105 protein-coding genes, 4 tRNA genes and 2 pseudogenes (1 of these 111 running past the window's edge) are annotated in these 111,103 nt (G+C 69.9%); 75 read left to right on the top strand and 36 right to left on the bottom strand.

From position 1 onward, the window contains the following. Positions 1–2: 2 nt before the first annotated feature. Positions 3–980 (top strand): 1,4-dihydroxy-2-naphthoate polyprenyltransferase, encoded by a 978-nt coding sequence (locus ACIGEP_RS14820; RefSeq protein ID WP_396662393.1) that lies wholly within the window; start codon positions 3–5, stop codon positions 978–980. A gap of 3 nt (positions 981–983) precedes the next feature. On the opposite strand, the gene ACIGEP_RS14815 is transcribed toward ACIGEP_RS14820, so the two are convergent. After that, the gene (locus ACIGEP_RS14815) at positions 984–1,241 is read right to left on the bottom strand and encodes a DUF4229 domain-containing protein (RefSeq protein ID WP_251578618.1); all 258 of its coding nucleotides are present in this window, start codon (positions 1,239–1,241) and stop codon (positions 984–986) included. A 76-nt stretch (positions 1,242–1,317) separates the two neighbouring features. Here ACIGEP_RS14815 and ACIGEP_RS14810 point away from each other — a divergent pair, with 76 nt between their 5' ends. The 3 genes from ACIGEP_RS14810 to ACIGEP_RS14800 are packed head-to-tail and all read left to right on the top strand — an operon-like array spanning position 1,318 to position 4,408. Further along, positions 1,318–1,713, top strand: a complete 396-nt coding sequence (locus ACIGEP_RS14810) for a PLD nuclease N-terminal domain-containing protein (RefSeq protein ID WP_396662392.1) — start codon at positions 1,318–1,320, stop codon at positions 1,711–1,713. 1 nt (position 1,714) lies between these two features. Next, positions 1,715–3,502, top strand: a complete 1,788-nt coding sequence (menD, locus tag ACIGEP_RS14805; RefSeq protein ID WP_396662391.1) for a 2-succinyl-5-enolpyruvyl-6-hydroxy-3-cyclohexene-1-carboxylic-acid synthase — start codon at positions 1,715–1,717, stop codon at positions 3,500–3,502. 48 nt (positions 3,503–3,550) lie between these two features. Further along, a complete protein-coding gene (locus ACIGEP_RS14800; protein ID WP_396662390.1) occupies positions 3,551–4,408 on the top strand; it encodes a PPK2 family polyphosphate kinase in 858 nt (285 codons plus the stop codon). 5 nt (positions 4,409–4,413) lie between these two features. On the opposite strand, the gene ACIGEP_RS14795 is transcribed toward ACIGEP_RS14800, so the two are convergent. The 3 genes from ACIGEP_RS14795 to ACIGEP_RS14785 are packed head-to-tail and all read right to left on the bottom strand — an operon-like array spanning position 4,414 to position 7,034. Beyond that, positions 4,414–5,202 carry an alpha/beta fold hydrolase gene (locus ACIGEP_RS14795; RefSeq protein ID WP_396662389.1) on the bottom strand — a complete coding sequence of 263 codons (789 nt, stop codon included), beginning with the start codon at positions 5,200–5,202 and terminating at the stop codon, positions 4,414–4,416. A 9-nt stretch (positions 5,203–5,211) separates the two neighbouring features. Beyond that, positions 5,212–5,667 carry an NUDIX domain-containing protein gene (locus tag ACIGEP_RS14790; RefSeq protein ID WP_396662388.1) on the bottom strand — a complete coding sequence of 152 codons (456 nt, stop codon included), beginning with the start codon at positions 5,665–5,667 and terminating at the stop codon, positions 5,212–5,214. 23 nt (positions 5,668–5,690) lie between these two features. Continuing rightward, a complete protein-coding gene (locus ACIGEP_RS14785) occupies positions 5,691–7,034 on the bottom strand; it encodes a DUF222 domain-containing protein (RefSeq protein WP_396662387.1) in 1,344 nt (447 codons plus the stop codon). Positions 7,035–7,254: 220 nt separating this feature from the next. Here ACIGEP_RS14785 and ACIGEP_RS14780 point away from each other — a divergent pair, with 220 nt between their 5' ends. The 3 genes from ACIGEP_RS14780 to ACIGEP_RS14770 are packed head-to-tail and all read left to right on the top strand — an operon-like array spanning position 7,255 to position 9,360. Then, entirely contained in the window at positions 7,255–8,025 is a 771-nt protein-coding gene (locus tag ACIGEP_RS14780; protein ID WP_396662386.1) for an alpha/beta fold hydrolase, read from the top strand. After that, positions 8,022–8,711, top strand: a complete 690-nt coding sequence (locus ACIGEP_RS14775) for an esterase/lipase family protein (RefSeq protein ID WP_396662385.1) — start codon at positions 8,022–8,024, stop codon at positions 8,709–8,711. Before ACIGEP_RS14780 ends, ACIGEP_RS14775 begins: the two co-directional genes overlap by 4 nt. Positions 8,712–8,715: 4 nt before the next feature. Continuing rightward, entirely contained in the window at positions 8,716–9,360 is a 645-nt protein-coding gene (locus tag ACIGEP_RS14770; RefSeq protein ID WP_396662384.1) for an alpha/beta hydrolase, read from the top strand. A 12-nt stretch (positions 9,361–9,372) separates the two neighbouring features. Here ACIGEP_RS14770 and ACIGEP_RS14765 read toward each other — a convergent pair whose 3' ends face one another. Next, positions 9,373–10,617 carry an isochorismate synthase MenF gene (locus tag ACIGEP_RS14765; RefSeq protein ID WP_396662382.1) on the bottom strand — a complete coding sequence of 415 codons (1,245 nt, stop codon included), beginning with the start codon at positions 10,615–10,617 and terminating at the stop codon, positions 9,373–9,375. A 79-nt stretch (positions 10,618–10,696) separates the two neighbouring features. Between ACIGEP_RS14765 and ACIGEP_RS14760 the strand changes: the two genes are divergently transcribed. The 3 genes from ACIGEP_RS14760 to ACIGEP_RS14750 all read left to right on the top strand — a co-directional run bounded on the left by ACIGEP_RS14760 (position 10,697) and on the right by ACIGEP_RS14750 (position 13,963). After that, positions 10,697–11,443: a demethylmenaquinone methyltransferase gene (locus tag ACIGEP_RS14760; protein ID WP_396662381.1), complete on the top strand. Its 747-nt coding sequence runs from the start codon at positions 10,697–10,699 to the stop codon at positions 11,441–11,443. Between the two features lie 23 nt (positions 11,444–11,466). After that, positions 11,467–12,528: a polyprenyl synthetase family protein gene (locus ACIGEP_RS14755; RefSeq protein ID WP_396662380.1), complete on the top strand. Its 1,062-nt coding sequence runs from the start codon at positions 11,467–11,469 to the stop codon at positions 12,526–12,528. Positions 12,529–12,589: 61 nt separating this feature from the next. Beyond that, on the top strand, positions 12,590–13,963 hold the full coding sequence (locus tag ACIGEP_RS14750; RefSeq protein WP_396662379.1) for an FAD-dependent oxidoreductase: 1,374 nt from the start codon (positions 12,590–12,592) through the stop codon (positions 13,961–13,963). A gap of 9 nt (positions 13,964–13,972) precedes the next feature. Here the strand turns inward: ACIGEP_RS14750 and ACIGEP_RS14745 are convergent, their stop codons facing one another. Continuing rightward, the gene (locus tag ACIGEP_RS14745) at positions 13,973–15,172 is read right to left on the bottom strand and encodes a multidrug effflux MFS transporter (protein ID WP_396662378.1); all 1,200 of its coding nucleotides are present in this window, start codon (positions 15,170–15,172) and stop codon (positions 13,973–13,975) included. Beyond that, positions 15,169–15,768: a TetR/AcrR family transcriptional regulator gene (locus ACIGEP_RS14740; protein ID WP_396662377.1), complete on the bottom strand. Its 600-nt coding sequence runs from the start codon at positions 15,766–15,768 to the stop codon at positions 15,169–15,171. Before ACIGEP_RS14740 ends, ACIGEP_RS14745 begins: the two co-directional genes overlap by 4 nt. Before the next feature lie 110 nt (positions 15,769–15,878). Between ACIGEP_RS14740 and ACIGEP_RS14735 the strand changes: the two genes are divergently transcribed. Together ACIGEP_RS14735 and ACIGEP_RS14730 are read left to right on the top strand one after the other, a co-directional pair. Next, a complete protein-coding gene (locus ACIGEP_RS14735; protein WP_396662376.1) occupies positions 15,879–16,703 on the top strand; it encodes a sugar phosphate isomerase/epimerase family protein in 825 nt (274 codons plus the stop codon). After that, on the top strand, positions 16,700–17,827 hold the full coding sequence (locus tag ACIGEP_RS14730; RefSeq protein WP_396662375.1) for a Gfo/Idh/MocA family protein: 1,128 nt from the start codon (positions 16,700–16,702) through the stop codon (positions 17,825–17,827). The genes ACIGEP_RS14735 and ACIGEP_RS14730 overlap by 4 nt, the downstream gene beginning before the upstream one ends. A 56-nt stretch (positions 17,828–17,883) precedes the next feature. Here ACIGEP_RS14730 and ACIGEP_RS14725 read toward each other — a convergent pair whose 3' ends face one another. The 3 genes from ACIGEP_RS14725 to ACIGEP_RS14715 form a co-directional block, all read right to left on the bottom strand. Further along, entirely contained in the window at positions 17,884–18,327 is a 444-nt protein-coding gene (locus ACIGEP_RS14725; RefSeq protein ID WP_396662374.1) for a BLUF domain-containing protein, read from the bottom strand. Then, positions 18,324–18,572 (bottom strand): hypothetical protein, encoded by a 249-nt coding sequence (locus ACIGEP_RS14720; protein WP_396662373.1) that lies wholly within the window; start codon positions 18,570–18,572, stop codon positions 18,324–18,326. The genes ACIGEP_RS14725 and ACIGEP_RS14720 overlap by 4 nt, the downstream gene beginning before the upstream one ends. 241 nt (positions 18,573–18,813) lie before the next feature. Then, on the bottom strand, positions 18,814–19,116 hold the full coding sequence (locus tag ACIGEP_RS14715; protein ID WP_396662372.1) for a helix-turn-helix domain-containing protein: 303 nt from the start codon (positions 19,114–19,116) through the stop codon (positions 18,814–18,816). Between the two features lie 17 nt (positions 19,117–19,133). Here ACIGEP_RS14715 and ACIGEP_RS14710 point away from each other — a divergent pair, with 17 nt between their 5' ends. The 4 genes from ACIGEP_RS14710 (at position 19,134) to ACIGEP_RS14695 (ending at position 21,106) form a co-directional block, all read left to right on the top strand. Then, the gene (locus ACIGEP_RS14710) at positions 19,134–19,340 is read left to right on the top strand and encodes a hypothetical protein (protein WP_396662371.1); all 207 of its coding nucleotides are present in this window, start codon (positions 19,134–19,136) and stop codon (positions 19,338–19,340) included. Positions 19,341–19,476: 136 nt separating this feature from the next. Continuing rightward, entirely contained in the window at positions 19,477–20,349 is an 873-nt protein-coding gene (locus ACIGEP_RS14705; protein WP_396662370.1) for a hypothetical protein, read from the top strand. Further along, positions 20,346–20,795, top strand: a complete 450-nt coding sequence (locus tag ACIGEP_RS14700) for a hypothetical protein (protein ID WP_396662369.1) — start codon at positions 20,346–20,348, stop codon at positions 20,793–20,795. The genes ACIGEP_RS14705 and ACIGEP_RS14700 overlap by 4 nt, the downstream gene beginning before the upstream one ends. Before the next feature lie 80 nt (positions 20,796–20,875). Next, a complete protein-coding gene (locus ACIGEP_RS14695) occupies positions 20,876–21,106 on the top strand; it encodes a hypothetical protein (RefSeq protein WP_396662368.1) in 231 nt (76 codons plus the stop codon). Positions 21,107–21,136: 30 nt separating this feature from the next. Here the strand turns inward: ACIGEP_RS14695 and ACIGEP_RS14690 are convergent, their stop codons facing one another. Then, positions 21,137–21,628: a YajQ family cyclic di-GMP-binding protein gene (locus tag ACIGEP_RS14690; protein WP_396662367.1), complete on the bottom strand. Its 492-nt coding sequence runs from the start codon at positions 21,626–21,628 to the stop codon at positions 21,137–21,139. 64 nt (positions 21,629–21,692) lie between these two features. Here ACIGEP_RS14690 and ACIGEP_RS14685 point away from each other — a divergent pair, with 64 nt between their 5' ends. From ACIGEP_RS14685 to ACIGEP_RS14655, 7 genes are all read left to right on the top strand, one after another. Then, entirely contained in the window at positions 21,693–22,535 is an 843-nt protein-coding gene (locus ACIGEP_RS14685; protein ID WP_396662366.1) for a LysM peptidoglycan-binding domain-containing protein, read from the top strand. 51 nt (positions 22,536–22,586) lie between these two features. Continuing rightward, the gene (locus ACIGEP_RS14680) at positions 22,587–22,901 is read left to right on the top strand and encodes a hypothetical protein (protein ID WP_396662365.1); all 315 of its coding nucleotides are present in this window, start codon (positions 22,587–22,589) and stop codon (positions 22,899–22,901) included. A gap of 47 nt (positions 22,902–22,948) precedes the next feature. Further along, the gene (locus tag ACIGEP_RS14675) at positions 22,949–23,437 is read left to right on the top strand and encodes an FBP domain-containing protein (protein ID WP_396662364.1); all 489 of its coding nucleotides are present in this window, start codon (positions 22,949–22,951) and stop codon (positions 23,435–23,437) included. Between the two features lie 87 nt (positions 23,438–23,524). Continuing rightward, positions 23,525–23,609, top strand: a tRNA-Tyr gene (locus tag ACIGEP_RS14670). Positions 23,610–23,684: 75 nt separating this feature from the next. Further along, complete coding sequence (locus tag ACIGEP_RS14665) at positions 23,685–23,825, top strand: hypothetical protein (RefSeq protein WP_396662363.1); 141 nt, start codon at positions 23,685–23,687, stop codon at positions 23,823–23,825. A gap of 12 nt (positions 23,826–23,837) precedes the next feature. After that, entirely contained in the window at positions 23,838–24,179 is a 342-nt protein-coding gene (locus tag ACIGEP_RS14660) for a hypothetical protein (protein ID WP_396662362.1), read from the top strand. 116 nt (positions 24,180–24,295) lie between these two features. Then, positions 24,296–25,330, top strand: a complete 1,035-nt coding sequence (locus ACIGEP_RS14655; RefSeq protein WP_396662361.1) for a hypothetical protein — start codon at positions 24,296–24,298, stop codon at positions 25,328–25,330. 3 nt (positions 25,331–25,333) lie between these two features. On the opposite strand, the gene ACIGEP_RS14650 is transcribed toward ACIGEP_RS14655, so the two are convergent. Beyond that, positions 25,334–26,899, bottom strand: coding sequence for a phytoene desaturase family protein (locus tag ACIGEP_RS14650; protein WP_396662360.1), 1,566 nt, complete (start codon positions 26,897–26,899; stop codon positions 25,334–25,336). A 31-nt stretch (positions 26,900–26,930) separates the two neighbouring features. Here ACIGEP_RS14650 and ACIGEP_RS14645 point away from each other — a divergent pair, with 31 nt between their 5' ends. The 4 genes from ACIGEP_RS14645 (at position 26,931) to ACIGEP_RS14630 (ending at position 29,487) form a co-directional block, all read left to right on the top strand. After that, a complete protein-coding gene (locus tag ACIGEP_RS14645) occupies positions 26,931–27,719 on the top strand; it encodes an inositol monophosphatase family protein (protein WP_396662359.1) in 789 nt (262 codons plus the stop codon). Between the two features lie 125 nt (positions 27,720–27,844). Further along, positions 27,845–29,254, top strand: a complete 1,410-nt coding sequence (locus ACIGEP_RS14640) for a M23 family metallopeptidase (RefSeq protein WP_396662358.1) — start codon at positions 27,845–27,847, stop codon at positions 29,252–29,254. 64 nt (positions 29,255–29,318) lie between these two features. Then, positions 29,319–29,390: transfer RNA gene (locus ACIGEP_RS14635), tRNA-Thr, on the top strand. A 23-nt stretch (positions 29,391–29,413) separates the two neighbouring features. Beyond that, positions 29,414–29,487, top strand: a tRNA-Met gene (locus ACIGEP_RS14630). 62 nt (positions 29,488–29,549) lie between these two features. Here the strand turns inward: ACIGEP_RS14630 and ACIGEP_RS14625 are convergent. Then, a complete protein-coding gene (locus ACIGEP_RS14625) occupies positions 29,550–30,218 on the bottom strand; it encodes a TetR family transcriptional regulator (protein WP_396662357.1) in 669 nt (222 codons plus the stop codon). Between the two features lie 108 nt (positions 30,219–30,326). Here ACIGEP_RS14625 and ACIGEP_RS14620 point away from each other — a divergent pair. Beyond that, positions 30,327–31,800, top strand: a pseudogene (locus ACIGEP_RS14620) (MDR family MFS transporter). Positions 31,801–31,835: 35 nt separating this feature from the next. On the opposite strand, the gene ACIGEP_RS14615 reads toward ACIGEP_RS14620, so the two are convergent. Then, positions 31,836–32,084 carry a hypothetical protein gene (locus tag ACIGEP_RS14615; protein WP_396662356.1) on the bottom strand — a complete coding sequence of 83 codons (249 nt, stop codon included), beginning with the start codon at positions 32,082–32,084 and terminating at the stop codon, positions 31,836–31,838. A 118-nt stretch (positions 32,085–32,202) separates the two neighbouring features. On the opposite strand from ACIGEP_RS14615, the gene ACIGEP_RS14610 reads away from it, so the two are divergent. Then, complete coding sequence (locus ACIGEP_RS14610) at positions 32,203–32,697, top strand: metallophosphoesterase family protein (protein WP_396662355.1); 495 nt, start codon at positions 32,203–32,205, stop codon at positions 32,695–32,697. Positions 32,698–32,764: 67 nt separating this feature from the next. Further along, complete coding sequence (locus ACIGEP_RS14605; protein WP_396662354.1) at positions 32,765–34,378, top strand: DHA2 family efflux MFS transporter permease subunit; 1,614 nt, start codon at positions 32,765–32,767, stop codon at positions 34,376–34,378. Here the strand turns inward: ACIGEP_RS14605 and ligD are convergent. Continuing rightward, complete coding sequence (gene ligD / locus ACIGEP_RS14600; RefSeq protein ID WP_396662353.1) at positions 34,339–35,571, bottom strand: non-homologous end-joining DNA ligase; 1,233 nt, start codon at positions 35,569–35,571, stop codon at positions 34,339–34,341. The genes ACIGEP_RS14605 and ligD overlap by 40 nt on opposite strands. A gap of 102 nt (positions 35,572–35,673) precedes the next feature. Here ligD and ACIGEP_RS14595 point away from each other — a divergent pair, with 102 nt between their 5' ends. Next, positions 35,674–36,969 (top strand): M18 family aminopeptidase, encoded by a 1,296-nt coding sequence (locus tag ACIGEP_RS14595; protein WP_396662352.1) that lies wholly within the window; start codon positions 35,674–35,676, stop codon positions 36,967–36,969. A 66-nt stretch (positions 36,970–37,035) separates the two neighbouring features. Here ACIGEP_RS14595 and ACIGEP_RS14590 read toward each other — a convergent pair whose 3' ends face one another. Continuing rightward, on the bottom strand, positions 37,036–38,073 hold the full coding sequence (locus ACIGEP_RS14590) for a hypothetical protein (RefSeq protein WP_396662351.1): 1,038 nt from the start codon (positions 38,071–38,073) through the stop codon (positions 37,036–37,038). 246 nt (positions 38,074–38,319) lie between these two features. Here ACIGEP_RS14590 and ACIGEP_RS14585 point away from each other — a divergent pair, with 246 nt between their 5' ends. The 3 genes from ACIGEP_RS14585 to ACIGEP_RS14575 all read left to right on the top strand — a co-directional run bounded on the left by ACIGEP_RS14585 (position 38,320) and on the right by ACIGEP_RS14575 (position 41,301). Further along, positions 38,320–38,931, top strand: a complete 612-nt coding sequence (locus ACIGEP_RS14585) for a PadR family transcriptional regulator (protein ID WP_396662350.1) — start codon at positions 38,320–38,322, stop codon at positions 38,929–38,931. A 5-nt stretch (positions 38,932–38,936) separates the two neighbouring features. Then, the gene (locus tag ACIGEP_RS14580) at positions 38,937–40,664 is read left to right on the top strand and encodes an ABC1 kinase family protein (protein ID WP_396662349.1); all 1,728 of its coding nucleotides are present in this window, start codon (positions 38,937–38,939) and stop codon (positions 40,662–40,664) included. A 79-nt stretch (positions 40,665–40,743) separates the two neighbouring features. Beyond that, complete coding sequence (locus tag ACIGEP_RS14575; protein WP_396662348.1) at positions 40,744–41,301, top strand: NYN domain-containing protein; 558 nt, start codon at positions 40,744–40,746, stop codon at positions 41,299–41,301. A 6-nt stretch (positions 41,302–41,307) separates the two neighbouring features. Here the strand turns inward: ACIGEP_RS14575 and ACIGEP_RS14570 are convergent, their stop codons facing one another. After that, positions 41,308–42,342 (bottom strand): lactonase family protein, encoded by a 1,035-nt coding sequence (locus ACIGEP_RS14570; protein WP_396662347.1) that lies wholly within the window; start codon positions 42,340–42,342, stop codon positions 41,308–41,310. An 84-nt stretch (positions 42,343–42,426) separates the two neighbouring features. Between ACIGEP_RS14570 and ACIGEP_RS14565 the strand changes: the two genes are divergently transcribed. The 4 genes from ACIGEP_RS14565 to ACIGEP_RS14550 are packed head-to-tail and all read left to right on the top strand — an operon-like array spanning position 42,427 to position 45,258. Continuing rightward, entirely contained in the window at positions 42,427–43,233 is an 807-nt protein-coding gene (locus ACIGEP_RS14565) for a sulfite exporter TauE/SafE family protein (protein WP_396662346.1), read from the top strand. A 38-nt stretch (positions 43,234–43,271) separates the two neighbouring features. Further along, positions 43,272–43,718 carry a MaoC family dehydratase N-terminal domain-containing protein gene (locus tag ACIGEP_RS14560; RefSeq protein ID WP_396662345.1) on the top strand — a complete coding sequence of 149 codons (447 nt, stop codon included), beginning with the start codon at positions 43,272–43,274 and terminating at the stop codon, positions 43,716–43,718. Next, positions 43,715–44,122 (top strand): MaoC/PaaZ C-terminal domain-containing protein, encoded by a 408-nt coding sequence (locus ACIGEP_RS14555; protein WP_396662344.1) that lies wholly within the window; start codon positions 43,715–43,717, stop codon positions 44,120–44,122. The genes ACIGEP_RS14560 and ACIGEP_RS14555 overlap by 4 nt, the downstream gene beginning before the upstream one ends. Further along, the gene (locus ACIGEP_RS14550; protein ID WP_396662343.1) at positions 44,122–45,258 is read left to right on the top strand and encodes a UDP-N-acetylmuramate dehydrogenase; all 1,137 of its coding nucleotides are present in this window, start codon (positions 44,122–44,124) and stop codon (positions 45,256–45,258) included. Before ACIGEP_RS14555 ends, ACIGEP_RS14550 begins: the two co-directional genes overlap by 1 nt. 18 nt (positions 45,259–45,276) lie before the next feature. On the opposite strand, the gene ACIGEP_RS14545 is transcribed toward ACIGEP_RS14550, so the two are convergent. After that, a complete protein-coding gene (locus ACIGEP_RS14545) occupies positions 45,277–46,476 on the bottom strand; it encodes a pyridoxal phosphate-dependent aminotransferase (protein ID WP_396662342.1) in 1,200 nt (399 codons plus the stop codon). Positions 46,477–46,537: 61 nt separating this feature from the next. Beyond that, positions 46,538–47,311: a type I methionyl aminopeptidase gene (gene map, locus ACIGEP_RS14540; protein ID WP_396662341.1), complete on the bottom strand. Its 774-nt coding sequence runs from the start codon at positions 47,309–47,311 to the stop codon at positions 46,538–46,540. An 86-nt stretch (positions 47,312–47,397) separates the two neighbouring features. Here map and ACIGEP_RS14535 point away from each other — a divergent pair, with 86 nt between their 5' ends. Continuing rightward, positions 47,398–49,212 carry a DEAD/DEAH box helicase gene (locus ACIGEP_RS14535; protein WP_396662340.1) on the top strand — a complete coding sequence of 605 codons (1,815 nt, stop codon included), beginning with the start codon at positions 47,398–47,400 and terminating at the stop codon, positions 49,210–49,212. 36 nt (positions 49,213–49,248) lie between these two features. Here ACIGEP_RS14535 and ACIGEP_RS14530 read toward each other — a convergent pair whose 3' ends face one another. From ACIGEP_RS14530 to aceA, 3 genes are read right to left on the bottom strand one after another with little or no spacing between them, the layout of a single operon-like run. Further along, complete coding sequence (locus ACIGEP_RS14530) at positions 49,249–51,045, bottom strand: glycoside hydrolase family 2 protein (RefSeq protein ID WP_396662339.1); 1,797 nt, start codon at positions 51,043–51,045, stop codon at positions 49,249–49,251. A 25-nt stretch (positions 51,046–51,070) separates the two neighbouring features. After that, complete coding sequence (gene aceB / locus ACIGEP_RS14525; RefSeq protein ID WP_396662338.1) at positions 51,071–52,702, bottom strand: malate synthase A; 1,632 nt, start codon at positions 52,700–52,702, stop codon at positions 51,071–51,073. A 43-nt stretch (positions 52,703–52,745) separates the two neighbouring features. Beyond that, positions 52,746–54,062, bottom strand: a complete 1,317-nt coding sequence (gene aceA, locus ACIGEP_RS14520; protein WP_396662337.1) for an isocitrate lyase — start codon at positions 54,060–54,062, stop codon at positions 52,746–52,748. Between the two features lie 122 nt (positions 54,063–54,184). On the opposite strand from aceA, the pseudogene ACIGEP_RS14515 reads away from it, so the two are divergent. Next, a pseudogene (locus tag ACIGEP_RS14515) lies at positions 54,185–55,663 on the top strand (helix-turn-helix domain-containing protein). Between the two features lie 196 nt (positions 55,664–55,859). On the opposite strand, the gene ACIGEP_RS14510 reads toward ACIGEP_RS14515, so the two are convergent. Next, positions 55,860–57,392 (bottom strand): PucR family transcriptional regulator, encoded by a 1,533-nt coding sequence (locus tag ACIGEP_RS14510; protein ID WP_396662336.1) that lies wholly within the window; start codon positions 57,390–57,392, stop codon positions 55,860–55,862. Positions 57,393–57,488: 96 nt separating this feature from the next. Between ACIGEP_RS14510 and gabT the strand changes: the two genes are divergently transcribed. Genes gabT through ACIGEP_RS14475 form a run of 7 tightly spaced genes read left to right on the top strand, consistent with a single transcriptional unit; the run spans position 57,489 to position 66,980 of the window. Further along, positions 57,489–58,847, top strand: coding sequence for a 4-aminobutyrate--2-oxoglutarate transaminase (gene gabT, locus ACIGEP_RS14505; protein WP_396662335.1), 1,359 nt, complete (start codon positions 57,489–57,491; stop codon positions 58,845–58,847). Positions 58,848–58,849: 2 nt separating this feature from the next. After that, positions 58,850–60,319 carry an amino acid permease gene (locus ACIGEP_RS14500; protein ID WP_396662334.1) on the top strand — a complete coding sequence of 490 codons (1,470 nt, stop codon included), beginning with the start codon at positions 58,850–58,852 and terminating at the stop codon, positions 60,317–60,319. After that, positions 60,319–61,677 carry a flavin monoamine oxidase family protein gene (locus ACIGEP_RS14495; protein WP_396662333.1) on the top strand — a complete coding sequence of 453 codons (1,359 nt, stop codon included), beginning with the start codon at positions 60,319–60,321 and terminating at the stop codon, positions 61,675–61,677. The genes ACIGEP_RS14500 and ACIGEP_RS14495 overlap by 1 nt, the downstream gene beginning before the upstream one ends. Further along, positions 61,674–62,558: a universal stress protein gene (locus ACIGEP_RS14490; protein ID WP_396662332.1), complete on the top strand. Its 885-nt coding sequence runs from the start codon at positions 61,674–61,676 to the stop codon at positions 62,556–62,558. Before ACIGEP_RS14495 ends, ACIGEP_RS14490 begins: the two co-directional genes overlap by 4 nt. A 17-nt stretch (positions 62,559–62,575) precedes the next feature. Then, entirely contained in the window at positions 62,576–64,138 is a 1,563-nt protein-coding gene (locus ACIGEP_RS14485; protein WP_396662331.1) for an APC family permease, read from the top strand. After that, positions 64,135–65,595: an NAD-dependent succinate-semialdehyde dehydrogenase gene (locus ACIGEP_RS14480; protein ID WP_396662330.1), complete on the top strand. Its 1,461-nt coding sequence runs from the start codon at positions 64,135–64,137 to the stop codon at positions 65,593–65,595. The genes ACIGEP_RS14485 and ACIGEP_RS14480 overlap by 4 nt, the downstream gene beginning before the upstream one ends. A gap of 20 nt (positions 65,596–65,615) precedes the next feature. Further along, positions 65,616–66,980, top strand: a complete 1,365-nt coding sequence (locus ACIGEP_RS14475; protein ID WP_396662329.1) for an NAD-dependent succinate-semialdehyde dehydrogenase — start codon at positions 65,616–65,618, stop codon at positions 66,978–66,980. Between the two features lie 54 nt (positions 66,981–67,034). Here the strand turns inward: ACIGEP_RS14475 and ACIGEP_RS14470 are convergent, their stop codons facing one another. Together ACIGEP_RS14470 and ACIGEP_RS14465 are read right to left on the bottom strand one after the other, a co-directional pair. Continuing rightward, positions 67,035–69,827, bottom strand: coding sequence for a hypothetical protein (locus ACIGEP_RS14470; RefSeq protein ID WP_396662328.1), 2,793 nt, complete (start codon positions 69,825–69,827; stop codon positions 67,035–67,037). Beyond that, positions 69,824–71,644, bottom strand: a complete 1,821-nt coding sequence (locus tag ACIGEP_RS14465; RefSeq protein ID WP_396662327.1) for an HSP90 family protein — start codon at positions 71,642–71,644, stop codon at positions 69,824–69,826. The genes ACIGEP_RS14470 and ACIGEP_RS14465 overlap by 4 nt, the downstream gene beginning before the upstream one ends. A 222-nt stretch (positions 71,645–71,866) precedes the next feature. On the opposite strand from ACIGEP_RS14465, the gene ACIGEP_RS14460 reads away from it, so the two are divergent. From ACIGEP_RS14460 to ACIGEP_RS14420, 9 genes are all read left to right on the top strand, one after another. Continuing rightward, positions 71,867–71,939 (top strand) — tRNA-Trp (locus tag ACIGEP_RS14460). 44 nt (positions 71,940–71,983) lie between these two features. Next, entirely contained in the window at positions 71,984–72,250 is a 267-nt protein-coding gene (gene secE / locus ACIGEP_RS14455; protein WP_064002978.1) for a preprotein translocase subunit SecE, read from the top strand. A gap of 108 nt (positions 72,251–72,358) precedes the next feature. After that, positions 72,359–73,363 (top strand): transcription termination/antitermination protein NusG, encoded by a 1,005-nt coding sequence (gene nusG, locus ACIGEP_RS14450; RefSeq protein WP_396662326.1) that lies wholly within the window; start codon positions 72,359–72,361, stop codon positions 73,361–73,363. Positions 73,364–73,561: 198 nt separating this feature from the next. Further along, the gene (rplK, locus tag ACIGEP_RS14445; RefSeq protein WP_396662325.1) at positions 73,562–73,993 is read left to right on the top strand and encodes a 50S ribosomal protein L11; all 432 of its coding nucleotides are present in this window, start codon (positions 73,562–73,564) and stop codon (positions 73,991–73,993) included. Between the two features lie 13 nt (positions 73,994–74,006). Next, positions 74,007–74,696 (top strand): 50S ribosomal protein L1, encoded by a 690-nt coding sequence (gene rplA, locus ACIGEP_RS14440; RefSeq protein WP_396662324.1) that lies wholly within the window; start codon positions 74,007–74,009, stop codon positions 74,694–74,696. A 75-nt stretch (positions 74,697–74,771) separates the two neighbouring features. Further along, complete coding sequence (locus ACIGEP_RS14435) at positions 74,772–75,809, top strand: NAD(P)H-dependent flavin oxidoreductase (RefSeq protein WP_396662615.1); 1,038 nt, start codon at positions 74,772–74,774, stop codon at positions 75,807–75,809. Positions 75,810–75,918: 109 nt separating this feature from the next. Further along, positions 75,919–76,713 (top strand): amino acid ABC transporter substrate-binding protein, encoded by a 795-nt coding sequence (locus tag ACIGEP_RS14430; RefSeq protein WP_396662323.1) that lies wholly within the window; start codon positions 75,919–75,921, stop codon positions 76,711–76,713. Between the two features lie 121 nt (positions 76,714–76,834). Then, positions 76,835–77,458 (top strand): amino acid ABC transporter permease, encoded by a 624-nt coding sequence (locus ACIGEP_RS14425; protein ID WP_396662614.1) that lies wholly within the window; start codon positions 76,835–76,837, stop codon positions 77,456–77,458. Beyond that, complete coding sequence (locus ACIGEP_RS14420) at positions 77,445–78,230, top strand: amino acid ABC transporter ATP-binding protein (RefSeq protein WP_396662322.1); 786 nt, start codon at positions 77,445–77,447, stop codon at positions 78,228–78,230. Before ACIGEP_RS14425 ends, ACIGEP_RS14420 begins: the two co-directional genes overlap by 14 nt. Before the next feature lie 4 nt (positions 78,231–78,234). Here ACIGEP_RS14420 and ACIGEP_RS14415 read toward each other — a convergent pair whose 3' ends face one another. Both ACIGEP_RS14415 and ACIGEP_RS14410 read right to left on the bottom strand, forming a co-directional pair. Then, positions 78,235–78,513: an acylphosphatase gene (locus ACIGEP_RS14415; RefSeq protein ID WP_396662321.1), complete on the bottom strand. Its 279-nt coding sequence runs from the start codon at positions 78,511–78,513 to the stop codon at positions 78,235–78,237. Beyond that, a complete protein-coding gene (locus ACIGEP_RS14410) occupies positions 78,513–79,544 on the bottom strand; it encodes an NADP-dependent oxidoreductase (RefSeq protein ID WP_396662320.1) in 1,032 nt (343 codons plus the stop codon). Before ACIGEP_RS14410 ends, ACIGEP_RS14415 begins: the two co-directional genes overlap by 1 nt. A gap of 257 nt (positions 79,545–79,801) precedes the next feature. Between ACIGEP_RS14410 and ACIGEP_RS14405 the strand changes: the two genes are divergently transcribed. The 8 genes from ACIGEP_RS14405 (at position 79,802) to ACIGEP_RS14370 (ending at position 89,804) form a co-directional block, all read left to right on the top strand. Continuing rightward, complete coding sequence (locus ACIGEP_RS14405; RefSeq protein WP_396662319.1) at positions 79,802–81,454, top strand: ABC transporter substrate-binding protein; 1,653 nt, start codon at positions 79,802–79,804, stop codon at positions 81,452–81,454. Next, positions 81,451–82,527 (top strand): ABC transporter permease, encoded by a 1,077-nt coding sequence (locus ACIGEP_RS14400; RefSeq protein WP_396662318.1) that lies wholly within the window; start codon positions 81,451–81,453, stop codon positions 82,525–82,527. The genes ACIGEP_RS14405 and ACIGEP_RS14400 overlap by 4 nt, the downstream gene beginning before the upstream one ends. 1 nt (position 82,528) lies before the next feature. Next, a complete protein-coding gene (locus ACIGEP_RS14395) occupies positions 82,529–83,434 on the top strand; it encodes an ABC transporter permease (RefSeq protein WP_396662317.1) in 906 nt (301 codons plus the stop codon). 1 nt (position 83,435) lies between these two features. Then, the gene (locus ACIGEP_RS14390; protein ID WP_396662316.1) at positions 83,436–84,479 is read left to right on the top strand and encodes an ABC transporter ATP-binding protein; all 1,044 of its coding nucleotides are present in this window, start codon (positions 83,436–83,438) and stop codon (positions 84,477–84,479) included. Then, the gene (locus tag ACIGEP_RS14385) at positions 84,476–85,537 is read left to right on the top strand and encodes an ABC transporter ATP-binding protein (RefSeq protein ID WP_396662315.1); all 1,062 of its coding nucleotides are present in this window, start codon (positions 84,476–84,478) and stop codon (positions 85,535–85,537) included. The genes ACIGEP_RS14390 and ACIGEP_RS14385 overlap by 4 nt, the downstream gene beginning before the upstream one ends. Next, complete coding sequence (locus tag ACIGEP_RS14380) at positions 85,534–86,595, top strand: LacI family DNA-binding transcriptional regulator (RefSeq protein WP_396662314.1); 1,062 nt, start codon at positions 85,534–85,536, stop codon at positions 86,593–86,595. The genes ACIGEP_RS14385 and ACIGEP_RS14380 overlap by 4 nt, the downstream gene beginning before the upstream one ends. Next, the gene (locus tag ACIGEP_RS14375) at positions 86,595–88,205 is read left to right on the top strand and encodes an FAD-dependent oxidoreductase (RefSeq protein ID WP_396662313.1); all 1,611 of its coding nucleotides are present in this window, start codon (positions 86,595–86,597) and stop codon (positions 88,203–88,205) included. Before ACIGEP_RS14380 ends, ACIGEP_RS14375 begins: the two co-directional genes overlap by 1 nt. A 93-nt stretch (positions 88,206–88,298) precedes the next feature. Beyond that, entirely contained in the window at positions 88,299–89,804 is a 1,506-nt protein-coding gene (locus ACIGEP_RS14370; protein ID WP_396662312.1) for a cellulase family glycosylhydrolase, read from the top strand. Positions 89,805–89,828: 24 nt separating this feature from the next. On the opposite strand, the gene ACIGEP_RS14365 is transcribed toward ACIGEP_RS14370, so the two are convergent. The 6 genes from ACIGEP_RS14365 to ACIGEP_RS14340 form a co-directional block, all read right to left on the bottom strand. Next, the gene (locus tag ACIGEP_RS14365; RefSeq protein WP_396662311.1) at positions 89,829–90,305 is read right to left on the bottom strand and encodes a MarR family winged helix-turn-helix transcriptional regulator; all 477 of its coding nucleotides are present in this window, start codon (positions 90,303–90,305) and stop codon (positions 89,829–89,831) included. A 10-nt stretch (positions 90,306–90,315) separates the two neighbouring features. Then, positions 90,316–91,995, bottom strand: a complete 1,680-nt coding sequence (locus tag ACIGEP_RS14360) for an MDR family MFS transporter (RefSeq protein WP_396662310.1) — start codon at positions 91,993–91,995, stop codon at positions 90,316–90,318. Positions 91,996–92,125: 130 nt separating this feature from the next. Beyond that, positions 92,126–92,803 carry a YqaJ viral recombinase family protein gene (locus tag ACIGEP_RS14355; protein ID WP_396662309.1) on the bottom strand — a complete coding sequence of 226 codons (678 nt, stop codon included), beginning with the start codon at positions 92,801–92,803 and terminating at the stop codon, positions 92,126–92,128. A 64-nt stretch (positions 92,804–92,867) separates the two neighbouring features. Next, on the bottom strand, positions 92,868–94,046 hold the full coding sequence (locus ACIGEP_RS14350) for an ROK family protein (protein ID WP_396662308.1): 1,179 nt from the start codon (positions 94,044–94,046) through the stop codon (positions 92,868–92,870). Between the two features lie 109 nt (positions 94,047–94,155). Continuing rightward, entirely contained in the window at positions 94,156–95,223 is a 1,068-nt protein-coding gene (locus ACIGEP_RS14345; protein WP_396662307.1) for an ABC transporter permease, read from the bottom strand. Further along, positions 95,220–96,740, bottom strand: coding sequence for a sugar ABC transporter ATP-binding protein (locus ACIGEP_RS14340; protein ID WP_396662306.1), 1,521 nt, complete (start codon positions 96,738–96,740; stop codon positions 95,220–95,222). Before ACIGEP_RS14340 ends, ACIGEP_RS14345 begins: the two co-directional genes overlap by 4 nt. A gap of 274 nt (positions 96,741–97,014) precedes the next feature. Between ACIGEP_RS14340 and ACIGEP_RS14335 the strand changes: the two genes are divergently transcribed. The 6 genes from ACIGEP_RS14335 to rplL all read left to right on the top strand — a co-directional run bounded on the left by ACIGEP_RS14335 (position 97,015) and on the right by rplL (position 102,871). After that, on the top strand, positions 97,015–98,061 hold the full coding sequence (locus ACIGEP_RS14335; RefSeq protein WP_396662305.1) for a substrate-binding domain-containing protein: 1,047 nt from the start codon (positions 97,015–97,017) through the stop codon (positions 98,059–98,061). Positions 98,062–98,143: 82 nt separating this feature from the next. Next, positions 98,144–99,289, top strand: a complete 1,146-nt coding sequence (locus tag ACIGEP_RS14330) for a Gfo/Idh/MocA family protein (RefSeq protein WP_396662613.1) — start codon at positions 98,144–98,146, stop codon at positions 99,287–99,289. Positions 99,290–99,323: 34 nt separating this feature from the next. Continuing rightward, positions 99,324–100,328: a sugar phosphate isomerase/epimerase family protein gene (locus ACIGEP_RS14325; protein WP_396662304.1), complete on the top strand. Its 1,005-nt coding sequence runs from the start codon at positions 99,324–99,326 to the stop codon at positions 100,326–100,328. A 247-nt stretch (positions 100,329–100,575) separates the two neighbouring features. Then, positions 100,576–101,553, top strand: coding sequence for a hypothetical protein (locus tag ACIGEP_RS14320; RefSeq protein ID WP_396662303.1), 978 nt, complete (start codon positions 100,576–100,578; stop codon positions 101,551–101,553). A 398-nt stretch (positions 101,554–101,951) separates the two neighbouring features. Further along, positions 101,952–102,440, top strand: coding sequence for a 50S ribosomal protein L10 (gene rplJ, locus ACIGEP_RS14315; protein ID WP_396662302.1), 489 nt, complete (start codon positions 101,952–101,954; stop codon positions 102,438–102,440). Between the two features lie 50 nt (positions 102,441–102,490). After that, the gene (gene rplL / locus ACIGEP_RS14310; protein WP_018186979.1) at positions 102,491–102,871 is read left to right on the top strand and encodes a 50S ribosomal protein L7/L12; all 381 of its coding nucleotides are present in this window, start codon (positions 102,491–102,493) and stop codon (positions 102,869–102,871) included. Positions 102,872–102,947: 76 nt separating this feature from the next. On the opposite strand, the gene ACIGEP_RS14305 is transcribed toward rplL, so the two are convergent. After that, a complete protein-coding gene (locus ACIGEP_RS14305) occupies positions 102,948–103,988 on the bottom strand; it encodes a LacI family DNA-binding transcriptional regulator (protein WP_396662301.1) in 1,041 nt (346 codons plus the stop codon). A 265-nt stretch (positions 103,989–104,253) separates the two neighbouring features. On the opposite strand from ACIGEP_RS14305, the gene ACIGEP_RS14300 reads away from it, so the two are divergent. From ACIGEP_RS14300 to ACIGEP_RS14290, 3 genes are all read left to right on the top strand, one after another. Beyond that, positions 104,254–105,588: an ABC transporter substrate-binding protein gene (locus ACIGEP_RS14300; RefSeq protein ID WP_396662300.1), complete on the top strand. Its 1,335-nt coding sequence runs from the start codon at positions 104,254–104,256 to the stop codon at positions 105,586–105,588. A 108-nt stretch (positions 105,589–105,696) separates the two neighbouring features. Continuing rightward, a complete protein-coding gene (locus tag ACIGEP_RS14295; RefSeq protein WP_396662299.1) occupies positions 105,697–107,034 on the top strand; it encodes a carbohydrate ABC transporter permease in 1,338 nt (445 codons plus the stop codon). Further along, on the top strand, positions 107,034–108,005 hold the full coding sequence (locus tag ACIGEP_RS14290; protein ID WP_396662298.1) for a carbohydrate ABC transporter permease: 972 nt from the start codon (positions 107,034–107,036) through the stop codon (positions 108,003–108,005). Before ACIGEP_RS14295 ends, ACIGEP_RS14290 begins: the two co-directional genes overlap by 1 nt. Before the next feature lie 64 nt (positions 108,006–108,069). Here the strand turns inward: ACIGEP_RS14290 and ACIGEP_RS14285 are convergent, their stop codons facing one another. Beyond that, positions 108,070–108,759 (bottom strand): DUF305 domain-containing protein, encoded by a 690-nt coding sequence (locus ACIGEP_RS14285; protein ID WP_396662297.1) that lies wholly within the window; start codon positions 108,757–108,759, stop codon positions 108,070–108,072. After that, complete coding sequence (locus tag ACIGEP_RS14280) at positions 108,756–109,466, bottom strand: DUF3105 domain-containing protein (RefSeq protein WP_396662296.1); 711 nt, start codon at positions 109,464–109,466, stop codon at positions 108,756–108,758. Before ACIGEP_RS14280 ends, ACIGEP_RS14285 begins: the two co-directional genes overlap by 4 nt. Positions 109,467–109,645: 179 nt before the next feature. Between ACIGEP_RS14280 and ACIGEP_RS14275 the strand changes: the two genes are divergently transcribed. Together ACIGEP_RS14275 and ACIGEP_RS14270 are read left to right on the top strand one after the other, a co-directional pair. Continuing rightward, positions 109,646–110,299 (top strand): phosphatase PAP2 family protein, encoded by a 654-nt coding sequence (locus tag ACIGEP_RS14275; protein WP_396662295.1) that lies wholly within the window; start codon positions 109,646–109,648, stop codon positions 110,297–110,299. 5 nt (positions 110,300–110,304) lie between these two features. Further along, on the top strand, positions 110,305–111,103 hold the 5' end (the start) of the coding sequence (locus ACIGEP_RS14270; RefSeq protein WP_396662294.1) for a helicase HerA-like domain-containing protein. It continues 1,088 nt past the right edge of the window; 799 of the gene's 1,887 nt are visible here — the first part of the coding sequence; its start codon is at positions 110,305–110,307; the stop codon falls past the right edge of the window.

Here is a 111,103-nt window from a genome sequence, read left to right as displayed (position 1 = left end):
TCGTGGCCGCATCCCGAAAGACCTCACGCAAGCCCGCCGCGAAGCGCTCCGGTTCGCGCGGCAACCCGGCGAAGGCGCGCGTCTCGTCCGCCCCGCCGAAGCCCGCCCCGGTGACGGCGCGAGACTGGATCGGTGCCGCCCGGCTGCGCACCCTGCCGCTTGCGATCAGCCCGATCCTCGTGGGTACCGGCGCGGCGATCGCCGTCGGTGCGGGCTTCCACTGGGTGCTCGCCCTGTGCTGCCTCGTCGTCGCGGTGTCGTTGCAGATCGCGGTCAACTTCGCCAACGACTACAGCGACGGCATCCGCGGCACCGACGACCACCGCGTCGGGCCCACCCGCCTGACGGCCTCGGGACGGGTCGCCCCTCGCGCGGTCCTGATCGCGGCGCTCATCTTCTTCGGCATCGCCGCGGTGACCGGGGTCGCGATCGTCGTGCGCACGCAGTTCTGGTGGCTGCTCGCGGTCGGCGCCGTCTGCATCGTCGCCGCATGGTTCTACACCGGCGGCAAGCGCCCCTACGGTTACCACGGGCTCGGCGAGCTGTTCGTGTTCGTCTTCTTCGGTCCCGTCGCCGTCATCGGCACGACTTTCGTGCAGGCGGGGTCCGTGCCACAGGAGTCGTGGATCCCCTCGATCGCCGTCGGTGCCCTGGCGTGCGGCGTGCTGGTGACGAACAACCTGCGCGACATCGATCAGGACCGGGTCGCCGGCAAGCGCACCCTCACGGTCCTCATCGGCAAGCGCGCATCCCAGGTGCTCTACACCGTGTTCATGTTCGTGCCGTTCGCGATCGTGCCGATCCTTGCCGTCTTCTACCCGGTGGCGTGGCTCTCGCTGATCGTCCTGCTCGCGACCCTCTCGGCCACGCTCATCGTCTGGACCTACCGCACGCCGCGCGAACTCATCGTCGCGCTGCAGCTGAGCTCGCTGGCATCGCTCGCGTGGAGCGCGTTCATCCTCTGGGCGTTCGTCGCCTGAGCGTCAGTTCGCTGCGTCCTCGACCGCTTCGTCGCTCTCGGCTCGCTTACGCGCCGCGCGGGTCTCGGCGATGCCGGCCGAGACCTCGTCCAGCGGACGACGGAGGAACAGCATCGAGAGGCTGAGACCGATGAGGGCGGCGAAGATGGCGGCGAGCCAGTACTGCTCGCGCAGGACCGGGAAGAGCATCATGATGCCGAACGGGACGAAGAAGGCGAGCAGCCGCAGCAGCGCGAAGACGAGGGCTGAGCGGGCACGCATATCCCCATTCTACGACCGTGCCCTCGTGCCGTCGCCCGGCAGCCTCGGGGTGCGAACGCGCGCCTAGGATGGAGGAATGGCGCGCGTGTACCTCGTTCTGGCGCTGCTGCTGGCCGCGTTCTGGGTCTACAGCGTCGTCGATTGCGCCGTCCAGTCTCCGACCCGTCACCGCGGGGTCAGCAAGCCGATCTGGCTGCTGATCGTCATCCTGCTGCCGGTCGTGGGCGGCATCCTCTGGTTCGTCATCGGCCGCGCTCGTGCCTCGTCGAACCGTGTCACCTTCCGCGCCCCCGACGACGACCCGGAATTCCTCGGGCGCCTCACCACCAGCAGCGACCAGGACGAGCGCATCCGCCGTCTCGAGGAGGAGCTCGCAGCGCTCGACTCCGAGGCTCCCGACCCGCGTGATCGTCCGATCGACCCGCCGGCGGACGACGACTCAGACGAGCAGTCGCGCGGGTCGCGTTCCTGACATGACCCTCGACCGATCCGGTCGCGCCCCCGCGACCGACGCCGCGTCCGCGCTGCTGAGCCGACTGATCGAGAGGGGTCTTCGGCACGTCGTGCTCTCGCCGGGATCGCGGTCGCAGGCGCTGGCCCTCGTGGCGGCGGAACTCGAGGCGCGAGGCGTCATCCGGCTGCACGTGCGCGTCGACGAACGCGTGGCGGGCTTCACCGCCCTCGGCATCGGTCGTGAGGATCGGATGCCGGCGGCCGTCATCTGCACCTCCGGCACCGCGGTCGCGAACCTCCTCCCCGCCGTCCTCGAGGCACATCATTCCGGGGTGCCGCTCGTGCTGCTGACCGCGGATCGGCCGCCCGAGCTCCGCGGTGTCGGGGCGAACCAGGCGACGAGACAGCCGGGGATGTTCTCGGGTTTCGTCCGACTCGGGTCCGACCTGCCGGTCGCCGAGGCGCTTGCGGACGCGATCGACGGTGATGAGGTCGCCGCGTTCCGTGCCGCCGCCGATGAGGGATGGGATGCCGCGATCGGCGCGGGTTCGCGCGTGGCGGGCCCCGTGCACCTCAACGTCCCGTCTCGTGAGCCGCTCGCCGGTGGCCTGCCGGAGTGGCTGCCCACGTCGACCGCTGTGGTCGCGGCATCCGGTTCCGTGGAGCCCGCCGACGAGATGGCCGAGGCCGAGTGGGGTGCGCACTACCAGGGTGGCGGGGGCGTCGGTGCGGCGCTCGAGGTCGTCGGGGCGGAGTCGGTGACGCTCGAGCCGGGGCCGCGGACGGTCGTCGTCGCCGGGGCCGACGCCGGAGCGGATGCCGAGCAGCTGGCGCACGAGGGCGGGTACCCGCTGATCGCGGAGATCGTGAGCGGCGCCCGGTTCGGACGGCATCTGGTCCACGGGTACCGGTGGCTGCTGTCGGACCCGGATCTCGGAGGACGTGTCGAACGGGTCGTCGTCTTCGGGCACCCGACGCTGAGCCGGGAAGTCACGCAGCTGCTGAGTCGCGACGACGTCGAGGTTTTGGCGGTGCGCGGGCCGGGGGAGCATCTGAACCTCAACGGCGCGACGGTGGCCGTGGACCGTGTGACGGCGTCGTCGGATGCCGCGGACCGGGAGTGGCTCGGTGCCTGGATGCGGGCGTCGCGGAAGCATGTCGTGGACCTCAGTCCCGCCGCGCCGGATGTCGACGCGCTCTCGTCGGCGGTGCCGGCGCAGCGCCTCGGCGCGATCTCGGCGGAGCTGGGGGCGATCCGCGCGCCGGTGGACCGGACGGTGCTCGTGGATGCCGTCTGGCGGGCGACATGGCCGCACGACCGGTTGCTGTTCGGATCGTCGCGACTCGTGCGGGTGGCCGACGAGGTGCTCGGCGGCAAGAAGGTGCCGGTGCACGCCAATCGCGGCCTGGCCGGCATCGACGGCACAGTCGCGACAGGGCTGGGTATCGCTGCCGCATCGCAGCGCGGCGCCGCACCGGGCGTCACCCGCGTGCTCCTCGGCGATCTCGCGTTCCTGCACGATGTCGGAGCGCTGCTGCATCCGTCGGCCGAGAATGAGCCGCGGGTCCAGGTGATCGTCGGCAACGATGGCGGAGGGACGATCTTCGACGGTCTCGAGGTGGCGGGGATCGCGGGTGCCGAGGCGTTCGACCGGGTGCAGTTCACGCCGCAGACCGCGCGGATCGAGGAGATCGCGCGCGCGTACGGGTGGGAGTACCAGCGGGTCACGACGCGCGGTGCGTTGGACCAGGCGTTGACGTCGCCCGCGGGTGGCCGACAGATCATCGAGGTCCCGCTGGCGCGGTAGACCGCAAGACCGTCGCGCGGGCGTCTGCGACGCGGCAGGATGTGCCGCATGAGTGCTGACGATCAGTGGACCGGTTCACCGTCGACCCTGTTGCGGGTGAGCCCGGGCTTGCGCCTCGCGGATGTCGACCCGGCTTCGACGCCGGGGTACGACGGGGGCAAGAAGTCGGGGCGGGCGGACCTGGCCGCGGCGGCCGAGACGTTCGACCAGCTGCAGGAGCGGTTGTATGCGCAGAGCCGCACGCAGCCGGACTCGCCGGCGGTGCTGCTCGTGCTGCAGGCGATGGATTCGGCGGGCAAGGGGGGGATCGTCCGGCACGTGATCGGGGCGACCGATCCGCAGGGTGTGCACCTGAAGGCGTTCAAGAAGCCGACGCCCGAAGAGCTCGCGCATGACTTCCTGTGGCGGATCGAGCGAGAGGTCCCCGAGCCGGGTTATATCGGCGTGTTCGATCGCTCGCACTACGAGGACGTGCTGATCGGTCGGGTGCGCCGGCTCGCTCCTCCCGAGGAGATCGAGCGTCGGTACGGGGCGATCGCCGACTTCGAGGCGGGCCTGGCGGAGCGGGGTGTGCACATCGTGAAGGTGATGCTGCACATCTCCGGCGACGAGCAGAAGGCGCGCTTGAGCGAGCGCCTGGAGCGGCCCGACAAGCACTGGAAATACAACCCGGGTGATGTCGATGAGCGTGAGCTGTGGCCGGCGTACATGGACGCGTACCAGGCTGTGTTCGATCGCACCTCGACGGAGCAGGCACCGTGGTTCGTCGTGCCGGCCGATCACAAGTGGTACGCGCGGTTGGCGGTGCAGGCGTTGCTCATCGACGAGTTGGAGCGCATCGATCCGCAGTGGCCGGCCGCGGATTTCGATGTGGAGGCCGAGAAGGCGCGCCTCGCGGCCACCTGATGCGGTCAGCGAAGGTGTGATCGGATCGCCCGGACCATGGCGTCGGGGCGTTCGACGGGGATGAAGTGCCCGCATCCATCGATCACGTCGAGGCGGGCGTCGACGAAGTGGTCGTTCAGGGCGTCGCTCCATTCGACGGGGAACAGCGGGTCTGCCCCCGGCCACAGCATCGTCGCCGGAACGGTGATGCGTGGGGTCTCGCCGGCGTAGCCGCGGTTGGCGACGTACCACTGCAGGCCGGCCGCGAACGCGCCGGGCCGCGCGTAGGCGGCGATGATGTCGTCGAGATGCGGAGGAGGAGCGGGATCGGCGCGCCACGAGTCCCAGACGCGGGTCAGGTAGGTGCGGACGGCGCGTTCGTCGCCGTCGATGAGCTGCGCCGCGACCGGATCGCGGTGGAAGTGCTGGTACCAGAAGATCGACGCGAGGGCAGGGGATGCGGCGCGGTCGCCGATGCCCGGATAGCCCGGCGTCAGCACCGCGCCGTCGAACCGTTCGGGGTTGATGCGGAGCGTCGCCTGGGCGATCCGGCTGCCGATGTCGTACCCGACGATGACGACGTTGCCGGCGATTCCGGCGTCATCGAGCCGTGCGAGGACGTGCTCGGCGTGTGCATCGGCGGTGGATGCCTCGGCGCTGGGGATGCCGTCGAAGCCGGCGCCCAAGCCGAGCAGGTCGGGCGTGATGACGCTGACCCCCGGCAGGCCGTCGATGACCGCGTCGTAGTCCGAGGGGAGACCCGGCCACCCGTGCAGAAGGACGACGGTCTGATCGCCGTGGGTGTCGGTGGTCATGGCGGCACCCTATAGATCGTCGCGGACGTCGCCGATGACGCGGTCGATCCAGCCGCGGCGCGGAAGAGAAAAGATCGCGTCGCGGGGGAACCACGCGATCTCGAGCAGCTCGTCACCGTCGGCCGCGGCGTCGCTCGTGAGCTCGCAGTCGTAGGCGGTCGTGACGTATCCGACCCGATCACCGTTGGGGTAGGTCACCATCATCGGTTCGCCTGCATAGACCCCGACGATGCGACGGATGCGGACGCGGGCGCCCGTTTCTTCGTGAACTTCCCGCGCGAGGGACTCGGCAGGCTCCTCTCCGGGCTCGACGCCTCCACCGATCAGGCTCCAGAGGCCGGAATGGCGATGGCGGGCGAGGAGGAAGTTCTGCCCGTCCCTGATGACGGCTGTCACGCCCGGCAGGAGGAGGAAGTCCGTGCCGATGCGCGAACGGAGGGAGGCGACGTAGTCGGACATCGGCATCCGTCGAGTGTAGGCAGGGGGCCTCAGAACGGCGCAGGTTTTGCCGCGGCGGGCGGTGGTGGTGCGGCAGGGCTGAAGGCGACGGCCGGGGTGGGTGCGTCTTCTCTGTAGGTCCTGCCGAGGGGTGAGGTCCATTCGAGGACGCCACCCTTCAGTTGTCGGACCCGCCAGGCGGTGAACTGCTTCATCGAGTGATGCCGTTGACACAGGTGCGCCAGGTTCCCGAGCTCTGTCTTCCCGCCGAGGGCGTGATCGTGGGTGTGATCGATCTCGCACCGGATCGCGGCGGTGCGGCATCCGGGGAACCGGCAGTGCTGGTCGCGGGCTTGCAGGAACCGTCGCATACCCGACGGCACCCGGTACGAGTCGGTGGCGATCGTGACCCCGGTGGTGGGGTCGTGGAGAAGCCGCTCCCACATCCCGGCGCCGCCCGCGAGGGTGCGAGCGGTGGCGGGGTCGATGGGGGAGCGGCCGGCGAGGTCACAGGGTCCGTCATCCTCACCCGTCAACGTCGCCGCGGGGACGAGGATCTGCACGCGTGCGCGGATCGCGCCGAGGGGCCCCGCGGTGGTGTCACGCGTGTCGTCGAGCGCCGGAGTCCCGGAGAGGAGGAGGTCGGCGAACACGTCGGCGCGCACCTGATCGGTCGAACGGGTGTCGGTCGCCATCACGGCGGCGTCGGCGTTCCCGGCGCGCGCAGCGGCGCGTTCGTCGCGGGTGTCGATGATCGCGCGCGCCTGCTGCGTGAGCCGGTCGTGGATCCCCTCGGCGATCACCGTCGGCAGGGTCGCGATCAGGTCGCTCATCCCGTCCCGACCCGGAACCAGTCGCACGCAGCGCCCGGCGGCGGCTTCCTCGTGCCGTTCGGCGAACGACCGCGGATGCATCCGGTGCGCGAGAATCTCCAACTCGCCGCGCACCCGGTTCGGCGTGTCCTGTTGGCACCGGGTGATCGCCGCTGTTTCGAACTCCGCCCACATCTCTGCCGGCAGCGATGTCCCGGTCTCGACGATCAGGAACGCATGCCCGCGCACGATGCGTCCCTGCTCCCACGCCTCGACCGTCGCCGGGAACCCTTCGATGAGCGTCCGCGCCTCCCCGATGCGGCGTTGCACGGTCCGGTCGGTGACCCGCATCACCCCGCCGACTTCCGCGGCGATCGACCGCAAGGCCATGTCGTGGACCTGTACGCGGGCGTTGCGCTGGGCGGTCTGCGCTTCCGCGAGACGTCCCGCCGCAGCCAGCACGCGCAGTTCCTCGATTTGCGCCGCTGCGATCCGCCGAGCGACGGAATCCACGTTCGCGACGATACCCGCCAGGGTGGCGAGATAGTCGTCGCCACCGGGGGTTTCCGTCGCGTCCGCCATACCTGCACTCTGCCACCGACCACCGACATCGACGCCTCAAAAACCGGTCGAGGACACTCGCTGTGCACACCGCGAGTATGAGAGTCCTCTCATCTGAGGGAAGCACGAGGGGGTGCGCCCACAGAGCGGCCAGGGCACGCGGGTTCCGCTCCCGGTCAAGCCCCGCGTCGGCCCGCGGCTACCCCGCTACCGTGAACTCTCAGGCTGAGGAAAGGACCGTGTGACCCAGCACCGAGACGAGTCGTCGACCCGAGAGGTCGCGATCGGAGACCTGCACTTCCGTGTCATCCAGTCACCGCGCGTAGACGCGGCTCGCACGTATCTCCTCGTACACGGCATCGGCATGTCGCACCGATATCTCCGCCGCCTGCACACCTCTCTGGCCCCCGATCACGCGGTCCTCTCGATCGATCTGCCCGGGTTCGGTGGGCTCCCGAAGCCCGTCGAACAGCTCGACGTCCCCGCCATGGCCGCGGCGATCGCCGCTCTCCTCGACCGTCTCGACCTCGCCCCGATCGTGGCGGTCGGCCATTCGATGGGCAGCCAGTGGGTCATCGAGCTCGCGGTGCAGCGGTCTGATCTGGTCAGCCACGTTGTCGTGATGGGCCCAGTCGTCGACGATCGTCATCGCACCCCCGGCGCTCAGGCACGGGCGCTTGCGATCGACGTCTTCCGCGAATCGCCGCGCGCGAACGGGATGGTCTTCAGCGACTATCTGCGGAGTGGCATCCATTGGTATCTGCGGCAGCTGCGCCACATGCTCGCGTACCGCACGGAGGATCGGGCGCGCCTTCTCACACGACCGCTGCTCGTCGTCCGCGGCTCCCGTGATCCGGTCGCGGGTGCCGAGTGGTGTCGCCGGTTGGCGGAGGCTGCACCGGATGCCGCGCTCCTCGAGATACCGGGGAGCCCTCACGTCGTGCAGCACACCGCTCCACGGATCGTCGCCGACGCGATCGTCGCCTTCAGCGGATCGCGGAACGCGCGGTGATCGGCGCTGTCCGTAACGCCGTGTGGTGGGCGCGCGACTACCTCTACGCGCTGCGCTGGCAGGTCGCCGCGATCTTCCCCCGCCTCGATCCGCGAGAGCTCACGAACGGCGACCGCACACCCATCGTCATCCTCCCCGGCGTGTACGAGACCTGGCGGTTCATGACACCGCTCATCCGCGTGATGCACGACCGCGGGCATCCCGTCCACGTCCTACCGGTGCTCCGACGCAACCGGCGACCCGTCGACGAGGCCGCCGCCCGGGTCGTCGAGTACGTCGAGGAGCGCGACCTCCGCGGCTGTGTGCTGCTCGCGCACAGCAAGGGCGGACTGGTCGGCAAACGCGCCATGGTCATCGACGCGCCCACCGGCCGGGTGCGCGCGATGCTCGCCGTGGCCACCCCGTTCGGCGGATCGCGTTACGGCCGCCTCATGGTCCTTCCATCGCTGCGAATCTTCTCGCCGCGCAGCGCGACGATCCTCGCGCTGTCGCGCGAGCACGAGGTCAACGCGCGCATCGTGTCGGTCTACGGCCGGTTCGATCCGCACATCCCTGAGGGCAGCGAGCTCCCCGGCGCCGCGAAGAACGTGCGTCTCGAGACGGGCGGTCACTTCCGTGTGCTGGCTCACCCGCGGGTCATCGCGGAGCTGATCGGCCTGTCCGAGGAGCCGCCGGCCGTACCCTGAACCCGTGCGACTGTACGTTCACAGCACCGACCGCGACGGGGTGTCCGCGTGGCCGTCTTCGGCGCAGTCCGACGCGGAGCACCTGCCTCTCGATCTCACCCGCCCGCTGGATGAGCTCTCCCTCACGTTGGCGGATGCCACGCCGCGGGGCGCTGTCGTGTTCGCCCATTCCGCGGCCGCCGTCCCGGTCGCGCTCCAGGCGGCCCGGCTGTCGCCCCGTGCGCTCGTCCTCGTCGAGCCGGCGCTGTACGACATCGCTCGCGGTCAGCCGGCGATTGAGGCTCACATCACTGAGATCTCCCGCGCGAGAACCGTCGCCGACGCCGGCGACCTCTTCGGCTACTGGTCCATCGTGCGCCCGCTGATGTTCGGAGGGCCTGCCGACCGTGCGCGCTGGGAGTCTGAGCGACCGGGGGTCGAACTCTTCGCCGCGCGGCGCCCGCCGTGGGGATTCGGCGTGGACGCCGCGACGCTGCGCGGCAGCCCGACTCTCGTCGTCACAGGCGGCTGGAACGCCGAGTACGACGGGATCGCGGACGTCCTCGAGCGTCACGGAGCGCGCCGCCTGACCCTGCCGGGGCACGGTCACCGTCCGCAGGACCACCCCGAGTTCGCCGCGGCGGTCGAGGCGTTCCTCGCGGGAGAATGACCCGTCCCGTGCTCAGGCGAGCGCGTCGACGATGGGACGGAACTTCACGCGGGTCTCGAGCATCTCGGTCTCCGGGTCGCTCCCCGCGACGATGCCCGCGCCGGCGTGGGCGGTGAGCGCGATGTCGCCGTCGCCGTGCACGTCGAACTGCGCGCAGCGCAGCACGATCGCCCATTCGCCGTCGCCGTTCGCGTCGATCCAGCCGACCGGGCCCGCGTAACGTCCGCGGTCGAACGGCTCGACCCGCCGGATGACCTCGAGCGCGGCCGACGTCGGGGTCCCCGCCACAGCCGCCGTCGGGTGCAGGACCTCGACCAGACCGAGTGCGGATGCATGCCCTGACAGGGTGCCCTCGACGTCCGTCGCGAGGTGCCACACGTTCGGCAGCTTCAGCATGAACGGCTCGGGTTCGGCGACCAGCGCGGTCGTGTGCGCCCGCAGCGAAGTGAGCACGCTCTGCACGGCGTACCGGTGCTCGTCGAGATCCTTCGCGCTGGTGGCCAGGGCGACGGATGCCGCGGTGTCCGCGTCGGCGTCGGCGCCCCGCGCGGCGGTGCCGGCCAGGACACGCGCCGTCACCGTGCCGCCCGACACCGTGACCAGCGTCTCGGGGCTCGCCCCGATCGCGCCGTCGACGGCGAAGGTCCAGGTGTCGGGGTAGGCCGACGCGAGGGCGCGCACGAGTCGTCGCAGATCGGAGCCGGCGGGCACCGAGCCGACGAGGTCCCGCGCCAGCACGACCTTCGCGACCTCACCCGACGCGATCGCGGCGAGACCCGCCCGCACCTCGGTCTGATAGCCGTCGGGTGTGCAGGCGCCCGGTCCCACGATCGCCGACCAGTGCGGACCGAACGGGATGGACTGCGGCTCGGGGCGCTCGGGCTCGCCGTCGGTGAACACGTGCGTCACCCAGCTCGTGTCGCCGCGACGGCCGATGACCATCTTCGGCACCGTCAGCGTCGCGCGCGACGAGCTGTGGGCCGGGTCGAACGGCAGCGCGCCGAACGCGACGAGCCCGGACCCCGGCATCCGCACCTTGTCGTCGACCTCGGCGACCTCGGACACCGCCCGCCACCAGGCGACGGCGGACGCACCCGCCGGCAGTTCGGCGGCGCGACCCCAGCCGACGAGCATGTCGCCGCGTCGCGACCAGACGGTCGGGTCATCGGGCGAAGCGTAGGAGAGGGGGTCCTCGACCGGCTCGATCCGGCGGGTGACGGACCGCAGTCGGGGGGCGCTGAGCGCAGACGAGGTCACCGTCTCAGCCTAATCCGGCGGTGGCCGCGTCGGCCTCGCGCACGGGTCCGCGCTATCCCGCCACGATTAGGCTCGACACGTGACCGAACAGCCCTCCCGCACCCCGTCCACCCGCGCGGACCTCGGCAAGGATCCCGCGCGCGTCAGCGGCATGTTCGACGAGGTCGCCGCGGGCTACGACCGCACCAACACGATCCTCAGTCTCGGCAACGACAAGCTGTGGCGCATCGCGACGACGCGCGCCATCGCGCCGCGACGCGGGCAGCGCATCCTCGACCTCGCCGCGGGCACCGGCGCGAGCTCGGTCTCGCTCGCCCGTTCGGGTGCCGAGGTCGTCGCGGGCGACTTCTCGGCGGGGATGATCGCGGAGGGTGAGCGGCGGCACGGCGGCATCCCGAACCTCTCGTTCGTTGAGGCCGACGCGACGGCGCTGCCCTTCGACGACGAGGAGTTCGACACCGTCACGATCTCGTTCGGCCTGCGCAACGTCAACGATCCCGAGAAGGCCCTGCGCGAGATGCTCCGCGTCACCAAGCCTGGCGGCACCCTCGTCATCTGCGAGTTCTCGCACCCGCCGGCAGCGCTCATGCGCGGGCTCTACCGCTTCTACAACGACCGCGTCCTGCCCGTCGTGGCGCGCGCGTTCAGCTCGAACGCCGACGCGTACGACTACCTCAACGAGTCGATCCGCGACTGGCCCGACCAGCAGACCCTCGCCGGCCGCATCCGCACCGCGGGGTGGGAGCAGGTCGCGTGGCGCGACCTGAGCTTCGGCATCGTCGCCCTGCACCGCGCGCGCAAGCCCGTCACCCCGGGCCGGGCGTAGAGCGCGACGGGTACGCTGGAGGCATGACCCCCCGTCCCGGTACTCCGGGCTCGCAGATCGCGAGCCGTCTCGGTGTCACCGAGCGCATCTTCGTGGGACCGCGCATGCGGAATCTCCTCGCCACGGTCGAAAAGGGTCTCGACCTCGTCGAAGCCCGCCTCGCCGGCGAACTGAAGGTCGGGGACTCGCTCGCCGATGTCACATCGCGCTACCTCTACGAGGCGGGCGGCAAGCGGATGCGGCCGATGCTGGCCATCCTCACCGCGCAGCTCGGCTCGGGGGTGACCGACGACGTCCTCGCGGGCGCGACCGCGCTCGAGATGACGCACCTCGGCTCGCTGTACCACGACGACGTCATGGACGAGGCCGACCGCCGCCGCGGCGTGCCGAGCGCGCACGCCGTCTGGGGCAACAGCGTCGCCATCCTCACCGGTGACCTGCTGTTCTCGCGTGCGAGCCAGCTGATGGCGCAGGTGGGAGAGCGCGCCATCCGCCTGCAGGCCGACACCTTCGAGCGACTCGTGCTCGGTCAGATGCACGAGACCGTGGGCGCCCAGCCGGGTGACGATCCCGTCGACTTCTACCTCCAGGTGCTCAGCGACAAGACGGGCTCCCTCATCGCCGCCGCCGCCGAGACCGGTGTCGTGTTCTCCGATGCGTCCGACGAGTACGCCGCCCCCGTGCGCGAGTTCGGTGAGCGCGTGGGCGTCGCCTTCCAGCTGCTCGACGACGTCATCGACCTGTCCGCCGACGCACAGGAGACCGGCAAGGTCCCCGGCACCGATCTGCGCGCGGGTGTGCCCACGATGCCCTACCTGCTCCTCGGGCGAGCGACCGATCCGGCCTCGCAGGCGCTCAAGGTCACGATCGACGAGGGCGTCGCGCGCATCTCGGACGGTGCCGACCCTGCGATCCTCGACCGTCCGCTCGCCCAGCTGCGCGAACACCCCGCGACCGAGGCGACGCGGCGGCTCGCGCACGAATGGTCCGACCGCGCCGTGGCTGCCCTCGCGCCCCTGCCGGACGGTCTCGTCCGCGAGGCGCTGACCCGCTTCGCGCAGGTCGTCGTCGACCGCTCCAGCTGATCACCGGCGGAATCGCCGCTTCTTCGTCACGCCCGTGCGCGGGCTCTCGGAAAGGACACCCATGACCAAGCTTCGGCTGGCCATCGTCGGCGCAGGACCCGCCGGCATCTACGCGGCGGACATCCTCCTCAAGGCGGAGCGCAAGTTCGACGTCTCGATCGACCTCTTCGACCACCTCCCGGCGCCGTACGGCCTGGTCCGCTACGGCGTCGCCCCCGATCACCCGCGCATCAAGGGCATCATCAACGCCCTGCGCGACGTGCTCGACCGTGGCGACATCCGCATCTTCGGCAACGTCCGGTTCGGTGTCGACATCACCCTCGCCGACCTGAAGAAGCATTACAACGCGGTCATCTTCGCAACCGGCGCGATCAAGGACGCCGACCTCGACATCCCGGGCATCGACGCCGAGGGGTCGTACGGCGCGGCCGACTTCGTCAGCTGGTACGACGGGCACCCCGACTTCCCGCGGGAGTGGCCGCTGGAGGCGAAATCCGTCGCCGTCCTCGGCAACGGCAACGTCGCGCTCGACGTCGCGCGCGTGCTCGCCAAGCACGCCGACGACCTGCTGCCCACCGAGATCCCCGCGAACGTGTACGAGGGTCTGAAGGATTCGCCCGTCACCGACGTGCACGTGTTCGGTCGACGCGGCCCCGCGCAGGTGAAGTTCACCCCGCTCGAGCTGCGCGAGCTCGGCGAGCTGCGCGACGTCGACATGGTCGTCTACGACGAGGACTTCGACTACGACGAGGCCTCGAAGGCGGCGATCGCCTCGAACAAGCAGGTCATGGTCATCGACCGTGTGCTGCAGTCGTGGCGTCAGCGGCCGAGCGTCAACAACGCCGGCGGCGAGGCGAGCCGCCGGCTGCACCTGCACTTCTGGGCGCGTCCGGTGGAGATCAAGAAGGATGCCGACGGCCGGGTCGCGGCGATCGTCACCGAGCGCACGCGTCCCGACGGCTCCGGCGGGGTCGAGGGCACGGGCGAGCTCCGCGAGGTCCCGGTCGGCCAGGTCTACCGCGCGGTGGGCTACTTCGGCTCGCCTCTGCCCGATGTCCCGTTCGACAAGCGCCACGGCGTCATCCCGAACCACGAGGGTCAGGTGCTGAAGAAGGGCTCGAACGAGCGGGTCCCCGGTGTGTACGCGACCGGCTGGATCAAGCGCGGACCGGTCGGCCTCATCGGGCACACGAAGTCCGACGCGATGGAGACGATCCGTCACCTCATCAACGACCAGGCCTCGTGGTGGAACCCCGAGGACTCGTCTGACGAGGCGATCATCTCGCTGCTCGCCGAGCGTCAGGTCGCGTGGACCGACCTCGACGGCTGGCACCGGCTCGACGAGCACGAGGTCGCTCTCGGTGCGCCGCACGGACGCGAGCGCGTCAAGGTCGTCGACCGCGACGAGATGGTGCGGGTCTCGCGCGGCGAGTGAGCTCGCGGGTCACGCCGAGCGGTGCGCGGCGCGGTTGGAGGACAGCCCGAGCGTCAGGCTGATCACGGCGCCGGCGAGCATGACGCACGCCATCGGAACCGCGGTGTCCTCGCCCCAGAGGCCGACGACGGGTGTGACCAGCGCGCCGGTCGCGAACTGGCAGGCGCCCATCAGCGCAGCTCCCGCACCGCGGTTGCTCGCATTCGCGCGCGCGAGCGCGAGTGCATTCGCGTTGCCGAAGGTGAGCCCTGCCGCACCCATCGTCGTGAACGCGCACCCGAGGAAGAGCGGGATTGACAGGATGCCGGTGGCCGCCGACACGGTCATGACCGTCGCGGAGACCACGCCGAGCGACGCGCCGACCATCAGCATCCGCTCGGGCCCGACGCGCGGCGCGTACGTCGCGTTGATGAGGTTCGCGACCAGCAGCGCGACGCCACCGCCGGCGAACCCCAGACCGTAGAGGAAGGGCGGCATCCCGAGGATGACCTGACCGACGAACGGGGATGCCGCGACGTAGGCGAACAGGCCGGCGAACCCCGAGACGTAGGCGCCGGTGTACCCGAGGTAGGTCCGGTCTCTCAGGAAGTGCGCGAACGAGGAGCGCATCGCGCCGAGCCCGCCGGTGTGCCGGAGTTCGCGGGGAAGGGACTCCGGGACGACGAGCCAGGCGAGCAGGAGCATCAGGACGGCGATGACCGCGAGGGCGGTGAGGACGCCGCGCCAGCCCGAGAAGGATGCGACGAGACCGCCGATGGGAGGGGCGACGAGAGGGCCGAGGCCGCCCACCGTGGCGATGAGGCTGAGTGCGCGGACGGCGGTGCGCCCGGTGCTGAGGTCGACGGCGATGGCGCGCGCGATCACGACGCCCGCCGCGCCCGACAGTCCCTGCAGCAGCCGCAGGCCGATGAACACCTCGATGGTGGGCGCCGCGATGAGGGCGACGCTCGTGAGGGTGAACGCGCTCGTCGCGAGCAGCAGGACGCGACGTCGGCCCCACATGTCCGAGAGCGGACCGAGCAGCAGCTGGCCGACGCCGAGGCCGAGCAGGAACGCCGTCAGGGTCAGCTGCACCGTCGCGGGCGCCGCGTCGAGCTCGCGCGAGATCTGCGGCAGCGACGCGAGGTACATGTCGATCGCGAACGGACCGACCGCCGACAGGAAGCCGAGGACGACGACGAGTCCGCGGGTGAGCCGGGGCGGGGTCATGCCTGCGGGCGCAGCAGCGCGCCGAGCGTGCGGAGGGTCGACTCGAGTCCGACGGCAGGGTCGAGCAGCCATTGGATCTGCAGACCGTCGGAGGCCGCGATGAGCAGCGACGCGAGGTGCTCGGCCGAGACGTCGCCCCGCACGACGCCCTCGGCCTGCTGCTGCTTCAGGCTGTCGGTCATCGTCGCCCGGAGCCCGGTGAAGCGTGCCGTGAAGAAGTCCCGACCCACACCGGAGTCGCCCTCGAGCGAAGCGGCCAGGAGCGTGGAGTACAGCGTGACGAGGCCGGGGACCTCGACGTTCTTTATGGCCGCCTCGATCATGGTGTCGATGCCGGGGCGGAGGTGGGGGGAGTCGACGCGGCTGTCCTCGGCGTGCTTGTAGACCGCGACGAGCAACTGCTCGCGGGAATCGAAGTAGTGGAGGAGGGCCGCGTGCGACACCCCGATCGATTCGGCGATCTTGCGCAGCGACGTGCCGCTCGCACCGCGTTCGCGGAAGACCTCGATCGCACGATCGAGGATCTCCTGGCGTCGGGCGACCCCCTTCGGCCGCAGTCCGCTGCGGCCGATGACGGCGTCGTCGTCCTCGCTCATGGGGACAGAGTAGGGCCGTCGGCGCAAAACCTCCAACTGGAGGTTATTTCTGCTATCGTCGTGGCCACGCCGCCCCGCGGCATCCGACAACGACGTACGAAGGAAGGCCCATGGCTCTGCCACTCGCCTCTGTCCAGCTCTACACGCTCGCCAAAGAGTTCAGCGAGGACATGTCCGGATCGCTCGACAAGCTGGCTGCGATCGGCCTGCGCAACGTGGAGGCGTTCGACTTCGTGCGGCGCCCCGACGAGATCCGCGCGGCGCTCGACGCCAGCGGTCTCGCCTCGCCCACCGGCCACGCGCCGCTGCTGTCCGACGAGCTCTGGACGCCGGACGGATCGATCCCCACGCCCGCGCCCGAGGTCGTCTTCGAGGCGGCCGCCAAGATCGGAATGACGACGGTCATCGACCCGTTCGTCCCCGCCGAGCGCTGGTTCACCGAGGAGGGCGTCGCCGACATCGCCGAGCGGCTGAACCGCCTCGTCGAGACCGCCGCCGGATTCGGCATGACCGTCGGCTACCACAACCACGCGCAGGAGTTCGTGAAGTCGTTCGGCGGGCAGACCGCCTACGAGCGCTTCCTCGAGCTCACCGACGACCGCGTCGAGATCGAGCTCGACCTGTTCTGGGCGCTCACCGGCGGGCAGGACGTGCCTGCACTGGTGAAGAGCCTCGGCGACCGCCTCGTCGCGGTGCACGTCAAGGACGGCATCGTCCCGGCATCCAACCCGTGGGCGCCCGGGTCCGAGAGCTTCGGCTCCGACTCTCTCGAGCAGCTGCGTGCCGGGACCGGCGCCGTGCCGCTCGCCGAGTCGCTGAATGCCGGAACGGGCATCAAGTACGCCGTCATCGAGTACGACAAGGCACCCGGTGACGTGTTCGAGGACATCGCCGCCTCCTACGCCTTCCTGAAGGACGGCGGTTTCATCGCATGACCGGTCCCGTCGGAGTCGGCATCGTCGGTGCCGGTGTCATCAGCCAGACCTACCTCGAGAACCTGACGTCGTTCCCCGACGTGAAGGTCGTCGCGATCGGCGACATCATCCCCGAGCGGGCGAAGGCGAAGGCCGAGGAGCACGGAGTGCCGTCGTGGGGCACTCTCGAGGATGTCCTCGCCAACCCCGAGGTCGAGCTCGTCGTCAACCTCACGATCCCCGAGTCGCACATCGCGGTGTCGTCGCAGGCGGTCGCCGCCGGCAAGCACGTGTGGACCGAGAAGCCCCTGGGCCTCGACCGGGAGGGTGCGCGACAGCTGCTGAAAGACGCGGATGCCGCGGGTGTGCGCATCGGCTCCGCTCCCGACACGATCCTCGGGCCGGGCTTCCAGAGCGCGAAGCGTGCGATCGCCGAAGGTGTCATCGGGACCCCCCTGTTCGTGCAGACCGCGTTCCAGACGCAGGGGCCGGACCTGTGGCATCCCGAGCCAGCCTTCCTGTTCGCCAAGGGCGCGGGACCGCTCCTCGACATGGGTCCGTATTACTTCTCGGCCCTCGTCAGCCTGCTCGGCCCGATCGCCGGCGTCGCCGCGCGCGGATCGCGCTTTCGCACGGAGCGTCACATCCACACCGGGCCCCGCGCCGGCGAGACCTTCCCCGTCGAGGTGCCCTCGTCGGTGCAGGTGCTCTCGACGTTCGAGGGTGGCCAGCACGGCACGCACCTGCTGAGCTTCGACTCGGCACTCGAGCGTCACGGCGTCGTCGAGATCCACGGCACCGAGGGCTCGATCGTGCTGCCCGACCCCAACCGGTTCGACGGCCCGACCCGTTACGTGAAGCCGCTGGGCGTCTTCCGCGACGGCATGAAGACCGAGCAGGAGTGGATCGACGTCGAGCAGCAGGGCACGGTCGTCGGCCGCGGCCTCGGTGTGCTCGACATGGTGCGCGCGGTAGCCGAGGACCGGCCGCACGTCGCGACCGGTGAGCTCGGGTTCCACGTGCTCGACGTGCTGCTCTCGGCGCAGGACTCGGCCGAGACCGGCCAGTATCTCGAGATCGACAGCACGGTCGCGCCGGTCCCGCCGGTGCCGGTCGATTTCGACCCCTTCGCCAGCACGCTCTGACCCGCTGACACGACGACGGCCCGGATCCCTCAGGGGTCCGGGCCGTCGTCGCGCGGTCAGCGCTGCGTCGACCGGACGCGGAACCAGAAGCTCAGCTCCCGCGCGGCGCGCAGGGTGGCCGAGGGGTCGCCGTGGGCTTCGAGGTCGTCGAACGTGTCACGGAACCCCTCCGGTGCGGCGCTGCCGGGTACGTCGATCGGCTCGTACCCCATGGTCCATTCGGCGAAGTTGCGCTCCTCGATGAACTCGTCGATCAGGACCCGCAGGCGGTCGTGTCGGGGGTCGCGTTCGATCTTGCCCATCGTGTCGCGGACAGCCTGCTCCGGCCCTTCGAGGATCTGGATGAAGCGGCCGCCCCGATACAGCAGCATGCCCGTCACGTCGCGCTCGGCGTTCGAGGAGCGGCTCTGCGTCAGAAGCTCGCGCAACGCGGCGTCGTCGAGCGGCGCCGTCGCCATGCTCGAGTAGACGACGGAGAAGACGGCAGGGGAGTCGGTCATCGGTTCTCCCTGATGGTGAAGATGCCGGATGCCGCGGGGGCCTCAGTCGGCGCCGAGAGGATGCGCATCGCGGCGACGAGGTCGGTGAAGGTGCCCACGACTGCCGAGCGCATGTCGAACGCGACGTAGCGTCCGTCCGTCCGCTGCTCGATGTAGCCCAGGAAGTTGCCGCCCCGGCTACCGACGTGGAAGCCGTCTTCGACGCGCGCCCAGACCGTTCCGGGGGTGTGGTGCTGGTTCGGCACAGGGTCCTCGCTTGATCGTGGTGCTGACCTGCCACGGTAGGTGAGGCGCGAGTCGGTCGCGCGGGCTTGACAACCCCACCGCGCGACCGCGGTGCTCAGCGGTAGTTGACGAATCGCACCCCGCGTATCGGGTGTGATTGACATCCGTTGGCTGGCCCGGAATCTCGCGGGCATGTGTTCGTCGTGTGTTGGTGGTTCAGCGCACTCGCAGGCATTTCCGCGGACTCAGAGCGGACTCGGACTATGTCTTGTCGGATTGTTTGGCTCGCTCCGCGGCAAGTATCCGTCGAGTCTCGGCGGCCTTCACCGCTCCCGCTGATCTGGCGAGGTTCCCGGATGGCAGAGCCCAGAGATCCTCGGGCTCGGCTGCTTTCGCTTCTAGGTGTGCGATTACCCGCGAGGGGAAGAAGCGGAACCGCTCGCCGACCTTGATAGCGGGGATCTCCCCATCTCGCACCATCCGCGAAACGGTGACCACGGAGACACCGAGGATCCGAGCCATCTCCTTAGTGTCGACCGCGGCCTCGTGCTGCTCGTTCGCCATGGTGTGAAGCTACAGGCATGTCTAGCGTGCTGAGAATAGAGTTCCCGCCGGCCCTGATGACACGCGAGTTGACGGCCTACTATCTGTCGATGTCGCTCCGCGAGGTCGATGAGCTGCGCGCGACGGGGAAGCTGATACCCGTCGGTGACGGTAAGCGTGTGAAGTTCTCCAAGGCCGAGCTAGATCGATACGTCGCCAACCTGCCGGAGCGAGACACGCCCTAGGAACAGGTTCAAACAGTGGAACGTGCCGGGCTGGGTTCTCGTCACTCTCATCACCGCCGGCCTACAAGAGTGGATACAAGTGGTGTGATCGTGTCGAAGCTCTTTGATCCGCGCAGACGCTCCTAGTGTTGCTGCCGTGCAGGTGTTCAGACCTTGGGATGCAGATGACGAGGAATACGCCGAGCGCCGACTAGTACGGGAGCAGATCCCAGCGACGCTTGTGGCGCCTCTCCTTGTGTGGCTCAAGGCTGAATTGGGGGAGGGATACAGCTACGTTCCATCGCGCGTTGTCCACCACATCGAGTCCGCACTCCAGTTCTCCCTCGGGTTCCCCAGTTTCCAGCACGAACCGGAACCGGTTCACGTCATCACGAAGGTCATGGAAAAGTACGGCCGCGACAAAGGGCTCCTGCGACTGACCGACCTGATGCTTTCTACCTACAGGGTGGCGACGCCTCAGCCGCACGAGGTCGTAACGTTGGGCACGCATATGGATTTGAACGCCTCAGCCGTTCAAGTGGTTGAACTCGACGGGGTCTACCGACTCGGCCACCGGTCCGTGGACGGCGTTCCGCAAGCGGCCGAGTCTGCGGCGACGAGTCATATCGAGGCCGGCGTTCATCTCGTGAGAGCGTGGAGTGAGGCACAGCTGGCGAGCCCCAACGTGAACGTCGTGATGGCGGAGTCGATTCTCGCCGTCGAGAGCGCCGCCGGCCCCAAGGTGACCCCCGCTGCAAAGATGTACAAGCTCGGTCAGATTCGGAGCGCCCTCGAATCCCAGCGAGGTTGGGGTCTGGCTTTCGCTTTGCGAGACGACTCCAAGCCCGATCATCTCGCGATGCTTCTCGGGATGCTCGACACACTCATCGTGGCCCAGACGGGTCGCCATCCTCAGCCGAACGCAGCCGCCGAAGCTGACGCGCAGCAAGCCCGTGGACACGTCCAGCTGGCCGCCACTCTTGTGCAATGGTTCTCAACTGACGTTGTGCGGCGGCTGCAGGAGAAATGACGGTGATTCTAAATCTCGCCGGCTGGGCGATCATCGCGTACGTCGCACTCTTCTTCCTGCTGTTCGGGCTCGGGATCGCCTACCATCAGCGGCACCCTCAGGATCGCCCGCGGCGGAAGGTCGTGCTGTGGAGTGGAGGTGGTGGGCTCGTTGCACTCCTGCTGACTATTGGCGCCGCAGTTTGGTGGGCACCGGACGGGAGAGAGCAGGACACGGTCGTGGCCGGCTTCGTCTTGTTTGGATCGGTTTTCCAAGTCATCGCCATCGCTACTCGCGAGCCGAAGGTCGAACTCGATTTGACCCACACGAGCAACGAGCAACAGCGGCCTCGGGCCCAGGCGTTGCTAGTCGGCGCGGACAAAGATTTCGTCGAGTCGATCGGTTGGGCGCTGGTTATCAGCGGAGCGATCTGGGCGATCCTTGCGATCTGGGTTCCCGGCTCGTGAGTTGATACTCAGCCTTGGGGGTCCGTCATGTCGGTGGTCGCGCTGATGCTTCAGCTGTGGCAGTTCGATGGCATCCCTTCATGGCCACCATCGAGCGCCCCGCGGGCACCTGGACCCTGGCCACACCGGACGGCGACCCCTACGGGCGTGTGGAGATCCGCCGGCAAGGCGAGCTCGTCTTCTATCGGTGTTGGCTTCGGGATGTCGAGCTGAACCCACAGCCGACGCCTCGGGCCGCGACGGTGTTGATCCACCGCGCGTACATCGCGACCCTCTCACCTGGCCCACCACCGGGCGGTCCTGCGGACTAAGGTCAAAAAACCCCAGGTCAGGGTCTCCAGTTAGCGGTAGTTGACGAACTGGAGGTCGACGTCGAGGTCGGCGGCCTTCAGCATCCGCTGCACTTCCTGCAGGTCGTCGCGCGACTTCGACTGCACCCGAAGCTCGTCGCCCTGGATCTGCGCCTTGACCGACTTGGGGCCCTCGTCGCGGATCATCTTGCTGATCTTCTTCGCGTCGTCGGAGGAGATGCCCTCCTTGAGAGTCGACACGATGCGGAACTCCTTGCCCGAGGGTTGGGGGTCGCCGGAGTCGAGGCTCTTCAGCGAGATGCCGCGCTTGATCAGCTTGGACTGGAAGACGTCGAGTACCGCCTTGGCGCGCTCGTCGCTGTTCGCCTTGATGAGGATGGACTCGCCGCTCCACTCGATCGAGGCACCGGTGCCCTTGAAGTCGTAGCGCTGCTCGACCTCCTTACGCGCCTGGTTGAGCGCGTTGTCCGCCTCCTGGCGATCGATCTTGCTGACGATGTCGAATGAGCTGTCGCTGGCCATGCGTTCGAGGGTACCGCCGGTCGATCGTTGCGCGCCTGTGACCCGAGCGGGATAGCGTCGAGGCATGGATCGTCGGGGGAAGATCATGGTCGGCATCGCTGTGGGCTCGGTGGTGGGGCTCCTGGCTCTTGCTGCGCCCGCCGTCATCGGGATGATCCCGACCGACGAGGTGGTCGCCGAGGCGCCGCGCACGTCGGCACCGCCGCAGCGGACGGTGACGCCCACACCCACGCCGACGGCGGTCGCCCCGTCTCCGACTCCCACACCCGTGCAGACGACCCCGGCTCCCGAGAGCAAGTGTCTCGGTGTGCCGGCCGGCAAGGACCGCGGCGACATCTCCCCGGGTGCCACGGGCGTCGTCGAGCAGTCCAACAGCACGGGCCTGGCGACGGTGTACCGGGTGGTGCCGGGCGACTCGTACTGGGCGATCGTGGAGCGCTTCTGCCTGAACAGCGGCGACTTCAACAGCGCGAACGGCTTCGGTGGAGCCGGCGAGATCTACGCCGGCGACTACCTCGCGATCCTCGCCGAAGGTCAGTCGACCGCGCTGGCGCTCAACGAGGCGGCCAAGGGCGGGTACCGCACGCACCAGGACTGCGACGCCATCGCGCGCATCTCGCTCGCCGACCCGAACGCCGAAGGGCGGATCCCGGTCGGCATGTCGGGGACGGTCGTCGACACCGGCAAGGGCGAGTACGCCGAGGGTCCGGTCGAGAAGGTCGACGGCAAGCCCACCTTCTACACCGTGCAGCCGGGCGACACCTATCGCGGCATCGGCGACCGCTTCTGCGTCGACGCGATCACCGTGCAGAAGTTCAACGAGGCGGGCGGACCCGAGCGCATCCTGCAGCCGGGTGATCGCGTGCAGCTGCGGCCGACGAGCCGCACGATCTCTTCACGCGGCTGAGCCACCGCGCGTCACCCGGGCGCGGGATGCGACCGCGCCTACGCTGGCGGGGTGACCACGCCCGCCACACCCCTGCTCGCCCAACGCGCGTGGGGCATCGCCGCCCTCGCGATCGTCGTCCTGTCGATACTGCCGACCCTCTTGGTCCTGCTCGTCGTCGCGACCGTGGACGAGCAGTACGGCTGGCTGCTGATCTTCACTTTCGTCCTGCTCGTCGCGGGCGGTTCGGCCGGGATGCTGGCGGGCATCGTGGGTCTAGTCTTCGCGGGCATCCGCCGCCGCGGTTTCCTCTGGCCCGCCATCGGCACGGTGGCCGGCGTCGGCCTGGTGGGCGTGTCGTCGCTGATCCTGGCACTCGGCGCCTGACCGACGCCGGCGGAGCCACGGCATCCGTCGCTTCGTACAATGGGCTGATGCGGCCGCTGACAGAGGACCAGTTGCGCGACGTGCTGGTGAATGCGACGAGGGACGAGCGCGAACGCCTCGAGCCGCCCCACGATTTTCCGATCCTCGAGTGGGATCACCTCGACTTCCTCGCCTGGCGCGACCCCACCACGCGCAGCCGCGGGTACGTCGTCGCCGAGATCGACGGCCGGCCGACCGGCATCGTGCTGCGTGCGGCGAACGGCGCCACGCAGGGCCGCTCCGCCATGTGCAACATCTGTCACACGATGCAGCCGGGCAATCAGGTCACGATGTTCACCGCCCGACGGACAGGGGATGCCGGTGACCGCGGCGACAGCGTCGGCACCTACGTGTGTGCGGATCTGACCTGTCACGACAACGTCCGCATCGCGGGTCCGCTGGCCCCGAGCGAGATCCGTGCGAGCGTGGACCGGCGGATCGACGGCACGCGTCATCGCCTCGAATCCTTCGTCGAGCGCGTGGCCACCGCAGCCTGACGCCGCGGTTTTCGTCCTGCCCGCCGGGAGGGTAGAGTAGGTGATCGCGCCTCCGGTCGACTGCACAAGCCGGGCGGGTGCGCACTTGGCGAGTTACCCAAGCGGCCAAAGGGATCTGACTGTAAATCAGACTGCATTGCATTCGGGGGTTCGAATCCCTCACTCGCCACCACCCAGGGCTGCGGAGACATCCGCAGCCCTTTCTCGTTGGCGGCGCCGGTCAGCGAGTCGATAGCCTGCGGTCAGTATGCCCAGCCACCGCTCATTCGTCATCATCACCGCCGCCGCTGCCGCCCTCACCGTCGCGCTCGCGGGATGCACCCCGAACACGACACGTTCGATCGCCGTCCGTGCGGATCAGGTCGTGGCGATCGAATACTTCGAGTAGCCGTCGACGGCGGTGCCCGACACCATCGAGCGGCTGACGATCCGGAACCCGGAGATCATCACGGAGTGGATGCGCGGCTTCACGGACATGCCGCTGCAGGAGTACACGCCGGGTGAGCCGGAAGAGTTCGACGAGGCGCAGACGCAGTCGAGCCGGCTGATCCTCGCCGACGGCCGAGAGATCGAGGTCACCACGATCTGGATCGGCCCGCACGACAACGTCGTCCTGTGGCCCGACGCGACAGCGTGGCGCACGGAGCGGGGGTCGCCACACGTCGCTCGGGCGTACGACGACGCCGCCGAGATCGACGAGGTGGATGCCGAGGAGCGACCCGTCGTCGTCCTTCCCGGTTGACCCCTCCACAGCCCGTGCCACGGCCGCAACCCCTGTGGACATCCGGCGTGCTCGTCGGCCCGTCTGACAGGATGGGGGCGAGTGCGGGGGAGGCCTCCGCCGAAGGGATGTCGAGGATGAGCGAACCGATCACCGCCCCCCGTTCGAGCAGGATCTTCCGAGCCGCGATCTGGGTCGCGATCGGCGCACTGATCGCTGCGGCGGTCGTCTGCGTCGTCTGGGTCCTGATCGGCGACTCGAACGGCATCGTCGGCCGGGCGTTCCTCACGATTCTGCTGCTCGCCGGGTTCGCCGGGATCTCGATCCTCGAGGCATCCCTTGCCAGCCGTCGACCGGCGTGGTTCGCCCTCGCGAGCATCGTCTCGTGGGTCGTCGCGCTCATCATCGGTGCGTTCATGATCTGGATGCCCGAGGCCGCGGGCGACTACGGCGTCGGCGCTGAACGGTTCTTCAAGTTCCTGCTCATCGTGCTGATCCTGCAGGGAGCGCTGCTGCACATCCGTCTCTACGCGAAGGCCTTCGCCCGCTATCAGACCACCTTCACGAGCATCGTGACGTACGTCACGATGGGGCTCGTCGTGATCCTCGCGGTCATGCTGATCATCCCGCTGATGCTCGAGGAGTTCATCGAGTTCCGCGACATCTACTGGCGTGTGTTGGTGTCGGACGCGATCCTCGCCGCCGTCGGCACCGCCCTCGTCCCGCTCGTGAACGCCCTGTTCGCGCCGAAGAAGGAACAGCCTCAGGTCGCCGCAGCGTACGGTTCGCAGGGCTACGGCGCCGCAGCGCAGAACGACGGCGCTGCGCACCTGGCAGCGGCCACCGCCCCCGCGCAGGCATGGCCGACCTACGCCGACGGTCGCACCCCCCTCCCCGTGATGCCCGACGGCAGCCCGGACTGGAACGCCTACTACACCGGCTGGCCGACCTACCCGCAGCAGCCCTACGGTGCCGTCACGCCCGACGCCGCTCCTGCAGCCGGGGCCACGCCGCCCGCCCCGCCCACGGCTCCGCCGTCGCCCGAGTCCGCGCCGGCCGCGCCGGAATCGGCCGCCCCGCCGGTCCCGCCGGTGCCCCCGCTTCCGGCCGCCCCGCCCATACCGGACGCCCCGCCCGCACCGGACGCCCCGCCCGCACCGCCAGAGCGGTGACGGTCAGCCGGCCAGCATCTCCAATGCCGCCATGGCGGCGTTGTGGCCGCCGATTCCACTGACCGCGCCGCCGCGTCGCGCGCTCGAACCGCACAACAGCACACCGTCGACACCGCTCGAGACACCCCACCGTTGCGCGGGGGTCTCGAGCGGTTCGTCGTCCGCGGCCCACGGCCACGACAGATCGCCGTGGAAGATGTCGCCACCCAGCATCCCCAGGTCGCGTTCGAGGTCGCCCGTCGTCCGCGCCTCGACACAGGGCTCCCCGTCCGGAGTGCGGTACAGCACGTCGGCGATCGGCTCCGCGAGCACCGAGTCGAGGGAGCGCCGCGCCGCCTCCCACAGCGCGTCCCGGTCGGCGGTGCCGTCTGCGACGAGCCGATGGGGCACCTGCAACCCGAACAGCGTCAGCGTCTGAGCCCCCGAGGCCCGCAGCTCGGGCCCGAGGATGGACGGATCGGTGAGGGAGTGGCAGTAGATCTCGGCGGGCAACGGGTCCGGGATGCCACCGCTCGCCGCCCGATCGTAGGCGGCATCCACCTGCGTCAGCGTCTCGTTGATGTGGAACGTTCCGGCGAACGCGGCGCGGGGGTCCACCGAGGCATCACGCAGACGCGGGAGCCGGGACAACAGCATGTTGACCTTGATCTGGGCGCCCTCCGGGAGCGGTGCCCCGGTTCCGGCGGCGCCGCCCGCGCGGAGCAGCCGATCGAGGAGGGCCGCGCCGACACCGCTGAGAACCACCCGGGCACCGACGCGCTCGCCGTCGGCGAGATCGACTGCGCCGTCGGGTGAGACGGCGACGACCTCGGCGCCGGTGCGGATCTCGGCGCCGGCGGCGCGGGCGGCTCGCTCCAGCTCGCCGCTGACCGCGCCCATGCCGCCGACCGGAACGTCCCAGTCCCCGGTGCCGCCGCCGATGACGTGGTAGAGGAAGCACCGGTTCTGACGGAGGGTGGCATCGTCCGAGCGTGCGAACGTGCCGATGAGCCCATCGGTGAAGGCGATGCCACGGGCGACGTCGGTCCGGAGTCCCTCGCTGATGAACTCTCCGAGCGGTCGCGCCGTCATCGCCTCCCACAGCGCATCGTCGCCGACGGCCGCGCGGGCGTCGTGCTCCCGCCGGAGCGGAGCGGTCACCGTGGGGAACAGCGTCGCGGCGAGGGGAGCGGTCCGCTCGGAGAACCGCGCGAACCGACCCGCTTCGTCGGTGTCGCCGGTGGCCCGTGCGAAGCTCGCGGCGGTGGCCGCGGCATCCGCGTTGTCGATGAGGATGCCGCGACCCGGGTCGTCGGGCAGCGGTGTGTACGACGAGTAGCGGCGGCGTTCGAGGCGGATGCGCAGACCGAGGTCGTCGATGACGGTGCGGGGGAGCAGGCTCACGAGGTAGGAGTACCGCGAGAGTCGCGCGTCGACTCCCGCCCACGGCCGCTCGGACACCGCCGCGCCGCCCACGTGGTCCTGGCGTTCCAGCACCGTCACGGTGCGCCCGGCGCGGGCGAGGTAGGCGGCGGCGACGAGGGCGTTGTGTCCTCCGCCGATGATGACGACGTCACGGATGGCGCTCATGGTGCTCAACCTAGCGGCGTAGCGTGGAGGGATGGATGCCGCTGCGCTCGCCGACCTCGCCCTCGACATCGCCCGCGAAGCCGGCGCGCTCGCCCGGCGGCGCCGCGAGGAGGGTGTGGCGATCGCCGCGACGAAGTCGGCGATCGCCGACATCGTCACCGAGGCCGACCGCGAGGTCGAGGCCCTCATCCGCGCGCGGTTGGCCGCCGAACGCCCGGACGACGGCTTCCTCGGCGAGGAGTCCGGCGCGGAGCGGGGGACCTCGGACATCACCTGGGTGGTCGATCCGATCGACGGCACCGTGAACTACGCGTACGGGATGCCGCACTACGCCGTCAGCATCGCCGCCGTCTCGGGGGAGCCCACCGCGCCGACGTGGACGGCTCTCGCCGGTGTCGTGCACAACCCCGCCGTCGGCGAGACGTTCCACGCCGTCCGGGGCGGTGGCGCGTGGCGAGGGAAGCACCGGCTGGCGGTCTCGCAGGTCGGTGAGGCCGGCGGGCTGGTGGCGACCGGATTCGGTTACGACCCGAAGCACCACGAGGGCGACCTCGCCCGTGTCGCGGCGGTCATGCCGCTCGTGCGGGATCTACGCCGTGCGGGGGCGGCGTCGCTCGACCTCGCCTACGTCGCGGCGGGGCGTCTGGACGGCTACTTCGAGCGCGGTCTGCACCCCTGGGATCACGCGGCCGGCGCGCTTCTGGTGACTGAGGCCGGGGGGGTCGTGACGGGAGCGCCGGACGGCTTTCCCGGGCGGGACATGACCATCGCTGCGGGGCCGGAACTCTTCCACAGGCTCGTCGACAGGATCGGTCTGTGAACGGACATGCCATTCTCAGCCCCGTCGTGTAGCTTGTTTATCTGATCGTTACCTTCGCTGCCCGAGCGGAGGGATTGTGACCTTGAAGCCCGCGGCCCCCGCCGCTCTACCCGAGAGCCCGCAGTTTGACTTTCGAGACCTCCCCGAACGACGCGCCCGCAACGCGTCGCGACCGGCATTCCGCAACGTCCGGCGCCACGCCGTTGACCCGTGCGGAGCTCCGTCGCCGCGCCGCCGCGACTCCCGTTGCGAGCGACGCGGAGGTCACCGTCACGCAGGCGGCCGCAGCGATGGGCGAGGTCATCGCGATCGTCCAGGCGGCTCCGGCGCCGCGTCGCCGCCGCTCCCGCACCGCTGCGGCCGAGGTCTCGCCCTCTGCTGAGGCGTCGGCCGGTGCCGAGACCCCGATCGCCGAGTCCGCCCCCGCATCGATCGCCGAGTCGGTCGTCGCCGAGACCCTCGCCGAGGCGATCTCCGATACCGCCACCCCGCTTCCTCTCCGTCGTCGTTCGCGCTCCTCGCGAACGACGACTGTCGTTTCGGCCGTTCCCGAAGCCCCCGGAATCCCCGAGTTCCTCGACGAGACGATCGTCCTGCCGTCCGCCTCCTCGACGCACACCTCCGCCGAGGACGCCGGGCCGACCATCGATGAGTTCGAGCTGGCGGCGAAGGTGTTCTCCTTCACCGGCGAGACGCCCGTCCAGGTCGCTCGGGCCGCCGTCGACGCCGACGAGCACGCGCGGCGCACGACCCGCGTGCGGATGGCCGAGCAGCAGCCCCGTCGCCCGCGGCGCGGACGCGTCCTGCTCAAGCGTGCGGCCGCGGCATCCTTCTCGATCAGCGTCGTGGGTGTCGTCGGGCTGCTGGCCATCGGCACGACGACCCCCGTCACCGCCGTCGGCGCGTTCGGTCAGGAGGTGAGCGGCGACATCTCGCTCGCCGCCGAGGCCACCGACGCCGATGCTCCCGAGATCCAGGCCTACGTCGCCAACTCCGACGCCGGCGCGACGATCCTCTCCCGCTCGGGCGAGTACGACATCGAGTCGATGACCGACGTGGCCGCCGAGTCCGGTGTCACGCAGTTCGCCGGCACCTGGGTCAACGACGAGACGGCCGACGTGCAGTGGCCCTTCCCCGTGGGCGTGCCGATCTCGGCGCAGTTCGGCTCGACGTCGTACCTGTCGAAGTTCTCGCGCGCGCACCACGGCACCGACTTCACTCCTGGAGCGGGCGCCGAGGTCCACGCCGTCGCCGGCGGCACCGTCCGCATCGCGACGGAGGCGGGCGGCGACTACGGCGTGACCGTGGTCATCGACCACATCATCGACGGCCAACTCGTCTCGACGCGCTACGGGCACATGCAGTACGGATCGCTCCGTGTCTCGGCCGGTCAGACGGTCGACGCGGGCGATGTCATCGGTCGCGTCGGCAGCACGGGCAAGTCGACCGGCGCCCACCTGCACCTCGAGGTGCTGCTCGGCGGCACGACCCGGATCGACCCGCTGCCGTGGCTCAAGGAGCACACGCAGGGCTGACCCGTGACATGAAGGATGCCGCGACTCTGGTATCCTCTTCTAGTTGCCCGCGTGCGGGCAGCACGCCCCGATAGCTCAGTGGCAGAGCACTTCCATGGTAAGGAAGGGGTCGTCAGTTCAATCCTGACTCGGGGCTCGCAGCATCCCTCGGATGCTCGTGGCGGGGTAGCTCAGTTGGTGAGAGCGCACGACTCATAATCGTGAGGTCGCGGGTTCAAGCCCCGCTCCCGCTACGCAAAACCCCCGGCTCCACCCGGGGGTTTTGTTGTTCCCGGGGTTCTGCTGCTCGTCGGCCTCAGGCGGGCGGATCGCCCAACCGGTCGCTCATCGCCACGGTGCTGCGCCGGATATCGAGATAGATCTCGCGAACGCTGACCGCGGTACCCCCCTCGGCGCGCCGAGCCCACTCGTCGAAGGCGAGTCGCACGATGAGGAAGACGATCCCGATCGCCGCCCGCGCACTGAGAGCGTCGGCGCCTGTCCCGGCCGCCGACTGCACGGCGGTGTCGGTCAGGGCATCGACCTGCTCGGCTTCGGTGCGCAGGGCCAGGGCGAGCAGCGTCGGCTCCTGCCCCACCAGCCGCCGGATCCGGAGGACCCGCTGGTGCTCGCCCGGCTCGGCGTCGAAACGCGAGATCTGTGTCAGCCAGGCGCTCTCGAGCGCGCCCAGAAGCGGCTCGCCCCCGCTCACTGCATCGGCGACGGCTCTGAGCATCGCCTCCGACTCGTCTGTCGGTTGCAGAACGGCTGCCTCCTTCGTGGCGAAGTAGCGGAAGAAGGTGCGTGGCGAGGTGCCGGCGAGGTGAGCGATGTCGTCGACCGTCGTGCCGGAGACGCTGCGGGTCTCGAACAACTCGAGGGCGGCGTCCGACAGTTCGCGCTGGGTTTCGCGTCGCCGTCGCTCGCGAAGGCCCTCCGTCGGGCGGCTCGCCTCGGATGCGTCATCGCGGGAATGCAGCTGCATGCGGCAATTGTTGCACCGATCGTCAACTCTGCAGTTAGCGACATATTGGCAGTGACTGTCATATAGTGTCGATAGCCGCCCGCCGCACTCCGACCCCGAAGGCATCCGATGACCCTCAGTGACTCCCGACCCGACACGGCACCCGTTTCCACGCCCGCCGCCGCTGGCGCGAAGACGGGGCCGGTGATCGCACTCCTCGTGGTCGCCGCGTTCGTCGTCATCCTCAACGAGACGATCATGGGCGTCGCCCTGCCGAGTCTCATGGTCGACCTCGACATCTCCGCGGCGACGGCGCAGTGGCTGACGACGGGGTTCCTGCTCACGATGGCGGTCGTCATCCCCCTCACGGGATCGCTGCTGGCGCGCTTCACGGTGCGGCAGGTGTTCTTCACGGCCATGGCGCTGTTCGCGATCGGAACGCTGATCGCTGCGCTCGCCCCGGGATTCGGGATGCTGCTCGTCGGCCGCGTCGTGCAGGCTTCGGGGACGGCGATCATGATGCCGCTGCTGTTCACGACCGTCTTGAACGTCGTCCCGCCGACCCACCGCGGCCGCATGATGGGCGTGATCAGCATCGTGATCGCCGTGGCGCCGGCGATCGGCCCGACGGTGTCCGGCCTCATTCTCTCCGCCCTGGACTGGCGGTGGATGTTCTGGCTCGTGCTCCCCATCGCCCTGATCGCCATCGGACTCGGCGCCGTCTGGGTCCGCAACGTCACCGAGACCCGTGACGCACGGTTCGACCTCCTCTCCGTCGGCCTGTCGGCCGTCGGCTTCGGCGGGCTCATCTTCGGGCTGAGTTCGATCGGCGAGTCCGCGTCGGGTCACACCCTGGTGCCCGTCTGGATCCCGCTCGTCGTGGGGACGGCATCCCTGGTCGCCTTCGTCGTCCGCCAGCTCGCACTGCAGAAGACGGATGCCGCACTGCTCGACCTGCGCACGTTCCGTTCGCGCTCGTTCAGCCTCGCCGTGGTCCTGGTCATCGTGGTGATGTCGGCGCTGTTCGGTTCGCTGATCCTGTTGCCGATCTACCTCCAGCAGGTGCTCGGTCTCGACACCCTCACCGTGGGCCTCATGCTGCTGCCCGGCGGCGTGCTGATGGGGGTCATCGCACCGATCGTCGGTTCGCTCTTCGACCGCTTCGGCCCGATGCCGCTCGTCCTCCCAGGGATGATCGTCGCGGCTGCGGCGCTCTGGGGGATGGCATCCTTCGGCGAGAGCACCTCCGTCGCCTGGATCGTCGCCGTGCACATGGCGCTCAACCTGGGGCTGGGCTTCGTCTTCACGCCGTTGCTCACCTCCGCCCTCGGTTCGCTGCCGCAGACCCTCTACTCGCACGGCAGCGCGACCGTCAGCACGCTCCAGCAGGTCGCCGGTGGCGCTGTTCATCACGCTCATGTCGGTCGGCGGGGCGGCAGCCGCCGCATCCGGAGCAGATCCGGTCGGCGCGGTCGCCTCCGGCGCGCACACGGCGTTCCTCGTCGGTGCCGTGATCGCGACACTGGCAGTGATCCTCGCCGCGTTCGTGCGGCGACCCGAGGTCGGCACCACAGCTAAGGGCGGGTCGCCGTCCGCTCGATGATCCCGGTCCGGTAGGGGATCAGCCGCGCGGCATGCTCAGAGGTCTTCGGGGGCGAGTTCGCCGTCGCCGTCCTCGCCCATCTCGGCGATGAGCGGGTCCTCGCCCTGCGACTCCGGCTGGATGCCGCTGTCGGCATACGGTTCCTCGGGCGCCTCGCCCGCGTCGTCGTCGAGCGGCCGCCCCTCGAATTCGGCGTCCGCCGCCTCGGTGTCGCCGACGGTCGTGTCGCCGAGAGGAGCGTCGGCGGGGTCGAGCCGGATGCCGTCGGTGTCGGGGGTGCTCATGTCGTTGTCCTTCCGTCGTGATTCCCGGCACGATCGCACCGGAGCCTCCACCCTGCGCTCACCCGGTCCGCGCCCGCAGGGGCTGTCGCGTCCGACGCGCCTCGGCTACCCTTCCGCGGTGACGACCCGACTGCTCCTGATCTCCGACACCCACATCCCCGGCCGCGCGCGCCGCCTACCCGACGAGGTGTTGCGCGAAGCGGATGCCGCCGACCTCATCGTCCATGCGGGCGACTGGGTCGCCGCATCCGTCCTCGACGACCTGGCGACACACGGCGACGTGCTCGGCGTGTACGGCAACAACGACGGCGACGATCTCCGTGCGGTGCTGCCCGAGGTCGCGCGACGCGAGGTGGACGGCGTGCGCATCGCCGTCGTCCACGAGACCGGCCAGAAGCAGCGCCGGGAGGAGCGGATGGATGCCGCGTACTCGGATGCCGACCTGCTGGTCTTCGGCCACAGTCACATCCCGTGGGACACGACGTCCCCGCGAGGAATGCGCCTCCTGAACCCGGGCTCGCCCACGGATCGGCGGCGCCAGCCGGCGCACACGTTCATGACGGTCGAGCTCGCTGACGGCGGCATCCGTTCTGTCCGACTCCACCGCATCTGACGGCTTGCCCTCCGCGCGCAGAGGAGTACTATCGCTGTCGGATTGCTAGAAAAGCGAGGTAAATCTCATGGCGCAGGACTCCCGGCGGTGGTTCGGACTCGTCTTCATCAGCGTCGCCGTCTCGCTCATCATCGTCGACTCGACGATCGTGAACGTCGCGGTGCCCTCGATCGTCGAGGAGCTGAAGATCAGTTCGACCGAGGTGCAGTGGGTGCAGGAGGTCTACACCCTGGTCTTCGCCTCGTTGCTGCTGCTGTTCGGTGCCTTCGCGGACAGATTCGGCCGCCGATTCATCATGCTCCTCGGCGTCGCGATCTTCGCCGCCTCGTCGGTGCTGGCGAGCTTCGCACCGACCGGTGAGCTGCTGATCCTCGCCCGATTCGTGCAGGGCGTCGGCGGCGCGATGATCCTGCCGACATCCCTCTCGCTCATCAACTCGACCTTCCGCGGACGCGAGCGCGGCATCGCCTTCGCCGTATGGGGATCCACGATCGGCGGCATGGCGGCCGTCGGGCCGCTGCTGGGCGGATGGCTGACGACGGCCTTCTCGTGGCGCTGGGCCTTCGGGATCAACGTCCCCCTCGGCATCATCATCGTGGTCGGCGTGCTGCTGACCGTCGCGGAGTCCCGCGAGACACGCAAGCGGTCGATCGATGGCGTCGGAGCACTCCTGTCGGTCATTCTCTTCGGCTCCCTCGTCTTCGGCCTCATCGAAGGGCGCAGCTTCGGCTGGTGGACGGCCGAGGACGGTCTCACCATCGGCGGCTGGGAGTGGCCGCTGACCGTCTCGCCGATCCCGTTCGCCTTCGCGATCACCCTCGTCGCGCTCGTGCTGTTCGTCTGGTGGGGACTGCGCCGCGGCCGCCGTGGGCGGGACCCTCTGATCGACTTCTCGCTGCTCCGCATCTCCTCGTTCCGGAACGGCAACATCGCCGCCCTCGTCGTCTCGCTCGGCGAATTCGGCCTCATCCTGGCGCTGCCCCTCTGGTTGCAGTTCGTCCTCGGCTTCGACGCGCTCCAGGTCGGCTTCCTCCTGCTCGCCCTGGCCGGCGGATCGTTCGTCGCGAGCGGTGCCGCGGGAGCGTTCAGCGGCAAGGTCCCGGCGGTCGTCGTCGTACGGGTCGGCATCCTCGCCGAGATCATCGGCATCGCCTGGGCGGGCTTCATCATCGGACCGGATTCCGCCTGGGGCTGGCTCATCCCTGCGCTCGCCGTCTACGGGTTCGGCGTCGGACTCGCGACGGCGCAGCTCACGGGCGTGATCTTGCAGGACGTGCCGGTCGAGAAGTCCGGTCAGGGGTCGGGCATGCAGTCCACCGCGCGCCAGGTCGGCTCGGCACTCGGCGTGGCCATCCTCGGCACCGTCCTGTTCACGACGACCGGAGGCGTGCTCGCGTCCGCGCTCGACGACGCCGAGGTGCCCGCCGCTCAGGCCGACAAGGTCGTCTCGGCCGTCGTCGACTCCGCCGGCGCCGCGATCGCCGGTCTCGAAGCGGACCCGTCGCAGGCGCAGGTGGCGGATGCTGCGCGCACCGCGTTCTCGGACGGCACCCGGGCCTCGGCGCTCACCGCCGCGGGCTTCCTCGTCATCGGCCTCGGCGCGACCTTCGCCCTCGGCTCCGGGCGCAGGCCCGAGGAGTCTCAGGAGTCCGAGCCGGCGGAGCGGGTCCAGGGGTCGTAGTCGACCTCGAGCGGCTCTTGCGGGGGCCGCTCGAGGTCGGGCACGTGCTGCAGGTTGACGCGCACGCGGTACCACAGCGAACTCGAGCCGCGCATGCCGTCGACGAGGACATCGGCGGGGGAGAGGTGCCGCACGACCTCCCCGTGCCGCCCCTTCCAGCGATCGAGACCGGCGAGGGCCTCCTCCTTGGTCGCGGCGCGCGAGATCTCGACGAGCGGCATCGTCGACTGCCGTCGCCCCGAGCCGTCACCGCCGCGCGGTGCGCGTTCGGCGGGCCCGAGTCGCTCGGCGAGCTCGAGCAGTCGGTCGAGCGAACCGGCGGCCTCGTCGATGCCCGCGTGCGCGTCGCCCCGCTCGGCGTAGAGCGCCGGAACCGTCTGCACGGTGAACGCCCCCGGCCGGATCTCCCGCAGCTCCTGCCACCCGACCGGCATCGAGACACGGGCATCGGGGAGGGGCCGCACCGAGTAAGCCGAGGCGACCGTGCGGTCCTTCGCGTTCTGGTTGAAGTCGACGAACACGCTCTCGCCGCGCTCCTCCTTCCACCAGTGCGCGGTCGCGAGGCCGGGCGCCCGGTTCTCGACCTCCCGGGCGAAGGCCTGGGCGGCGAGCCGCACCTGCGCGTAATCGTGCGCCCCGTCGGTGCGGACGAGGATGTGGATGCCGCGGGACCCCGACGTCTTCGGCCACCCCACCAGTCCCACCTCGCCCAGCAGGTCGCGTGCGACGAAGGCGACGTCGACGATCTGCGACCACTCCACGCCGGGCATCGGGTCGAGGTCGATGCGCAGCTCGTCCGGATGGTCGAGGTCGTCGGCGCGGACCGGATGCGGGTTCAGGTCGAGGCATCCGAGCCCCACCGCCCAGACGAGACCCGCGGCATCCCGGATCACCGCTTCTTCGGCGCTCGTCCCCGATGCGTAGTGCAGCGTCGCCGAGGAGACGAACTCCGGGCGGTTGTCGGGGACGCGCTTCTGGAAGAACGCCTCCTGTCCGATGCCCTTCACGAAGCGTTTCAGCACCATCGGTCGGTTCGCCACGCCCCGCAGGGCGCCGTCGGCGACGGCGAGGTAATAGTCGGCGAGATCCCGCTTGGTGATGCCCGACTCGGGGAAGACCACCTTGCCGGGGCTCGACAGCCGCACCTCGTGACCACCGACCTCCAGCGTGACCGCGTCGTCCTTCTTCGCCATGCGCCCGGTCTACCCGGTCCGGTCCGGGGGCGCCACGGGGTTGCGCTCGGGCGGGGTGTCTACGATCGGAGGGTCCCGTCCGGCATCCTTCTTGGAGGTTCCATGTCCACGCCCGTGTCCGGCACGGCCGCGCTCGACCACGCTGCCGACCTGGCCGACTTCGTCGCCGCGTCGCCGTCCAGCTACCACGCCGCCGCCGAGGTCGCCCGTCGGCTCCGTGAGGTCGGCTTCCTCGAGCTCGACGAGCGCGACGCGTGGCCGGCGCAGCCTGGCGGCCGATTCCTCGTCGTCCGCGACGGTGCGGTCCTCGCCTGGATCGTCCCGGTCGGAGCGGATGCCGCGACCGGAGTGCACGTCTTCGGGGCGCACAGCGACTCGCCCGCGCTCAAGCTGAAGCCGCGGCCGACCACCGGAAGCCACGGCTGGCTGCAGGCCGGTGTCGAGGTCTACGGCGGTCCGCTACTGAACTCCTGGCTCGACCGCGAGCTGCGCCTCGCGGGCCGACTCGTCCTCGACGACGGCACGAGCGTCCTGACCGCGACCGGTCCGCTCCTGCGCCTGCCGCAGCTCGCGATCCACCTCGACCGCGAGGTGAACGACGGCCTGGCCCTCGACCGGCAACGGCAGACCCAGCCGGTGTGGGGCTTGGGCGACGCCGATGCGGCCGACCTGCTCGCCGAGCTCGCCGCGCAGGCCGATGTCGATGCGAGCCGCATCCGCGGGTACGACGTCGTGACGGCGGACGCCGCTCGAGGCGCCGTGTTCGGCAAGGACGACGCCTTCTTCGCCTCGGGCCGCCTCGACGACCTCGCCTCGGTGCACGCGGGTGTCGTCGCCCTCGCGCGTGCAGCCGAGGGCTTCGACGGGGAGCGCATCGCGATGCTCGCCGTCTTCGACCACGAGGAGGTCGGGTCCGCGACCCGCTCGGGCGCCGCGGGGCCGTTCCTCGCCGACGTGCTCGAGCGCATCCAGTTGAGCCTGGGGGCGGATCGCGAGCAGCAGCTGCGCTCGCTCGCGTCGTCGTGGTGCGTCTCGAGCGACGTCGGCCACGCCGTGCACCCGAATTACGCCGAGAAGCACGACCCCGTCGTCCAGCCGCGGCTCGGGTCGGGCCCGATCCTCAAGATCAACGCCAACCAGCGCTACGCGACCGACGGTGCCGGGGCCGCCGCGTGGCACCGCTGGTGCGACGCGGCCGGTGTCGGCTCGCAGGAGTTCGTCTCCAACAACGCCGTGCCGTGCGGTTCGACCATCGGCCCGATCACGGCGACCCGTCTCGGCATCGCGACGGTCGACGTCGGCATCCCGATCCTGTCGATGCACTCCGCGCGGGAACTCGCCGGCGTCACCGACCTGCACGACCTCGCCCGCGTCGCCGAGGCGGTGTTCACCGCCTGAAACGACGGATGCCGCGGGTCCCCGACGAGGTGTCGGGGACCCGCGGCATCCGAGGCCCTGCGGGGATCAGTACCAGCCGTTGGACTGCGAGTGGCTCCACGCGCCGCAGGGGCTGCCGTAGCGGCCGTCGATGTAGCCGAGGCCCCAGGCGATCTGCGTGGCGGGGTTCGTCTTCCAGTCGGACCCGGCGCTGCCCATCTTGCTGCCGGGGAGTGCCTGCGGGATGCCGTAGGCGCCGCTCGAGGAGTTGTACGCCTGGTAGTTCCAGTGCGACTCCTTGTTCCAGAGCGAGACGAGGCACGAGAACTGGTCGTCGCCCCAGCCGTAGCTGCCGATCATGCTGCGGGCGGTCGACTGTGCGGCGCCGGCCGAGGTGCCGGATGCGGCGCGCTTCGACGTACCGGCGGAGCTGGACGAGCTCGACGAGGAGCTGGACGAGCTTGAGCTTGAGCTCGAGCTCGAGCGGGCCTCGGCTGCCGCGGCGGCCTCCTCGGCGGCCTTCTTCTCGGCGGCGGCCTTGGCGGCTGCTTCAGCCTTGCGCTTCTCCTCCGCCAGGCGCTCCTTCTCCTTCTGGACGGCCGCATCGAGGCGACCCTGCAGTGCGCCGGTCTGCTCGTTCACCTGGGCGACCTCGGCCTCGACGGCGGTGGTCGCGTCGCGCGTGTCGAGGAGCAGCGGCAGAGCGGAGACGGTCTCGAGGTCCGCGACGGCATGCGCGAGGTCGTCGGTCTCAACCGTGGTGTCGGCTGTTCCGACGTCGAGCTTCGAGGCGGCGATGTCGGCCGTGACCTTCTTCGACGCGGCGACCGCGTCGTCGGCCCGGTCGAGCGTCGACTCGATCTTCGCGGCGGGCACCGAGGTCGCGACTCCGGCTGTCAGCGAATCCGGCAGAGCCTCGGTGAAGGACGCCAGCGCGATCGCCGGGGTCGATTCCGGCTGTGCCGTGGCCGGCGCGGGGGCCATGGCCGTCGCGCTCGCGGCGATCGCGAAGGCGGTGGTCAGCGTCGTGAGGACGAGGACCGGACGGCGCCGGAGGCGGCGGGCATCAGCGCGGGTGGTGCGGATGGAGCGGCGGGTGGGGGTGGATGAAGTGTCTGTAGGCATGCAGAAAGATGTGGTTCCGTGTAGCGAGACACGCCCCGATGGAGCGCGCGTGACCGTTCGGGCGGGCACGAGTCGCCCACTCTTTCCCACGTTCCTGAGCGTTACCCGAACGTTACCTGGGCGATCCCGGACTCGAGCCCTCCGGAAAAAGTCCTGATCACGATCCCTGGGAACTTCCCGACCCCGAGCCCGAGGTGTCGTCAACGATATATCGTTGGGTATCGGTCACCATCTGGAGGAGACACCTTGAACAGCTCATTCGGCTCGCAGGGTTTCGGTTCGAGCGGCTTCGGCGGCGGCGGGCGCGGCTTCGGATCGGGGGCGCAGGGCTTCGACCTCAGCGGCCTCGGCGCCAATCTGATGGAGGCGTTCGAACAGTTCCGTACCCAGTTCGATCAGCGTCCCGCATCGCCGAGGATGAGCCGCGGCGATGTCCGTACCGCCGTGCTCGCCCTCCTCGCCGAGAAGCCCATGCACGGGTATCAGATCATCCAGGAGATCGACACGCGTAGCGGCGGTTCGTGGAAGCCCAGCGCCGGTTCGGTCTACCCCACCCTGCAGCTACTCGCGGACGAGGGCCTCATCGTCGCGGAGGAGGCGAACGGTCGCAAGACCTACTCCTTGACGGATGCCGGTCGGATGGTCGCCGAGGAGGCTGCGGCATCGGCTCCGTGGGAGTCCTCCTCACCGCACAAGGAGCACACGCACCGCGCGACGGCGCTGCCCAAAGCCGGTGTCGAGCTCGCTCAGGCTGCTGCGCAGGTGGCGCGTTCGGGCTCGCCGGAGCAGGTCGCGCAGGCCGTCGAGATCCTCGACGAGGCCCGCCGCCGGCTCTACGCCCTGCTCGCGCAGGGCTGACCCGCGTGGCAGCACGCCGTCGGGAGGGCGAGAACCTTCCCGACGACCGCGACGCGCGGGCGCGCTACCGACGCATCCTCCGGTTCGCGGCGAGAGCCCTCGCCGCCACGTGGTGGTTCGAGTTGTTCCTGCCGAGGATCGGTCTCGGGTGGATCGGCGTGCGCGGCCGGTCCGCACGGATGCAGCGCATCGCCCGACGGTTCCATGCGCTCGCGATCGACCTCGGCGGCCTCATGATCAAGGTCGGCCAGTTCATGTCGTCGCGCCTCGACGTCCTCCCTCCCGAGATCACGAAGGAGCTCGAGGGGCTGCAGGACGAGGTGCCCGCCGTGCCGTTCCCGCTCATCAAGGCGGAGGCCGAGGGTCAGCTCGGCGTCACCCTCGATCGCGCGTTCGCGGTGATGGAGACCGCACCTGTGGCGGCGGCATCCCTCGGTCAGGCGCACCGCGCCCGGCTGTCGGCGGAGGATGCTGCCCTGACCGGGCTGGACGCCGTCGTCGTCAAGGTGCAGCGCCCCGGCATCCAGGGCATCGTCGACACCGATCTCGCGGCGCTGCGGCGCGTCGGCCGCTGGCTCAGCCACGTGCGCATCGTGTCGGATCGTGTCGACGCCCCTCAGCTCGTCGAGGAGTTCGCCGAGACGAGCCTCGAGGAGATCGACTACCTGCACGAGGCGGCGAACGGCGAACGGTTCGCCGCGGATTTCGCCGGCGACCCCCGAGTCGGCGTGCCCTCGGTCGTCTGGGAGCGCACGTCGCGGCGCACCCTCACCCTCGAAGACGTCACGGCGATCAAGATCACCGACCACGAGTCGTTGCGAGCGGCGGGGATCGACCCCGCCGAGGTGGCGCAGGTGTTCGCCTCGGTCATGTTCGACCAGGTCTTCACGCATGGCTTCTTCCACGCCGATCCGCATCCGGGAAACATCTTCGTCACCCCGCTCCAGGCGACGGATGCCGCAGACTCAGCGACCCCGCCGTGGCGGCTGACGTTCATCGACTTCGGCATGATGGGCGAGGTCCCACCGAGTCTGCGTGCCGGTCTCCGTCGGCTCATGATCGCCGTCGCCGCGCGCGACGGGGTCGCCCTCGTCCAGAGCATCCGCGACGTGGGCGTCCTGCTGCCGAGCGCCGACACGAGCGAGCTCGAACGCGCCATGACCCAGCTGTTCGCGCGGTTCGGCGGGATGGGGTTCGCCGAGCTGCGAGAGGTCGACCCCCGGGAGTTCCGCGCCTTCGCGATCGAGTTCCAGGACGTCGTGCGGTCGCTGCCCTTCCAGCTGCCGGAGAACTTCCTCCTCATCGTGCGCGCCATGTCGCTCACGTCGGGGGTCTGCAGCGCGCTGGATCCCGCGTTCAATCTGTGGGACGCGGTCGAACCGTACGCGTCGCGCCTCGTCCGCGAGGAGGGCAGGAACGCCGTGACCGACGTGCTGCGTCGCGCCGTGACCTCGCTCACGACCGCCTCGCGCCTGCCCGGTCGCGTCGACGAGCTGATCACCCGGGTCGAGGATCACCGCATCACGCTTCCCGATCCCGCGCTCGAGCGTCGCGTCGCGCGCCTGGAGCACCTGGGTCGGCGCACGCTGTCGGGGCTGCTGTTCGCCGGGCTCCTCGTGGGTGGTGCCGTCATCCGGCCCGACGATCCGGTGCTCGGCGGGGTGCTCATGACGGGGTCGCTCCTACCGCTCGCGCACGCGGTGCTCGCGGGGGTCCTCGGCCGCCGCCGGTGAGCGGGATCGGTGCGGGGCTCGCCGCCTAGGATGAGTCGGGCGCACCGGCCCGACGATGGCGGCGCGCAGAGGAGGCGGCATGGCCGGCAATCGCAGGACCTGGGTGCTCGTCGACGGCGAGAACATCGACGCGACCCTCGGCGGATCGATCCTCGGACGGCGTCCGCAGCCCGATGAGCGTCCGCGCTGGGACCGGATCCTCTCCTTCGTCGCGGAGCGCTGGAACCAGGAGGCCCGCGGCCTCTTCTTCCTGAACGCCTCGATCAACCTGCCGATGTCGTTCGTGCAGGCCCTCCTCGCACTCGGTTACCAGCCCGTGCCGCTGTCGGGCGACCCCGACGAGAAGGTCGTCGACCTCGCCATCCAGCGGACCCTGCGCGCCCTGCAGGATCACGGTGACGATGTCGTTCTCATCAGTCACGACGGAGATTTCGTCGACGACCTCGGTGTCCTCGCCGACGGCTCGCGCCGCATCGGCGTCCTCGGCTTCGAGGAGTTCCGCAACGCCGGGTTCGCTCAGATCCCCGGCATCCGCTTCTTCGACCTCGAGTACGACGCGGGCGCGTTCGATGCGCAGCTGCCGCGTGTGCGCATCATCCCGATCGACGAGTTCGACCCGGAGCAGTTCCTGCGCTGAGCGCGGTCAGGCGAAGCGGACCCAGTTCGCGCCGCGACCGGTCTCGTACCGGCCCTGCAGGTGCAGGTCGGCGCCGTCGACGCGGTAGAGCGACACCGTCGTCGACCGTTCGCCGGCTACCACGAGCAGCGTGCGGTCGTCACTGACGGCGAATCCGCGCGGCTGGTCCTCGGTGACGACGAACCCGGTCGGCTCCGAGAGCGAGCCGTCCTCGGCGATGCGAAGGGCGGCCAGCGTGCTCGCGGTGCGCTCCGACGCCCAGACGACGCCGTCGGTGAGGTGGATGTCCGCGCCCCACACGTAGTGGTTCTCGCGGGGGTCCTCGTCGATGACGCTGTGGCGCAGCTTCTCGGCCGGGTCGTGGGCGGGCGTCGACGACAGCAGGTCGAGGGTGCCGGTCTGCGGGTCGCGACGGTAGCGCAGCACCTCGCCGGTGAACTCCGTCAGGACGTACACGATCTGCTCGTCGTCGCTGAAGGCGAGGTGACGCGGACCGCTGCCGGTCGGGGCCGCGGCCGTCGCCGGGTCGAGCGGCGCGAGGGTGAGGTCGTCGCCCAGCGCGCACTGCGCGATGAGGTCGCTCTCGAGCGAGACGAAGTACGCGTGGCGACCGTCGCCGCTGGCGAGCACCGAGTGCAGCCGCGGAAACCGGAGCTCGGCGGCGGGCGGGCTGACCACGCCGTAGGCATCGACGGCGCACACGATCCCGTACCCGCCGGAGTACGCCGCACCCAGCAGAACCGAACCGTCCCGCGTGAGGGTGAGGTAGTTCATCGCGCCGTCCGGCAGTGACATCCGGGTGAGCGGTGTGAGCTCACCCGTCTCGCGATCGAGGGAGAGGGTGAGGATGCCGGCATCCGGGTTCTCGTCATCCGCCTTCACCGACGCGTAGACGAGGCCGCGCTCGGGATCGACCGCGAAGTTCGAGCAACCGGTGGTGCCCGCGGTCACCGCGAGCCGGTCGAGGCCGGCCTCCGTCACGCGGAACGTGCTGATCGACGATTCACCGGCATTGGCCACGAGGACGAGCGAAGGGGACATACCTCGATCGTAGGCCGACCCGACCGGGCGCCCCGCGGCCCGGGAGTAGGGTCGAGGCATGCGCTTCGTGTCGGACCTCGCCTCGTGACCACGACGCCCCCCGTCTCCCGCACCCCCCGCTACTACCTCGGCGCGTTGGGCATCGGCCTGATGGCCGGCCTCATGTCGGGCATGTTCGGTGTGGGCGGTGGGACGGTGATCGTCCCCCTCCTGCTGACGCTGCTCGTCTTCGATCAGAAGCGTGCCGCGGGCACGTCGCTGGCGGCGATCGTCCCGACCGCAGCCGTCGGCGTCGTGTCGTACGCGGCCGTCGGGGCCGTCGCCTGGGTGCCCGCGCTGATCCTCGCGGCCGCTGCCGTCGTCGGCGCGCAGATCGGGACCTGGCTGCTCGCGCGGCTGCCGCAGAACGCGATCCGCTGGGGCTTCATCGCCTTCCTCGTGGTCGTCATCGTGATGCTCTTCATCGTGGTGCCCTCCCGCGAGGCCGAGTTGCCCCTGACCTGGGTCACAGGATCGGGACTGGCCGTGCTCGGTGTCGTCACGGGTGTGATGGCGGGGCTGCTCGGCGTCGGCGGTGGCGTCATCGTCGTGCCCGCGCTGATGTTCCTCTTCGGCACGAGCGACCTCGTGGCCAAGGGCACGTCGCTGCTCATGATGATCCCGACCGCGATCTCGGGGACGATCGGCAACCTCCGGCGCCACAACGTCGACCTCGTCGCCGCGGGCGTCATCGGCGTCGCCGCGTGCACCACCACCGCCCTCGGTGCGTGGCTCGCCACCCTCGTCGACCCGTTCACCGCCAACGTCCTGTTCGCCGTCTACCTCACCTTCATCGCCGTGCAGCTGGCGATCAAGGCGGTGCGGGCCCACCGCGCCGGTCGCACCCGCTGACCCGGGACCCCGGCGAGCCCGGGCGGTAGGATCGACCGGTGCCCGTGAATCCCGAGTTGCAAGGTCGCGTCTTCCCGCCGACCACCCCGTACCTCGTCGGACGAGAGAAGGTGCGCGAGTTCGCCCGTGCCGTCTTCGCGACCGACCCGCAGCACGACGACCCCGACGCGGCCCGTGCCCTCGGCTACGCAGACGTCGTCGCGCCGCCCACGTTCGCGATGGTGATCCAGGATGCCACGCTCCAGCAGCTGCTCAGCGAGCCGGAATCGGGCATCGTCCTCGAGCGCGTGGTCCACGCCGAGCAGCGCTTCCGGTACACCCGTCCGATCGTCGCCGGCGACGAGCTCACCGGACGGCTGACGGTCACCGGCATCCGCGCCTTCGGCAAGGGCGCGATGGTGACGAGTGAGGCCGAGATCACGGATGCCGCCGGCGACCACGTCGTCACCGCGACATCCGTCCTGCTGGTGGGAGGCGACGAATGACCGACGTGGAGATCGGCCAGGTCGTCGCCGAGCGCACGGTGCACCTGACCCGCGCCTCGCTCGTCCGCTACGCCGGGGCGTCGGGAGACTTCAACCCCATCCACTACAACGACGCCGTCGCCGAACGCGTGGGGCTCCCCGGCGTGCTCGCGCACGGCATGCTGACCATGGGTCTCGCGGTCGAGACGGTCGTCGGGTGGCTGGGCGACTCCGGCCGCATCCTCGACTACGGCGTCCGTTTCACCCGCCCCGTCGTCGTCGACACGGACTCCGGCGCCGACGTCACCGTCGTCGCGAAGGTCGGCGCCGTGGACGACGACGCCGTGCGCATCGACCTCACCGTGTCGCACGACGGCACGACCGTGCTCGGCAAGGCGCAGGTGCGCGTCCGCGCGGCATCCTGATGCCCGAGATCGCCCCCGTTCCGCTGTCGCAGCTCACGACGCTGCGCGTCGGCGGTGCCCCGCGCCGGATGGTCGAGGCGACGACGACGGCGGAACTCGTGGACGCCCTCCGCGACGTGTGGGAGTCGGGAGAGCGCTGGCTCGTCGTCGGCGGCGGTTCGAACCTGCTGTTCGGCGACGACGAGTTCGACGGCACCGCCATCCTCATCCGCACGAGCGGCATCGAGCGGCTGCCCTCGCCCACGCCGGGGCGCGTGCGGCTCAAGATCCAGGCGGGCCACGCCTGGGACGACCTCGTGGCGCAGACCGTGACTGCAGGTCTCAGCGGCATCGAGGCCATGTCGGGCATCCCCGGCACGACGGGGGCCGCTCCCATCCAGAACGTCGGCGCCTACGGGCAGGAGATCGTCGAGACGCTCGTCGAGGTCGAGCTCATCGACGAGGCGACCGGGGATGTCTCGGTGGTTCCGGCATCCGATCTGGGGCTCGGGCTGCGCACCTCGGTGCTGAAGAAGCACTACGGGTCGGTCCCCGAGCGCTCCGCCGTCATCCTGTCGGTCACGCTGGAGCTGACGCAGGTCGGTCACGGCGACGTGCCGGTGCGCGGCGCGCAGCTGCGTTCGGCGTTGGGACTCGAGCCGGATGCCGCGGTCTCGCTCGCGTGGATCCGCCAGACGGTCCTCGACATCCGGTCGCGCAAGGGCATGGTCCTCGACGACGACGATCACGACACGTGGAGCGCCGGTTCGTTCTTCCAGAACCCGATCGTCTCGGCGCAGTTCGCCGCGACCCTGCCGCCCGAGGCGCCGCGCTGGTCGATGGCGCCCGAGCAGGAGGTCGACCGGGTGATCCCGCTCGACCGCTTCGACGGATTCATCCCGCCGCGCGCGGCCGGACCCGCTCCCGTCAAGATCAGCGCCGCGTGGCTCATCGAGCAGGCCGGCATGCGCAAGGGGTTCGGGCTGCCGGGGTCGCAGGCGTCGCTGTCGACGAAGCACGCGCTCGCGCTCACCAACCGCGGACGGGCGCGCGCGGAAGAGGTCGCCGCGCTGGCGCGGCTGATCCAGCAGCGTGTGCAGTCCGAGTTCGGGGTGCTGCTGCAGCCCGAGCCGGTGCTCTTCGACGTCGAGCTCTGACCCGGGCCGCCGCCGGCGTCAGCCGAAGAGGCGCTGCAGGCGCTGGACGCCTTCGAGGAGCTGGTCCTCGCCGAGGGCGTACGACAGCCGCAGGTAGCCGGACGGGCCGAAGGCCTCACCCGGGACGACGGCCACCTCGGCGCGCTCGAGGATGAAGTCGGCGAGCTCGAGCGACGTGTCGATGCGGACGCCGTCCCATTCGCGGCCGAGCAGGCCCGTGACGTCGGGGTAGACGTAGAACGCGCCGAGCGGGTTCGGCACCGCGACGCCGGGGATCTTGGCGAGCTCCGACACGATGAGCCCGCGGCGACGGTCGAACGCCTGCCGCATCTTCTCCGCCTCGTCCTGCGGCCCCGACAGGGCGGCGAGGGCGGCGCGCTGGGCGATGTTGTTGACGTTCGAGCTGAGGTGCGACTGCAGGTTGCCGGCGACCTTGATGGCGTCGGCGGGCCCGATCATCCAGCCCACACGCCATCCGGTCATGGCATACGTCTTCGCGACGCCGTTGACGAGGATCGTCTGGCCGGCGAGCTCGGGCACGGCCTCGACGATCGACACCGAACGGGCGCCCTCGTAGACGAGGTTCTGGTAGATCTCGTCCGTGATGACCCAGATGCCGTGGGCGAGGGCCCACTCGCCGATCGCCTTGGTCTCGTCGGCGGTGTACACGGCACCGGTCGGGTTCGAGGGCGACACGAACACCAGGGCGGTCGTCTTGTCGGTACGTGCGGCCTCGAGCTGGTCGACCGTGACCTTGTACTCCTGGTCGGCGCCGGCGAACACCTCGACGGGCACACCGTCGGCGAGGGCGATCGCTTCGGGGTAGGTGGTCCAGTACGGTGCGGGCAGCAGGACCTCGTCGCCCGGGTTCACGACCGTCTGGAAGGCCTGGTAGACAGCCTGCTTGCCGCCGTTGGTGACGATGATCTGCGAGGGCGACACCTCGAGGCCCGAGTCGCGCTGCGTCTTCGCGGCGATCGCCTCGCGCAGGACCGGCAGACCGGCCGCGGGCGTGTACCGGAAGTTGGCGGGGTCGCGCAGGGCCTCGGCCGCGGCATCCACGATGAATTGCGGCGTCGCGAAGTCGGGCTCTCCCGCGGCGTAGGAGACGACCGGCCGTCCGGCGGCCTTCAGCGCCTTGGCCTTGGCATCGACCTTGAGGGTCGCGGATTCGGCGATGGCGGTCAGTTTACGAGAGAGCGGGGCGCGTTCGGTCACCCTCCGAGCGTACCGTCGGGCCCGTTCCCGCGGGATGCCGACGGCACCGCGTGACGCGGACTCAGCGCGTCGGGCGGGTCAGGATCTCGTTGCCGGATTCGAGGATGGCCACCGTGTGCTCGGTGTGCGCGGTGCGGCATCCGGTCGCGCTGCGCAGCGTCCAGCCGTCCTCGTCGACCTTCAGCTCGTCGGTGTCGACCATGACCCACGGCTCGATCGCGAGCATGAGGCCCGGCCGCAGGCGGTAGCCGCGTCCGGCGCGGCCGGTGTTGGAGACGTGCGGGTCCTGGTGCATCGTCGTGCCGATGCCGTGGCCGCCGAACTCGGTGTTCACGGGGTAGCCGGCGCCGGTGAGCACCTCCCCGATCGCGGCGGAGATGTCGCCGATGCGGGCGCCCGGCTGCGCGGCCTCGATGCCGGCCGCGAGCGCCTCCTGCGTCGCCGTGATGAGCGGGTCGTTCTCGGCGTGCGACCCGCCGCCGACGGTGAAGCTGATCGCGGCGTCGGCCGCGACCCCGCTCGTCTTGATCGCGAGGTCGAGGGTGAGCAGGTCGCCGGCGGCGACGCGCTGGTCGCGCGGGCGACCGTGCAGCACGGCGTCGTTGACGGCGGTGCAGATGTAGTGGCCGAACGGACCGCGACCGAAAGACGGGGCGTAGTCGACGTAGCAGGACTCGGCGCCGGCGCCGAGGATCATGTCCTTGGCCCACGCGTCGATCTCGAGGAGGTTCGTGCCCGGCTTCACGCGCTCCTTGATGCCGTGGAGGATGTCGCCGACGAGTCCGCCCGTCGTGCGGGCGCGGTCGATCTGGTCGGGGGTGAGGATCTCGATCACGAGGCAGTCCGTTCGGTCGTCAGGCGCAACCTCTGATCCTACGCCCGCCCGGAGGGTTCCCAGCCCGACTCCACTACGGTGGATAGGTGAGTGACCCCCAGACCCCGACCGAAACCGCAGACACCCCCGCCCTCCCCGGCTTCGACGAGCTGGGTCTGACCGGTCCCGTCCTCGCCGCGATCAAGGACCTCGGCTACGAAACCCCCTCCGCGATCCAGGCCGCGACCATCCCCGTCCTCCTCGGCGGCCGCGACGTCGTCGGCATGGCGCAGACCGGAACCGGCAAGACCGCCGCGTTCGCTCTGCCGATCATGGAGAACCTCGACCTGACGCAGAAGACCCCGCAGGCGCTCGTGCTCGCCCCCACCCGCGAGCTCGCGCTCCAGGTGTGCGAGGCGTTCGAGTCCTACGCCGCCCGCATGAAGGGCGTCCACGTCCTCCCCGTCTACGGCGGTCAGGGCTACGGCGTGCAGCTGTCGGCACTCCGTCGCGGCGTGCACATCGTCGTCGGCACTCCCGGCCGCATCATGGACCACCTCGAGAAGGGCACCCTCGACCTCTCGCAGCTGAAGAACCTCGTCCTCGACGAGGCCGACGAGATGCTGAAGATGGGCTTCGCGGAGGACGTCGAGCAGATCCTCGCGCAGACCCCCGAGGACAAGCAGGTCGCCCTGTTCTCGGCGACCATGCCGGCATCCATCCGCCGGCTCGCGCAGCAGTACCTGCGCGACCCCGAGGAGATCACGGTCAAGACCAAGACCTCCACGAACACGAACATCACCCAGCGGTACCTGATCGTGTCGTACCAGCAGAAGGTCGACGCCCTCACCCGCATCCTCGAGGTCGAGGACTTCGACGGGATGATCATCTTCGTCCGCACGAAGAACGAGACCGAGACCCTCGCAGAGAAGCTGCGCGCCCGCGGGTTCAGCGCCGCCCCCATCAACGGCGACATCCCGCAGCCGCAGCGCGAGCGCAGCATCCAGCAGCTGAAGGACGGCAAGCTCGACATCCTCGTCGCCACCGACGTCGCCGCGCGCGGCCTCGACGTGGAGCGCATCAGCCACGTCGTGAACTTCGACATCCCGACCGACACCGAGTCGTACGTGCACCGCATCGGCCGCACCGGCCGCGCCGGCCGCACGGGCGACGCGATCAGCTTCGTGACCCCTCGCGAGCGGTACCTGCTCGCCCACATCGAGCGCGCCACCCGTCAGGCGCCCACCCAGATGCAGCTGCCGACGACCGACGACATCAACTCGACGCGTCTCGCCCGCTTCGATGACGCCATCACGGCGGCGCTCGCCGAGAGCGACCGGATCGCGGGCTTCCGTGACGTCATCGCCCACTACGTCCGCAACCACGACGTGCCCGAGCAGGATGTCGCGGCCGCACTCGCCATCGTCGCGCAGGGTGAGACGCCGCTGCTGCTCGACCCCGAGAGCGATCAGCTCGCCAAGGCGCTCGCCGCCGATGCCGAGCGCGGGACGCGCAAGGACCGTCAGGCGCGCACCGACGGTCCGCGCGAGCGACGCGGCAAGGGTGACTTCACGACGTACCGCATCGCGGTCGGTCGCCGTCAGCGCGTCGAACCCCGTCAGATCGTCGGCGCCCTCGCCAACGAGGGTGGTCTCGGCCGCGACGACTTCGGCGCCATCACGATCCGACCCGACTTCTCGCTCGTCGAACTGCCGACGTCGATGGATGCCTCGGTCCTCGAGCGTCTCAAGGACACCCGCATCTCGGGGCAGCTGATCGAGATCCGCCCCGACCGCGGCCGTCCCGGCGGTGAGCGGCCGAAGCGTTCCTTCGAGGACCGTCCGAAGCGCGCGTACGGCGACCGGCCGGAGCGCTCGTACGACGACCGTCCCGCGCGCAAACCGCGCCACGGCCGCGACTGACGGCATCCGCTCGCGTCGGGGCGTTCGAGGATGCCCTTACCCGGCGGCCTCGCCCGTGATCGCCGCGCGGATGCGGTCGATCGGGATCTTCGGCGTGCGGTCGGCGGTCACGAGGCCGTTCGTCTCCTGCAGGGTGTCGCTCAGCTGCGTGTAGCAGAAGCCTGCGAGGGCCTCGCTCGCGTGCACGGCGGCCATGAGGCCCGACAGGCGCTCGGCGAAGTCCTCGGGTGAGGTCGCCGTCGAGTAGCCCCAGGCATCCTCCGCCGACTCGGTGTCGAACGAGATGCCGCCGAACTCGGTGAGCATGACGGGGGCATCCGACACGTCGCCGCTGAGGATGAGGGCCCGACCCGCCGGGCCCACCGAGTCGACGAGGCGGCGGATGTCGGCATCCGTCGCGTACCGCCGCTGCACGACCTCGGGGCGCCACTCATAGTCGTGAATCGCGACGATGTCGGTGTCGACCTGCTCCCAGCCGTCGTTCGACACGACGGGACGTGTCGGATCGAGCGCCTTGGTCAGCGAGACGAGGGCCCGGGCGAAATGCTGCATCCGCGGATCGGTGGCGATGTGCTGCACCCCCCAGCTCTCGTTGAGCGGCACCCACGTGACGATCGAGGGGTGCGACGCGTCGCGCCGCACGACCTCGAGCCACTCGCGCGTCGTGCGCTCGATCGCCGTCGGGGTGAAGGTGTACGTGCCGGGAGCCTCGCCCCACACGAGCAGGCCGAGCCGGTCGGCGGCGAACAGGAACCGGGGGTCCTCGAACTTCTGGTGCACACGCGCCGCGGTGAACCCGAGTGAGCGGATGAGCTCGACCTCCTCGCGCAGCGCCGTCGCGGAGGGGGCCGCGAGGTGGGTGTCGGGCCAGTACCCCTGCTCGAGCACCGAGCGCACGTAATAGGGGCGGTCGTTCAGCCAGAAGCGTCCGCGCGCGACGTGGGCGGTACGGATGCCGAGGTACGAGGCGACGGTGTCGTCGCCCACCCGGATGGTCGCGTCCACGAGCCGCGGATGCTCGGGGGACCACAGCAGTTCCTCGTACGCCTGTCCGTTGGCGAGCTCGGGGACGGCGACGACGACGGTCGTCTCACGCGCGCCAATCGTCACGCTCGCGGCACCGAGGCGGCGGCCCTCGAACGCCAGCTCGACCGAGACCGCGGTCTCGGCGACCGGGCCCGTCAGCTCCAGGTCGACGGTCACCGTGCCGGCGCGCGGGTCGGTCCACCACCGCAGCGCGCCCACGTGCACCTCGGGGACGCTCTCCAGCCACACCGGTTGCCAGATGCCCGACGTCCGGTGGTACCAGATGACGTGCGGGTGATCGAGCCAGTCCTGCTTGCCGCGCGGCTGGGCGATGTCGGTCGGGTCGTCCTCGACCCGCACCACGATCGTGCGACCCCCGGCATCCACCGCGTCCGTGACGTCGAATGCGAAGGGCGTGTGACCGCCCTCGTGCCGGCCCACCGACCGGCCGCCGATCCAGACCTCGCAGCGGTAGTCGACGGCCCCGAAGTGCAGGATCAGACGCCGTCCGTCCGTGTGACCCGCGGCATCCAGGTCGGCGTCGGTGATCTCGCGGGAGTACCACATCACCCGGTGCGGGCCCGTGTCGCCGACGCCCGAGGCGGCGGACTCGGGCGGGAACGGGACGACGATGCGACCCGAACGGATGCCGGTGCCCTCCCAGCCGAGGTGGGCACCGGCATCCTCGTCGTCGAACGCGAACCCCCACGTCCCCGTCAGGTCGGCCCACGCGGGGCGGACGAGTTGCGGTCGGGGGTAGGAGCCGTCCTGCGTGCTCGCGCGGAAGGTGACGTCGTCGTCGGTCATGCGCTCCAGCATGCCCGACGGCGGATCACTCCACGAGGAAGCGCGCGTACACGCCGAGCGTGAGGAAGGTCGGGAACTCCGGCCCGAGCGCGACCTCGCGGAACACGTCGGCCGCGTCGTCGAAACGGTCGTGGTCGTGACGGGGCACCTCGGCGAGCACCTTGTCGACGAGACCCTCGACGTACTCCCGCGTGATCCGCGTGCCGTCGTCGGTCGAGAGGTCCTGGTGGATCCACTGCCAGATCTGCGAGCGGCTGATCTCGGCGGTCGCGGCATCCTCCATCAGCCCGTCGATCGCGACGGCGCCCAGGCCGCGCAGCCACGCCTCGATGTAGCGGATGCCGACGGAGACGTTGCCGTAGACGCCCGCCGCCGTGATCGGCAGCCCGATGCGGCAGTCGATGAGCTGTGCGGGGGTCACCGTGACGTCGTCGCGCACGCGGTCGACCTGGTTCGGCCGCCCGCCGAGGACGGCGTCGAACTCGGCCTGCGCGACCGGGATCAGGTCGGGGTGCGCGACCCAGGTGCCGTCGAACCCGTCGCCCGCCTCGCGCCGCTTGTCGGCGGCGACCTTCTCGAAGGCGTTCCGCGTCGCCTCGGGGTCGCGGCGGTTCGGGATGAAGGCGCTCATGCCGCCGATCGCGAAGGCGCCCCGCTGATGGCAGGTCTGCACGAGCAGCTGGGTGTACGCCCGCATGAAGGGGACGGTCATCGTCACCTGGCTGCGATCGGGCAGGACGAACCGTGCCCCGCGGCCGCGGTAGTTCTTGATCATTGAGAAGATGTAGTCCCACCGCCCGGCGTTCAGGCCGGCTGCGTGGTCGCGGAGCTCGAAGAGGATCTCCTCCATCTCGAACGCCGCCGGCAGCGTCTCGATCAGCACGGTCGCCCGGATCGTCCCGTGCGGGATGCCGAGGTACCGCTCGCTGAAGGTGAAGACGTCGTCCCACAGCTTCGCCTCCTCGGCCGACTCGATCTTCGGCAGGTAGAAGTAGGGGCCGCGACCGTCGGAGATGAGGCGCTCCGCGTTGTGGAAGAAGTAGAGGCCGAAGTCGACGAGCGAACCGGATGCCGCGAGGGTCCGCCCCCGGCGATCGGTGACGTCGATGTGCTTCTCCATCAGGTGCCAGCCGCGCGGACGCATGACGATCGTCGGCGTCCGGTCGGCGGTCACCTCGTACACCTTGCCCTCAGGGCTCGTGTACCGCAGTTCGCCGCGGATCGCATCGCGGAGCGAGAGCTGGCCCTCGATGACGTTCTTCCACGTCGGACTCGTGGCGTCCTCCTGGTCGGCGAGCCAGACCCGGGCGCCGGAGTTGAGCGCGTTGATCGTCATCTTGGGGTCGGTCGGCCCGGTGATCTCGACGCGGCGGTCCTCGAGCCCCGGACCGGCGCCGGCGACCCGCCACTCGGCATCCTCGCGGATGTGGGCCGTGTCGGAGCGGAACGTCGGGTCCTGACCGTTGCCGATCTCGAAGCGGCGCCGCATCCGGTCGGCGAGTCGGTCGTGGCGCCGGCCGCCGAAGCGTTCGTGCAGCTGCGCGACGAAGTCCAGTGCGTCGGGGGTGAGGATCTCGTCGTAGCGCTCGCGGAGCGGTCCGAGGATCGTGAGGGTCGTCGTGGCGGTGGTCGGGCGAGGGGTGTCGATGAGGGTCATGTCGTACTCCTGAGGGAAGGGGATGCCGTGGCATCCGGTCATGTCAGTGGAACTGCGCCGTCTCGGTCGATCCGACCAGGGCGAGGGTGGCGCTGTCGGGGTTGAGCGCCGTGGACACGAGGTCGAAGTAGCCGGTTCCGGCTTCCCGCTGGTGCCTGGTGGCGGTGTAGCCGTCCTTCTCGGCGGCGAACTCCGCCTCCTGCAGGGCCACGTAGGCGGTCATGCCGCTCTCGGCGTAGCCCTTCGCGAGGTCGAACATCGAGTGGTTGAGGGCGTGGAAGCCCGCGAGCGTGATGAACTGGAAGGCGTAGCCGAGCTCGCCGAGGTCGCGCTGAAAGGTCGCGATCTGCTCATCGTCGAGGTGGCGCTTCCAGTTGAAGCTCGGCGAGCAGTTGTAGGCGAGCAGCTTGCCCGGGAACCGGGCATGGATCGCTTCGGCGAATGCGCGGGCGAGTTCGATGTCGGGCTCGCCGGTCTCGACCCAGAGCAGGTCGGCGTACGGGGCGAAGGCGAGGCCGCGGCTGATGACGGCGTCCAGCCCCGGCCGCACCCGGTAGAAGCCCTCGCTCGTGCGCTCGCCGGTCGTGAACTCCTGGTCGCGCGGGTCGACGTCGCTCGTGAGCAGGTCGGCGGCGAGGGCGTCGGTGCGGGCGATGATGACGGTCGGGACGCCGGCGACGTCGGCGGCGAGCCGGGCCGCGTTCAGCGTGCGGATGTGCTGCTGCGTCGGCACGAGCACCTTGCCGCCGAGGTGGCCGCACTTCTTCTCACTGGCGAGCTGGTCCTCCCAGTGGATGCCGGCGGCCCCCGCCTGGATCATCGACAGCGCCAGCTCGTAGGCGTTCAGCGGCCCGCCGAAGCCCGCCTCGGCGTCGGCGACGATCGGGGCGAGCCAGTCGCGGGTCGCACCGCCCTCGGCGTGCTCGATCTGGTCCTGACGGGCCAGCGCGTTGTTGATGCGTCGGACCACCGAAGGGACCGAGTTGGCGGGGTAGAGGCTCTGGTCGGGGTAGGTCTGCCCCGCCAGGTTGCCGTCGGCGGCGACCTGCCAGCCCGAGAGGTAGATCGCCTTGAGGCCGGCGCGCACCTGCTGCACGGCCTGGCCGCCCGTGTAGGCGCCGAGCGCGTTGATGTAGTCCTCGGTGTGCAGCAGGTTCCACAGGTTCTCGGCGCCGCGACGCGCGAGGGTCGCCTCCTCGCGGACCGAGCCGCGCAGCCGGATGACGTCCGCGGCGCTGTAGGTGCGCTCGACGCCGTCCCAGCGCGGGTCGGCGTCCCACTCCGCCTGCAGCTCGGCGGCGGTCTGCGTCTGGTCGCCGGCGCGCATCGGCCGGGCTGCGGGGGTGGTGGGGAAGGTCATGTCGTCCTCCTGACGGTCGGGAGCGGGTCGTGACACCACTGTGCGAGAAGAACACGACCTACTGAGGAGATTCAGTCGGTGAAGATTGCGCCTTCTTCTGTTCACGTGACACACTCCCGGACATGACGATCGACGAAGATCGGGCGGATGCGGCATCCGACCCGCCGGCACCGGGGCCTGACGCGCTCAGCATCGGCCGCCGGATCCGGCAGGTGCGCACCGCCCGCGGCATGACCCTGGACGAGCTGGCCGCGGCCGTCTCGCGCGCGCCGAGCCAGTTGTCCATGATCGAGACGGGCAAGCGCGAGCCGAAGCTGTCGCTGCTGCAGGCGATCGCGCGGGCGCTCGGCACCACGATCGACGCGCTGCTCGCCGCGGAGCCTCTCGACGAGCGCGCGACCCTCGAGATCGCCCTCGAACGCGCCATGAAGGGGCCGACGTTCCAGGCCCTCGGCATCCCGCCGTTCCGCATCGGCAAGTCCGTCCCCGACGGCGTGCTCGAGACGCTGCTGAGCCTGCACGGCGAGATCGAGCGGCTGAACGACGAGCGCTCCGCGACGCCGGAGGAGGCGCGTCGCGCGAACGTGGAGCTCCGACACCTCATGCGGCGGCAGGACAACTACTTCGAGGGACTGGAGGAGCAGGCCGAGCGCATCCTCGGCGCCGTCGACCACCCGGGCGGGCCGCTCACGCAGCGGACCGCCTCCGAGATCGCCGCCCACCTCGGGTACTCGCTGCACTACGTGTCGGACCTGCCGGCATCCACCCGTTCCGTCGCCGACAACCGCACCGGACGGCTCTACCTCTAGAGCACCATCCCGGGGCGGGGCGACTCGCGCACCCCTGTGCTGCAGGCGCTCGCCGGGCGGATCCTCGGCCACGCCGAGCCGCGGTCGTACGCCGAGTTCCTGCGCCAGCGCGTCGAGACGAACTACCTCGTCGGGGCGCTCATGGTGCCCGAGTCTCACGCCGCGGCGTTCCTGCAGGACGCGAAGGCGCGCCGCGCGATCTCGATCGAGGACCTCCGCGACGCGTACTCGGTCTCGTACGAGACGGCCGCGCACCGCTTCACCAACCTCGCGACGCGGCACCTCGGCATCCCGGTCCACTTCTTGAAAGTGCACGAGTCGGGGACGATCACGAAGGCCTACGAGAACGACGATGTCAACTTCCCCGCCGACCGGTTCGGTTCGATCGAAGGGCAGCTCTGCTGCCGGCGGTGGACGAGCCGGGTCGTGTTCGACATCCCCGACAAGTTCAACCCGTACTACCAATACACCGACACCGGCAACGGGACGTACTGGTGCACCGCGCGGGTGGAGTCCTCGAGCGACGGCGCCCATTCGGTGAGCGTCGGCGTGCGCTTCGACGACACGAAGTGGTTCATCGGACGCGAGACGCCGAACCGCGGAGTGTCGCGGCACGGCGTCGAGGTCTGCTGCCGGCGTCCCCCGGCCGAGCTCGAGCGCACATGGCGCGACCAGGCGTGGCCGAACGTCCGGACGCCCCGCACCCTGCTCGCGACCCTGCCGACCGGGGCCTTCCCCGGGGTCGACACGACGGACCTGTACGAGTTCCTCGAGGCGCACGCGCCGGAGTAGGCCTCGCCCGCGGGGCGTCGGAGATCCTGCCGGCGCGCCGTGGCGCGGTCACCGCGGTTGTGGAGGACCTATCGGCTCGGCCGTCCGGCGGAGATATGGGCCGACACGCCGTGCAGAGCGCCTCTGCCCCCGGCGTGTCGGCGGGATCTCCGCCGTTCGGCACGGCGCGGCTCCATACGGCCGCGCGCCCGAACCCTCAGCCCCCGAGTTGCAGGGCCGCCCACACCTCGGCGCGGCCGGCGAACGAGGAGAGGTCGACACCGAGCACCCGCTCGGCGGCGGCGAGTCGCGTGCGGACAGTGTGGCGGTGCACGCCGAGCGCCGCCGCCGCGGCGTCGTTCGAGCCGTCGGCATCCGCCCAGGCGCGCACGGTCTCCTCGAGTCGCCCGCCGTGGTCGCGGTCGTGCCGGCGCAGCGGCTCGAGGAAGGCCGCGGCCACCGTCGGCGCGGTTCCCGCCGACAGGGCCGAAAGGATGCCGCCGGCCCGCACCTCCGCGAACCGCACGACACCGGGGCCACCCGCCCGACCGCGTGCCGCGCGGGCTTGGTCCACCGCCGTCGCGAAGCCGGTGTACGGCGCCGGCTCCGAGACTCCCAGCCGCGCCTGGAAGCGATCGGCGAACTCGCCGAGTCCGGCGGCCGCGGATGCCGGGACCACGATCACGACATCGTCGTCGACGCCGCCGAAGAACAGTCCGCCGTGGCGCTCCTCGGCGCGGAGCTCGAGCAGGTCGAGCAGGGCGTCCGCGCGGCGACCGGCGGCATCCGTCACCGCGACGACCACCGGCGCGGCGGGCAGGGCGCCCCACACGTCACGGGAGATCTGTCGGGCGAGTGCCGGGTCGCCGGTGAGGAGCGATCGCACCATCCCCGAACGGAGCGCCTTGCGGGCGCGCGACAGGCGCTGGTGCTGCTCGAGCGCCAGCCCCGCCATCGCGATCACCGCCGTGACGACGTCGCGACCGGCGCGGTCGAGCTCGCCCGCCGCGATGGCGAGCACGCCGCGCAGCTCGCCGCCGCGTCCGAGGGTCTGCAGCGTGAACGCGTCGGAATCGGAGTGCAGCGACGACCCGGCACGGGCACCGCGCCGGAGCACTGCCCCCACTTCGGTGCGCAGCGTGTTCGCGGCGGTCGCCGACAACGCCCCCACCGGGTGCTCCCGCACGAGTTCACCGGCGGCGTCGTACATCCCGACCCAGGTGTCGAGCTGCTTGGCGAGCTCGGCGATCGTCGCGCCGAGTCCGTCGGGCCGGAGGGCCGCGAGGGCGAGGGCGCGCTGGGCCGAGAGCGCCCACGTGCGCCGCGCGTACGCCTGCGCGGCGACGGCTTCGGCGTTGGCGCGGGCGACGGCGATGAACGGTGTGCTGTAGGGGACCTCGAACAGGGGGAGCCCGACCAGGCGACAGGCCGCCGCCAGACCGGTCGGGATGCCGTCGCGCACGACCTCGGTCCCGAAGCCGAGTGCCGCGACGCCGCGGTCGACGAGGCGTCGCACGTACGCGTCGAACGGGTAGTCCTCGCCGGCGGGGAACTGTGTGCCGGTGGTCAGCAGCACGAGGTCCTCGGCGAGGAACGGGGTGGGGTCGTCCAGGTCGGAGCTGTGCACCCATCGGGTCGCCCGATCCAGTACTCCGGGCCGGAGCGCGTCCTCGGGATCGGCGAGTCGCAACTCGAGTTCGTGGCGCGAGAGCAGCGCGCGCAGGGTCGGGTCGGCGTCTCGGGTGACCATACCGGCTCCCTTCGGGTGTACGCGCTGTACAGCGCTGTCCCGAGAATAGACGCAACGGCGAGTGACCGCGCGTCCGCGTGCCTCTACGCTCGCCGCATGAGCACCTCGACCGCAGCCGTCACCACGCCCCTCGGTGGTCCGTCCCTTCCGCAGGAGCGCCGCCTCACGACCGCGATCCCCGGGCCGCGCTCGCAGGAGCTGCTCTCTCGCAAGGCCGACGCCGTCGCCGCGGGAGTCGGGCACACCGTCCCGATCGCCGCGGTCGCCGCCGGCGGTGGCGTGGTCGTCGATGCCGACGGCAACTCGCTCATCGACCTCGGCTCGGGTATCGCCGTCACGACCGTCGGCGTCGCGCACCCGAAGGTCGTCGAGGCGATCGCCGCGCAGGCGGCGCAGCTGACGCACACCTGCTTCATGATCTCGCCGTACGAGTCCTATGTGGAGGTGGCCGAGAACCTCAACCGGCTCACCCCCGGCGACCACGCCAAGAAGAGCGCGCTGTTCAACTCCGGCGCCGAGGCGGTCGAGAACGCCGTCAAGATCGCTCGCAAGTACACCGGCAAGCAGGCCGTCGTCGCCTTCGACCACGCCTACCACGGCCGCACCAACCTCACGATGGCGCTCACCGCCAAGTCGATGCCCTACAAGAGCGGCTTCGGTCCCTTCGCGTCCGAGATCTACCGCGTGCCGGGGTCGTACCCCCTGCGCGACGGTCTGTCTGGTGCGGATGCCGCGGCCCGCGCCATCTCGATGATCGAGAAGCAGGTCGGTGCCGACAACCTGGCCGCCGTCATCATCGAGCCCATCCAGGGCGAGGGCGGCTTCGTGGTCCCGGCCGACGGCTTCCTCCCCGCGGTCGTCGACTGGTGTCGCGCGAACGGGGTCGTCTTCATCGCCGACGAGGTGCAGTCCGGCTTCGCGCGCACCGGAGCGATGTTCGCGAGCGAGCACTTCAGCATCGTTCCGGACCTGATCACCACGGCCAAGGGCATCGCTGGGGGAATGCCCTTGGCCGCGGTCACGGGACGCGCCGACATCATGGACGCGACGCACACCGGTGGACTCGGCGGCACCTACGGCGGCAACCCCGTCGCTTGTGCGGCCGCGCTCGCCGCGTTGGACGCGTTTGAGAACGACGGCCTCATCGAGCGCGCGCAGCAGATCGAGGCTCTGCTGACGGCACGGCTCGGTGCGATGGCGGCATCCGACCCCCGTATCGCAGAGGTCCGTGGGCTCGGCGCCATGATCGCGATCGAGTTCGTCGACCCCACGACCGGCGCGCCCGACGGTGCGCTGACGGCGGCGGTCGCGAAGGCCTGCATCGCCGAGGGCGTCATCGTGCTCACCTGCGGCACCTACGGCAACGTCATCCGCTTCCTGCCCCCGCTGTCGATCAGCGACGACCTGCTGACCGAGGGCCTCGACGTCCTCGCGCGGGCGCTGAAGACGGTCTGAGTATGGCGGGGTCCGACAACTGGTCGCAGCCGGTCTCGCCCGAGACCTCGGCCGGGCTCGGCGCGGTCACGCAGGCACGCTCCAACAAGCTGCGCTCGCGTCACGTGACGATGATCACCCTCGGCGGGATCATCGGGGCGAGCCTGTTCGTCGGATCCGGCAACGTCATCCGCGAGGTCGGGCCTGCGGCGATCGTGTCGTACCTCATCGGTGGGCTGCTCGTCTTCTTCGCGATGCGGATGCTGGGCGAGATGGCGGCATCCCGCCCTGCCATCGGGTCGTTCATGGAGTACGCCCGCGTGGGCCTCGGCGACTGGGCGGCCTACCTCGTCGGGTGGTTGTACTGGTACTTCTGGGTCGGCGTGCTCGCCTACGAGGCGGTGCTCGGCGGTGAGACGCTGCACACCTGGCTCCCCGCCCTGCCGTCGTGGGCGTGGTCGCTCATCCTCATCGCGATCTTCGTGGGCACGAACGTCATCTCGGTGCGCACCTTCGGCGAGGTCGAGTTCTGGCTCGCCAGCATCAAGGTGCTCGCCATCGTCGTGTTCCTCGGCGCCGGCATCCTCTTCGCCCTCGGGCTCTGGCCGGATGCGACGTTCGCGGTGCCGAACCTCTGGGAGCACGGCGGGTTCGCCCCCAACGGCATCGGCGTCGCCTTCACCGGCGTCGCGCTCGTGATCTTCTCGTACTTCGGCACCGAGATCGCCGTCATGGCCTCGGCCGAGTCAGTCGACCCGGCGAGGGGCATCCGGCAGGCGACGAGCACGATCATCTGGCGCATCCTGCTCTTCTTCGTGGGGTCCGTCCTCGTCATCGTGACGGTCGTCCCGTGGGACGAGCTGCCGGTCCCGACCGACGTGGCGAACGCACCGTTCACGATCGCGCTGTCGCGCTTCGGCATCCCGTTCGCCGACGTGATCATGCAGCTGGTGATCTTCACTGCGGTCATCTCGGTGCTCAACTCCGGCCTGTACTCGGCGTCTCGCATGTTCGCCGCGCTCGCCGACAAGGGGTTCGCCCCGAAGGTCGTCGCCCGCCGCTCGCGCACCGGTGTGCCGGTCTTCGCGCTCTTCGCCTCGACGATCGGCGGGCTCATCGCGACGCTCGTGAACTTCGTCGCTCCGAGCTCGGGCATCTTCGACTTCATCATGAACTCGGCGGGCCTCGTCGCCCTCTTCGTCTACGTCTTCATCGCCCTCACGCAGATGCGGCTGCGGCAGAAGATGACGCCCGACGAGGTCGCCGCGCTCAAGCTCAAGGTGTGGCTGCACCCGTGGCTGAACATCCTCCTCATCGCGGCGATCGCGGCGGTGGTGGCCATCATGCTGACCTCCGAGTCCGGTCGTGCGCAGGTGTGGACGAGCCTCATCGCCACCGCCGTGCTGCTCCTGTTCTGGCCGCTCGTGCGGCGCAACCTCCGTCGCCGACCCGACCACGCGTCGACGACCGCCTCGCTGACGAAGGAGTCGTAATGAACGAGATCACCCGTGACGTCGTGATCGTGGGTGCCGGTGCCGCCGGCCTCACCGCCGCGAACGAACTGCGCAAGGCCGGCCTCTCCGTCGCCGTGCTCGAGGCGCGCGAGCGCGTCGGCGGGCGACTGTGGACCGACGTCGTCGACGGCGCCATGCTCGAGCTCGGCGGCCAATGGGTCTCGCCCGACCAGGACGCCCTCATCGACACGGTCGCCGAGCTCGGGCTCGACACCTTCAGCCGCTACCGCGAAGGCGACAGCGTGTACGTCGGCCCCGACGGCACCGTGTCGCGCTTCACGGGCGAGATGTTCCCCGTGAGCCCCGAGACCGAGCGGACGATCGACGAGATCACCCGACGGCTCGACGCGATGGTCGCCGAGATCGACCCGGACCGCCCGTACGCGCACCCGAAGGCCGCCGAGTGGGACACGATCACCTGGGACGCCTGGCTGCGCCAGCAGACCGACGACGACGAGGCGGTGCGCAACCTCGCCTTCGCGACCGGCTCCGCCATGCTGACGAAGCCGACCCACGCGTTCTCGCTGCTGCAGTCGCTGCTCATGGCCGCGAGCGCCGGCAGCTACTCGCACCTCGTCGACGCGGACTTCATCCTCGACAAGCGCGTCGTCGGCGGCCTGCAGCAGGTGCCCGTCCTCCTCGCCGAACGGCTCGGCGATGACGTCTTCCTGAACCGCCCGGTGCGCACCCTGGAGTGGTCGGATGCCGGGGTCACGGCGCACGCCGACGGGCTGACCGTCCGCGCCCGCAGCGCGATCCTGGCGCTCGCGCCGGTGCTGTACAACCGGATCTCCTTCGTCCCGCCGATGCCGCGCCTGCAGCACCAGATGCACCAGCACATCTCGATGGGGTTCGTCATCAAGGTGCACGCCGTCTACGAGACGCCGTTCTGGCGCGACAAGGGACTCTCGGGCACGGCGTTCAGCCCCTACGAGATCTGCCACGAGGCGTACGACAACACCAACCACGAGGACCCGCGCGGAACCCTCGTCGGCTTCGTGTCGGACCGCAACGCCGACGACATGTTCCGCCTGAGCGCGGAGGAGCGCAAGGAACGGATCCTCGAGTCGCTGTCTCACTACTACGGTCCCGAGGCCAAGGAGCCGGTCGTCTACTACGAGAGCGACTGGGGCACCGAGGAGTGGACCCGCGGCGCCTACGCGGCGAGCTTCGACCTGGGCGGACTGCACCGCTACGGCGCCGACGTGCGCACCCCCGTCGGCCCCATCCACTTCGCCTGCAGCGACATCGCCGGCGCCGGCTACCAGCACGTCGACGGGGCGATCCGCATGGGCCGCCTCGCCGCCCGGAACATCCTCGCGGACGGCCGGGCATGACCGGCCGCATCGTCGTCGGCTACACGGCGACGAAGGCGGGTCGCGACGCGGTGGCGGTCGCGGGCGGACTGGCCGCGGCATCCGGTGCGGAGCTGGACATCGTGCTCGTCCTGCCCGGCGAAGGGCGCAGCGTCATCACCCCGCCCGACGCGTCGTACGACCGCTACCTGCTCGGCCAGGCCGAGACGTGGCTCGCCGAGGCCGCCGGTGGTGTGCCGGCGGGCGTCGCGCACCACGAGCACGCCCGGTACGCCGAGTCGTTCGCCGAAGGGCTCGTCGAGGCCGCCGACGAGTTCGGCGCGTCGCACCTGGTGGTGGGAGCGGCCGACGGGGGAGCCCGCGGGCGCCATCGCCTCGGCTCGACCACGAGCCAGCTCCTTCACTCGTCCGACGTGCCCGTGGTCCTCGTCCCGCGCGGGGCCCGCAAGCGGGTGACGGATGCCGGTGTACCGCGACTCACCGTCGCCGTCGGCACGCGGGCCGGAGCCGACGTCCTCCTCGAAGAGGCGATCGCACTCGCGTCGGCGACCGGAGCGTCGCTCCGGCTCGTCTCGCTCGTGACGGTCGACCTGCCGGCATCCGTCGACACGGGCGTCATCCGCCTCGCCGGCGCAGCCCACGCCGAGAAGGTGCTCGACGATGTGCTCGCCGCGATCCCGGAAGGGGTCCGCGCCGACATCGTGACCGCGAAGGGCGACAGCATCGAAGACGCCGTGTCGCACCTCGACTGGCTGCCGGGCGAATTGATCCTCGTCGGGTCGAGCCGCCTCGCGCAGCCGCGGCGACTGTTCCTGGGGTCGGTCGCAGCGAAGCTGCTGAGCGAGATCCCGGTGCCGATGGTCGTCGTGCCCCGCACCCGCACGCCCGAACAGTCCCGCTGATCCGAAGGAGCTCGACGATGAGCCAGCACGCACCCGAGAAGGCGCCCACCGGGGACGCGGGTCTCTCGAACAAGGGCCTCAGCGCCGGGACGGTCGGCCTCATCGGCGCCGTCGTCATCGGCATCTCCTGCATCGCCCCGGCCTACACCTTCACGGCGGCCGTCGGTCCGACCGCGTCGGTCGTCGGGTCGCAGATCCCCGCGATCATCCTCGTCGGGTTCATCCCGATGCTGCTGGTCGCGTTCGGCTACCGAGAACTGAACAACCGGATGCCGGACGCCGGCACGTCCTTCACGTGGGCCGCGCGGGCGTTCGGACCGTGGATCGGCTGGATGGCGGGGTGGGGTCTCGTCGTCGCGACGATCCTCGTGCTCTCCAACCTCGCCGGCGTCGCCGTGGAGTTCCTGTTCCTGCTCATCTCCCAGATCACCGGCAACGCGGCCATCGCCGACCTCGCCTTCGTCCTTCCCATCAACATCGGCGTGTGCCTGCTGTTCATGCTCGCGGCCACGTGGATCTCGTACCGCGACATGCAGACCACGCAGAAGCTGCAGTACGTGCTCGTCACGTTCCAGATCGCGGTCCTGGTCCTGTTCGCGGTCATGGCGATCGTGCAGGCGACCAGCGGGGGCGGCTTCGACCCGCAGCCGTTCGACATCGAGTGGTTCAACCCGTTCGCCGTGACCTCGTTCGGAGCGTTCGCGGCGGGGCTGTCGCTGTCGATCTTCATCTTCTGGGGATGGGACGTCACCCTCACGATGAACGAGGAGACGAAGGACCCCGAACGCACCCCCGGTCGCGCGGCCACCGTCACGGTCCTCACGATCGTCTCGCTGTACCTCCTGCTCGCGGTCGCGATGATCATGTTCGCCGGCGTCGGCACGGGGGAGCTGGGACTCGGCAACGAGGACATCCAGGCCAACGTGTTCTTCTTCCTCTCCGACCCGGTACTCGGCCCGCTCGCGTTCCTCGTCTCGCTCGCCGTGCTCACCAGCTCCGCATCCTCGCTGCAGTCGACCTTCGTCGGGCCGGCGCGCACGCTCCTCGCGATGGGGCACTACGGTGCACTGCCGCCCGCCTTCGCGAAGGTCAGCCCGCGGTTCTTCACGCCGGGCTACGCCACCGTGGTCTCGGCGATCGTGGCATCCGCCTTCTACGCCGTGATGCGCGTCGTCAGCGAGGACACGCTGTGGGACACGATCCTGACCCTCGGCATGATGATCTGCTTCTACTACGGCATCACGGCCTTCGCCTGCGTCTGGTACTTCCGCAAGCAATGGTTCGACTCGGTGCGGAACGTGTTCTTCACGTTCCTGTTCCCCCTGGTCGGCGGCCTCATCCTCGCCGTGCTGTTCGTGACCACGCTGGTCGACTCGATGGACCCCGCCTACGGGTCGGGGTCGCAGATCTTCGGCGTCGGGATCGTCTTCATCCTCGGCATGCTGATCATCGTCGTCGGCATCATCACCATGATCTGGCAGTCCGTCCGACGTCCGGCGTTCTTCCGCGGGCAGACGCTCGCGATCGACGCACCCCCGAGCGCGCGGAAGCTGCGCGCAGAAAGCGAGAACATCCGATGACCTCCCGCGAGTCCGAGCTCCTCTCCGCCGTCCCGAACCAGCTCTTCATCGGTGGCCGGTGGGTGGATGCCGAGGAGGGCAGAACGCTCGACGTGTTCGACCCGTCCACGGGCGAGGTCATCCGCCGCATCGCGGACGCCTCGCCGGCCGACGGCATCCGCGCCCTCGACGCCGCCGTCGCCGCGCAGGAGGCGTGGGCGGCGACCGCGCCGCGCGAGCGCAGCGAGATCCTGCGTCGCGCTTTCGACCTCGTCCAGTCGCGCGAAGAGGACCTGGCCCTGCTCATGACCCTCGAGATGGGCAAGCCCCTCGCCGAGTCGCGCGGCGAGGTCGCCTACGGCGGCGAGTTCCTCCGCTGGTTCAGCGAGGAGGCCGTGCGGATCACGGGACGCTACGGCACGAATCCCGAGGGCACGGGCCGGATGGTCGTCTCGCAGCGGCCGGTCGGACCGTCGTTCTTCATCACGCCGTGGAACTTCCCCCTCGCGATGGCGACCCGCAAGATCGCCCCCGCGCTCGCGGCGGGCTGCACCGTCGTCGTCAAGCCCGCGGAGCTCACCCCCCTCACGACTCTCTTCTTCGCGCAGCTGCTGGCCGAGGCGGGGGTTCCGGACGGCGTCGTGAACGTCATCACGACGTCGTCGTCGAGCGCGGTGTCGGGACCGATCATCGCCGACCCGCGCCTGCGGAAGCTGTCGTTCACGGGCTCCACCCCCGTGGGGCAGAAGCTCATCGCACAGGCGGCCGAGGGGGTGCTCCGCGTCTCGATGGAACTCGGCGGCAACGCCCCGTTCGTCGTGTTCGAGGATGCGGACCTCGACAAGGCCGTCGACGGCGCGATGCTCGCGAAATTCCGCAACATCGGCCAGGCATGCACGGCGGCCAACCGCTTCATCGTGCATGAGTCGGTCGCTGCCGAGTTCTCCCGCCGCGTCGCCGAGCGCGTGAGCGACATGACCATCGGGCGCGGCACCGAGGACGGCGTGCAGATCGGACCGCTCATCGACGACCGCGCCGTCGCGAAGGCGACCGAGCTCGTCGGCGACGCCGTCGAGCGCGGCGCCCGCATCCTCGCCGGCGGCAACGCCCTCGAAGGACCGGGCACGTTCTACGAGCCGACCGTCGTCGAGGGCGTCGTCCCCGGCAGTGCGATCCTGCGCGAGGAGATCTTCGGGCCGGTGCTCGCCATCAGCACCTTCTCGGACGAGGACGAGGCCGTGCGCCTCGCCAACGACACCGAGTACGGCCTGGTGTCCTACGTCTTCACGCAGGACCTCGCTCGCGGCCACCGGATGATCGATCGGCTCGAGACCGGCATGATGGGGCTGAACGTCGGCGTCGTCTCGAACGCCGCCGCCCCGTTCGGCGGGGTCAAGCAGTCCGGCATGGGTCGCGAAGGCGGCCTCGAAGGCATCCACGAATACCTGAACGTGAAGTACACCCTGATCCCCGCCTGAGCGGGACGAAGAGGAGCATCATGAGTGATTACGCCGTCATCGACCCCGCCACGGGGCAGACCCACGCCACCTACCCGACCGCGACGGCTGACGAGGTCGAGAGCGCCCTCGCCCGCGCCGACGAGACCGCCCGAGGGTGGGGGCGCACCTCCACACCGGCCGAGCGCGCAGGCCTCCTGCGCCGCGTCGCCGAGCTGCACCGCGAGCGCCGCGAGGATCTCGCGGGGATCATCGTCCGCGAAATGGGCAAGCAGATCGACGGGGCGCTCGGCGAGGTCGACTTCGCCGCCGACATCACCGAGTTCTACGCCGACCACATCGACGAGATCACCGCCGACTCCCCGGTCCCGATCGACGGCGACGGCACCGCCGTCATCCGCAAAGCGCCCCTGGGTGTGCTGCTGGGTGTCATGCCGTGGAACTTCCCGTACTACCAGGTCGCCCGCTTCGCGGCGCCGAACCTGGCGCTCGGCAACACGATCCTCCTGAAGCACGCGCCGCAATGCCCCGAGTCGGCCGCCGCGATCGAGGCGATGTACCGCGACGCGGGGTTCCCGGAAGGCGCGTACACGAACGTCTACCTGACGAACGAGCAGGCCGCCGACGTGATCGCGGACCCGCGTCTGCAGGGCGCTTCGGTGACCGGCTCGGAGCGTGCCGGTGCCGCCGTCGCCGAGGTCGCCGGACGCAACCTCAAGAAGGTCGCGCTGGAGCTCGGTGGGTCGGACCCGTTCATCCTGCTCTCGACGGACGACGTCGACGCCGTCGCGCAGGCGGCGGTCGACGCCCGCCTGGACAACACCGGGCAGTCGTGCAACGCCGCCAAGCGCTTCATCGTCGTCGACGACCTCTACGACGCGTTCGTCGAGGCGTTCACGGCCAAGATGTCGGCGGCGAGCGTCGGCGACCCGTGGAGCTCGGACACCGTCCTCGGCCCGCTCTCGTCGGTCGCCGCCGCCGAGCGTCTCGAGAAGCAGATCCAGGATGCCGCGGCCCAGGGCGCGACGATCGTCACCGGCGGCACGCGCGACGGCGCGTTCTTCGCGCCGACCGTGCTCACCGGCGTGACGCCCGAGATGGACGTCTACCGCGAGGAGCTGTTCGGCCCGGCCGGTGTCGTCTACCGTGTCGCCGACGAGGACGAGGCCGTCCGCCTCGCCAACGACACCCCCTTCGGACTGGGGTCGTACGTCTACACGACCGACCCCGAGCAGGCGAAGCGCGTCGCCGACAAGATCGAGGCCGGCATGGTCTACGTCAACCTCGTCCTCGCCGACGAGCCGGGCCTGCCCTTCGGCGGCATCAAGCGCAGCGGAACCGGCCGCGAGATGGGTCTGCTTGCTGCGGACGAGTTCGTCAACAAGAAGCTCATCCGCGTCGGCTGAAGGTGCGACGAGGGGGCGGTGTCCGATCGGATGCCGCCCCCTCGTCGTGTCTTGTCAGACCGAGACCGTCGCGCGGACCTCGGCCGCCTCGGCGTGGCGGCCCAGGCTCTCGTAGACGTCGCCGAGTTCGAGCGCCGCCTGCTGACGGAGGGGCTCATTCTCACCGGCGTGGTCGAGGGCCGAGCGGTACACCGCGACCGCGTCGACGGGTCGCTCCGCGCCGACGAGCAGCCGCGCCGCCAGCAGCTCCGAGCCGGCGCCGGAGGGCGTGTCACCGGCCTCGGCGAACGCGTCCGCGGCCTGCAAGGCGATCGCGACCGCCTCGTCGGTCTCGCCGCGCGAGGCGGCCAGCCGCGCGCGGGTGTCGAGCACATCGGCGACGTACCAGTGCGCATCGTTCGCGCGGCCGAGGGCGAGCGCCTCGTCGACGGCGGCGACGGCGTCCTCGTCCCCGCGCTGCATCTTGGCCTGAGCGAGCAGGTGGAGAGCCTCGGCGAGCAGTCCCACCTGCTCCTCGCGGCCCCGGATCAGTCCGATCGCGGTGTCGAACGCGAGCACGGCGTCGTCGAACTCGCCGAAGTTGCCGAGGTGCCGTCCCTGCTGCACGAGCGCGTGCGCCTGCCCCTCGGCTTCACCGGCCTCCTCGTGCAGGTCGGCGGCGAATCCCCAGGCGCCGACGGCGCCTACGAAGTCGCCCGCGCCTTCGTAGGCGCGGGCGAGCAGCCCCACGGTGATCGCCCGCGACCCCGCCGGGACCTCGGCGGCGGTCTCCTCCTGCAGCACCTCGTGGAGTGCATCCGTCGCCTCCTGCGGCAGGTCCGCGGCGATGAGTGCCCGTCCGAGCCGGTAGCGCGCGTCGGCGGTCGGTGCGCCGGCGGACTCGAACCGTTCGGCTGCGGACCGGTAACGTCCGGCGGCGAGGGACGCGGCCCCGGCATCCTCGTGCAGCGCCCCCGCGAGCAGGAACGCCTCACCGACGCGCAGGTCGTCGGCGCCGAGCGACAGTAGCAGCCTCACCGTCTCGTCCGCGTCCTCGGCGCCCGCCTCAAACTCCTCGGCGACCCCGTGCAGGCGGGCCCTCGACGCGAGCGCGCGCGCACGGCGGCCGTCGCTCAGGGGTGCAGCCAGCAGTTCGGCGGCGAGTGCTCGCGCGTCGTCGAACTGCGCAGCGGATGCCGCGGCATCCACTTCGAGCAGCTGCACGCCCTGTTGCCGGGTCGTGTCTCCGGCCTCGGCGAACAGGCGGGCGGCCGTGCGTGCGTCCTCGCGGGCCTCGGCGAACTCGCCCTCGTACATCCGCGCCACGGCGAGCGTTTGGAGCAGATCGGCCCGCACCTCGGGGGGCGCGTCCTGTGCCGCGGCGACCTCCGTCTGCAGGAGAACGCCCGCCCCGGTGAGGTCCTTGCCGAACAGGAGCAGACCGAGTCGCTCCTCGAGCTCTGCCTGCGAGGTGCGACCCGCCTCGCGCAGCGCGGCGATCCGCTGCGGGAGGAACGCCTCCGCCTCGTCGATCCGGTCGGCGGCGACGAGGCCGCCCAGCAGGTGCGACGACAGTCTCACGCGTTCGTCCGGTCCGGCATCGGGCAGCAGTTCCCGGAGCGGGTCGATGCCGGCGACGGAGCCCGCGTGGGCGAGCGAGACGGCCCGGGCGAGACGCTGCTCCCGCGTGACGGCGGGGCTGGGGACCGCGACGGACGAGAAGTCGTGCGTGCGGATGGGCACGTCGTAGCGCTCGGCTCCGGTCTCGCGCAGACGCCGGAGGTTGCGCGTGTGCGCGTCGGTGCCGTTGCGGCGATCGAATGCCGCGGCGATCGACTCCGCTGCCGCCCATGCCGCGGCGGCCAGCTCGTCGACACGCCACGGTCCCTCGTGCGCGCCGAACACCGGCACGAGCGGCTCCGCATCGGAGCCGCGCACCGCGAGGTCCGGGTGGCCGGCCGCGGCGACGGCGTCGAGGGCGAGCGCGAACGCGCCCAGCGCGGCACCGTGCGCATCGGCGTTGAGGCCGTCGTGGACGAGCCAGGGGAGGTGCCGTTCGACGAGAGCGAGCGCGCGGGCCTCGTTGCCCGTCACGGCGCAGAACACGACGTTCTTCGCGACGATGGCGAGGTTGTCGGGGTTGTCCTTCGCGAGGCGGTAGCTGCGCAGGTGGGCGGTGCGGGCGTCGTCGAGCATGCCGGCGCGCAGGTAGGGGAGGAGGATGCGGGAGAGCGCGTGCTCGGGCTCCTCGCCGCACGAGAAGCCGTTCTCGATCATCTCGCCCACGAGCCGGATGGCGTCGTGCTCGCGGCCCGTCTCGATGAAGAACCCGGCGAACTGACTGCGCACGCATGCGTCGCAGTGGCTGTAGTCGTCACGGGGCGTCGCCTCGAGCGTGCGCTGCAGGTCGGTGGCCTCGTCCAGGCGTCCCGCGGCCCAGGCATCCTCGAAGCGCGCCATCAGCACCCCGCTGGGGCCGACGCCGGCGCGGTCGTAATGCGCCTCCATGTCGTCGAGCACGGCGGCGATCTGCTCGGGGGCGAACTCCGGCGATCCGCCGAGGGCGCTCGCCATCCATTTGTACTGCCAGAGCAGGTCCCCGGCCGGCTCCACCGTCGCGGGGAAGCGCTCCGGGTCGGCGTCGTGCTGGGCGAGGCACCACGCGAACGAGGTCAGCATGAGGTCGGTGTCGCCGCTCATGTTGGCGCTCGAGGTCTGCCGCAGACGCGCCTCGTACTCCAGTCGCTCGTCGCCGCTCTCCTGAGCGAGGGCGACCGCCTGCGCCACGAGGGCCTGCTCCTGCGGACCCCAGGGGGTGTTGTCGATCTCGTCGAAGAGGGATCGGATGCGGGTGGCGTAGCCGGTCATGGGGCTCCTTCGGTCGCGGGCGGGGTGTCGGCATCGATCGCGCGGTCGACGAGTTCGGACAGCGCCGTCGACATGAGGATGCGGTCGTCGGGTCCCAGGGGATGATGTCCCGCGAGCAGCGACTGCACGTAGAGCAGCTGCACACTCAGGTCGAAGACCCGGCCCGACGCGGTCGAGGCGAGTCTGCGGATCATCGGGTTGGTCCAGTTCAGACACAGTCGCGTCGCCGGTTCGGCGGCGCCCCGGCCGGCCGAGACGACGCTCGCGGCGCGGTCCAGCACGCCGCCCCACAGCGCCCCGCCGGCACTCCGGGCACGCCCACGGTCGAGGGCGCGGAGCACCTCGAGGTCGGCGACGAACAGTCCCGGCAGATCCGCCCGTTCGAAGCTCCGGACGGCGACGTCGACGTCGGTCAGCGCGCCCCGCGCGCGCTCCTCCAGACCGGTCGCGGCCGCGCGGTCGTCGAGCGGGGGCAGGTCGAGCCGGTCGATCTCGCCGACGACGTCCGCGCGCTCGACCTCAATACCGGGGAACAGTTCGGGGATGCGACGGACCAGATCGGCGTCGTACAGATATCCGCCGTTGACGAGGACACCGCCGGACGCGGTCATGCTCGCCACCTGGCGGAACTCGTCGACGGTCTCGGCGTAGCGGACGAGCGGGAACCGGCGCGCGACCTCCTCGATGCGCAACCGGCCGGCGGTCGTCTCGACCGAGAGCCAGCGCACGATGAAGCGGGCGAGCTCGTCATCGTGCCGGACGAGGGACTTGAGGGCGACCTCGTGGATCGACACGAACTGCGAGAGTCGGAGCGGATCCTGCAGGGCCAGCTCGAGGATCCAGCGACGGATCGCCTCGCCGATCTCCTGCCGCGTCTGCTCCAGCGCGTCGTCATCCACGAGGGACTCGCGGCTCGCCGTCGGGTGCAGGGCCCCCGAGTCGACGACGGCCCGCGCGAAGAACGCCCAGGCGGGCAGCAGGTCGTCGGCCCGCTCGGTCAGCAGCATCCGGCGCAGGTAGACGCGCGTGCTCTGACGGGCCCCTGGGGGAGGGGCGAAGGGCAGGACGAACGCCGCGCCGCGCGTCTGCGTGGCCGGCACGTGGAGCGGGATGACATCGAGGGGCTCCGATCCGATGAGGTCACGGCCGTAGGCGAGCCGACCTTCGAGGTCGCCGTCGAGGAAGGGCGCGCTCTCGGTCACGGTGGTCTCGCCGCCGCCCGGCAGATCGACGACGACGACGTGCGGCAGGTACCGCCCGAACGTCTCGGCGAGCTCGAGCACCGTGCTCGTTTCGAGGAGGGAGCGCGTGTCCGGCCGAGGGGTCAGGTGGACGCTCGTCCCCACCGGGATGTCGCCGGCGTACGCAGCGACCGTGAAGGTGCCGTCGGCGTGTCCGGTCCACTCCACGGCCGCACCGCCCGCGGCACTGCGCGAGCGGATGACGATGGTGTCGCACACCATGAAGCACGACAGCATCCCGATCCCGAACTGACCGAGGAAGTCGCCGCGCGGCAGGTCGAAGATGTCGCGCTTCGAGCTGCGCCCCACCGTCGCGAGCAGGTCGGCGACCTCGGTCTCGGTGAGCCCGATGCCGTCGTCGCGCAGGACGAACTCGGCCGACGCGTCGCTCGCAGGGGTGATCCGGATGCGGCCTCCGCCGCCGTCGAGCGCGCGTCGGGCCGCGATCGCATCCACGGCGTTCTGCAGGAGCTCGCGCAGGAAGACGCGCGGGCTCGAGTAGATGTGGCGGCTGAGCAGGTCGATGACCCCCCGGAGGTCGACCTGGAACTGATGGGCGGCGGAACTGTCGGTCACCGGGCTCCTCGAGATCGTTGATCGTCCGTGCGCCGGACCCCCTCCGGTGCTGCCGCGACGGGACGGCCGAACCAGCCTAGCCACGCGGTGCGGCGCCCGTGGGGGAGTGCCCGCGTTCGCCAGCCCCCGGGGCATGCCGTATGCTGGTGTGCGCAGTTGTCTGCATTCTTTTGCCGTGCCCATGGGTCGGAGAGGGTGCGGATCCCCGGGTCGAAAGACCTTAGGGCGGTAGCTCAATTGGCAGAGCAGCGGTCTCCAAAACCGCAGGTTGCAGGTTCGATTCCTGTCCGCCCTGCGCGTCAGCGTCAGCTGACTCGAACCGAGCAACAGGTGGGTTGAATGGTCCAGGATGAGCCGAACGGCGAGGTCGTCGCTGCCAGCAGCGGCGCCACCCGTGAGAAGAAGCTCAACTTCTTCCAGCGGATCGCCCTCTTCATCCGCCAGGTGATCGCCGAACTCCGCAAGGTCGTCACGCCGACCCGACAGGAGCTCGTCAAGTTCACGCTCGTGGTCCTGGGATTCGTCGTCGTCGTGATGGCGATCGTGTACGGGCTCGACCTGCTCTTCACCTGGGTCACGGACATCGTCTTCGACGTGCCGAGCTGACGAACGGACGACCACCCGCCGCGGTGACGGACGGCATCCCGGAGCACCGGAACAGCCCGCCGCGCCGCCGCCGAACATCGAAGCCGAACCTGCAGGGAAGTGAATGACGTGACCGAAAGATATGTCGACGACGCCGACTGGTCGACCGCCGCGGAGCAGTCCAGCGAGGACGACGAGGCCCAGGAGGGCAACGTCCTGGCCGACCAGGAGCGTTCCGCCGAGTCCGCCGAGCACGCCGCGCTGCACATCGAGGACGACGAACCCGCTGATGACGAGCCGACCGGAGAGGATGCCGTCGTGATCGAAGACCCCGAGGCCGACCGCATCGTCAACGACGCGCTCGAGATCGACCAGGCCGACGAGGCCGAGGCCGCTGCCGAGGTGCTCACCGAGTCGCTCGCCGACGAGGAGGCCGAGCGCGCCGCCGCCGCGGCCGACGAGGTAGCCCCGTACGACGGTCCCGAGCTCGGCGACGACGAGGACGAGACCCCCGAGGACCCGTACGAGGCGTTCCGTCAGGAGCTGCGCTCGCTCGAGGGCAAGTGGTACGTCATCCACTCCTACGCCGGTTTCGAGCGCAAGGTGAAGGCCAACATCGAGCAGCGCAAGTCCACGCTCGAGGTCGAGGACGACATCTACCAGGTCGAGGTCCCGATGGAGGACGTCGTCGAGATCAAGAACGGCCAGCGCAAGATGGTCAACCGCGTGCGGATCCCGGGCTACGTGCTGGTCCGCATGGAGCTCAACGAGGACACCTGGTCGGTCGTGCGCCACACGCCCGGCGTCACCGGCTTCGTCGGCAATGCCCACAACCCGACGCCGCTGCGTTTCGAAGAGGCCTTCAACATGCTGAAGCCTCTCGTCGAGGCCAAGGAGGTCGCCCCCGCGAAGGCCGGAGCCGCCAAGGGTTCCGCCACGCAGGCGCGTTCGGTGGTCACCGAGGTCGACTTCGAGATCGGCGAGACCATCACGATCAAGGAGGGCTCGTTCGCGGGCCTGCCCGGGTCGATCTCCGAGATCAAGCCCGAAAGCGGCAAGCTCACGGTCCTCGTCTCGCTCTTCGAGCGCGAGACCCCGGTCGAGCTCAGCTTCGATCAGGTCACGAAGCAGTAAAGACCGCAGCGCAGTAAGACGCATCGCGCGAAGGCCCCGCTCCGGCGGGGCCTTCGTCGTTGTGCCGACGGATGCCGGATGCGGTAGACTCATGTGGTTTGTGCGCCGTTTCGTCGTGCGCGCGAACACCACCACGACCCGGAACCGCCGGGACCGTGGGAGAACGGGGCATCTGTCCCGCTCGTGAAAGGAAGAGGAATGGCACCGAAGAAGAAGGTGACCGGCCTGATCAAGCTTCAGATCAACGCCGGTGCCGCCAACCCGGCGCCGCCGATCGGCCCCGCGCTCGGTCAGCATGGCGTCAACATCATGGAGTTCTGCAAGGCGTACAACGCCGCGACCGAGTCGCAGCGCGGCAACGTCATCCCCGTCGAGATCACCGTCTACGAGGACCGCAGCTTCACCTTCGTCCTGAAGACCCCGCCCGCCGCGGAGCTCATCAAGAAGGCCGCCGGCGTCGCGAAGGGTTCGAAGACCCCGCACACCGTCAAGGTCGCGAAGCTGACCAAGGACCAGGTCCGTCAGATCGCCGAGACCAAGATGCCCGACCTGAACGCGAACGACATCGAGGCCGCCTCGCTGATCATCGCCGGCACCGCCCGCTCCATGGGCATCACGGTCGAGAGCTGAGGGGAACAGAACAATGGCTAAGTCCAAGGCTTACGAAGCAGCAGCGGCGAAGATCGACCGCTCCACGTTCTACTCCTCCGAGCAGGCTGTCGCCCTCGCCAAGGAGACCGGCTCCGCGAAGTTCGACTCGACCGTCGAGGTCGCGCTGAAGCTCGCCGTCGACCCGCGCAAGGCGGACCAGATGGTCCGCGGCACGGTCATCCTGCCCCACGGCACCGGCAAGACCGCCCGCGTCATCGTGTTCGCGACCGGTCCCGCTGCCGAGGCGGCCATCGCCGCGGGTGCCGACGAGGTCGGTGGCGCCGAGCTCATCGAGAAGGTCGCCGGTGGCTACACCGCGTTCGACTCGGCGGTCTCCACCCCCGAGCTCATGGGCCAGGTCGGTCGTCTCGGTAAGGTCCTCGGACCCCGCGGCCTCATGCCGAACCCGAAGACCGGTACCGTGACCCCCAACCCGGCCAAGGCCGTCGAGGAGATCAAGGGCGGAAAGATCGAGTTCCGCGTCGACAAGCACGCCAACGTCCACTTCGTGGTCGGCAAGGCGTCGTTCACGGCCGAGCAGCTCAACGAGAACTTCACCGCCGCTCTCGAAGAGATCGTGCGTCTGAAGCCCTCGAGCGCGAAGGGCCGTTACATCCAGAAGGGCGCCGTCTCGACCACGTTCGGTCCCGGCATCCCGCTGGACGTCAACGCCCTCGTCTGAGGTCTCTGACAGCAAGGGGCTCCACCTCCGGGTGGGGCCCCTTCGTCGTCCGCGGGTTGGTAGCGTCGAGGCGTGATCGGTGATCTGCGGACTCTCCTCGGTATCGACGTTCCGATCGTTCTCGGCCCGTTCGGAGGGCTGTCGTCGGTCGCGCTTACGGCGAGCATCAGCGAGTCCGGGGGTCTCGGCTCCTTCGGTCTCTACGGCTACTCCGGCGATCGCATCCGCGAGACCGCCGCCGCGCTGCGCGCCGCGACCTCCCGTCCCTTCGCGCTCAACCTGTGGCTCCCCACGGGGGATGAGGTCACACCGGACGACGTCGACCTGACCGCTGCGCGGGCGGCCGCCGCCCCGCTGTTCGAGGCCGCAGGTGTCGCCGAACCCGCGCTGCCGGCCGCCTTCGTCCCACCCTGGGCGGAGCAGCTGGAGGCGGTGTGGGATGCCGCGCCCGCTGTCCTGAGCGTGGTGTTCGGCGTACCCGCGCCCGAGGTCGTGGCCGGAGCGCATCGACGCGGCATCCGCGTCGTGGGCACCGGGACGTCCGTCGCCGAGGCGGTGGCACTCGCGGACGGCGGTGTAGACGCCGTCGTGGCGAGCGGTGCCGAGGCAGCCGGGCACCGGGTGAGCTTCCTGCGGCGCGCGGAGGACTCACTCGTGGGAACCTTCGCGCTCGTGCCGCAGGTGGTCGACGCCGTCGATGTCCCCGTCATCGCGGCCGGCGGTGTCGCGGATCGCAGAGGTGTCGCCGCTGCCCTCGCGCTCGGAGCCGCCGGCGTGCAGGTGGGGACCGCCTTCCTGCGCACGCGGCAGTCCGCGGCGTCGGACGCGCACCGCGCAGCGCTCGCGGCGGCGGTCGACACCGACACCGTGCTCACCCGTGCGATGAGCGGTCGGCTGGCCCGCGGCATCCCGAATCGCGCGGTCCGTACGATCGAGCAGAGTGGGGCGATCGCGCCGTTCCCCGCGCAGAACTGGTTGACGGGTGCCTTCCGCTCCGCCGCACCGCACGACGGCGACCTGGTGTCGTTGTGGGCCGGGCAGGCTGCCCGGTTGTCGCGGCAGGACGACGCCGCTGCGGTGTTCGCGGAGTTGGCGGCGGGGCTGGCGCGCTGACACAGTCCGTCACCCGGGGAAGATCTCACGGCTGTGCGTGTTGTACTGAAGGGTCGCGCCGGCCACCGCTGCTGCGCGACCGCATCCCACCCCCTCACCAAGGAGATCCATGTCCCGTCGTACCGCTGCCCTCGGAGCCCTCGCCCTCAGCACCGTCCTGGCGCTGACCGCCTGCTCCACGAACTCGGGGCAACCGGCCGCCGGCGGCGAGGACCTCGGTCTCGCGAAGGCGGGCACGCTGACGGTCGCGACCGAGGGCACATACCGGCCCTTCACCTACCACGACGAGACCGGCAAGCTCGTCGGCTACGACGTCGAGATCATCGAGGCGGTCGCCGAGAAGCTCGACCTCGAGGTCGAGTTCCAGGAGACCCAGTGGGACGGCATCTTCGCCGGTCTCGACGCGGGCCGGGTCGACGTCATCGCCAATCAGGTCTCGATCAATCCCGAGCGCGAGGAGAAGTACCTCTTCAGCGAGCCGTACACGGTGTCGCCGAGCGTCGTCGTGGTGCAGGAGGACGACGACTCGATCTCGAGCTTCGCGGATCTGAAGGGCAAGAAGACCGCGCAGTCGCTCACGAGCAACTTCTTCCAGCTCGCCGAGGAGGCCGGTGCCGACGTCACCCCCATCGAAGGATGGGCCCAGGCCGTCGAGCTGCTGCGTCAGGGTCGCGTCGACGCGACCGTCAACGACAAGCTGACGTTCCTCGACTACGAGAAGACCAACGGCCCGACGGGTCTGAAGATCGCGGCAGAGACCGACCCCGCACAGAGCGCGGTCGTCGCCACGAAGGACAAGACGGCCCTGATCGAGAAGATCGACGACGCGCTCGACGAGCTGCGCGAAGATGGAACCCTCGCGAAGATCAGCGAGACCTACTTCGGAGCCGACGTCACCGAGTGATTCCGGCCCCGACGGGCTCGGCGCGGCGCTGTGAGGCGCACGTCGGGCCCGTCGCCCGTTCTGCGAAAGGATGCCGGTGGACGCCGATACATGGCAGCTGGTCCTGAGCTCGTTCTGGCCGATGCTCGTGGCCGGGGTGACGGTGACGATCCCCCTCGCGCTCGTCTCGTTCGTGGTCGGTCTCGTCCTGGCGATCGCCGCGGCATTGATGCGGATCTCGGGCAACCGGGTGCTGTCGGGGCTCGCCCGGTTCTACATCTCGGTCATCCGAGGCACACCGCTGCTCGTGCAGATCTTCGTGGTCTACTACGGGCTTCCGCAGATCGACATCCGCCTCGAGGCGTGGCCGGCCGCGGTGATCGCGCTCTCGCTCAACGTGGGCGGGTACGCGGCCGAGGTCATCCGCGCCGCGATCCTCTCGGTCCCGAAGGGGCAGTGGGAGGCCGCGTTCACGGTCGGGCTGCCGCGGGCGACGGCGCTCCGGCGCATCATCTTGCCGCAGGCGGCACGCGTCTCGGTGCCGCCCCTGTCGAACACGTTCATCTCCCTCGTGAAGGACACCTCGCTCGTCGCCCAGATCACAGTCGCCGAGCTGTTCCTCGCCGCGCAACGCATCGCCGCGTTCAGCTCGGAGTTCCTGGTCGTCTACATCGAGGCCGCCGTCATCTACTGGCTCTTCTGCCTCGTCCTCTCCTTCGGTCAGGACCGCATCGAACGGAGGCTCGACCGCCGTGTCGCACACTGACGCACCCCTGCTCGCCGTCGCCGGGCTCCGCAAGTCCTTCGGCGACAACGTCGTCCTGGACGGCGTCGACTTCGCCGTGAGCCGCGGCGAGGTCGTCTGCCTCATCGGCCCCAGCGGGTCCGGTAAGACCACGGTGCTCCGCTGCCTGAACGGTCTCGAAGCCCCCGACGCCGGCGTCGTGACCTTCTCCGACGGCCAGACGCACGACTTCGCCGCCCCGCTGAAGGGTGCGGCGGCGAGACAGCAGCGCGCCGCCTTGCGCGACCGCTCCGCGATGGTCTTCCAGCACCACAACCTCTTCCCGCACCTGACGGTCCTCGAGAACGTGATCGAGGGGCCGGTGCACGCGCGGGGGATCGCGAAGCAGACAGCCGTCGCCGACGCGGAGCGGCTGCTGGCCCGCGTCGGACTCGCCGAGAAGCGCGATGCCTATCCGCACGAGCTGTCCGGAGGTCAGCAGCAGCGCGTCGGCATCGTGCGGGCGCTCGCCCTCGCGCCGGACGTGCTGCTGTTCGACGAGCCGACCAGCGCTCTCGATCCCGAGCTGGTGGGCGAGGTGCTGCTCGTGTTGAAGGAGCTCGCCGAGGAGGGGTGGACGATGGTCATCGTCACCCACGAGCTCGGCTTCGCGCGGCAGGTCGCCGACGAGGTCGTCTTCTTCGACGCGGGCGTCATCGTCGAACGGGGCCACCCGCGCGACCTCTTCACGGCGCCGCAGAACGAGCGCACTCGGCGCTTCCTCGACCGGATCCTGCGACCGCTCGAGGACTGAGGCGTCAGGCGTCGCGGCGGATCTCGAAACCCGATTCGTCCTCGAGCGGGGTGATCTCGGTCAGCACGACATCGTCGACGACGCCGCCGCGAGGTCCCTTCGCCGCCCAGTCGACGAGGGTTTCGACGGCGGCCGCGTCGCCCTGCACCTCGGCCTCGACCGTGCCGTTCGACAGGTTGCGCACCCACCCCGTCGCCCCGGCCGCACGTGCGGTGTGCTGCATCGCGAACCGGAACCCGACGCCCTGGACGATGCCTCGGACGACGAGGCGGATGCGGCGCATCAGGCGTCCGCCACGCTGAGGACCACCTTGCCCCGCGTGTGCCCGCGCTCGAGCTCACGGTGCGCCTGTGCCGCCTCGGCGAGGTCGAAGACCCGGTCGATGTAGACCTGGATGGCACCCGAGTCGAGGAGGCGTCCGAGAGTCGAGAGCACGGAACCGTCGGGGATCGTCTTGTAGGACGTGGCTCGCACGCCGGCCGCAGCGGCGGCATCCGCGTATCCGTCCCACGCCCCCGTCGGCACCATGGCGTAGAGACCGCCGGGTCGCAGGACGGTCAGGGACCGTGTGCCGGTGTCGCCGTGGACGTTGCCGACGAGGTCGATGACGACGTCGACCTCGCCGACGACCTCTTCGAAGCGGGTGGTCGTGTAGTCGATGGCGACGGATGCCCCGAGTTCGCGCAGCCAGCCGAGGTTGCGCTCCGAGCCGGTCGCCGTCACGTGCGCGCCGAAGTACGCCGCGAGCTGCACGGCGAAGTGGCCCACACCCCCCGCGCCGGCGTGGATGAGGACGCGCTGGCCCTCGTGCGCGTGGGCCGTCTCGACGACGAGACCCCAGGCGGTCAGGGCGGCGACGGGGACGCCGGCGGCCTCGACGTGGGAGAGCGAGGTCGGTTTGCGCGCCACCGACAACGAGGGCACCACGACGTACTCGGCGTAGCTCCCGCCCGAGCGGGGGAACGGCGCCATGCCGAAGACGGGGTCGCCCGGCTGGAGCGGGTGCGCCTCGAACGGGCTGGCCACGACGACACCGCTGAAGTCGAACCCGAGCGGCGTCGCGGGGTCGGCGATCAGAGCGTGGAGGCCGCGGCCGGCTCGGGTCTTGGCGTCGATCGGGTTGACACCCGCGGCGACGACACGCACGAGCAGCTCGCTGAGCGCGGGGCGGGGCACGGGGACCTCGGCGACGCGGAGGACCTCGGCGTCGCCCGGAGCGTCGTAGACCACTCCACGCATCGCCGGGGGAGGGGCGGTCACCTCGACGACCTCGCTCGCGGTGGGGGCTGCGGATCGCAGCGGCCGGAATCGCATCGGCTGCTCCTTCTCACCTGCGCTCGACGGCGAGCGCTGTAGGTGCTCGGTGGATGACCAGTCAATCGCGACATTGTCTCGACGGTGTTACGTCGGCATCACCGGAACGAGAAGCCCGGGCGGAGCGACCGGAGAAAGTGATCGTTGACATCTTCGCGCACCGTTCCTACTCTGGTGCGCATACGTAGAAGCACTTCTCCGCTACGTCGCGGATCCTTAGCTCATACGAATGCCCACCCCGTCGAAGGAGACAGGACATGCGCACACACAGACCTCTCGTCGTCGTCGCCGTCGCGGCATCCGCGGTACTGGCCGTCACCGGCTGCACCGCCGGGACGACGACCACCCAGACCGGCAGCACCCGGGCGAACACCATCATCTTCGGCAAGTCCGACGGCGGGACGACCTACGTCCGCAACTACAACGTGCTGGGGCCCGCGACCGAGAAGGCACCCAACGCGGAACTCATCTATGAGCCGCTCGCCCGCATCGACTACTCCAACGGCGCGGTGGTGGAACCGTGGCTGGCCGAGGAGATGACCTTCGATGCCGCCGGGACGACACTGACCATCGACATCCGCGACGACGTGACGTTCTCGGACGGCGAGCCGCTGACCGCCGACGACGTCGCCTATTCGCTGTCCCTCCCGCTCGACAAGCCGGAGCTCAACCTCGCGGGCGTCACCTACACGGGTGTCGACAAGGTGGACGACGACACCGTCGACGTGACGTTCGACAGCCCGTCGTTCGCCGCCCTCAACCAGTTCGCGTCGAGCTCGCTGCCCATGGTGCCCGAGCACATCTGGAAGGAGCAGGACCTCGCGACGTGGACGAACCCCGATCCCGTGGGGACGGGTCCCTTCACGCTCGACGCGTTCGCCGCGCAGCAGGTGACCCTCAAGGCGCGCGAGGACTACTGGGGCGGCACGCTCCCGATGGCCTACATGAAGATCCTCGCCACCAGCGGCGAGACGGTGAAGGCGCAGCTGCTCCGCGGCGACGTCGATTGGGCGCCCGCCGGCTGGCCCAACGCCGAGGAGGAGTTCGTCGCGAAGGACCCCGCGAAGAACCTCTACCAGCTCTACGCCACGGGTGGCGCCTACTCGATGATGTACAACACCGCACAGGCACCGTTCGACGACGTGGACCTGCGGCGCGCCTTCGCGCTGTCGATCCCGCGGTCGGACATCACGGCGACCTTGAACCGCCCCGGCACCGAGGCGGGCCCGACCGGGCTGGTCGACCAGATCTACAGCGACTGGATCGCACCCGAGTATCGCGGCGTCGTGCAGGAGGTCGACGCGGATGCCGCGACCGCGGCGCTGGCCGCCAGCGGGTACGAGGTGGTCGACGGCGCCCTCGTCAAGGACGGCAAGAGCTACACCCCGCGGATCTCGTTCAACCAGGACTTCGGATGGAACGCGTACGCGGACATCATGATCAACAGTTGGAAGAAGGTCCTCGGCGTGACGGTGGCACCGGCCGGTGCGCCGGGCGCGACGCTCTACGACCAGCAGAAGACGGGCGACTTCGACCTCACGATCGCCACCACCGGCGGTGCGGGTGTCTACGGCGTGTACGGCTTCCTCGACAGCAGGTACGTCGAGCCCCTCGGCACCGCCGCGGCGACGAACATCGGACGGTGGGACGACCCCGAGACCGACGCGATCCTGACGCAGATGACCGAGGCGTCGGACGAGGCGACGATGAAGGACCTCGGCATGCAGATGCAGCGGATCGTCGTCGACGAGGTGCCGTTCAGTCCGCTCTACAACTCGTACTGGTTCGTCGACGTGAATGCCACCAACTGGACGGGGTGGCCCACGCCGGACGACTTCGATGCCGTGCCGTTCCCGAGCCTCGGACCCGACACCATCCGGACCCTGCTGTCTCTGAAGCCGGCATCATGAGCCTCGCCCCCGGCGCGGTGACCTCCGCCACCGTGAGCGTGGCGCAGGCCACCGCGAAGAAGAAGTCGCCGAAGGGGCGCGGATCGTTCCTGCTGAAGCGTCTCGGGTTCTACCTGGCGGCGGCGTGGGCGGCGATCACGCTGAACTTCGTCATCCCGCGTCTCATGCCCGGTGACCCGTCGGCGGCGATCATCGACCAGCTCGAGCGGGTGAGCGGTCAGGCGCTCGCGCCGGCGACGCTCCAGTCGATCCAGGGTCTGTTCGGCAATCCGCAGGAGAACCTGTTTGAGCAGTACCTCGGCTACCTCGGGCAGCTGGCAAGGTTCGACCTCGGCGTCTCGATCGTGAACTTCCCGGTACCGGTGTCCGACCTCGTGGCGGCGGGCCTCCCGTGGACGCTGCTGCTGGTCGGGACGACCACCATCGCCGCCTTCGTCATCGGCACCGCGCTCGGCGTGGCGGCCGGGTGGCGTGCCGGCTCGCGGTTCGACACGATCGTCACCCCGCTCGTGACCTTCGTGTCATCGGTGCCCTACTTCTGGATCGCGCTCCTCGCGGTGTGGTTCTTCGGGTTCATCCTCGGATGGTTCCCCCTCGGTGGCGGCTACGACCCGAACCTCCCGGTGGGCGTGAACATCCCGTTCCTCCTCAGCACGCTGCAGTACGGCGCGCTCCCGGCGGCGACGATCGTCTTCTCCGCCTTCGGCGGCTGGATGCTCGGCATGCGCAACATGACGGTGACGACCGTCGGCGAGGACTACGTCCTGCTCGCGCAGGCCAAGGGGCTCTCGCCCGCACGGGTGCGGTGGCGCTACGCCGCCCGCAACGCGATGCTGCCGCAGTTCACGGGTTTCGCCATGGCCCTCGGCGGTGTCGTCGGTGGTGCCCTGCTCACCGAGATCGTGTTCAGCTACCCCGGCATCGGATACCTGCTGTTCTCGGCCCTGCAGAAGCGCGACTACCCGGTCATGCAGGGGGTCTTCCTCCTCGTGACGCTCGCGGTGCTGCTGGCGAACCTCATCGCCGATTCCGTCTACGCGACCCTCGATCCGCGGGTGCGGGAGGGGTCCTGAGATGAGATACCGGCTCTTCGGCAACGGCAAGGTCACCTTCGGGGTGATCGTGCTCTCCTTCTTCGTGATCCTGGCCGTCTTCGGGGGCGCCCTCCTCGACCTCGCCGGCCTCGACGCCCGCGCGAACGACATCGCCGCGATCGCCCAGCCCCCCAGCGCCGAGCACCTCCTCGGCACCACCCAGTTCGGGCAGGACGTGCTCGCTCAGGTGGTCGAGGGCGCGCGCGGCTCGATGTTCGTCGGTTTCCTCTCGGCGGCCATCGGCACGTTCCTCGCGATCGTCGTCGGTGTCCCCTCGGGGTACTTCCGCGGGGCGGCGGGTCAGTCGCTGAACTTCCTCACCAACCTCTTCCTCGTCATGCCGGTGCTGCCGCTCATCTTCGTCGTGGCCGGGTACCTGCAGGGCACGGGTCTCGTGATGATCGCCGTCATCATCGGCGTGTTCGGATGGGCGGGCGGTGCCCGCACCCTGCGAGCGCAGGCGATGAGCGTGTCGAGCCGCGATTTCGTGCAGGCCATGCGGATGCTGGGCGAGTCCCACACGCGGCTCATCTTCACCGAGGTCCTGCCGCATCTGTACGGGTGGATCGCGTCGATGTTCCTCGGCGGTCTCATCGGTGGCGTCATGGCCGAGGCGGGCCTCGCCTTCCTCGGTGTCTCCGACTCGTCCGCCGTCAGCTGGGGCACCATGATCCAGGCCGCCCAGCAGCAGAGCGCCGTCCTGCGTGGTCTGTGGTGGTGGCTCGTCCCGCCCGGGCTCTGCATCGCCCTCGTCGGCACGGCCGCGGCGCTCATCAACTTCGGCGTCGACGAGCTCGCCAACCCCAAGCTGCGCTCCGCCTCGCGGACCGTCGCCAAGCGCACCGCCCGCGTGCGCCGTGCCGCCCTCGTGAGCGAAGGAGTCTGAGATGAGCCTCACCACCGACGTCCGCACTCCCGGCATCCAACCGTCCGGCGGAGCGGGAGACGCACTCCTGGAGGTGAGCGGGCTGACCGTCGAGTACGCCTCGGCGGGAGCTCCCACCCGCGCCTGCTCCGACATCTCCTTCACCCTCGGCCGCGGCGAGATCCTCGGCGTCGTCGGCGAGTCAGGATCGGGCAAGTCCACGCTGATCACGGCGCTCACCCGGCTGCAGCGTCCGCCGGCGGTCACGACGGCGGGCAGCATCCGCTACCGCCCGCGCGACCGCGGGGAGGCGATCGACCTCGTCACCCTCACCCCGAAGGCGCTGCGGGGCCTCCGCTGGACCCGGATGTCGATCGTGCTGCAGAGCGCGATGGACGCCCTCAATCCGGTCATGCGCCTCGGGGCGCAGTTCGTCGACGTGCTCCGGACGCACGACCGTCGGATGTCGCGCGCCGCCGCGTGGGACGAGGCGCGTCGTCTGCTCGGCCTCGTCGGCATCTCGGCCGACCGGGTGCGGAGCTACCCGCACGAGCTGTCCGGAGGGATGCGGCAGCGCGCCACGATCGCCCTCGCCCTCGCCTGCCGGCCGGAGCTGATCGTCATGGACGAGCCGACGACCGCGGTCGATGTCGTCATGCAGCGGCAGATCCTCGCGCAGGTGCTGCGCCTGCGACGGGAGTTCGGGTTCGCGGTGGTCTTCGTCACGCACGACCTGTCGCTCCTGCTCGAACTCGCCGACCGTATTGCGGTGATGTACGGCGGACGGATCGTCGAGCTCGCCCCCGCGCGCGACGTCTACCACTCGCCCCGGCACCCGTACACGAAGGGGCTCCGGGACTCCTTCCCGCCCCTCCACGCCACATCGACCCGACTCGAGGGCATTCCGGGCACGCCTCCCGACCTGCGCGCACTGCCCCCGGGGTGCGCCTTCGCGGATCGCTGCCCCGCCGTCATGGACCGATGCCGCACCGAGCTTCCGCTGCTGCAGCCCGTGGGCGACACGATCGTCGCCTGTCATCTTCACGACGAGGAGGTGCCCGCATGAGCGAGGCGGTCCTGGAGGCGGTCGACGTCTCGAAGCACTTCACGGTCGCGGGGACCGTCGGGTCGTCGCAGGTGGTGCGCGCCGTCGAGGGTGCCAGCATCCGCCTGCGTCCCGGCCGCATCACGGCGGTGGTCGGCGAGAGCGGCAGCGGCAAGACGACACTCGCCCGCATGCTCGCGCGGTTCTACGAGCCGACCTCGGGCGAGATCATCCTCGACGGCACCCCGGTGCGGGCCGGCGGCGATGTCGAGAAGGCGTACCGCAAGGACGTCCAGCTGATCTTCCAAGACCCTTTCGGCTCCCTGAACCCGCTCCACCGGGTGCGCCACAACCTCGACCGGGCACTCCGGCTGCACCATCGGTCCGGCTCCAAGGCCGAGCACGAAGAGCGGATGCTGGCGCTGCTGGAGCGGGTGAGCCTCAGCCCCGCGCGGGACTACATCGACAAGTTCCCGCACGAGCTGTCGGGCGGACAGCGTCAACGCGTCGTCATCGCGCGCGCGCTCGCCGTCGAGCCGCGCGTGCTGCTCGGCGACGAGCCGATCTCGATGCTCGATGTGTCGATCCGTCTCGAGATGTTGAACCTCCTCGACAGGCTGTGCCGCGAGGACGGGCTCGCGATGCTCTACATCACGCATGACATCGCCAGTGCCCGCTACCTCTGCGACGACATCGTGGTCATGTACGCCGGTCAGATGGTCGAGGCCGGTCCGAAGGATGAGGTCATCTCGAACCCGCAGCATCCGTACACGAAGCTGCTCGTCGAGTCGTCCCCGGATCCCCACCGCGGGGTCACCGGCGACCGCGACGAGATCTTCGGCACGGCGGACGACCTGGGTGAGCCGCCGAGCCTCATAGATCCGCCGGACGGCTGCCGCTTCCACCCTCGCTGTCCGTTCGCGATGGCGCAGTGCCGCACCGAGGCGCCGCCGCGGATGCAGCGCGAGGACGGCCACTGGTCGGACTGCTGGCTCCATCCGGCAGGCCGAGCCGACCTGCTCCAGACCGCCTCGATGACCGCCCTCATCTCCCGACGCACCGCAGAGGACCCCTCATGACCGATCTCCCCGACCGTCCCGTGCGCGGGCGTCCCGCCCGACAGTCCGACGTCGCGCGGCTCGCCGGCGTCTCGCAATCTGCCGTCTCCCGCGTCATCAGCGGGGACGCGTCGGCCGCCCGGATCCCGGAGGACACGCGTCGCCGCGTCCGCGAGGCGATCGCGACCCTCGGCTACGTCCCGAACCCCATCGCGCGCAACCTCCGCGGCAAGCGGACCCAGCTCCTCGGTGTCCACACCTTCGAGGCGCTGTTCCCGCACGCGCGGGAGTCGTTCTACTTCGAGTTCCTCCTCGGCATCGAGGAGCGCGCCGAGGAGAGCCGGCACGACCTGGTCCTGTTCAGTTCGACCGGCGACGGCGCCGGCGGGCGGCGCATCTACCGCGACGAGACGAACCGGCTCACGATCGCCGACGGCAGCATCCTGCTCGGCATGGCGGCCGACCGCGACGAGCTCGCCCGTCTCTGGCACGACGGGTACCCCTTCGTGCACATCGGTCGACGCGAGGTGCCGGGGGCACCGTTCCCGTGCATCGTGCCCGACTACTGGGCCGCGGCATCCGAGATCGTCGAACGGCTGCACGGCCTCGGTCATCGCCGGCTCGTGTACGTGCGCGATTCGATCGGCGGCGAACCGTACGAGGACCGGCGTTCCGGCTATCGCGAGGCCGTTGAACGGCTGCGGATCCAGGACGACTCGCCGGGGTACTTGGCCGAGCAGGCGGGGCTGTCCGACGTCGTCGTCGACGCCCTCGCCGACGGGAGGGCCACCGCCGCGGTGGTGGAGTCGGAGCGCATCGCCGCGACCCTCCGCCGCCGACTCGCCGACCGCGGCGTGTCGATCCCCGGTGACGTGTCGGTCGCCGTCCTGGAGGACACCGCGGCATCCGAGGTCACCTGGAGCGACCTGCGCATTCCGCGCAAGGAGATCGGGCGCATCGCCGTCGACCGGCTGATCGCGATGATCTCGGATCCCGACGCGCCCCGCGAGAGCGCTCTCGTGCCGTGCACCCATGTGCTCGGGGCGACCGTGGCCCCGGTGCGAGGGAGTGTCGCCTGATGCGGCATCCGGACCTGCTCATCGTCGGCGGCGGGACGAGCGGCGTCGCCGCCGCGCTCACCGCACTGCGCCTGGGCCTGCGGGTCGTCCTGACGGAGGAGACCGACTGGCTGGGCGGTCAGCTGACGGCGCAAGCGGTGCCTCCGGACGAGAACGCCTGGATCGAGTCGGCCGACGCCCCGCCGGGCTACGCCGAGTTCCGGAACCGGGTGCGCGACTACTATCGCCGGAACTATCCGCTGACGGCGTCTGCAGCCGCCGACCCACGGCTCGACCCCGGTATCGGCATCGTGAGCCGGATGTGCCACGAGCCGCGCGTCGCCGCGGCGGTCATCGACGAGATGGTGGCGCCGTGGCTGACGTCCGGGCGCCTCGAGGTGATGCGCGAGCACCGCCCGGTGCACGTCGAGACGGCGGGCGACCGCATCCGCTCCGTCACCGTGCGCGGACCGCGCGGCGACCGAACCCTCACAGCCCCGCTCGTCGTCGACGCGACCGAGCTGGGGGAGCTGCTGGCGCTCGGAGGGATCGAGCACACGATCGGCGCCGAAGGCCGGGACGACACCGGCGAACTGCATGCCCCGGCCGAGGCCGACCCCGCCGATCAGCAGGCGGTGTCATGGTGCTTCGCCCTCGAGCACCGCCCGGGCGAGGATCACACCGGGGACAAGCCCGCCAGGTACGACCACTGGCGCACCCACGTCGACCCGTTCTGGCCCGGTCCGCAGTTGTCGTGGGTCGACGTCGAGCCGATCGGTCTGCGCGTGCGCACCCGACCGATCTTTCAGCTCCGGCCGACCCCGGACGTGCCGTTCGACCTCTGGCGGTTCCGCCGCGTCATCGCCGCGCAGAACTTCCGGGAGGGCACGATCGACTCCGACGTCTCGCTCGTCAACTGGCCGCAGATCGACTACTGGGAGGCGCCGCTGCTCGGGGTGACCGAGGATGCCGCGGCTCAGGCGCTCCGCGCGAGCAAGGAGCTCTCGGCATCCTTCCTCCACTGGATGCAGACCGAGGCACCGCGTGAGGACGGCGGGCAGGGATATCCGGGGCTCCGGCTGCGGGGCGATGTCACCGGGACCGACGACGGGTACGCGAAATCCGTGTACGTCCGCGAGTCGCGGCGGGCGCTGACGGAGTTCCGCGTGCTGGAACAGCATGTGGGCGTCGAGGCTCGCGGCGCGGGTGCCGGCAGTGCGCTCTTCGCCGACAGCGTCGGTCTCGGGCACTACCGCATCGACCTCCACCCGAGCACCGCCGGACGCACCTATGTCGACATCGAGTCGTATCCGTTCCAGATCCCGCTCGGCGCCCTGTTGCCGGTGCGCGTGGACAACCTGCTCCCCGCGGGCAAGAACATCGGCACGACGCACATCACCAACGGCTGCTACCGGCTCCATCCCGTGGAGTGGAGCATCGGCGAGGCCATCGGTGCGCTGGCGGCGTTCGCGACCGAGCGACGGATGCCGCCGCGCGCCGTGCGCGCCGACGAGACCCTGCTGGCGGACTACCAGCGCCTGCTCAGCGACACCCTCGGGATCAGCCTGCGCTGGCCCGAAGCGGTGCGCACCCACCACTGGGTCCCCGAGGCGGAGAGGACGCGGGTGTGAGGGGTCGCTGAGGCGACGGTGAGTGAGCTCCCGGCGACGGAGCCGGGGATGTCGGCGGCGACGAGGCCGCCGACGGATCGGAAAGGGAAGACCATGACACGATCTCCGCTCCGCGCGCGACGCGTGCGGGCAACGACCGGCGCCATCGCCGCCGCCCTCCTCTGGGCGCTCGGCGCGCCCGCGGTCGCCTCGGCGACGGCGGCGCCTCCGGGAGGTGAGGTCGCCGAGGCGGCGGCCGCGGCATCCGCTCCGCTCCCGGCACTCCAGGTGCAGGGCAACCAGGTGCTCGACGCGACCGGCGCGCCGGCGGACCTGCGCGGGGTCTCGATCCTCGCTCCCGAGCAGAACGACCTCTGCGAGTACTGCAACATCAAGCCGACGTCGGAGCTGATCGACATCGCGGCGGCGTGGAACACCCGTGCGCTACGGCTCCCGGTGACCGAGATCGGGGCGACGACGGACCTCGCCGCCTACGACGCCCAGTACATCGCCCCGTACGTCGATCAGGCCGTCGACCTCGGCATGTACGTCATCGTCGATCTGCACCTCGTCCGCGACTACGGGGATGCCGCCGGTGCCGTCCCGCGTTCGACGGTGGAACGGTTCTGGGACTACATCGCGCCGCGCTACGGCGCGAACCCCAACGTGATCTTCGAGGTCTTCAACGAGCCGATCAACCCGGCGAACTGGAGCACGTGGAAGGCCTACATCCAGCCGGTCGTGGACGGCATCCGCGAGACCGCACCCGACACGCTCCTGCTCATGGGTTCGCCGCAGTGGAGCACGATGCTCAACGGCGCGCTCACCGACCCGATCGACGACGACAACACCGCGTACGTCTATCACCTCTACCCCAACCAGGGAGCTCCCACGGCGACCCTCCTGGACGGGAAGTTCGGCACCGCCGCGCAGCAGCTGCCGGTCGTCGTCACCGAGTTCGGGTGGAACCCGCCGGGCGAGTTCTCCGACTCGATCACGGCCGGCACGACGACCAACTGGGGCGTCCCGTTCCGTGCGTACATGGACGCCCGTCCATGGATCAACTGGCAGGCCTGGATCCTCGACAACTTCTGGAAGCCGCAGATGTTCGACTACGACTGGAACGTCCTCGGCGGTGAGCACCAGGGGCAGTTCATCAAGGACTGGCTGGCGGGTGAGCCGAGTGTCTCGCCGTGCGCGACGCACGACGCCGTCGGCGCCGCGGTGAGCGTGTCGTCCACCTACAGCGCGGCGTACGGCGGCGACAACCTCGTCGACGGCGACTGCTCGGATGCCGGTCGGTGGCTGTCGGCCGTGGGCGACGCGACTCCCACCGCGACCGTCACGCTCGACGCCCCGCTCGATGTGACCTCCGTGGGGGTCTACAGCGGGTTCGGTGCCGGATCCGGGACGGTCCTCGTCGACTTCACCGTCGAGGTCCACACGAGTGCCGGGTGGCAGCAGGTGGCATCCGTCACCGGCAACACGCAGGCGGCTCGCGAGATACCGATCGGGGTGGCGGGCGTCGATCAGTTGCGCTTGACCGTCACCAACCCCTCGGCATCCACGACCGAGGCGAAGATCGCTCGCGTGTACGAGCTCGCGGTCCACGCGGGCTGACCGGGGGACCGGCCCGGCGGCGGCCTACGTGGTGGGGCCGCCGTCGGGTCGCGACCCGGCGACGAGGGCGTGGAGCAGCCGGGCGAGGTTCTCGATGTCGTCGACGCGCCAGTCCTCGAGGGCTGCGAGGAGCGCGCCCTCCTGGGGGCCGCGGGCGTCAGCCAGCCGTTCCCGTCCGAGGGCGGTCGCGCTCAGCAGGCTCGAGCGACCGTCGTTGGGGTCCGGCGTGCGTTCGATCAGTCCGAGGTCCGTCAGTTCGCGGACGCTGCGGCTGAGCTGACCCTTGTCGAGGAGGAGCATCTCGGCGAGAGCCGACTGGGTGACCGGTTCGTGACGCACGATCGTCGTGAACACCTTGTAGGCGCCGGGCAGCATGCCCGGGCTCACGCGGTTCGCGTTCTCGGTGATCTTGCGTCGGAAGAGCGTGATCAGGTCGCTGAACTCGCCCTCGAGGGCCCGCACCGCGCGGGTGCGGGCCTCTCGGTCGGTCGTGGCGGACATCAGGTCCATGTTATCGACGCGCCTCGACGGCGGGCTCGTCCTCGTCGGCATCCGTGTCGACGGTCGGGACGGTGCCGGTCGCCGTCACCGCGTCCATTCCGGCGGGGACCGAGACGGTGGCGAGGTCGGCCTCCGATGCCTGGCGACGTTCGGAGGTCGTCATGGTGCTGAGGCTCCGGTTCGGCAGGAAGATGACGGCCAGGATGCTGATCACCCCGAACGGCACGGCGATGAGGAACGCGGACGAGATGCCCTGCGCATAGATGTCCTCGACGATCACGCGGAGACCCTCGGGCATGGTCGCCACGCGCGGGAGGGCGCCGGAGGCGAGCTGCTTCGCCCAGGTCGCGCCCTCGGGGCCGAGGGCGGTCAGTGCCGCGGCGATCTTCTCCTGCGCGCCCCCGAAAAGGTCCGTGACCCGTGTGGCGAGCGCGGCGCCCATGAGCGAGACACCGACCGTGCCGCCGAGGCTCCGGAAGAAGGTGACGCCCGAGCTGGCGACGCCGATCTCGGAGGGCTTGGCAGAGTTCTGCACGGCCAGGACGAGGTTCTGCATCGTCATTCCGACGCCGGCGCCGAGCAGGAACATGTACACCGAGACGAGGAAGAAGTCCGTGTCGTAGTGGATGGTCGACAGGAGCCATGCCCCCGCGGTCAGCAGGATGCTGCCCACGACGAGGTACGGCTTCCAGTGGCCGAACCGCGTGATGAGCGCGCCGACGCCGACGGACGACAGGAGCAGACCCGCGATCATCGGGATCGTCATGAGGCCCGCTTCGGTCGGGGTCGCACCGCGCGCCATCTGCATGTACTGGCCGAGGAAGACGGACGCGCCGAACATGGCGATGCCCGTGGCGATCGAGGCGACGACGGCGAGGGTGAAGGTGCGGTCGCGGAAGAGGGTCAGCGGCACGAGCGGCTCGGCGGTGCGCAGCTCGACGATCACGAAGAGCACCGCGGCGACGAGGGCGCCCCCGACCATGAGGATGGTCTCGATACCCCACCAGTCGAAGCTGGAGCCGGCGCTCGTGACCCAGACGAGCAGGAGCGAGACCGCGGTCGACAGCAGCACGATGCCGAGGTAGTCGATCCGGGGACGGCGGGTGCTGGCGGTGGAGTGCGGAAGGGTGCGCTGCACCATGAGGAGCGCGGCGACGGCGACCGGGAGCGACACGAAGAAGTTCCAGCGCCAGCCGAACGCGTCGGTGATGACCCCGCCCAGCAGCGGGCCGCCGACGGTGGCGACGGCCATGACGGCGCCGAACAGTCCCATGTAACGGCCGCGCTCGCGCGGGCTGATGATGTCCGCCATGAGCACCTGGCTGAGGGCGGCGAGGCCGCCGGCGCCGAGGCCCTGCACGGCGCGGAAGGCGATGAGCGTGCCGGGGTCCTGCGCGAACCCGGCGGCGGCGGTCGCGAGCACGAAGATGACGAGGGCGATCTGGTAGAGCGCCTTGCGGTTCACGAGGTCGGCCAGTTTGCCCCAGATCGGCGTCGAGATCGCGGTGGTGAGGAGCGTCGCCGTCACCACCCAGGTGAAGGCGCCCTGGTCGCCCTGGAGGTCGTGGATGATCACGGGCAGCGACGTCGAGACGACGGTCGAGGCGATCATCGACACGAACATGCCGAGGAGGAGCCCCGAGAGCGGAGCGAGGACCCGGCGCGGTGCGGTGGGGGTCGAGGTGGACATACGACTCCTGTTAGATGATTCAGGTCAACAATTGATTGAAGTCAACTATATGCCTGAACTTGATACGCGTCAACTATCTGGATGAGAGCGCGCCGATCGTCGCCCGTAGCCGGGCGAGAGTGAGGGCGCGTCAGTCCGCGAAGGCGAGCGCGCGGAAGATGTCGCGCTCGCGCAGCTGCTCGCGACGGCTGACCGGCGCGGCCGTCTCGCGCACCGGCGGTGTCTTGCCCGTCGTGCGGCGGTAGAGCTCGTCGATCAGGGCGGTGGCCAGGCGCACGAGCGAGCCGATCTCGGCCTCGTCGCGATCGATCCACGCGCACCGCGGCTCGTCCCGCAGGGGAACGAAGTCCTGGTGCTCCTCCCAGACGACGAGGGTGCGCTCGGCGCCCAGGACGTGCTGCTGCCACCACACCTGACGCAGATAGGTGCGGGGGATCGACTTCCACGTCTTGTTCGTCGTCTTGATCTCGGCGAGCGTGACGCGGCCGGCGGCATCCACCATGATCCCGTCAGGGGTCGCGAGGTGCCGCTTCTCGATCTCCGCGTGGAACAGCGCAGACGAGGGGCGGATGCCGTGGGTCGCCGCAACCCACGCGGCGATCTCGGGCTCGCGACGCCGACCGTGGTCGGTGTAGGCGTTGCCGCTGAATCCGGAGCCGTTGAGTTTGGCCTCGGCTGCCCGCGCGATCGCCTTCTCGCTCGTGAGGGCGGCGACGTCGGTCGCAGTGATGCCGCGGGACCGTGCCCGCATCCAGGCCACCCGGTCGCGGGAGTCCGCGACGATCCGGGCGGCGAGTTCGGGGGTCACCCGTCGATCCTAAGTCGCCCCTCCCGCGCGACGGACCCGACCCGCCGAGTGCCCGCCCGTGCGGTCAGACGGCCGCGACGCCGGCGGCCAGCACGTCGCGCGAGAGCGCATGCTCGACGGCGAGGATGCTGGCGCCCAGCACACCGGCTTCCGCGCCCGTCGCGGACTGCACGATCGACAGGTGGGCCGTCGCCAGCGGTGCGGAGCGGGCATACACGACCTCGCGCACTCCGGCGATCAGGTGCTCGCCGACGCGCGCCATCGACCCGCCGATGGCGATGACCGACGGATTGACGAGGCTCACGCAGGTCGTGAGCACCTCGCCGATGTCGCGTCCGGCCTGCCGAACGGCTTGGATCGCGTGCACGTTGCCGTGCTTGACGAGGTCGACGACGTCGCTGCCTGTACGTGCCTCCACGCCGATCCCCCGCAGGCTCCGCGCTATCGCGGGACCGGAGGCGAGCGCCTCGAGGCACCCGCGGTTGCCGCAGGTGCACGGCACGTCCCCGCCCCGTGCGATGTGGACGTGGCCGATGTCGCCGGCGACCCCCTGTGCGCCCCGCTGGAGATGTCCGTCGGAGATGAGACCCGCGCCGATACCCGTCGCGATCTTGACGAAGAGGAGGTTGTCCACCGACGGCCACGCCGTCGCGCGTTCGCCGAGAGCCATCGTGTTGACGTCGTTGTCGACCAGCACCGGCACGGGGATGTGCGCCTGCAACCACCCGGGGATGTCGAACCCGTCCCACCCCGGCATGATCGGCGGGGTGGACGGCTTGCCGCTCGAATGCTCGACCGGTCCCGGCACACCGATGCCGACGGCCGCAACGGCGGCGTCGTCGCGACCGACCTGGGTGAGCAGGCGACGGGCTCCATCGAGGAGCCAGGACAGCACGGCATCCGGTCCGTCGGCGATGTCGATCGGCTCCGACGACTCCGCGAGGATCGTCCCCGCCAGGTCGGCGATCGCCACCGTCGCGTGGGACGCGCCCAGGTCGGCCGCGATGACCACCCGGGCAGCGGGATTGAGGGCGAACTGCGACGGCGGTCGCCCGCCGGTCGACACCTTGTCCGCGACCGCCGTGATCAGTCCCATCCGCATCAGTTCATCGACTCTCGCGGCGATCGTCGACCGCGCGAGCCCCGTGGACTTCGCGAGCTCTGCCCGCGTGCGCGGCACGCCGTCGCGGAGCAGTTGGAAGAGCTCGCTGACGCCGCTGGCGAGGGAGGGGGAGTCTGTCATCGGGCCACTTCTTCCAAGTCCTGCTGCGCGCGGTCGTATCTCCTGCGTCCGTCAATTGTCCCCCGGTGATCCTGCGGATCCGCTCATGTGACGCCGGGGGGCCGGGGGCTCAGGACGAGCGCCCGGCGGGCCGTGCGAATCGCTGCTGCAGGAGCACCGCCACGACGATGATGACGCCCTTCGCGACGGCCTGGACCGACGACGTGAGGTTGTTCTGGATGAACACATTGGTCAGCGTCTGGAAGATCAGGACACCCAGCACCGTGCCCGTGATGGTTCCGCGCCCGCCGATCAGGAGGGTTCCACCGACGACGACGGCCGCGATCGCGTCCAGCTCGTAGAGCTGGCCGTTCACCGAGGTCCCCGCGGTCGTGCGACCGAGGATCATCACACCGGCGATGCCCGCGCAGAGTCCGGACAACGCGTACAGGTACAGCACGTGACGCTTGACGTTGATGCCCGCCAATCGGGCCGCCTCGCGGTTGCCGCCGATCGCGACCGTGCGTCGTCCGAACGTCGTCCGGTTCAACAGGACCCAGCCGAGGACGGAGACCACCAGGAAGATCCAGATGAGCATGTCGACGCCGAGGATGTCGAGGTTCATGAAGGTGATGAACTCCCGCTGACCGCCGACCTGCAGGGTGCGGCGATCGGCGAGGATCTCTGCGAGACCCCGGGCGCCCACCAGCATGGCGAGGGTCGCCATGAAGGCGACGACGTTGCCGTAGGCGATGACGATGCCGTTGAGCAGCCCCGCGAACACGCCGACCGCGAGGGCGACGAGGACCATCACGATCCAGTGGGTCTGATCGGCGAGGTCCTGCACGGCGGCGAGGGCGCCCACCACGGAGGCGAGGCCCAGCACGGAGCCGACGGACAGGTCGATCCCGCCCGCGATGATGACGAGCGTCATCCCGATGCTGATCACCCCGACGATCGATGCCTGACGGAGGATGACCATGATGTTCGACAGGCCGAGGAATGTGTCCGGGGCCGTGACGGCCCCCACGATGACGAGGACGAGCAGGGCCAGGACGAGGCCGAGGTTGCGCCCGACGGATCCGGAGAGGATGCGGCGCCACATCGGTGCGTCCTCAGTGGTGACGGTCGAGGTCGTCGCCGCGGGCTCTGTCGGGGTGAGGGGAGTGTCCGCCCCCGTGGTGGTCTGCTCGCTCACGCGGCGGTTCCTTTCATGACGAGGTCGAGCACGCCGTGCTCGTCGATCTGGGTGGAGGGGGCGGCGGAGAGGATGCGTCCCTCCGCGACGACGAGGACGGTGTCGGACAGGCCGATCACCTCCTCGATCTCGCTCGAGACGATCACGACGGCGTTGCCGTCGGCTGCCAGCCGCCTGATGAGCGCATAGATCTCCGCCCGGGCGCCGACGTCGACGCCGCGCGTCGGTTCGTCGAGCAGGAGGACCCGGGTTCCGTGCACGAGCCACCGGGCGAGCAGGATCTTCTGCTGGTTCCCACCGGAGAGTGTCCGTGCCGGACGGTCGGGGTCAGCGGGTCGGAGCTCGAGGGCCTCGATCTGCTGCCGGGCGGCGGCCCGCTCCGCTCGGAAGTCCAAGAAGCCCGCGCGGGCGAATCGCGGGATGGAGGGAAGGCTCACGTTCATCGCGATCGGCTCGTCCAGGACCAGCCCCTGGCTCTTGCGTTCCTCGGGCGAGAGTCCGACGCCGGCCGCGACAGCGTCGACGACCGACCCCCGCCGAAGCCTCCGACCGGCCACCGAGACGGTGCCCGACGTCGCCCGGCGGGCGCCGTAGACGGTTTCGAGGATCTCGGAGCGCCCCGATCCGACGAGCCCGGCGAGCCCGACGACCTCGCCGGCGCGCACCTGGAACGACACATCCTCGAAGACACCGCGCAGCGACAGTCCCTCGACGTCGAGGATGACGGGGGCGTCGGCGGGGAGGGGAGCGGCGGGAGGGAACACGTTCGCGACCTCGCGGCCGGTCATCAACCGGATCAGCTCGGGGGTGGGGGTGTCCGCCACGGGGAGTCCGGTCGCGGTCGTCCGGCCGTCCTTCAGAACCGTGATCCGGTCGCCGATCTGGCGGATCTCCTCGAGACGGTGGGTGATGTAGACCACGGCGATGCCGGCGGAGGTGAGCTCGCGGACGACGCCGAACAGATTCTGGACCTCGTGCGTGTCGAGGACCGCCGACGGCTCGTCCATGATGATCAGCTTCACGTCGTGCGAGAGCGCGCGGGCCATCGCGACGATCTGCTTGTTGGCGGCGCTCAGCTGGCCCACCTCGAGGTGGGGCGAGAGGCCGCCGTGCCCCAACCGGCGGAGGAGCTCACGGGTCCGGGCGGCGGCTTCGCCGCGCCGGGAGAACCCGGCCCGGGACAGTTCGTGACCGAGGAAGATGTTCTCCGCGATGGTCAAGCCGTCGACGACGTCGAGCTCCTGATACATCGTCGCGATCCCCATCGCGAGCCCGGCATCCGGGTCGGGGATCTCGACGACCTCGCCTGACCACCGGATCTCGCCGTCGTCCGGTCGGTGCACACCCGCGAGCGTCTTGATGAGCGTCGACTTTCCGGCGCCGTTCTGACCGAGGATGCAGTGGACCTCGCCGGCACGGACCTGCAGGTCGACGCCGCGCAGCGCGCGAACGCCGGCGAAGGACTTCGTGACTCCGCGGACGTCGAGTAATGACGAATCATGGTCAACTTTGATCACGCGGTGAACATAACATGCCGCCTTCGTGGTGCGCGAGGTCCGTCGTGGACTCAACGCGGCGAAAGGGTCGAGCAGCTCGCGATGCGTGCCGCCGCTTTTTCCCGGAATCGCCCGCCACGAACTTTTGCCGACAAAAAATCAAAAGTTGACTAAACCAACATTTCTTCTGTTAGGTTCATCCCGTCAGCGCTGACCCTCCTCGTGTGCGTACTCGAAACCGAGAGATGCGTTGACCTCTTCACACCAGAGCTGCATCACATTCAAGGAGGAAGACATGCGCTCACGCATGACCGCCCGGACGCGCCTCGTCCTGACCGGCGTCGCCGCCGCAGCCGCCATCGGTCTGCTGGCGGGTTGTACGGGTACCGGCGCCGATGAGGACAGCGTCGTCGACCAGGGAACCTCGGCCGAGGAAAACGCCGAAACCGGCGACACCGTCACGATCGGCTTCTCGGGACCCGCCGCCGACCACGGCTGGCTCGGCGCCATCAACTCCGGCGCCGCCGACGCCGCCGCCAGCTTCGACGACGTCGAGCTGAAGACCGCGGAGGGGACCAACGATCCCATCGCCCAGATCGCTGCCGTCGAGACGTTCGTCAACGACGGCGTCGACGCCATCGTCCTGCTGCCCACCGACGGTGCCGCCCTCACCGAGGCCGCCATCGCCGCCATGGAAGCGGGCATCCCCGTCATCAACGTCGACCGCGAGTTCTCCAGCCCGTTCGCGGCTCGCGCGACGATCCTCGGCGACAACTACGGCATGGGAGTCTCGGCGGGTACCTACATCTGCGGGCAACTCGAGGGGCAGTCGGACGCCGTCGTGGCCGAGATCGCCGGCATCGACTCGCTGCCGCTGACGCAGGACCGCTCGCAGGGCTTCAAGGATGCGCTCGAAGACTGCGGGCTCGAGGTATCCGCTCGCGTCGCGGCCGACTTCACCGTGGCCGGTGGCGAGTCGGCGGCATCCCAGCTGCTGTCGGCCAACCCGAAGATCGATGCGATCTGGAACCACGACGACGACCAGGGCATCGGTGTCATGGCCGCCATCGACTCGGCCGGGCGCGACGAGTTCTTCATGATGGGTGGCGCCGGTAGCAAGGCGGCCATGGAAGCCATCAAGGAGGACAACACCGTGCTGAAGGCGACCGTCATCTACCCGTCGACCCAGGCGGCGGACGGTGTCGCCCTGGCACGCCTGATCGCCCAGAACAAGACGCTCGGGGACATCATCACCCCCGGCATCCCGAACCGGATCGTCCTCGATGCACCGGTCGTGACCAAGGACAACGTCGACCAGTACATCGACCTCTCGTTCGAGTGATCATCGAAGGGGGCGCCCGGTGCGTGGGCGCCCCCACCAGCTCCGAGAGGACACCGACATGACGGACACACTGCGGGTCGCGATGATCGGCCACGGTTTCATGGGGGCCGCCCATTCACAGGGCTGGCGGGTTGCGCCGAGGTTCTTCGACCTGCCGCTCGATCCCGTCATGCAGGTCGTGACCGGGCGTGACGCGGACGCGACCGCCGCAGCGGCGGCGAAGTGGGGGTGGTCGGAGTCCGCCACCGATTGGCGGTCCACGATCGCCCGCGACGACATCCACGTCGTCGACATCGTCACCCCCGGCGACACCCACGCCGAGATCGCGATCGCCGCGCTCGAGGCGGGCAAGCACGTGCTCTGCGAGAAGCCGCTGGCGAACTCCGTCGCCGAGGCCGAGGCGATGACGGATGCCGCGGCTCGCGCTGCGGCGCACGGCATCCGTGCCATGGTGGGCTTCACCTACCGGCGGGTCCCCGCCGCGACCTTCGCCCGCGACATGGTCGCCGCCGGCAGGATCGGCGAGGTCCGGCAGGTGCGGGCCGAATACCTCCAGGACTGGCTCATGGATCCGGAAGCGCCGATGACCTGGCGCCTCGATCGCGCGAAGGCGGGGTCGGGATCGCTCGGCGACATCGGTGCTCACGCGGTGGATCTCGCGGAGTACATCACCGGACAGACCGTCGACAGCGTCTCGGGCATCGTGGAGACACTCGTCGAGGAACGTCCCCTCCTGGGGGAGGGGATCGGGCTCTCGGGCACCGCGAGCACGGAACGAGGGCGCGTCACCGTCGACGATGTCGCGCTGTTCACCGGGCGGTTGAGCTCCGGTGCCCTCGCATCGTTTGAGGCGACGCGCTATCGGACGGGACGCAAGAACGCGCTGCGCGTAGAGGTGTCAGGGACGCGCGGCGCGCTCTCCTTCGACCTCGAGCGGCTCAACGAGCTGGACTTCTACGATGCGACCGTGCCCGGCACCGAACTCGGGTTCCGCCGCATCCTCGTCACCGAACACGACCACCCCTATCTCGCCCCGTGGTGGCCCACCGGGCACATGCTCGGCTACGAGCACGGCTTCTCGCATCAGGTCGTCGACTTCACGACGGCCATCGCCGAGGGCACCCCGCCTCGGCCGTCGTTCGCCGACGGTCTGCATGTGCAGCGCGTCCTCGACGCGGTGGAGCGCAGCTCCGCGGACCAGAGCCGCTGGGTCCGGACGAACGACTGACCGCGGGACCCCCGCATCCGAGAAAGGATCCGCAATGGCGCGACCGATCACCCTGTTCACCGGCCAGTGGGCCGACCTGCCCTTCGACGAGGTCGCGCGCCTCGCGGGGGACTGGGGGTACGACGGCCTCGAGATCGCCTGCTGGGGCGATCACCTCGACGTATCCCGGTGGGACGACGCCGCATATGTCCGCAGCCGCAAGGAGATTCTCGAGCGCAACGGGCTGCAGGTGCTCGCCATCGCCAACCACCTCGGTGGTCAGGCGGTGTGCGACGACCCGATCGATCAGCGCCACCGCGACATCCTCTCCGATCGCGTCTGGGGCGACGGTGATGCCGAGGGGGTGCGGCAGCGCGCCGCCGAGGGGATGAAGGACACCGCCCGGATGGCGGCGAAGCTCGGTGTGAAGATCGTGACCGGGTTCACCGGCTCGTCGATCTGGAAGTACCTCGCGATGTTCCCACCGGCATCCCAGGACATGGTGGACGCCGGGTACGAGGACTTCGCCGCCCGCTGGAACCCGATCCTCGACGTGTTCGACGAGGTCGGCGTGCGGTTCGCCCACGAGGTGCACCCGTCCGAGATCGCGTACGACTACTGGACCACCCACCGCGCCCTCGAGGCCATCGGCCACCGCGAGGCCTTCGGGCTGAACTGGGATCCGAGTCACATGGTGTGGCAGGACCTCGACCCTGTGTCCTTCCTCTGGGACTTCCGCGACCGCGTCATCCACGTCCACTGCAAGGACACGAAGAAGCGCCTCGGCAACGGGCGGAACGGACGGTTGTCCTCGCACCTCGCCTGGGCCGATCCGCGCCGCGGCTGGGACTTCATCTCCACCGGTCACGGCGACGTGCCGTGGAAGGACGCGTTCCGCATGCTGAACGCGATCGGCTACACCGGTCCGCTCTCGGTCGAGTGGGAGGATGCCGGAATGGACCGCCTCGTCGGAGCCCCCGAGGCGCTCGCCTTCGTCCGCCGTCTGTCGACGTACGAGCCGTCCGCCGCCGCTTTCGACGCCGCGTTCTCCTCGCACTGATCCGCGCGCCGCGCGAAGCGTGGGGTTTTGCCGAGCGCGCGCGCCGTGGCGCGGCATCCGCTCGGTCGTCCAGATCATGTTCTCGCCTCGACATCACACGCCGTGAACCGCACGAGATGTGTGTTCTCGTGCGGTGAGCATGATGTGGAGGCTTGCTTCCTCCTCCACCGTGCCGTGAACTCGTCTGCTTTTCTCCATCCAGGAGCGCGATCATCTGTGGCGAGCCAGGGTGGGCGATGCTCGCTGCATGCGCCACATCTCCTTCTCCGAAGCGCGCCGATTGACCCTCGACCGTGTCGCGTTGGAACGCGCCGGTTGGCGGTCCCGGGACATCGCGGCTGCGGTGAAGGACGGGCGGATGCGGAGGATCCAACGCAACCGGTACGTCCCAACCGAGCAGTTCGAGGACCTCTGGCCCGAGTCGCGCCACCTCGTTGAGATCGCGGCTGCTGACGCCGAACGGAGGAGCGGGACGAGCGTGTTCTCCTACCAGTCCGCGGCTGTGCTGTGGGGCCTGCCGCTCGCACGACACGTGTCCGGTGCGGTTCACATGAGCATGCCGGCGGAGGATCGGATGACCAGCCGTCCGGCGCTTCGTCGACACGCAGATCGACTTGAGTCGTCGGAGATCACCGAGCGGTTCGGCGTCCCCTGTACGACACTGGCGCGAACGCTCTGGGACGTGTGCCGAACCCTGCCCCCGTCCGCGGGTGTCGCCGCCGCCGACGCCGCTCTGCGCATGTCGCGGCTCGATCCCGACGATCCCGATGCGAGCGAGCGGTGCCGCCGGAGCGTGCTCGACATCGGTCGGCGAAAGCGCGGCTCCCGAGGTGCCGCTCGCGCCGTTGCGGTGGTCACCTTCGCCGACGGCCTCGCCGAGAGTACGGGAGAGAGCGTCGCGCGCTGGATGCTGGCCGAGCTCGGCTTCGCCCGCTTCCGGCTTCAGGTTCCGGTGCGCGGCCCGGCGGGTGCGGACTACCGCGTGGACATCGAGTTGGAGGACGAGGGTGTCTTCGTCGAGTTCGACGGCGCCGTGAAGTATCGCGACGAGTCGCTCCGAGCAGGTCGACGCATCGATGACATCCTGCTCCTGGAGAAGCAACGAGAGGACTGGATCCGAGGCGTGACACAGAAGCGCCTCGTGCGCATCGGCTGGGCAGACCTCGACACTCCGGAGATCCTCGCCGCCCGATTGGCTGCCTTCCGCGTCATACCCCGTCGCTGAGCGACCGCACGCCGCGTCGGGCCCCCGCGCCCACATCATGTGCTCGCGACGAGCGCATACCTTGTGGACCGTTCCGGGGGTGTGTTCTGGTCCAGAGCACATGATGTGGACATAGGGCGCTCCGCCCGACGCCCACGCAGAGCGGATGCCGGGATTTGGCGGGCGCGCGGGCGAGGCGTACACTTGGGCACAAGCCAAAGACCGTCGGTCATCGGCGTGCGCTCGCGCACATCGATCGAAGCTCTGCACTGCAGGGGCCCACGCAGGTGTACGACAGACTTCCGGGAAACCGGGCCCAAAGCTCCGTGCGCTTGCGCCGGAGCTTTTCTCATGCAGCCCGACCGTCGAGGTCGATGTCCCGCCACCGCGGGACGTCTCGTACACATCAAGGAGTGACCATGGCGCAGAAGGATGCATCGGTCGCCGAGCTCACGAAGAACTTCGAGAACTCGAACGCCGTCTTGCTGACCGAGTACCGCGGTCTGACGGTTGCCCAGCTCAAGCAGCTGCGCAACGACATCCGTCAGGACGCGCAGTACGCCGTGGTGAAGAACACGCTGACCAAGATCGCCGCGAACAACGCGGGGATCACGGCGCTGGACGAGGACCTCAAGGGTCCTTCGGCCGTTGCTTTCGTGCACGGTGACTTCGTCGCCACTGCCAAGGCTCTGCGTGACTTCGCCAAGGCCAACCCGCTTCTCGTGATCAAGGGCGGCATCTTCGAGGGCAACGCGCTCTCGGCCGACGAGGTCAACAAGTACGCCTCGCTCGAGAGCCGTGAGGTTCTGCTGGCGAAGGCTGCGGGCATGATGAAGGCGACGATGGGCAAGGCAGCCGCCACCATCGACGCGCTTCGCGAAAAGTTGGAGACCGCTGACGCCGCGTAAGCGACGAGCGAGCTCTTTTACACACACCCCATCTATCTAGGAGATACATCATGGCGAAGCTTTCCACCGAGGAGCTGCTCGAGCAGTTCGCCGGCCTCACCCTCGTCGAGCTCAGCGAGTTCGTGAAGGCGTTCGAGGAGAAGTTCGACGTCACCGCTGCTGCCCCCGTCGCCGTTGCCGGCGCCGGCGGTGGCGCTGCTGCTGAAGAGGTTGAGGAGAAGGACTCCTTCGACGTCATCCTCGAGGCTGCCGGCGACAAGAAGATCCAGGTCATCAAGGTCGTCCGCGAGCTCACCTCGCTCGGCCTCGGCGAGGCCAAGGCCGTCGTCGACGGTGCTCCCAAGGCCGTGCTCGAGGGCGCGAACAAGGAAGCCGCCGACAAGGCGAAGGAGGCCCTCGAGGCCGCCGGCGCGACGGTGTCCGTCAAGTAAGGTCCCCGCACCTTTCGAAGGCCTCGGATGCTTCGGCATCCGGGGCCTTCCGCCGTTCCGGAACGGATGCCGCGCGTCAGGACCAGGCGGCGTCGCGCACGGCGGCGCTCGACGACCCGGTCGGCGTGGACGTCGAGTTCCGGACGACCAGCCGGGGTCGGATGATGACGCTCGTCGGCTCGACGGCCGGATCCTCGATGTGGCGCATGAGCAGATCCACGGCTGTCGCTCCCTGTTCACGCGGCACCTGCCGCAGCGTCGTCAGCCCGAACATCTCGGCGTTCTCATGGTCGTCGATGCCGATGACGCTGAGATCGGAGGGGACGAGGATGCCGAGGCGACGCGCCGCGATGATGGCGCCGATCGCGACCTCGTCGCACGCGGCCACCAATCCCGTGGGGCGCTGCGCGGGGTCGCTCAGCAAATCGACCGCCGCGGCGTATCCGGCCGACATCGTCAGTTCGGCCGGGGTGCGGCTGATGTGATCGGCGAGGCCCGACTCGCGCATCTCGCGCTCGTACCCCTCGTATCGGGCGGACTCGACGTGCGGCCACAGGGTCGCCGACGTCCCACCGAGGAACGCGATCCGGCGATGCCCGAGCGAGATGAGGTGCGCTGTCGCGAGGGCGGCCGCGTGAGGGTCGTCGAGTGTGACCACGCTCGTGCTGCTCTGCGTCCCGATGACGCTCACGACCGGGCGACTGAGCGAGAGCAGCGTGTCGAGTTCGCTCTCGGCCGGCTCCAGGCCGACCGCGATCAGCCCGTCGAACCTCTTGCGCGTGAGGAACTCGTCGAACACACGTCGCCGGGTCTCGCTGCCCGGGTCGGCGTCGTACAGCGTCAGGTCGAGCCCCCGTTCCAGCAGAGCCTCCTGGATGCCTTCGAGGACTTCGGCGAAGAACCACCGGTTGACGTGGGGCATCACGACGCCGACATTGCGGGTGCGTCCCGTCGCGAGGCTGACGGCGCTCGTCGACGGTGTATAGCCGAGCCGACTGGCCGCCTCGTGGACGCGTCGCCGCGCGTCGGCCGACACCTGCGTGCTGCCGGTCAGCGCGCGACTGGCCGTCGCCTTCGATACGCCGGCCTCACGTGCGACGTCGGCGATGGTGCTCATCGGTCCTCCTCGACCCCGTCCGACCGTCCCCCTCGGTCGAGGAATCAGCGTAGTGGAAAACGGGGCGTTCTGGAACCGGTTCCGATCTGTGAACGTGGGAGCGATCCCACGTTCCACCGGCGGCGACACCATAACGGTTGCAGAACCTTGATATTTCGCTGTTGTGCGGAATCCGTCCAGCCAGTAGGTTGTCCTGGAATCGGTTCCCCAAGGATGCGGCCAAGGCTCCTCTGGGCGGACGATGATCCCGAAAGAGGAGAAGTACATGGCATTGTCACAGCGATACCGTCTTCTTGCCCCGGTCGCCCTTCTGGGCGCGGCAGCACTGGTGCTGGCCGGGTGTGCGGAAGGCGGCACCGAGGGCGAAGGCGGCACAGGCGGCGAGGCGAAGAAGACCGTCCGCATCGCGGGAGGCATCACCGGTGGTGAGGCCGACGCTCTCAACGAGTCCTTCGCGAAGTTCACCGAGGACACCGGCATCACCGTCGAGTACACCGGCGACAAGTCGTTCGAAGGAAACATCGTCACGAAGGTCACCGGTGGTGACGCCCCGGACATCGCGATCGTCCCGCAGCCCGGTCTGCTGAAGACGCTCGTCGAGACCGGCAAGGTCCTCCCCGCGCCCGACGCCGTCGAGTCGGCGGTCGACGAGAACTGGTCGCCCGACTGGAAGAACTACGGCACGTTCGACGACGAGTTCTACGCCGCTCCCATGCTCGCGAACCTGAAGGGGTACGTCTGGTACTCCCCGAAGCAGTTCGCGGAGTGGGGGGTCGAGATCCCCAAGACGTGGGACGAGATGATCGCCCTCACCGACAAGATCGTCGAGACTACCGGCGGCCCCGCCTGGTGCGCCGGATTCGCCTCCGACGCCGCCTCGGGATGGCCGGGCACCGACTGGATCGAGGACCTCGTCCTGCGCCAGTCCGGCCCCGACGTGTACGACCAGTGGGTCGCCGGTGACGTGAAGTTCACCGACCCGCAGATCAAGGAGGCGTTCGACGCGGTCGGCGACATCCTGCTCAACCCCGACTACGTCAACGCCGGCTACGGCGACGTCAAGAGCATCAACTCGACGGCGTTCGGTGACGTCGCCGCGGCTGTCGCGAGCGGCGACTGCGCGCTCACGCACCAGGCGTCGTTCCTCTCGGCGAACTTCCTCGACGTGCAGACCGCCGACGGCCAGACCCCCGTGGTCGCGCCCGACGGCGACGTCTACGCGTTCATCATGCCGGGCTACACCGAGGGCGAGCTCCAGGTCGAGGGTGGCGGCGAGTTCGTCGCCGGGTTCTCGGACGACGAGTCGACCCAGAAGGTGCTGGAGTTCATGGCCTCCCCGGAGTTCGCCGACGCTCGTGTCGAGCTCGGTGGCGTCATCTCCGCCAACAAGAACGCCAACCCCGATCTCGCCTCCAGCGAGTTCCTGAAGGAAGCGATGACGACGCTGCAGGACGACTCGACCGTCTTCCGCTTCGACGCCTCCGACCTGATGCCCTCCACGGTGGGCTCGGGCTCGTTCTGGAAGGGCATGGTCGACTGGATCGACGGCAAGGACACCGACACGGTGCTCTCCGACATCCAGGCCGGTTACGAGAACTGATCGTCTCGTGACGATCGGTTGAGCCGAGCGGGGCCGGGCTGACACGCCCGGCCCCGCTTCTCCCATCCACTCCGCCCGGTACGTCGCTGTACTCAGAAGGGGACACCTATGTCGCAGACGACCGTCGACAGGCCCGTCGACACCGAACCTCCCGTCACCACCCATGCCACCGATCCGAAGGGGCGCGCGGTCACCCGGATCGTCGTCGCCGTCGGATTCGTCCTGATCGTCGCCGTCGCGCTCCTGCTGGCCTTCACGGCCTCCAGTGAGGAGTCCTCACGCATCACGATCGGGTTCTCGCTCAACAGCTTCTTCCTCTGGCTCGGCGGACTGAACCCGCTGATCCAGATCCCCGTCATCCTGGTGGTCTTCGGCATCGTCGTCGGGATCATCCTCGTCCTGATCGAGTACGCCCCGCGCCCCGGCCGCGGCTACTTCATCATGCGGTTGGCGGCCTGCCTGATCATCCCGCTGCTGGCGTTCCTGCTGCTGCGCCCGTACGCGAACGCGGTGGTCTACGTCGTCGCGATCGCCCTTTTGGTCGGCGGGCTGCTCTTCTTCGCGGACTTCCGTTCGCGGCAGGGTGCCGGCTACCTGTTCCAGCTCATCCTCTTCATGGCCCCGGCCAGCATCATGCTGCTCCTCGGTCTCATCTACCCGGCGATCTCGACGATCTTCAAGTCGTTCTTCGACAAGTCGGGAGAGTCGTTCGTCGGTCTCGAGAACTACATCTGGGTGTTCACCAACCCGACCGGTACGGCGTCGGTGGTCAACACGCTGCTGTGGGCGCTCCTCGCCCCCACGATCTCGGTCGTGATCGGCCTCGCGTACGCCGTCTTCATCGACCGTGCCCGCGGCGAGAAGCTGCTCAAGGTCCTCGTGTTCATGCCCGTCGCGATCTCGTTCGTCGGCGCCGGCATCATCTGGAAGTTCATGTACGACGCCCGTCAGGGCGACCAGGTGGGTCTGCTGAACGCGATCGTCACTGCCTTCGGGGGCGACCCGGTGCAGTGGCTGGCGATCAAGCCGGTCATCAACACCCTGATGCTGCTCGTCGTCTTCATCTGGACACAGACCGGCTTCGCGATGGTGATCCTGTCGGCGGCCATCAAGGCGGTGCCCGTCGAGCAGATGGAGGCCGCGCAGCTGGACGGCACGAACGCGTGGCAGCGGTTCCGCAACGTCACGGTCCCCGGCATCCGCTCGTCGCTGATCGTCGTCCTCACGACCATCACGATCGCCTCACTGAAGGTCTACGACATCGTGGCCGTCATGACCGGCGGTCGCGATGAGACGACCGTCCTCGGCTTCGAGATGGTCAACCAGCAGCAGCGGTTCCAGAGCTACGGACACTCGTCCGCCCTCGCCGTCGTCCTGTTCCTGTTCGTCCTGCCGCTGATCATCTACAACGCCCGATCGATGGCCAAGCAGAGGGAGATCCGCTGATGACCGTCGCAGCACCCACCACACCCGTCGACAACCGCACCGCCCGTCAGGTCGCGCGCGACACCCGCAAGAACGAGGCGATCGCACACAAGAAGCTGACGTCGAAGGGGGCGACCCTCGCGGCCGTCATCATCGCCGTCTTCTGGACGATCCCGACCTTCGGTCTGTTCGTCACCTCGTTCCGACCGGGCGCCGACACGCAGTCGACCGGATGGTGGACGGTGTTCACCAACCCCGACTTCACCCTCGACAACTACTTCGAGGCCCTGAACTCGGGCGGAACGTCGACGACGCTCGCGGCGGCGTTCGTGAACTCGCTGGCGATCACGATCCCCGCTACGGTCTTCCCGATCGTCATGGCGGCGCTCGCGGCCTACGCGTTCGCGTGGATCGACTTCAAAGGACGCAGCGCGCTGTTCATCTTCGTGTTCGCGCTGCAGATCGTGCCCCTGCAGATGGCGCTCGTGCCGCTGCTGAGCCTCTTCTCGGAGGGGCTCACGATCAACGACGTGCCGATCTTCCCGGGCTTCGGTCTGAACGACGTGCAGTACAGCTTCGCCCGGGTGTGGATCGCGCACGCGATCTTCGCGCTCCCGCTGGCGACGTTCATGCTGCACAACTTCATCGCCGAGATCCCCGGAGAGGTCATCGAGGCGGCGCGGGTGGACGGTGCCGGCCACGGCCAGGTGTTCTTCCGGATCATCCTGCCCCTGGCCGCTCCGGCGATCGCCTCGTTCGCGATCTTCCAGTTCCTGTGGGTCTGGAACGACCTGCTGGTCGCGACGATCTTCGCCTCGCCGGGGGCCCTGCCCATCACCCAGGCGCTGAACTCGCTGTCGGGCACCTGGGGCAACCGCTGGTTCCTGCAGTCGGCGGGTACGTTCATCTCGATCATCGTCCCGTTGATCGTGTTCTTCGCGCTGCAGCGCTTCTTCGTCCGCGGCCTGCTCGCGGGTGCGACGAAGGGCTGAGCCCGGAACGACGGAGAGGGGGATGCCGGTGGCCACCGGCATCCCCTCTTCGTGTGTCTGCGTGTCAGCCGCTGCAGCCGAGGCGTTCCTGCATCGAGGTCATCGCCTGGATCTCGAAGGTCTGGCCCTTGACCATGGTCTCGGCGACGGTGCGCACGCGCTCGTCGGAGGCCAGGTCGAGAGCGGCCTCGGCCATCGGGATGGCACCCTCGTGGTGGCGGATCATGAGGGTCAGGAACGTACAGTCCGCCTCCTGGCCGGTGGCCGCCTTGAGCGCGGTCATCTCGGCATCCGAGGCCATGCCCATCTGTTCGCGCACCTCCTCGTCGGACAGCGGCGCGCCGTCGGAGCCGCCGTGGCCGTGTCCGGCGGAATCGGATGCCGCCATCCAGGCCATCGGCTGATCGCCGTACTGCGGCAGACCCCACCGGACCAGCCAGTCGAGCATCTCGCCGCGCTGCGACGACTGCCCGGTGGCGATGTCGTAGGCGAGGGCCCGGAGCTCGTCGTCCTCGGTCTCGGCGTAGATCGTCATCGCCATGTCGACCGCCTGGGCGTGGTGCATCTGCATGTCGCGGGCGAAACCGGCATCCGCAGAGCCCTCACCCGGGGTCGAGCCGGCGATCCCGAACGTCGAGAAGCGCCCGATCGCGAACGCCACCGCAGCGACGGCCAGGCCCACGAGCAGCACGACCCACCACGGCGGGAGGGTCCGCTCGGTGCCCGGCTCGTCGCCGACGGTGTCGTCGGTCACTGCTTGCCGGGGGCGTCCAGGGCGCCGGTGCACGCGGCACCCGGCTCGGGACCGTTGACGTTGCGCCAGTACGCCTTGATGAACTCGCCGATGCGCTCGTCGTCGGGGGAGTCGACCTTGAGCTGGGCGTTCCAGGCGCTGACGGCGATGGGGGTGTCCATGTCCTCGTAGGGCGAGAGGACCGTGTAGTCGGAGGGCAGCTGCGCATCGAGGGCGTCGATGCCGGCCTGGTCGACCTGCGCCGGGTCGTAGGTGATCCAGATGGCGCCGTGCTCGAGGGCGTGGACGGCGTTCTCGTTCGGGACCGGCTGATCGTAGACGCCGCAGTTCAGCCACACCGCGTTGTGGTCGCCGCCGGCAGGAGGAGTCTGCTCGTAATCGACGACACCCTCGACGTGGGTCGCGGTGTGATCGAAGGTCTGCACACCCGAGATGCCGGAGCCGTCGCCGTCGCCGCGGGCGACGGTCACGGGGCGCGGCGTGAGGACGACCGAGGCGACCACGAGACCGACGATCAGGAGGGCGGCGGTGACGCTGACGATCCACCAGGTCGTCTTCGTGCGGCGGCGCTTCGCGAGCTGACGCTGGTACTCGGCGAGCTTCTGCTGCTTCTGCTGCTCGCGCTGCTGCTTCACGGTGAGGTTCAGCTGAGCCTGCGTCGCGGGGTTGCCGCTGGTCCGCTTGCCGATGGGATCGTTCGGGGTCATGGGAGTGGCCTCGTCGGTCGGGATGGGAGGGCGCGGGCGCGCCTTCGTCGATTTTATTCGCCTGCATCTGAGGGAGCCCCGTGGGACCGGATTTCATAGGCTCTCGTGACGTCGGAGACATCCGATCGCGCGTGCGCAAGGGGTGCGTGCTCGTGTCCGGTGTCGGCCAGGATGGGGCGATGACGGTCCCCACGCACGAACACGAGATCGGTATCGGTCTGCGACTAGCGGTCATCGGTGCCATCCTGCTCGTCGTCGCGGTGGCGACCGGCATCGCCGTCGAATCGACGGACTCCGAGCTGATCGACCTCGACGCGTGGTGGAACACCTACGTCACGACCTTCCTGCCCGGCATCCGTCCCGTGGCGCTGCTGATGAACGTCCTCGGAGCCGGGGTCATCGGCACCTACGTCGTCCCGCTGGTCGGCGCGGCGCTGTTGTTCCTGTTCCGACGCCCGTGGGGCGCGGTCTTCTTCCTCGCGGCGTCCATCGCCGGAGCGCTCGTCGTGCAGTTCCTCAAGGGGCTGTTCGGACGCGTGCGTCCCGAGGACATGCTCGTCATCTCCGACCACGGATCGTTCCCGTCGGGACACACGGCGAACGCCGCGGTGATCGCCACCGTCGCGGTCATCCTCTTCCCCCGCCTCTGGGTGGTCGTCGTCGGACTCGCCTGGACCCTGCTCATGGCCTTCAGCCGCACCCAGGTCCACGCCCACTGGCTCACCGACACGCTGGGCGGAACGGTGCTGGGTGTCGCCACGACCCTTCTGGTCGCCGCCGCGTTGACGATCCCGGTCGTCCGCGAACGCGAGCGCCGGCTCTCGCTAGGCTGAGCGGCATGAGCGCCGAGGAAGCCGCCGCCGAACTCGCCCGTCTCGAAGCAGAGGCCGCCGCCGCCGAGGCGGAACTGAAGCTCGCGAAGGCGCAGGCCGCCCTGGCCGCCGCTCGCGCCGCGGCCGTGCGGGCGCAGACGGATGCCGCGCCGCCGGGGTCTCCCGCCGAGCCCGATGGGCCGGTGGACCCCGCTGCGCCGGTGGACCCCGCCGCGCCCGCCAACTCCGTCGCCGACGTCCCGCCGCCGGCTCCCGAGCTCGCGGCCGGACCGCTCGACGCCGACGAGGTCGCGCGCATCGTGTCGGGCTACACCTTCCAGGAGGCGACCCTCGACCTCGGTGCCCTCGTGAACGGTGATCCGGTCCGCGAGGCGCAGATCCGCATCCCGCTCGCGATGACCAACCGGCACGGGCTCGTCGCCGGCGCCACCGGCACGGGGAAGACCCGCACTCTGCAGGGGCTCGCCGAACAGCTGGCCGCCAAAGGCGTCCCGGTCTTCGCCGCCGACATCAAGGGCGACCTGACGGGCGTCGCGACGGCGGGGGAGGGCAACCCCAAGCTGCTCGCCCGCACCGAGGCGATCGGGCAGGCGTGGGAGCCCGAGGCATCCGACACGGAGTACTTCGCGCTCGGCGGCATCGGTACCGGCGTCCCCGTGCGCGCGACGGTCACCGGATTCGGCCCACTGCTGCTGAGCCGCGTCCTCGGGCTCAACGAGACGCAGGAGTCGAGCCTCGGCCTCGTCTTCCACTACGCCGACGCGCACGGACTCCCGCTCGTGGACCTTTCGGACCTGCGGGCCG

It is taken from the genome of Microbacterium sp. NPDC077663, from assembly GCF_044542795.1.
In the GTDB taxonomy this organism is placed as follows: domain Bacteria; phylum Actinomycetota; class Actinomycetes; order Actinomycetales; family Microbacteriaceae; genus Microbacterium.
Note: the sequence above shows the minus strand (reverse complement) of the source record. Positions and strands in the feature narration are given on the sequence as shown.

What these genes read in the sequence shown, in the direction of transcription:
- menD (WP_396662391.1), top strand. Translation starts at nt 1,715, where the DNA reads ATGACCCTCGACCGATCCGGTCGCGCCCCCGCGACCGACGCCGCGTCC.
- ACIGEP_RS14495 (WP_396662333.1), top strand. Translation starts at nt 60,319, where the DNA reads ATGAACGAGATCACCCGTGACGTCGTGATCGTGGGTGCCGGTGCCGCC.
- ACIGEP_RS14755 (WP_396662380.1), top strand. Translation starts at nt 11,467, where the DNA reads ATGACCCCCCGTCCCGGTACTCCGGGCTCGCAGATCGCGAGCCGTCTC.
- ACIGEP_RS14350 (WP_396662308.1), bottom strand. Translation starts at nt 94,046, where the DNA reads ATGACAGACTCCCCCTCCCTCGCCAGCGGCGTCAGCGAGCTCTTCCAA.
- ACIGEP_RS14365 (WP_396662311.1), bottom strand. Translation starts at nt 90,305, where the DNA reads ATGTCCGCCACGACCGACCGAGAGGCCCGCACCCGCGCGGTGCGGGCC.
- ACIGEP_RS14800 (WP_396662390.1), top strand. Translation starts at nt 3,551, where the DNA reads ATGAGTGCTGACGATCAGTGGACCGGTTCACCGTCGACCCTGTTGCGG.
- ACIGEP_RS14360 (WP_396662310.1), bottom strand. Translation starts at nt 91,995, where the DNA reads ATGTCCACCTCGACCCCCACCGCACCGCGCCGGGTCCTCGCTCCGCTC.
- ACIGEP_RS14330 (WP_396662613.1), top strand. Translation starts at nt 98,144, where the DNA reads ATGATCGGCCACGGTTTCATGGGGGCCGCCCATTCACAGGGCTGGCGG.
- ACIGEP_RS14415 (WP_396662321.1), bottom strand. Translation starts at nt 78,513, where the DNA reads ATGCGCCGCATCCGCCTCGTCGTCCGAGGCATCGTCCAGGGCGTCGGG.
- aceA (WP_396662337.1), bottom strand. Translation starts at nt 54,062, where the DNA reads ATGACCTTCCCCACCACCCCCGCAGCCCGGCCGATGCGCGCCGGCGAC.
- ACIGEP_RS14575 (WP_396662348.1), top strand. Translation starts at nt 40,744, where the DNA reads ATGGCCGGCAATCGCAGGACCTGGGTGCTCGTCGACGGCGAGAACATC.
- ACIGEP_RS14430 (WP_396662323.1), top strand. Translation starts at nt 75,919, where the DNA reads ATGTCCCGTCGTACCGCTGCCCTCGGAGCCCTCGCCCTCAGCACCGTC.
- ACIGEP_RS14815 (WP_251578618.1), bottom strand. Translation starts at nt 1,241, where the DNA reads ATGCGTGCCCGCTCAGCCCTCGTCTTCGCGCTGCTGCGGCTGCTCGCC.
- ACIGEP_RS14745 (WP_396662378.1), bottom strand. Translation starts at nt 15,172, where the DNA reads ATGACCCCGCCCCGGCTCACCCGCGGACTCGTCGTCGTCCTCGGCTTC.
- ACIGEP_RS14650 (WP_396662360.1), bottom strand. Translation starts at nt 26,899, where the DNA reads ATGAGCGCCATCCGTGACGTCGTCATCATCGGCGGAGGACACAACGCC.
- rplL (WP_018186979.1), top strand. Translation starts at nt 102,491, where the DNA reads ATGGCGAAGCTTTCCACCGAGGAGCTGCTCGAGCAGTTCGCCGGCCTC.
- ACIGEP_RS14590 (WP_396662351.1), bottom strand. Translation starts at nt 38,073, where the DNA reads ATGCCTACAGACACTTCATCCACCCCCACCCGCCGCTCCATCCGCACC.
- ACIGEP_RS14275 (WP_396662295.1), top strand. Translation starts at nt 109,646, where the DNA reads ATGACGGTCCCCACGCACGAACACGAGATCGGTATCGGTCTGCGACTA.
- ACIGEP_RS14625 (WP_396662357.1), bottom strand. Translation starts at nt 30,218, where the DNA reads ATGCAGCTGCATTCCCGCGATGACGCATCCGAGGCGAGCCGCCCGACG.
- ligD (WP_396662353.1), bottom strand. Translation starts at nt 35,571, where the DNA reads ATGGCGAAGAAGGACGACGCGGTCACGCTGGAGGTCGGTGGTCACGAG.
- ACIGEP_RS14400 (WP_396662318.1), top strand. Translation starts at nt 81,451, where the DNA reads ATGAGCCTCGCCCCCGGCGCGGTGACCTCCGCCACCGTGAGCGTGGCG.
- ACIGEP_RS14335 (WP_396662305.1), top strand. Translation starts at nt 97,015, where the DNA reads ATGCGCTCACGCATGACCGCCCGGACGCGCCTCGTCCTGACCGGCGTC.
- ACIGEP_RS14500 (WP_396662334.1), top strand. Translation starts at nt 58,850, where the DNA reads ATGGCGGGGTCCGACAACTGGTCGCAGCCGGTCTCGCCCGAGACCTCG.
- ACIGEP_RS14665 (WP_396662363.1), top strand. Translation starts at nt 23,685, where the DNA reads ATGCCCAGCCACCGCTCATTCGTCATCATCACCGCCGCCGCTGCCGCC.
- ACIGEP_RS14795 (WP_396662389.1), bottom strand. Translation starts at nt 5,202, where the DNA reads ATGACCACCGACACCCACGGCGATCAGACCGTCGTCCTTCTGCACGGG.
- ACIGEP_RS14390 (WP_396662316.1), top strand. Translation starts at nt 83,436, where the DNA reads ATGAGCCTCACCACCGACGTCCGCACTCCCGGCATCCAACCGTCCGGC.
- ACIGEP_RS14605 (WP_396662354.1), top strand. Translation starts at nt 32,765, where the DNA reads ATGGCGCAGGACTCCCGGCGGTGGTTCGGACTCGTCTTCATCAGCGTC.
- ACIGEP_RS14550 (WP_396662343.1), top strand. Translation starts at nt 44,122, where the DNA reads ATGCCCGAGATCGCCCCCGTTCCGCTGTCGCAGCTCACGACGCTGCGC.
- ACIGEP_RS14405 (WP_396662319.1), top strand. Translation starts at nt 79,802, where the DNA reads ATGCGCACACACAGACCTCTCGTCGTCGTCGCCGTCGCGGCATCCGCG.
- ACIGEP_RS14615 (WP_396662356.1), bottom strand. Translation starts at nt 32,084, where the DNA reads ATGAGCACCCCCGACACCGACGGCATCCGGCTCGACCCCGCCGACGCT.
- ACIGEP_RS14475 (WP_396662329.1), top strand. Translation starts at nt 65,616, where the DNA reads ATGAGTGATTACGCCGTCATCGACCCCGCCACGGGGCAGACCCACGCC.
- ACIGEP_RS14530 (WP_396662339.1), bottom strand. Translation starts at nt 51,045, where the DNA reads ATGACCGACGACGACGTCACCTTCCGCGCGAGCACGCAGGACGGCTCC.
- ACIGEP_RS14785 (WP_396662387.1), bottom strand. Translation starts at nt 7,034, where the DNA reads ATGGCGGACGCGACGGAAACCCCCGGTGGCGACGACTATCTCGCCACC.
- ACIGEP_RS14410 (WP_396662320.1), bottom strand. Translation starts at nt 79,544, where the DNA reads ATGCGATTCCGGCCGCTGCGATCCGCAGCCCCCACCGCGAGCGAGGTC.
- ACIGEP_RS14700 (WP_396662369.1), top strand. Translation starts at nt 20,346, where the DNA reads ATGACGGTGATTCTAAATCTCGCCGGCTGGGCGATCATCGCGTACGTC.
- ACIGEP_RS14510 (WP_396662336.1), bottom strand. Translation starts at nt 57,392, where the DNA reads ATGGTCACCCGAGACGCCGACCCGACCCTGCGCGCGCTGCTCTCGCGC.
- ACIGEP_RS14740 (WP_396662377.1), bottom strand. Translation starts at nt 15,768, where the DNA reads ATGAGCGAGGACGACGACGCCGTCATCGGCCGCAGCGGACTGCGGCCG.
- ACIGEP_RS14790 (WP_396662388.1), bottom strand. Translation starts at nt 5,667, where the DNA reads ATGCCGATGTCCGACTACGTCGCCTCCCTCCGTTCGCGCATCGGCACG.
- ACIGEP_RS14305 (WP_396662301.1), bottom strand. Translation starts at nt 103,988, where the DNA reads ATGAGCACCATCGCCGACGTCGCACGTGAGGCCGGCGTATCGAAGGCG.
- ACIGEP_RS14385 (WP_396662315.1), top strand. Translation starts at nt 84,476, where the DNA reads ATGAGCGAGGCGGTCCTGGAGGCGGTCGACGTCTCGAAGCACTTCACG.
- ACIGEP_RS14570 (WP_396662347.1), bottom strand. Translation starts at nt 42,342, where the DNA reads ATGTCCCCTTCGCTCGTCCTCGTGGCCAATGCCGGTGAATCGTCGATC.
- ACIGEP_RS14810 (WP_396662392.1), top strand. Translation starts at nt 1,318, where the DNA reads ATGGCGCGCGTGTACCTCGTTCTGGCGCTGCTGCTGGCCGCGTTCTGG.
- ACIGEP_RS14675 (WP_396662364.1), top strand. Translation starts at nt 22,949, where the DNA reads ATGCGGCCGCTGACAGAGGACCAGTTGCGCGACGTGCTGGTGAATGCG.
- ACIGEP_RS14690 (WP_396662367.1), bottom strand. Translation starts at nt 21,628, where the DNA reads ATGGCCAGCGACAGCTCATTCGACATCGTCAGCAAGATCGATCGCCAG.
- ACIGEP_RS14300 (WP_396662300.1), top strand. Translation starts at nt 104,254, where the DNA reads ATGGCATTGTCACAGCGATACCGTCTTCTTGCCCCGGTCGCCCTTCTG.
- rplA (WP_396662324.1), top strand. Translation starts at nt 74,007, where the DNA reads ATGGCTAAGTCCAAGGCTTACGAAGCAGCAGCGGCGAAGATCGACCGC.
- ACIGEP_RS14480 (WP_396662330.1), top strand. Translation starts at nt 64,135, where the DNA reads ATGACCTCCCGCGAGTCCGAGCTCCTCTCCGCCGTCCCGAACCAGCTC.
- ACIGEP_RS14470 (WP_396662328.1), bottom strand. Translation starts at nt 69,827, where the DNA reads ATGACCGGCTACGCCACCCGCATCCGATCCCTCTTCGACGAGATCGAC.
- ACIGEP_RS14325 (WP_396662304.1), top strand. Translation starts at nt 99,324, where the DNA reads ATGGCGCGACCGATCACCCTGTTCACCGGCCAGTGGGCCGACCTGCCC.
- ACIGEP_RS14280 (WP_396662296.1), bottom strand. Translation starts at nt 109,466, where the DNA reads ATGACCCCGAACGATCCCATCGGCAAGCGGACCAGCGGCAACCCCGCG.
- ACIGEP_RS14710 (WP_396662371.1), top strand. Translation starts at nt 19,134, where the DNA reads ATGTCTAGCGTGCTGAGAATAGAGTTCCCGCCGGCCCTGATGACACGC.
- ACIGEP_RS14730 (WP_396662375.1), top strand. Translation starts at nt 16,700, where the DNA reads ATGACCGGTCCCGTCGGAGTCGGCATCGTCGGTGCCGGTGTCATCAGC.
- ACIGEP_RS14655 (WP_396662361.1), top strand. Translation starts at nt 24,296, where the DNA reads ATGAGCGAACCGATCACCGCCCCCCGTTCGAGCAGGATCTTCCGAGCC.
- ACIGEP_RS14295 (WP_396662299.1), top strand. Translation starts at nt 105,697, where the DNA reads ATGTCGCAGACGACCGTCGACAGGCCCGTCGACACCGAACCTCCCGTC.
- ACIGEP_RS14725 (WP_396662374.1), bottom strand. Translation starts at nt 18,327, where the DNA reads ATGACCGACTCCCCTGCCGTCTTCTCCGTCGTCTACTCGAGCATGGCG.
- rplJ (WP_396662302.1), top strand. Translation starts at nt 101,952, where the DNA reads ATGGCGCAGAAGGATGCATCGGTCGCCGAGCTCACGAAGAACTTCGAG.
- ACIGEP_RS14695 (WP_396662368.1), top strand. Translation starts at nt 20,876, where the DNA reads ATGGCCACCATCGAGCGCCCCGCGGGCACCTGGACCCTGGCCACACCG.
- aceB (WP_396662338.1), bottom strand. Translation starts at nt 52,702, where the DNA reads ATGACCCTCATCGACACCCCTCGCCCGACCACCGCCACGACGACCCTC.
- ACIGEP_RS14370 (WP_396662312.1), top strand. Translation starts at nt 88,299, where the DNA reads ATGACACGATCTCCGCTCCGCGCGCGACGCGTGCGGGCAACGACCGGC.
- ACIGEP_RS14645 (WP_396662359.1), top strand. Translation starts at nt 26,931, where the DNA reads ATGGATGCCGCTGCGCTCGCCGACCTCGCCCTCGACATCGCCCGCGAA.
- gabT (WP_396662335.1), top strand. Translation starts at nt 57,489, where the DNA reads ATGAGCACCTCGACCGCAGCCGTCACCACGCCCCTCGGTGGTCCGTCC.
- ACIGEP_RS14380 (WP_396662314.1), top strand. Translation starts at nt 85,534, where the DNA reads ATGACCGATCTCCCCGACCGTCCCGTGCGCGGGCGTCCCGCCCGACAG.
- ACIGEP_RS14685 (WP_396662366.1), top strand. Translation starts at nt 21,693, where the DNA reads ATGGATCGTCGGGGGAAGATCATGGTCGGCATCGCTGTGGGCTCGGTG.
- ACIGEP_RS14485 (WP_396662331.1), top strand. Translation starts at nt 62,576, where the DNA reads ATGAGCCAGCACGCACCCGAGAAGGCGCCCACCGGGGACGCGGGTCTC.
- rplK (WP_396662325.1), top strand. Translation starts at nt 73,562, where the DNA reads ATGGCACCGAAGAAGAAGGTGACCGGCCTGATCAAGCTTCAGATCAAC.
- ACIGEP_RS14395 (WP_396662317.1), top strand. Translation starts at nt 82,529, where the DNA reads ATGAGATACCGGCTCTTCGGCAACGGCAAGGTCACCTTCGGGGTGATC.
- ACIGEP_RS14490 (WP_396662332.1), top strand. Translation starts at nt 61,674, where the DNA reads ATGACCGGCCGCATCGTCGTCGGCTACACGGCGACGAAGGCGGGTCGC.
- ACIGEP_RS14320 (WP_396662303.1), top strand. Translation starts at nt 100,576, where the DNA reads ATGCGCCACATCTCCTTCTCCGAAGCGCGCCGATTGACCCTCGACCGT.
- ACIGEP_RS14735 (WP_396662376.1), top strand. Translation starts at nt 15,879, where the DNA reads ATGGCTCTGCCACTCGCCTCTGTCCAGCTCTACACGCTCGCCAAAGAG.
- ACIGEP_RS14290 (WP_396662298.1), top strand. Translation starts at nt 107,034, where the DNA reads ATGACCGTCGCAGCACCCACCACACCCGTCGACAACCGCACCGCCCGT.
- ACIGEP_RS14375 (WP_396662313.1), top strand. Translation starts at nt 86,595, where the DNA reads ATGCGGCATCCGGACCTGCTCATCGTCGGCGGCGGGACGAGCGGCGTC.
- ACIGEP_RS14750 (WP_396662379.1), top strand. Translation starts at nt 12,590, where the DNA reads ATGACCAAGCTTCGGCTGGCCATCGTCGGCGCAGGACCCGCCGGCATC.
- secE (WP_064002978.1), top strand. Translation starts at nt 71,984, where the DNA reads ATGGTCCAGGATGAGCCGAACGGCGAGGTCGTCGCTGCCAGCAGCGGC.
- ACIGEP_RS14425 (WP_396662614.1), top strand. Translation starts at nt 76,835, where the DNA reads ATGCTCGTGGCCGGGGTGACGGTGACGATCCCCCTCGCGCTCGTCTCG.
- ACIGEP_RS14595 (WP_396662352.1), top strand. Translation starts at nt 35,674, where the DNA reads ATGTCCACGCCCGTGTCCGGCACGGCCGCGCTCGACCACGCTGCCGAC.
- ACIGEP_RS14555 (WP_396662344.1), top strand. Translation starts at nt 43,715, where the DNA reads ATGACCGACGTGGAGATCGGCCAGGTCGTCGCCGAGCGCACGGTGCAC.
- ACIGEP_RS14715 (WP_396662372.1), bottom strand. Translation starts at nt 19,116, where the DNA reads ATGGCGAACGAGCAGCACGAGGCCGCGGTCGACACTAAGGAGATGGCT.